115 protein-coding genes, 1 pseudogene and 1 riboswitch (2 of these 117 cut by a window edge) are annotated in these 112,970 nt (G+C 67.1%); of the genes and pseudogenes, 75 read left to right on the plus strand and 41 right to left on the minus strand.

Annotated features, from left to right (window positions below; translation table 11 throughout):
• On the minus strand, window positions 1–1,443 hold the 5' portion of the coding sequence (gene fadD1, locus C1A30_RS02365; protein WP_101946687.1) for a fatty-acid--CoA ligase FadD1. 138 nt of this gene lie to the left of the window's left edge; 1,443 of the gene's 1,581 nt are visible here — the first part of the coding sequence; its start codon is at window positions 1,441–1,443; its stop codon lies beyond the left edge, outside the window.
• A gap of 34 nt (window positions 1,444–1,477) precedes the next feature.
• On the opposite strand from fadD1, the gene C1A30_RS02370 reads away from it, so the two are divergent.
• Window positions 1,478–2,542 (plus strand): amidohydrolase family protein, encoded by a 1,065-nt coding sequence (locus tag C1A30_RS02370; RefSeq protein WP_101946688.1) that lies wholly within the window; start codon window positions 1,478–1,480, stop codon window positions 2,540–2,542.
• Window positions 2,543–2,622: 80 nt separating this feature from the next.
• On the opposite strand, the gene C1A30_RS02375 is transcribed toward C1A30_RS02370, so the two are convergent.
• Both C1A30_RS02375 and C1A30_RS02380 read right to left on the minus strand, forming a co-directional pair.
• The gene (locus C1A30_RS02375; protein WP_101946689.1) at window positions 2,623–3,777 is read right to left on the minus strand and encodes a Zn-dependent alcohol dehydrogenase; all 1,155 of its coding nucleotides are present in this window, start codon (window positions 3,775–3,777) and stop codon (window positions 2,623–2,625) included.
• Window positions 3,778–3,779: 2 nt separating this feature from the next.
• On the minus strand, window positions 3,780–4,982 hold the full coding sequence (locus C1A30_RS02380) for a cytochrome P450 (protein ID WP_101946690.1): 1,203 nt from the start codon (window positions 4,980–4,982) through the stop codon (window positions 3,780–3,782).
• A gap of 86 nt (window positions 4,983–5,068) precedes the next feature.
• Between C1A30_RS02380 and C1A30_RS02385 the strand changes: the two genes are divergently transcribed.
• From C1A30_RS02385 to C1A30_RS02400, 4 genes are read left to right on the plus strand one after another with little or no spacing between them, the layout of a single operon-like run.
• Window positions 5,069–5,428, plus strand: coding sequence for a Rieske (2Fe-2S) protein (locus C1A30_RS02385; protein ID WP_369974089.1), 360 nt, complete (start codon window positions 5,069–5,071; stop codon window positions 5,426–5,428).
• Entirely contained in the window at window positions 5,425–6,486 is a 1,062-nt protein-coding gene (locus C1A30_RS02390; protein WP_101946691.1) for an amidohydrolase family protein, read from the plus strand. The genes C1A30_RS02385 and C1A30_RS02390 overlap by 4 nt, the downstream gene beginning before the upstream one ends.
• Window positions 6,483–7,637 carry an amidohydrolase family protein gene (locus tag C1A30_RS02395; RefSeq protein ID WP_101946692.1) on the plus strand — a complete coding sequence of 385 codons (1,155 nt, stop codon included), beginning with the start codon at window positions 6,483–6,485 and terminating at the stop codon, window positions 7,635–7,637. The genes C1A30_RS02390 and C1A30_RS02395 overlap by 4 nt, the downstream gene beginning before the upstream one ends.
• Window positions 7,615–8,040, plus strand: coding sequence for a hypothetical protein (locus C1A30_RS02400; protein WP_101946693.1), 426 nt, complete (start codon window positions 7,615–7,617; stop codon window positions 8,038–8,040). The genes C1A30_RS02395 and C1A30_RS02400 overlap by 23 nt, the downstream gene beginning before the upstream one ends.
• On the opposite strand, the gene C1A30_RS02405 is transcribed toward C1A30_RS02400, so the two are convergent.
• Complete coding sequence (locus tag C1A30_RS02405) at window positions 8,018–8,746, minus strand: SDR family oxidoreductase (protein ID WP_101946694.1); 729 nt, start codon at window positions 8,744–8,746, stop codon at window positions 8,018–8,020. The two genes, C1A30_RS02400 and C1A30_RS02405, sit on opposite strands and share 23 nt — an antisense overlap.
• Window positions 8,747–8,756: 10 nt before the next feature.
• Window positions 8,757–9,566, minus strand: coding sequence for a FadR/GntR family transcriptional regulator (locus tag C1A30_RS02410; protein ID WP_101946695.1), 810 nt, complete (start codon window positions 9,564–9,566; stop codon window positions 8,757–8,759).
• A gap of 88 nt (window positions 9,567–9,654) precedes the next feature.
• Between C1A30_RS02410 and C1A30_RS02415 the strand changes: the two genes are divergently transcribed.
• On the plus strand, window positions 9,655–11,928 hold the full coding sequence (locus C1A30_RS02415; protein WP_101946696.1) for a CoA transferase: 2,274 nt from the start codon (window positions 9,655–9,657) through the stop codon (window positions 11,926–11,928).
• Window positions 11,929–11,935: 7 nt separating this feature from the next.
• Here C1A30_RS02415 and C1A30_RS02420 read toward each other — a convergent pair whose 3' ends face one another.
• Window positions 11,936–13,177 (minus strand): cytochrome P450, encoded by a 1,242-nt coding sequence (locus C1A30_RS02420; protein ID WP_101946697.1) that lies wholly within the window; start codon window positions 13,175–13,177, stop codon window positions 11,936–11,938.
• A gap of 104 nt (window positions 13,178–13,281) precedes the next feature.
• Between C1A30_RS02420 and C1A30_RS02425 the strand changes: the two genes are divergently transcribed.
• The 5 genes from C1A30_RS02425 to C1A30_RS02445 are packed head-to-tail and all read left to right on the plus strand — an operon-like array spanning window position 13,282 to window position 17,326.
• Window positions 13,282–14,394 (plus strand): aromatic ring-hydroxylating dioxygenase subunit alpha, encoded by a 1,113-nt coding sequence (locus C1A30_RS02425; protein ID WP_101946698.1) that lies wholly within the window; start codon window positions 13,282–13,284, stop codon window positions 14,392–14,394.
• Window positions 14,394–15,950 carry an AMP-binding protein gene (locus tag C1A30_RS02430; RefSeq protein ID WP_101946699.1) on the plus strand — a complete coding sequence of 519 codons (1,557 nt, stop codon included), beginning with the start codon at window positions 14,394–14,396 and terminating at the stop codon, window positions 15,948–15,950. The genes C1A30_RS02425 and C1A30_RS02430 overlap by 1 nt, the downstream gene beginning before the upstream one ends.
• Window positions 15,951–15,966: 16 nt before the next feature.
• Window positions 15,967–16,380: a nuclear transport factor 2 family protein gene (locus C1A30_RS02435; RefSeq protein ID WP_101946700.1), complete on the plus strand. Its 414-nt coding sequence runs from the start codon at window positions 15,967–15,969 to the stop codon at window positions 16,378–16,380.
• A gap of 53 nt (window positions 16,381–16,433) precedes the next feature.
• Complete coding sequence (locus tag C1A30_RS02440) at window positions 16,434–16,907, plus strand: MaoC family dehydratase N-terminal domain-containing protein (RefSeq protein ID WP_101947580.1); 474 nt, start codon at window positions 16,434–16,436, stop codon at window positions 16,905–16,907.
• A complete protein-coding gene (locus tag C1A30_RS02445; RefSeq protein ID WP_101946701.1) occupies window positions 16,904–17,326 on the plus strand; it encodes a MaoC/PaaZ C-terminal domain-containing protein in 423 nt (140 codons plus the stop codon). Before C1A30_RS02440 ends, C1A30_RS02445 begins: the two co-directional genes overlap by 4 nt.
• A 15-nt stretch (window positions 17,327–17,341) precedes the next feature.
• On the opposite strand, the gene C1A30_RS02450 is transcribed toward C1A30_RS02445, so the two are convergent.
• Window positions 17,342–18,799: an aldehyde dehydrogenase gene (locus C1A30_RS02450; protein ID WP_101946702.1), complete on the minus strand. Its 1,458-nt coding sequence runs from the start codon at window positions 18,797–18,799 to the stop codon at window positions 17,342–17,344.
• Window positions 18,800–18,861: 62 nt separating this feature from the next.
• On the opposite strand from C1A30_RS02450, the gene C1A30_RS02455 reads away from it, so the two are divergent.
• Window positions 18,862–20,061 (plus strand): lipocalin-like domain-containing protein, encoded by a 1,200-nt coding sequence (locus C1A30_RS02455; RefSeq protein ID WP_101946703.1) that lies wholly within the window; start codon window positions 18,862–18,864, stop codon window positions 20,059–20,061.
• 2 nt (window positions 20,062–20,063) lie between these two features.
• Here C1A30_RS02455 and C1A30_RS02460 read toward each other — a convergent pair whose 3' ends face one another.
• A complete protein-coding gene (locus tag C1A30_RS02460; RefSeq protein WP_101946704.1) occupies window positions 20,064–21,206 on the minus strand; it encodes an aromatic ring-hydroxylating dioxygenase subunit alpha in 1,143 nt (380 codons plus the stop codon).
• 122 nt (window positions 21,207–21,328) lie between these two features.
• Here C1A30_RS02460 and C1A30_RS02465 point away from each other — a divergent pair, with 122 nt between their 5' ends.
• A complete protein-coding gene (locus C1A30_RS02465) occupies window positions 21,329–22,318 on the plus strand; it encodes an esterase family protein (protein ID WP_101946705.1) in 990 nt (329 codons plus the stop codon).
• Window positions 22,315–22,770 (plus strand): SRPBCC family protein, encoded by a 456-nt coding sequence (locus tag C1A30_RS02470; protein WP_101946706.1) that lies wholly within the window; start codon window positions 22,315–22,317, stop codon window positions 22,768–22,770. Before C1A30_RS02465 ends, C1A30_RS02470 begins: the two co-directional genes overlap by 4 nt.
• Here C1A30_RS02470 and C1A30_RS02475 read toward each other — a convergent pair whose 3' ends face one another.
• Window positions 22,771–23,190 (minus strand): hypothetical protein, encoded by a 420-nt coding sequence (locus C1A30_RS02475; RefSeq protein WP_101946707.1) that lies wholly within the window; start codon window positions 23,188–23,190, stop codon window positions 22,771–22,773.
• Between the two features lie 108 nt (window positions 23,191–23,298).
• Here C1A30_RS02475 and C1A30_RS02480 point away from each other — a divergent pair, with 108 nt between their 5' ends.
• The 3 genes from C1A30_RS02480 to C1A30_RS02490 all read left to right on the plus strand — a co-directional run bounded on the left by C1A30_RS02480 (window position 23,299) and on the right by C1A30_RS02490 (window position 25,190).
• Window positions 23,299–24,099 (plus strand): nuclear transport factor 2 family protein, encoded by an 801-nt coding sequence (locus C1A30_RS02480; protein WP_101946708.1) that lies wholly within the window; start codon window positions 23,299–23,301, stop codon window positions 24,097–24,099.
• Between the two features lie 150 nt (window positions 24,100–24,249).
• Window positions 24,250–24,813, plus strand: coding sequence for a hypothetical protein (locus C1A30_RS02485; protein WP_101946709.1), 564 nt, complete (start codon window positions 24,250–24,252; stop codon window positions 24,811–24,813).
• A 41-nt stretch (window positions 24,814–24,854) separates the two neighbouring features.
• Window positions 24,855–25,190: a DUF732 domain-containing protein gene (locus C1A30_RS02490; RefSeq protein WP_101947581.1), complete on the plus strand. Its 336-nt coding sequence runs from the start codon at window positions 24,855–24,857 to the stop codon at window positions 25,188–25,190.
• On the opposite strand, the gene C1A30_RS02495 is transcribed toward C1A30_RS02490, so the two are convergent.
• The 5 genes from C1A30_RS02495 to C1A30_RS02515 all read right to left on the minus strand — a co-directional run bounded on the left by C1A30_RS02495 (window position 25,187) and on the right by C1A30_RS02515 (window position 28,867).
• Window positions 25,187–25,960: an SGNH/GDSL hydrolase family protein gene (locus tag C1A30_RS02495; RefSeq protein WP_101947582.1), complete on the minus strand. Its 774-nt coding sequence runs from the start codon at window positions 25,958–25,960 to the stop codon at window positions 25,187–25,189. The two genes, C1A30_RS02490 and C1A30_RS02495, sit on opposite strands and share 4 nt — an antisense overlap.
• Before the next feature lie 10 nt (window positions 25,961–25,970).
• A complete protein-coding gene (locus C1A30_RS02500) occupies window positions 25,971–26,921 on the minus strand; it encodes an ankyrin repeat domain-containing protein (RefSeq protein WP_101946710.1) in 951 nt (316 codons plus the stop codon).
• Between the two features lie 64 nt (window positions 26,922–26,985).
• Window positions 26,986–27,291, minus strand: a complete 306-nt coding sequence (locus C1A30_RS02505) for a hypothetical protein (RefSeq protein WP_101946711.1) — start codon at window positions 27,289–27,291, stop codon at window positions 26,986–26,988.
• A 146-nt stretch (window positions 27,292–27,437) separates the two neighbouring features.
• Window positions 27,438–28,244, minus strand: a complete 807-nt coding sequence (locus C1A30_RS02510) for a hypothetical protein (RefSeq protein ID WP_101946712.1) — start codon at window positions 28,242–28,244, stop codon at window positions 27,438–27,440.
• A gap of 14 nt (window positions 28,245–28,258) precedes the next feature.
• Complete coding sequence (locus C1A30_RS02515; RefSeq protein WP_101946713.1) at window positions 28,259–28,867, minus strand: TetR/AcrR family transcriptional regulator; 609 nt, start codon at window positions 28,865–28,867, stop codon at window positions 28,259–28,261.
• Between the two features lie 69 nt (window positions 28,868–28,936).
• Between C1A30_RS02515 and C1A30_RS35955 the strand changes: the two genes are divergently transcribed.
• Genes C1A30_RS35955 through C1A30_RS02530 form a run of 3 tightly spaced genes read left to right on the plus strand, consistent with a single transcriptional unit; the run spans window position 28,937 to window position 31,348 of the window.
• The gene (locus C1A30_RS35955) at window positions 28,937–29,794 is read left to right on the plus strand and encodes a maleylpyruvate isomerase N-terminal domain-containing protein (RefSeq protein ID WP_235009624.1); all 858 of its coding nucleotides are present in this window, start codon (window positions 28,937–28,939) and stop codon (window positions 29,792–29,794) included.
• An 18-nt stretch (window positions 29,795–29,812) separates the two neighbouring features.
• A complete protein-coding gene (locus tag C1A30_RS02525; protein WP_101946714.1) occupies window positions 29,813–31,123 on the plus strand; it encodes an NAD(P)/FAD-dependent oxidoreductase in 1,311 nt (436 codons plus the stop codon).
• A gap of 33 nt (window positions 31,124–31,156) precedes the next feature.
• On the plus strand, window positions 31,157–31,348 hold the full coding sequence (locus tag C1A30_RS02530; RefSeq protein WP_067800970.1) for a hypothetical protein: 192 nt from the start codon (window positions 31,157–31,159) through the stop codon (window positions 31,346–31,348).
• On the opposite strand, the gene C1A30_RS02535 is transcribed toward C1A30_RS02530, so the two are convergent.
• A complete protein-coding gene (locus C1A30_RS02535) occupies window positions 31,345–32,022 on the minus strand; it encodes a TetR/AcrR family transcriptional regulator (RefSeq protein ID WP_101946715.1) in 678 nt (225 codons plus the stop codon). The two genes, C1A30_RS02530 and C1A30_RS02535, sit on opposite strands and share 4 nt — an antisense overlap.
• A gap of 170 nt (window positions 32,023–32,192) precedes the next feature.
• Here C1A30_RS02535 and C1A30_RS02540 point away from each other — a divergent pair, with 170 nt between their 5' ends.
• From C1A30_RS02540 to C1A30_RS02600, 13 genes are read left to right on the plus strand one after another with little or no spacing between them, the layout of a single operon-like run.
• Window positions 32,193–34,175 carry an ABC transporter ATP-binding protein gene (locus C1A30_RS02540; RefSeq protein WP_101946716.1) on the plus strand — a complete coding sequence of 661 codons (1,983 nt, stop codon included), beginning with the start codon at window positions 32,193–32,195 and terminating at the stop codon, window positions 34,173–34,175.
• A 1-nt stretch (window position 34,176) separates the two neighbouring features.
• On the plus strand, window positions 34,177–35,043 hold the full coding sequence (locus C1A30_RS02545; RefSeq protein ID WP_101946717.1) for an ABC transporter permease: 867 nt from the start codon (window positions 34,177–34,179) through the stop codon (window positions 35,041–35,043).
• An 8-nt stretch (window positions 35,044–35,051) separates the two neighbouring features.
• Window positions 35,052–36,056 (plus strand): ABC transporter permease, encoded by a 1,005-nt coding sequence (locus C1A30_RS02550; protein WP_101947584.1) that lies wholly within the window; start codon window positions 35,052–35,054, stop codon window positions 36,054–36,056.
• Window positions 36,057–36,680: a cysteine hydrolase family protein gene (locus C1A30_RS02555; protein ID WP_101946718.1), complete on the plus strand. Its 624-nt coding sequence runs from the start codon at window positions 36,057–36,059 to the stop codon at window positions 36,678–36,680.
• Window positions 36,677–38,257 (plus strand): ABC transporter substrate-binding protein, encoded by a 1,581-nt coding sequence (locus C1A30_RS02560; RefSeq protein WP_101946719.1) that lies wholly within the window; start codon window positions 36,677–36,679, stop codon window positions 38,255–38,257. The genes C1A30_RS02555 and C1A30_RS02560 overlap by 4 nt, the downstream gene beginning before the upstream one ends.
• A 4-nt stretch (window positions 38,258–38,261) precedes the next feature.
• The gene (locus C1A30_RS02565) at window positions 38,262–39,068 is read left to right on the plus strand and encodes an N-acyl homoserine lactonase family protein (RefSeq protein WP_101946720.1); all 807 of its coding nucleotides are present in this window, start codon (window positions 38,262–38,264) and stop codon (window positions 39,066–39,068) included.
• Window positions 39,068–40,366 (plus strand): allantoinase AllB, encoded by a 1,299-nt coding sequence (allB, locus tag C1A30_RS02570; protein WP_101946721.1) that lies wholly within the window; start codon window positions 39,068–39,070, stop codon window positions 40,364–40,366. The genes C1A30_RS02565 and allB overlap by 1 nt, the downstream gene beginning before the upstream one ends.
• Window positions 40,363–41,115, plus strand: a complete 753-nt coding sequence (locus C1A30_RS02575; RefSeq protein ID WP_101946722.1) for an aspartate/glutamate racemase family protein — start codon at window positions 40,363–40,365, stop codon at window positions 41,113–41,115. Before allB ends, C1A30_RS02575 begins: the two co-directional genes overlap by 4 nt.
• Window positions 41,112–42,116, plus strand: a complete 1,005-nt coding sequence (gene alc / locus C1A30_RS02580) for an allantoicase (RefSeq protein ID WP_101946723.1) — start codon at window positions 41,112–41,114, stop codon at window positions 42,114–42,116. Before C1A30_RS02575 ends, alc begins: the two co-directional genes overlap by 4 nt.
• Window positions 42,113–42,628, plus strand: coding sequence for a hypothetical protein (locus C1A30_RS02585; RefSeq protein ID WP_200828139.1), 516 nt, complete (start codon window positions 42,113–42,115; stop codon window positions 42,626–42,628). Before alc ends, C1A30_RS02585 begins: the two co-directional genes overlap by 4 nt.
• The gene (locus C1A30_RS02590; protein ID WP_101946725.1) at window positions 42,625–43,662 is read left to right on the plus strand and encodes an isopenicillin N synthase family oxygenase; all 1,038 of its coding nucleotides are present in this window, start codon (window positions 42,625–42,627) and stop codon (window positions 43,660–43,662) included. The genes C1A30_RS02585 and C1A30_RS02590 overlap by 4 nt, the downstream gene beginning before the upstream one ends.
• A gap of 20 nt (window positions 43,663–43,682) precedes the next feature.
• Entirely contained in the window at window positions 43,683–44,702 is a 1,020-nt protein-coding gene (locus C1A30_RS02595) for an NADP-dependent oxidoreductase (RefSeq protein ID WP_101946726.1), read from the plus strand.
• On the plus strand, window positions 44,702–45,193 hold the full coding sequence (locus tag C1A30_RS02600; RefSeq protein WP_101946727.1) for an NUDIX domain-containing protein: 492 nt from the start codon (window positions 44,702–44,704) through the stop codon (window positions 45,191–45,193). The genes C1A30_RS02595 and C1A30_RS02600 overlap by 1 nt, the downstream gene beginning before the upstream one ends.
• Here the strand turns inward: C1A30_RS02600 and C1A30_RS02605 are convergent.
• The 3 genes from C1A30_RS02605 to C1A30_RS02615 all read right to left on the minus strand — a co-directional run bounded on the left by C1A30_RS02605 (window position 45,144) and on the right by C1A30_RS02615 (window position 47,694).
• Complete coding sequence (locus C1A30_RS02605; RefSeq protein WP_101946728.1) at window positions 45,144–45,608, minus strand: nuclear transport factor 2 family protein; 465 nt, start codon at window positions 45,606–45,608, stop codon at window positions 45,144–45,146. The two genes, C1A30_RS02600 and C1A30_RS02605, sit on opposite strands and share 50 nt — an antisense overlap.
• A gap of 92 nt (window positions 45,609–45,700) precedes the next feature.
• Window positions 45,701–46,795, minus strand: a complete 1,095-nt coding sequence (locus C1A30_RS02610) for a PDR/VanB family oxidoreductase (RefSeq protein WP_101946729.1) — start codon at window positions 46,793–46,795, stop codon at window positions 45,701–45,703.
• Window positions 46,795–47,694 carry a metal-dependent hydrolase gene (locus C1A30_RS02615; protein WP_101946730.1) on the minus strand — a complete coding sequence of 300 codons (900 nt, stop codon included), beginning with the start codon at window positions 47,692–47,694 and terminating at the stop codon, window positions 46,795–46,797. Before C1A30_RS02615 ends, C1A30_RS02610 begins: the two co-directional genes overlap by 1 nt.
• Before the next feature lie 80 nt (window positions 47,695–47,774).
• On the opposite strand from C1A30_RS02615, the gene C1A30_RS02620 reads away from it, so the two are divergent.
• Window positions 47,775–48,608 (plus strand): lysophospholipid acyltransferase family protein, encoded by an 834-nt coding sequence (locus tag C1A30_RS02620; protein ID WP_101946731.1) that lies wholly within the window; start codon window positions 47,775–47,777, stop codon window positions 48,606–48,608.
• Complete coding sequence (locus C1A30_RS02625; RefSeq protein WP_101946732.1) at window positions 48,608–49,042, plus strand: SRPBCC family protein; 435 nt, start codon at window positions 48,608–48,610, stop codon at window positions 49,040–49,042. Before C1A30_RS02620 ends, C1A30_RS02625 begins: the two co-directional genes overlap by 1 nt.
• Here C1A30_RS02625 and C1A30_RS02630 read toward each other — a convergent pair.
• From C1A30_RS02630 to lysA, 3 genes are all read right to left on the minus strand, one after another.
• On the minus strand, window positions 49,039–49,455 hold the full coding sequence (locus tag C1A30_RS02630; RefSeq protein ID WP_067800918.1) for a hypothetical protein: 417 nt from the start codon (window positions 49,453–49,455) through the stop codon (window positions 49,039–49,041). The two genes, C1A30_RS02625 and C1A30_RS02630, sit on opposite strands and share 4 nt — an antisense overlap.
• A gap of 79 nt (window positions 49,456–49,534) precedes the next feature.
• Window positions 49,535–51,670, minus strand: coding sequence for a 4-alpha-glucanotransferase (malQ, locus tag C1A30_RS02635; RefSeq protein ID WP_101946733.1), 2,136 nt, complete (start codon window positions 51,668–51,670; stop codon window positions 49,535–49,537).
• A 19-nt stretch (window positions 51,671–51,689) separates the two neighbouring features.
• A complete protein-coding gene (lysA, locus tag C1A30_RS02640) occupies window positions 51,690–52,952 on the minus strand; it encodes a diaminopimelate decarboxylase (RefSeq protein WP_101946734.1) in 1,263 nt (420 codons plus the stop codon).
• A 54-nt stretch (window positions 52,953–53,006) separates the two neighbouring features.
• Here lysA and C1A30_RS02645 point away from each other — a divergent pair, with 54 nt between their 5' ends.
• The 3 genes from C1A30_RS02645 to C1A30_RS02655 are packed head-to-tail and all read left to right on the plus strand — an operon-like array spanning window position 53,007 to window position 55,697.
• Window positions 53,007–53,624 carry a TetR/AcrR family transcriptional regulator gene (locus C1A30_RS02645; protein ID WP_101946735.1) on the plus strand — a complete coding sequence of 206 codons (618 nt, stop codon included), beginning with the start codon at window positions 53,007–53,009 and terminating at the stop codon, window positions 53,622–53,624.
• Window positions 53,621–54,517 carry an SDR family NAD(P)-dependent oxidoreductase gene (locus tag C1A30_RS02650; protein ID WP_101946736.1) on the plus strand — a complete coding sequence of 299 codons (897 nt, stop codon included), beginning with the start codon at window positions 53,621–53,623 and terminating at the stop codon, window positions 54,515–54,517. Before C1A30_RS02645 ends, C1A30_RS02650 begins: the two co-directional genes overlap by 4 nt.
• Before the next feature lie 10 nt (window positions 54,518–54,527).
• On the plus strand, window positions 54,528–55,697 hold the full coding sequence (locus C1A30_RS02655; protein WP_101946737.1) for an MFS transporter: 1,170 nt from the start codon (window positions 54,528–54,530) through the stop codon (window positions 55,695–55,697).
• Here C1A30_RS02655 and C1A30_RS02660 read toward each other — a convergent pair.
• Complete coding sequence (locus C1A30_RS02660; protein WP_101946738.1) at window positions 55,666–55,989, minus strand: multidrug efflux SMR transporter; 324 nt, start codon at window positions 55,987–55,989, stop codon at window positions 55,666–55,668. The genes C1A30_RS02655 and C1A30_RS02660 overlap by 32 nt on opposite strands.
• Window positions 55,989–56,321, minus strand: a complete 333-nt coding sequence (locus C1A30_RS02665; RefSeq protein WP_101947585.1) for a multidrug efflux SMR transporter — start codon at window positions 56,319–56,321, stop codon at window positions 55,989–55,991. Before C1A30_RS02665 ends, C1A30_RS02660 begins: the two co-directional genes overlap by 1 nt.
• A gap of 87 nt (window positions 56,322–56,408) precedes the next feature.
• Here C1A30_RS02665 and C1A30_RS02670 point away from each other — a divergent pair, with 87 nt between their 5' ends.
• The 7 genes from C1A30_RS02670 to C1A30_RS02700 all read left to right on the plus strand — a co-directional run bounded on the left by C1A30_RS02670 (window position 56,409) and on the right by C1A30_RS02700 (window position 63,470).
• Window positions 56,409–57,947 carry a carboxylesterase/lipase family protein gene (locus C1A30_RS02670; RefSeq protein ID WP_101946739.1) on the plus strand — a complete coding sequence of 513 codons (1,539 nt, stop codon included), beginning with the start codon at window positions 56,409–56,411 and terminating at the stop codon, window positions 57,945–57,947.
• A gap of 78 nt (window positions 57,948–58,025) precedes the next feature.
• Window positions 58,026–58,910, plus strand: coding sequence for a sterol desaturase family protein (locus C1A30_RS02675; RefSeq protein ID WP_101947586.1), 885 nt, complete (start codon window positions 58,026–58,028; stop codon window positions 58,908–58,910).
• A gap of 29 nt (window positions 58,911–58,939) precedes the next feature.
• Entirely contained in the window at window positions 58,940–59,422 is a 483-nt protein-coding gene (locus tag C1A30_RS02680; RefSeq protein WP_101946740.1) for a cation:proton antiporter regulatory subunit, read from the plus strand.
• A 3-nt stretch (window positions 59,423–59,425) separates the two neighbouring features.
• Window positions 59,426–60,580 (plus strand): cation:proton antiporter, encoded by a 1,155-nt coding sequence (locus tag C1A30_RS02685; RefSeq protein ID WP_101946741.1) that lies wholly within the window; start codon window positions 59,426–59,428, stop codon window positions 60,578–60,580.
• 10 nt (window positions 60,581–60,590) lie between these two features.
• Entirely contained in the window at window positions 60,591–61,997 is a 1,407-nt protein-coding gene (locus C1A30_RS02690) for an FAD-binding oxidoreductase (RefSeq protein WP_101946742.1), read from the plus strand.
• Window positions 61,998–62,042: 45 nt separating this feature from the next.
• Entirely contained in the window at window positions 62,043–62,618 is a 576-nt protein-coding gene (locus C1A30_RS02695; protein WP_101947587.1) for a LysM peptidoglycan-binding domain-containing protein, read from the plus strand.
• Between the two features lie 186 nt (window positions 62,619–62,804).
• Entirely contained in the window at window positions 62,805–63,470 is a 666-nt protein-coding gene (locus C1A30_RS02700; RefSeq protein WP_101946743.1) for a hypothetical protein, read from the plus strand.
• Here the strand turns inward: C1A30_RS02700 and C1A30_RS02705 are convergent.
• Window positions 63,467–63,907: a nitroreductase/quinone reductase family protein gene (locus C1A30_RS02705; protein WP_101946744.1), complete on the minus strand. Its 441-nt coding sequence runs from the start codon at window positions 63,905–63,907 to the stop codon at window positions 63,467–63,469. The two genes, C1A30_RS02700 and C1A30_RS02705, sit on opposite strands and share 4 nt — an antisense overlap.
• A 101-nt stretch (window positions 63,908–64,008) precedes the next feature.
• Between C1A30_RS02705 and C1A30_RS02710 the strand changes: the two genes are divergently transcribed.
• Genes C1A30_RS02710 through C1A30_RS02730 form a run of 5 tightly spaced genes read left to right on the plus strand, consistent with a single transcriptional unit; the run spans window position 64,009 to window position 67,709 of the window.
• Window positions 64,009–64,692 (plus strand): TetR/AcrR family transcriptional regulator, encoded by a 684-nt coding sequence (locus tag C1A30_RS02710; RefSeq protein WP_101946745.1) that lies wholly within the window; start codon window positions 64,009–64,011, stop codon window positions 64,690–64,692.
• A 43-nt stretch (window positions 64,693–64,735) separates the two neighbouring features.
• The gene (locus C1A30_RS02715) at window positions 64,736–65,068 is read left to right on the plus strand and encodes a helix-turn-helix transcriptional regulator (RefSeq protein ID WP_101947588.1); all 333 of its coding nucleotides are present in this window, start codon (window positions 64,736–64,738) and stop codon (window positions 65,066–65,068) included.
• The gene (locus tag C1A30_RS02720) at window positions 65,065–65,712 is read left to right on the plus strand and encodes an SRPBCC family protein (RefSeq protein ID WP_101946746.1); all 648 of its coding nucleotides are present in this window, start codon (window positions 65,065–65,067) and stop codon (window positions 65,710–65,712) included. The genes C1A30_RS02715 and C1A30_RS02720 overlap by 4 nt, the downstream gene beginning before the upstream one ends.
• A gap of 45 nt (window positions 65,713–65,757) precedes the next feature.
• Window positions 65,758–66,234 carry a VOC family protein gene (locus C1A30_RS02725; protein ID WP_101946747.1) on the plus strand — a complete coding sequence of 159 codons (477 nt, stop codon included), beginning with the start codon at window positions 65,758–65,760 and terminating at the stop codon, window positions 66,232–66,234.
• Window positions 66,231–67,709 (plus strand): FAD-binding protein, encoded by a 1,479-nt coding sequence (locus tag C1A30_RS02730; protein ID WP_101946748.1) that lies wholly within the window; start codon window positions 66,231–66,233, stop codon window positions 67,707–67,709. The genes C1A30_RS02725 and C1A30_RS02730 overlap by 4 nt, the downstream gene beginning before the upstream one ends.
• On the opposite strand, the gene C1A30_RS02735 is transcribed toward C1A30_RS02730, so the two are convergent.
• From C1A30_RS02735 to C1A30_RS02745, 3 genes are read right to left on the minus strand one after another with little or no spacing between them, the layout of a single operon-like run.
• Window positions 67,706–69,580 (minus strand): ABC transporter ATP-binding protein/permease, encoded by a 1,875-nt coding sequence (locus C1A30_RS02735; RefSeq protein ID WP_101946749.1) that lies wholly within the window; start codon window positions 69,578–69,580, stop codon window positions 67,706–67,708. The genes C1A30_RS02730 and C1A30_RS02735 overlap by 4 nt on opposite strands.
• A 24-nt stretch (window positions 69,581–69,604) precedes the next feature.
• Entirely contained in the window at window positions 69,605–71,533 is a 1,929-nt protein-coding gene (locus tag C1A30_RS02740) for an ABC transporter ATP-binding protein/permease (RefSeq protein ID WP_200828140.1), read from the minus strand.
• A gap of 45 nt (window positions 71,534–71,578) precedes the next feature.
• A complete protein-coding gene (locus C1A30_RS02745; RefSeq protein WP_101946750.1) occupies window positions 71,579–73,468 on the minus strand; it encodes an ABC transporter ATP-binding protein/permease in 1,890 nt (629 codons plus the stop codon).
• A gap of 47 nt (window positions 73,469–73,515) precedes the next feature.
• On the opposite strand from C1A30_RS02745, the gene C1A30_RS02750 reads away from it, so the two are divergent.
• The 13 genes from C1A30_RS02750 to gcvP all read left to right on the plus strand — a co-directional run bounded on the left by C1A30_RS02750 (window position 73,516) and on the right by gcvP (window position 87,305).
• Window positions 73,516–75,153, plus strand: coding sequence for an acetolactate synthase (locus C1A30_RS02750; protein WP_101946751.1), 1,638 nt, complete (start codon window positions 73,516–73,518; stop codon window positions 75,151–75,153).
• A 57-nt stretch (window positions 75,154–75,210) separates the two neighbouring features.
• The gene (locus C1A30_RS02755; RefSeq protein ID WP_101946752.1) at window positions 75,211–76,044 is read left to right on the plus strand and encodes a GNAT family N-acetyltransferase; all 834 of its coding nucleotides are present in this window, start codon (window positions 75,211–75,213) and stop codon (window positions 76,042–76,044) included.
• 22 nt (window positions 76,045–76,066) lie between these two features.
• Window positions 76,067–78,391, plus strand: a complete 2,325-nt coding sequence (gene secA2, locus C1A30_RS02760) for an accessory Sec system translocase SecA2 (RefSeq protein WP_101946753.1) — start codon at window positions 76,067–76,069, stop codon at window positions 78,389–78,391.
• A 9-nt stretch (window positions 78,392–78,400) separates the two neighbouring features.
• Window positions 78,401–79,000 carry a CDP-alcohol phosphatidyltransferase family protein gene (locus C1A30_RS02765; protein ID WP_101946754.1) on the plus strand — a complete coding sequence of 200 codons (600 nt, stop codon included), beginning with the start codon at window positions 78,401–78,403 and terminating at the stop codon, window positions 78,998–79,000.
• A complete protein-coding gene (locus tag C1A30_RS02770; protein ID WP_101946755.1) occupies window positions 78,997–79,899 on the plus strand; it encodes a DUF881 domain-containing protein in 903 nt (300 codons plus the stop codon). The genes C1A30_RS02765 and C1A30_RS02770 overlap by 4 nt, the downstream gene beginning before the upstream one ends.
• Window positions 79,900–79,905: 6 nt before the next feature.
• Window positions 79,906–80,238 (plus strand): small basic family protein, encoded by a 333-nt coding sequence (locus tag C1A30_RS02775; protein ID WP_067800834.1) that lies wholly within the window; start codon window positions 79,906–79,908, stop codon window positions 80,236–80,238.
• Between the two features lie 4 nt (window positions 80,239–80,242).
• On the plus strand, window positions 80,243–81,061 hold the full coding sequence (locus tag C1A30_RS02780; RefSeq protein ID WP_101946756.1) for a DUF881 domain-containing protein: 819 nt from the start codon (window positions 80,243–80,245) through the stop codon (window positions 81,059–81,061).
• 34 nt (window positions 81,062–81,095) lie between these two features.
• Entirely contained in the window at window positions 81,096–81,491 is a 396-nt protein-coding gene (gcvH, locus tag C1A30_RS02785) for a glycine cleavage system protein GcvH (RefSeq protein ID WP_101946757.1), read from the plus strand.
• A gap of 158 nt (window positions 81,492–81,649) precedes the next feature.
• Window positions 81,650–82,129 (plus strand): glycogen accumulation regulator GarA, encoded by a 480-nt coding sequence (gene garA, locus C1A30_RS02790; RefSeq protein WP_067800825.1) that lies wholly within the window; start codon window positions 81,650–81,652, stop codon window positions 82,127–82,129.
• 3 nt (window positions 82,130–82,132) lie between these two features.
• The gene (locus C1A30_RS02795; protein WP_101946758.1) at window positions 82,133–82,864 is read left to right on the plus strand and encodes a MerR family transcriptional regulator; all 732 of its coding nucleotides are present in this window, start codon (window positions 82,133–82,135) and stop codon (window positions 82,862–82,864) included.
• 61 nt (window positions 82,865–82,925) lie between these two features.
• Entirely contained in the window at window positions 82,926–83,420 is a 495-nt protein-coding gene (locus C1A30_RS02800; RefSeq protein WP_067800820.1) for a bifunctional nuclease family protein, read from the plus strand.
• 199 nt (window positions 83,421–83,619) lie between these two features.
• On the plus strand, window positions 83,620–84,243 hold the full coding sequence (locus C1A30_RS02805; RefSeq protein WP_067801230.1) for a MerR family transcriptional regulator: 624 nt from the start codon (window positions 83,620–83,622) through the stop codon (window positions 84,241–84,243).
• A gap of 41 nt (window positions 84,244–84,284) precedes the next feature.
• A riboswitch (glycine riboswitch) is annotated at window positions 84,285–84,383 on the plus strand.
• Between the two features lie 90 nt (window positions 84,384–84,473).
• Window positions 84,474–87,305: an aminomethyl-transferring glycine dehydrogenase gene (gcvP, locus tag C1A30_RS02810; protein WP_101946759.1), complete on the plus strand. Its 2,832-nt coding sequence runs from the start codon at window positions 84,474–84,476 to the stop codon at window positions 87,303–87,305.
• Here the strand turns inward: gcvP and C1A30_RS02815 are convergent.
• Window positions 87,302–87,961, minus strand: a complete 660-nt coding sequence (locus C1A30_RS02815) for a LysM peptidoglycan-binding domain-containing protein (protein WP_101946760.1) — start codon at window positions 87,959–87,961, stop codon at window positions 87,302–87,304. The genes gcvP and C1A30_RS02815 overlap by 4 nt on opposite strands.
• Before the next feature lie 203 nt (window positions 87,962–88,164).
• On the opposite strand from C1A30_RS02815, the gene C1A30_RS02820 reads away from it, so the two are divergent.
• Window positions 88,165–89,040 (plus strand): alpha/beta fold hydrolase, encoded by an 876-nt coding sequence (locus tag C1A30_RS02820; RefSeq protein WP_101946761.1) that lies wholly within the window; start codon window positions 88,165–88,167, stop codon window positions 89,038–89,040.
• On the opposite strand, the gene C1A30_RS02825 is transcribed toward C1A30_RS02820, so the two are convergent.
• The 9 genes from C1A30_RS02825 to C1A30_RS02865 all read right to left on the minus strand — a co-directional run bounded on the left by C1A30_RS02825 (window position 89,037) and on the right by C1A30_RS02865 (window position 101,254).
• Window positions 89,037–91,163 (minus strand): substrate-binding domain-containing protein, encoded by a 2,127-nt coding sequence (locus C1A30_RS02825; RefSeq protein WP_101946762.1) that lies wholly within the window; start codon window positions 91,161–91,163, stop codon window positions 89,037–89,039. The two genes, C1A30_RS02820 and C1A30_RS02825, sit on opposite strands and share 4 nt — an antisense overlap.
• A gap of 14 nt (window positions 91,164–91,177) precedes the next feature.
• The gene (locus C1A30_RS02830) at window positions 91,178–93,376 is read right to left on the minus strand and encodes a malate synthase G (RefSeq protein ID WP_101946763.1); all 2,199 of its coding nucleotides are present in this window, start codon (window positions 93,374–93,376) and stop codon (window positions 91,178–91,180) included.
• Window positions 93,377–93,421: 45 nt separating this feature from the next.
• Window positions 93,422–94,321, minus strand: a complete 900-nt coding sequence (locus C1A30_RS02835) for a 3-methyladenine DNA glycosylase (protein ID WP_369974090.1) — start codon at window positions 94,319–94,321, stop codon at window positions 93,422–93,424.
• Window positions 94,314–95,366, minus strand: a complete 1,053-nt coding sequence (locus C1A30_RS02840) for a hemolysin family protein (protein ID WP_101946764.1) — start codon at window positions 95,364–95,366, stop codon at window positions 94,314–94,316. Before C1A30_RS02840 ends, C1A30_RS02835 begins: the two co-directional genes overlap by 8 nt.
• Window positions 95,359–96,723, minus strand: a complete 1,365-nt coding sequence (locus tag C1A30_RS02845) for a hemolysin family protein (protein ID WP_101946765.1) — start codon at window positions 96,721–96,723, stop codon at window positions 95,359–95,361. Before C1A30_RS02845 ends, C1A30_RS02840 begins: the two co-directional genes overlap by 8 nt.
• A gap of 173 nt (window positions 96,724–96,896) precedes the next feature.
• Window positions 96,897–98,333, minus strand: a complete 1,437-nt coding sequence (locus C1A30_RS02850; RefSeq protein ID WP_101946766.1) for a GuaB1 family IMP dehydrogenase-related protein — start codon at window positions 98,331–98,333, stop codon at window positions 96,897–96,899.
• A 32-nt stretch (window positions 98,334–98,365) separates the two neighbouring features.
• Complete coding sequence (gndA, locus tag C1A30_RS02855) at window positions 98,366–99,820, minus strand: NADP-dependent phosphogluconate dehydrogenase (protein WP_101946767.1); 1,455 nt, start codon at window positions 99,818–99,820, stop codon at window positions 98,366–98,368.
• Between the two features lie 52 nt (window positions 99,821–99,872).
• Complete coding sequence (locus tag C1A30_RS02860; protein WP_101946768.1) at window positions 99,873–100,823, minus strand: M56 family metallopeptidase; 951 nt, start codon at window positions 100,821–100,823, stop codon at window positions 99,873–99,875.
• Window positions 100,824–100,837: 14 nt separating this feature from the next.
• The gene (locus C1A30_RS02865) at window positions 100,838–101,254 is read right to left on the minus strand and encodes a BlaI/MecI/CopY family transcriptional regulator (RefSeq protein WP_101946769.1); all 417 of its coding nucleotides are present in this window, start codon (window positions 101,252–101,254) and stop codon (window positions 100,838–100,840) included.
• Window positions 101,255–101,473: 219 nt separating this feature from the next.
• Here C1A30_RS02865 and C1A30_RS02870 point away from each other — a divergent pair, with 219 nt between their 5' ends.
• Window positions 101,474–102,220, plus strand: coding sequence for an iron reductase (locus tag C1A30_RS02870; protein WP_101946770.1), 747 nt, complete (start codon window positions 101,474–101,476; stop codon window positions 102,218–102,220).
• A 134-nt stretch (window positions 102,221–102,354) separates the two neighbouring features.
• Here the strand turns inward: C1A30_RS02870 and C1A30_RS02875 are convergent, their stop codons facing one another.
• A complete protein-coding gene (locus tag C1A30_RS02875; RefSeq protein WP_101946771.1) occupies window positions 102,355–102,732 on the minus strand; it encodes a rhodanese-like domain-containing protein in 378 nt (125 codons plus the stop codon).
• Between the two features lie 61 nt (window positions 102,733–102,793).
• Here C1A30_RS02875 and C1A30_RS02880 point away from each other — a divergent pair, with 61 nt between their 5' ends.
• Genes C1A30_RS02880 through C1A30_RS02910 form a run of 7 tightly spaced genes read left to right on the plus strand, consistent with a single transcriptional unit; the run spans window position 102,794 to window position 107,515 of the window.
• Window positions 102,794–103,198, plus strand: a complete 405-nt coding sequence (locus C1A30_RS02880; protein WP_101946772.1) for a PaaI family thioesterase — start codon at window positions 102,794–102,796, stop codon at window positions 103,196–103,198.
• Window positions 103,199–103,252: 54 nt separating this feature from the next.
• Window positions 103,253–103,555 carry an urease subunit gamma gene (locus tag C1A30_RS02885; protein ID WP_101946773.1) on the plus strand — a complete coding sequence of 101 codons (303 nt, stop codon included), beginning with the start codon at window positions 103,253–103,255 and terminating at the stop codon, window positions 103,553–103,555.
• Window positions 103,552–103,866, plus strand: a complete 315-nt coding sequence (locus C1A30_RS02890) for an urease subunit beta (RefSeq protein ID WP_101946774.1) — start codon at window positions 103,552–103,554, stop codon at window positions 103,864–103,866. Before C1A30_RS02885 ends, C1A30_RS02890 begins: the two co-directional genes overlap by 4 nt.
• Complete coding sequence (locus tag C1A30_RS02895; RefSeq protein WP_101946775.1) at window positions 103,863–105,584, plus strand: urease subunit alpha; 1,722 nt, start codon at window positions 103,863–103,865, stop codon at window positions 105,582–105,584. The genes C1A30_RS02890 and C1A30_RS02895 overlap by 4 nt, the downstream gene beginning before the upstream one ends.
• Window positions 105,584–106,219 (plus strand): urease accessory protein UreF, encoded by a 636-nt coding sequence (locus C1A30_RS02900; protein WP_101946776.1) that lies wholly within the window; start codon window positions 105,584–105,586, stop codon window positions 106,217–106,219. Before C1A30_RS02895 ends, C1A30_RS02900 begins: the two co-directional genes overlap by 1 nt.
• 10 nt (window positions 106,220–106,229) lie before the next feature.
• A complete protein-coding gene (gene ureG / locus C1A30_RS02905) occupies window positions 106,230–106,907 on the plus strand; it encodes an urease accessory protein UreG (RefSeq protein ID WP_101946777.1) in 678 nt (225 codons plus the stop codon).
• A complete protein-coding gene (locus C1A30_RS02910) occupies window positions 106,889–107,515 on the plus strand; it encodes an urease accessory protein UreD (protein ID WP_101946778.1) in 627 nt (208 codons plus the stop codon). Before ureG ends, C1A30_RS02910 begins: the two co-directional genes overlap by 19 nt.
• Here the strand turns inward: C1A30_RS02910 and C1A30_RS02915 are convergent.
• The 3 genes from C1A30_RS02915 to C1A30_RS02925 form a co-directional block, all read right to left on the minus strand.
• Complete coding sequence (locus C1A30_RS02915; protein WP_101946779.1) at window positions 107,512–108,885, minus strand: NAD(P)/FAD-dependent oxidoreductase; 1,374 nt, start codon at window positions 108,883–108,885, stop codon at window positions 107,512–107,514. The two genes, C1A30_RS02910 and C1A30_RS02915, sit on opposite strands and share 4 nt — an antisense overlap.
• 110 nt (window positions 108,886–108,995) lie before the next feature.
• Window positions 108,996–109,925, minus strand: a complete 930-nt coding sequence (locus C1A30_RS02920) for an LLM class F420-dependent oxidoreductase (RefSeq protein WP_101947591.1) — start codon at window positions 109,923–109,925, stop codon at window positions 108,996–108,998.
• Window positions 109,926–109,993: 68 nt separating this feature from the next.
• Window positions 109,994–110,665 (minus strand): SDR family oxidoreductase, encoded by a 672-nt coding sequence (locus C1A30_RS02925; protein WP_101946780.1) that lies wholly within the window; start codon window positions 110,663–110,665, stop codon window positions 109,994–109,996.
• Between the two features lie 113 nt (window positions 110,666–110,778).
• Here C1A30_RS02925 and C1A30_RS02930 point away from each other — a divergent pair, with 113 nt between their 5' ends.
• From C1A30_RS02930 to C1A30_RS35960, 3 genes and pseudogenes are all read left to right on the plus strand, one after another.
• Complete coding sequence (locus C1A30_RS02930) at window positions 110,779–111,573, plus strand: ABC transporter permease (protein ID WP_200828187.1); 795 nt, start codon at window positions 110,779–110,781, stop codon at window positions 111,571–111,573.
• A gap of 6 nt (window positions 111,574–111,579) precedes the next feature.
• Window positions 111,580–112,638, plus strand: a complete 1,059-nt coding sequence (locus C1A30_RS02935; protein ID WP_101946781.1) for a sulfate/molybdate ABC transporter ATP-binding protein — start codon at window positions 111,580–111,582, stop codon at window positions 112,636–112,638.
• A 222-nt stretch (window positions 112,639–112,860) separates the two neighbouring features.
• Window positions 112,861–112,970, plus strand: a pseudogene (locus C1A30_RS35960) (APA family fibronectin-binding glycoprotein) (its annotated part continues 70 nt past the right edge of the window); the annotation flags it as partial.

Genomic DNA, 112,970 nt, shown 5'->3' on the forward strand with positions numbered 1-112,970 from the left:
GACATACCGCGGCCAGGCCTTCGGCGACAGGTCCGGTTGCTCGGCCAGGAAGTGTTCGAAAGCCTCTGGCGTCAAGGTGGATTCGTCGTGCAGCACCACCGCGGCCATCACCTGATCGCCCACGTTCTCGTCAGGCACCGCGTACACCGCAACGCGGCTGATGTCGGGCAGCCTGATCAGGATGCGCTCGATCGGTGCGGCCGCCAGGTTCTCGCCGTCGACTCGTATCCAGTCGGCGGTGCGGCCGGCGAGATAGATCCAGCCCTCGGCGTCCCGGTAGGCCAGGTCGCCCGACCAGTACATGCCGCCGCGCATGCGTTCCGCTGTGGCCTCTTCGCTGTTGTAGTAGCCGGTGAAGAAACCCGCGCCGGACGTGTTGACCAACTCGCCGACGGCCTCGTCGGCGTTGATCAACGCGCCGTCAGCGTCGAAACGCGCGACCGGACATTCGGTGCCGGTGGCCGGGTTGTAGATCGCCACGCCGGGAAAGCCCTTGCCCAGAGAGCCTTTCGGGGTGCCTTCCTCCCTGGTGATGATCACGGCGTTCTCGCTGGAGCCGAACCCGTCCCACACCAGGGTGTCGAACCGGCGCTGGAATTCCTCGATGTCGCGGTCGCTCGCCTCGTTGCCGAACGCGACGCGAAGCGGGTTGTCCGCATCGTCGGGTCGTTCCGGCGTGGCCAGGATGTACGCCAACGGCTTACCCACGTAGTTCATGTACGTCGCGCCGTAGCGCCGGACGTCGTCCAGAAACCCCGACGCCGAGAACTTCGCCGGTGCCATCGCCGCGCCGGTGGCGATCGCCACGCCCCAGCCCGCGACCAACGCGTTGGAATGGAACAACGGCATCGACAGGTAGCAGGTGTCGTCGGCGGTGACGTCGAACTTCTGCACCAGGTTCGCGCCCGACATCAACACCATGAAGTGCGATACCTTCACCGCCTTCGGGTCACCGCTGGTTCCCGAGGTGAAGATCAGCATGAACGGGTCGAGCGCCCCGACTTCGCGGTGCGGCGTCAGTTCGCCGGCCGACCCTATTAGGCGGGTCCACCAGTCGGTGGAGGAGTCGAGCACCGTCACGCCCCCGAGATCCAACCCGTCGAGCAGGCCGCGATGTTCGGCGTCGGTCACGACGATCTGGCAGTCCGCGCGGCGCACGTCGGCGGCCAGAGCGGCACCGCGTCGGGTGGTGTTCAGCCCGCAGAGCACGTACCCGCCGAGGCCCGCGGCTGCCATCTGGTGCAGGAACTCCGGGGTGTTGCCGAGCAGCACGCCGACATGGACCGGTCGTTGGCGGTCCATCAGGGAAAGCAGCGCGGCGGCGCGTGCCGACGCCTCGGCCAGGTGTTCGCGCCAGGTCCATTGCCGATCGCCGTACTTCACCGCGATCGCGTCAGAGGTGGCATGTTCTCGCAGCAATTGCTGGATGGTGTCGCGCGGCACCCGTTAGTTTTAGCAAAGGGCCGGGAGGTGAGGGATGAGGATCATCGATGCCGACGGGCACGTAGCAGAGGGGCAGGCGCTGGCCGCCGAGGCGATGCGACGCTGGCCTGACCACGTGGTGCCGCGGGAGGACGGCAGGGCACTGGTCATCGAGGGCCGCAACTATCCGGAGGCCGACGGGCCCGGCGCCGGGTGTCCGCGTGAACACGGTTTGAGCAGCGCCGAGGGCATCAACTACGCATCGGCACAGGGCGTGCTCGATGATGCCGACCGCGACCACATCGACACGATGGTGCTGTATCCGAGCCTCGGGCTGTGCGCGGCGAGTCTCGAAGACCCGGAATTCGCAGCAGGTTTCGCGCGGCTCTACAACCAGTGGATCGCTGACTACTGCGCGACGCCCGACGGACGGTTGCGCGGGGTGGCGGTGACTCCCATCGAACACGGCGACGTCGCCGTCGACGTGATGCGGGAGGCCAAGAACCAGGGCCTAGTGGCCACCCATATCCCGCCTGCGCTCAAGACACGCAACCTCGACCATCCCGACCTCGACCCGTTCTACGCCGCCGCCGAGGAACTGGACATGCCGTTGGGCATCCACGGCGCGCCAGGGATGCACCTTCCGAAGATCGGTGTCGACCGCTTCACGAACTACATCCAAGTGCACTGCATCAGCTTTCCGTTCGACCAGATGACCGCGATGACGGCGATGATCTCCGGCGGAGTATTCGACCGGCACCCGCGGTTGCGGGTCGCGTTCCTCGAGGCAGGCGTCGGCTGGGTGCCGTTCTTCATCGACCGCCTGCACGAGCATTTCGAGAAGCGCGGCGACTGGATCGCCGACGGCTGGAAGCGCGATCCCGGGGAATACCTTCAGGCGGGCAACATCTGGACCACCTGTGAGCCGGAGGAGCCCATCCTGCCCGGGGTGGTCGACGTGCTCGGCGACGACTTCATCATGTTCGCCAGCGATTACCCGCACTGGGACGGCGAATGGCCGGAAAGCACAAAGCATCTGCGCACCCGGCCCGACATCAGCGAGGACACCCGGGCGAAGATCGGCGGCGAGAACGCCCAGCGGTTCTATGGCCTCAACTGACGGCGCCCAGTGGCCAGTTGTGGCACGCGCAGCGGCCGAAACCGTTACATAGGTGGCCACTCGGCATCGACGCAGCGGACCTACAGGCTGAAATCGATGACGCCGCGGATGATCTCGCCGTTCAGCAGGTCGCGGTAGCCGTCGTTGATGTCGTCGAGTGCGTAGCGCCTGGTGATCATCTCGTCGAGTTGCAGCTGACCCGTTTCGTAGAGCTTGGCGAACCGGGCGACGTCGACACGCGGGTTGCACGACCCGTACACGGTGCCGACGAGGTTCTTGTTCCACAGGATGAACTCCTGCAGGTTGATCGCGATGGAACTGGTGGTCTGCTTGGTCATTCCGGTCAGCACGCAGGTGCCGCCCTTGCGGGTGAGGTTCAGCGCCGCCTGCACGTCATGCTTGCAGATCAGCGATGGGGACAGGACGACGCTGTCGGCCATCAGCCCGTTGGTCAACTCGCTGACCACCGGAAGCGCTTCATCGGCCGTGGCGACGGTGTGCGTGGCACCGAACTGCAAGGCGGACTTTTGTTTGAACGCAACGGGGTCCACCGCGACGATGTGGGCGGCGCCGTTGATGCGCGCGCCCTGGATCGCGCCGGTCCCGATACCGCCGCAACCGATGACGACGACGGTGTCGCCGGCAGCCACCTTGGCGCGATTCTCCGCCGACCCGAACCCGGTCGGCACGCCGCACGACAGCAGCGCCATCGGCAACAGGGGTAAGCGCTTGTCGATCTTGACGATCGAATCCGTCGAAACGACAGTGTGTTTGGAGAACGCGCCGACCTTGGACAGATGCCCGAGCTGACGCCCGTCGGCGGTGTGATGCCGAAAGGTGCCGTCCGTCGGCATCCCGGGAACCATCACCTGCGCGCCCATGTCGCAGATGTACTCCATACCCGCGTTGCACCACCGGCATTGTCCGCAGACCGCGACGAACGACGTCACGACGTGGTCGCCGGGCGCGAATTGCGTTACGCCGTCACCGACTTGCTGCACCACGGCCGAGCCTTCGTGTCCGCCTATCATCGGGAACATCGACGGTAGGCCGAACGACTGCATCACCTCGTTGCTCGCCGACATGTCGCCGTTGAGGATGTGTTCGTCGGAGTGGCACAGCCCGGCGGCGGCCACTTCGATGAGCACTTCACCTGCGCGCGGCGGATCCAATTCGAAATCCTCGACCGACCACGGCCCGCCGACGTCGTGCAGGATCGCCGCGCGACTCCGCATGCTCAGGCCGACGCCGGTCGGAACGTCACCGGCAGGTGTTTCGGCGACCGGAACGGCATCCCGGTGATGTTGGTGTCGTCGTCTTCGATCAGCTCCAAGTCGGTGACCCGGTCGAACAAGCTGGTGAGCATCGCCTTCGTCTCGACCCGGGCCAGGTGCATGCCGAGGCAGCTGTGGATACCGCCCGCGAACGAGATGTGTGCGCGCCGCGGCCGGTGGATGTCGAACACATCGGGGTCGTCCCACCGCTTCTCGTCGCGGTTCGCCGCGCCGATGCACAGGTTGACCTGCGCACCCTCGGGGATGGTGGCGCCGTGCATCTGGACCTCGCGGGTGGTGTTGCGTGTCACCAGAACCAGCGGAGTCTCGTACCGGATGCCCTCCTCGATCGCGGCTCCGATGAGCTCGCGATCCCGTTGCACCGCCTCGAGCTGATCAGGGTGAGTCAGCAGCAGCTGCAACAGGTTTCCCGATGACCGGTAGGTTGTCTCCAACCCCGCAGGCAGCAGCAACCGCAGGAACGAGATGATCGCCTCATCGGTGAGCTTCTCGCCGTCGATCTCCGCGGCGACGAGGACGCCGATGATGTCGTCGGTCATCTTGCTGCGCCGCTGATCCACCTGCTCCTGGAAATAGGTTCCGAGTTCGACGGATGCGGTCAGACCCATTTCGAGGTTCTCGCTGATCGAGATCAGGTCCAGCGACAACCGCCGGAACATCTCCAGATCTTCCTGCGGCAGGCCAAGAAGCGCGGCCGTGACCCTGGTCGGGAACTCGAACGTCAGCGCCTTGACGAGATCGACTTCGCCGTCGTGTTTGAACTCGTCGACGAGTTGATCGCAGATCGGGTCGATCACCTCGGGTTCCCACATGGCGAGCGCGCTCTGCTTGAACGCCTTGCTCACCAGGCTGCGATGGTCGTGGTGCTGCTTGCCCGCCATGCCGAGGATCGTCGGGCCGAAGACGAGGCCGATGGTTTTGTTGTACATCTCCGAGGCGAACACCGTGTCCTCGCGGAACGCAGTGAACACGGATTCGAAGTCGAACAACGTCCAATTCTCGGGGTTCTTGAGTTCGTCGGGCAGCAGGTGGCTCTCCATGAGCGTGCCGCGCCACACGGGCGTCGTCGTGCGCATGTGGTTGAAGAACGGATACGGATCGCTCGCGAGATCTGGGGCGCTCTGCGAATCGGTACTGGTGGTCACCTGTGCCTCCCGGCAGCAGCATCTAGCGGCTGTGTCGCCCTATCTTTACTATTTTAGGTATTCTAGGTCAAGGAAACCGAAGGGACATGATGCAGCGCCGACCGGTGTGCGCGATCGAAGACCTGCCTCCCGGGAGCATGAAGCTGGTCCAGGCCGGCAAGTTCGGCGTAGGCGTCTACAACATCGACGGCTCGCTGTATGCGATCGCGAACTACTGCTCGCACGAAGGCGCTCCGCTCTGCGCGGGCTACGTCGTCGGCACCAATGAATACGCACCGGATCTGCCGGGACAGCTGCGCCGTGTCCGCGAAGGTTCGATTGCGCGCTGCCCGTGGCACAACTGGGAGTTCGACATCACCACGGGAGTGAACCTCGCCGACCCGAAGAAGCGGGTGCGCACCTATGAGGTGGACGTGAGCGACGGGCAGGTGTATCTGATCGCATGAGCGAAGCTTGCGAGCGAATCATCGACGCGAACGTGCAACCGCATTTCCGCTACAACGCGGAGATCCGGAAGTACCTTGCGCCCGCACACAAATTGCGTGCCATCCCCGACGTCGAACAGCAGTGGTACCAGGCGCCGGGCGGTGATTACCGGCAGGATCTTTACGGCGACGGATACCCGGGTTCCGATCCCGATACCGTGGCCAGGCACCTGTTCGACGAGGGCGGTGTCGACTCGGCGATCCTCAATCCGCTGACGCGCGGCAACATCGCCGACTATCTGCTCAACAGCCGGATCTGCGCGGCCGTGAACGACTGGCTGCTGGACCGCTGGCTGGAACCCGACACCACCGACCGCTTCCGCGGCACCATCAGGGTCAACCCGGAAGACGTCAGGGGAGCGGTCGCCGAGATCGAGCGGTTGGCCGGGCATCCGAAGATGGTGCAGGTCGGCGTCCCGCTGCAGTCGCGAGAGCCCTACGGCAAGCCGATGTTCGAGCCGATCTGGGAAGCCGCCGCCGCGCACGGCCTGCCAGTGGCCGTACACATCAACGGCGGCAACGGAGTTGACTACGCGCCGACGTTCGCCGGTCACGCGCATACCTACCCCGGCTACGCGGCGTTCATGCCGCTGAATTCGTTCGTGCATCTTGCCACCCTGATCATCGAGGGCATGTTCGGGCGAATCCCCGGTCTGCGGTTCGTCTTCGCCGACGGCGGCTACGACATCCTCACCCCACTGATGTGGCGGCTGGACACGTTCTGGATGTCGATGCGCGACCAAACCCCTTGGGTGGACCGGTATCCCAGCGAGTATCTGCGCGACCATGTCCGGTTCTGCTCGTCGGCGCTGGACGGGCCGACCGACGCGGGACAGGCCGAACGATGGTTGGACTTCACCGACAAGGCCGACCTACTCATGTACGGCTCAGGTTATCCGCACTGGTCGAGTTCCGCGCCCGGCGAGGTGGTCGCGGGCCTCAACGAAGCACAACGCGAGAAGGTGTTGTGGCGCAACGCCAGTGAATGCTACGGCGTCACGGAAGGGAGCCCCGCGTGACGACCATCGAACGCGCGCAGCAGCACGCCGCCCAGGACGTCGCGGTGACCCTTGTCGACACCGACGTTCACCCGCTGCCGGTGTCGGCGGAAGTATTGAAGTCCTATGCCGCCGCAGAGTGGAAGGACAAGCTGTGGCCGACCGGCAACGCGGTCTCCACACTGTCGTACTTCTACGACACCCCCGATGCGTACAAGACGAATTCGCTTCGCGTCGACGCCGCACCTCCCGGTGGCGGTGTCGCGGGCAGCGATCCCGACTTCGCGGCGAAGCAACTCCTGGTGGACGCAGGCGTGAGCATCGCGATGCTGGAACCGATGTGCGACGCGCAGTTGCCGCACGCCGAACACGTGCTGAAGGCCACCTACAACGACTGGTTGGCCGACATTTGGCTCGGCGACGGCAACTGGCACGGCCGGTGGCGCGGCGCGATCAGCGTCACCGCGCAGGACCCCGCCGCGGCCGCGCGGGAGATCGAGCGCTGGGCCGGCCATCCCTACATGGCCGAGGTGTTGATGACGCCCCAGACCCGCGGCATCCCGTTCGGCAGCCCGCATTTCGATCCACTCTATGAAGCGGCGGCGCGGCATCGGCTGCCGGTCGCCACGCACCTGATGGGGCAGACGCCGTTCGAATTGATCCCAATCTATCCGGTGGGCAACCCTGCACACTGGCACGACTTCTTCGCCTCATGGCCGCTGCTGTACGTATCCCATCTGATGAGCCTGGTGTTCGACGGCGCGTTCGACCGGCACCCCGACCTGCGGGTCGTGTTCGTCGAAGGCGGCTTCACATGGGCGATGCCGGTGATGTGGCGGATGGACCGCATCTGGGAAAAGCGCAGAGGCGATCTGCCTCATGTCCGCCGCAGGCCGTCGGAGTACGTCCGCGAGCACGTGCGATTCACCACACAACCGCTCGAGGACGTCACCGTCGCGACGTATCGCGAATATTTGGAGATGATGGATCTCGGTGACTGTCTGATGTTCTCGACCGACTATCCGCACTGGAGTTACGACTCGCCGGAGTGGGCCATCAGGCGGTTCCCCGCCGATCAGCGTGAGCGGATCATGCGCGGCAACGCCACTGCACTGTACGGCCTGCCGTCGACGGTCAAGGCGTTGCCGGGTGAACAACCACCGCCTGCCTGAGGTCGCGGACCTGGTCCGGCAGTACGACGCGTTCTGGTCCAGCTTGGATTTCGCTGGCGTGGCCGAACTCTGGCTTCGCGGTGAACCGCAGCCGATCTATGTCGGTGACGAATACGCCGAGCCCCTGATCGGCGTCGACGAGTTGGAGCGGCATTGGGCTCGGATCGCGGCCAGGCTCAAGACCGCGTCGGTGTCGTCGGCGTTGCGTGGGTGCGACGTCGTCGACGACTCCGTGGTGAGGGCGCTGCTACTGAGCCGCTGGAGCCTGACCGGTACGGAGTCCGACGTCGAGCGCACCGGCGCCAGTTGGATCACGTGGTTGCTGGTCCGCCGCAGCGATCGGCTGCGGATCTTCCATCAGATGGAGTCCGAGGTCCACCTCAGTGACGGCGAAGGGGTGTAGCGCCGCGGCGCTCGACTTCCAACGGCACCACCGGTTCTCGCGCTGACGGTCCGCGGGTGATCGCGTGCAGCCGGATCTCGGGCACGTCCACCGACGGGTCGACGGTGTCCAGCCACGCGACGGCCTCGGCGACGTCGGCGGCGCGGATCGCGTACATCTCGAACGGCACGTCCTGCAGCATGTCGGTTTCCACCGGGCCGGGGGTCACCAGGTGCACGTTGATCCCGTCGCGGTCGACCTCTTGGGCCAACGCCAGCGCGAACGCATTCATGCCTGCCTTCGACGCCGAGTAGGCGGTGCGCGCGGGCATCGGCTCGTGCGCCGCCGACGAGGAGATGAACACTAATCGGGAGCCGGCCGTCATCCGAGGCAGCGCGGCCGAGGTGACGACGAAACAGGAATCGAGGTTGGCCGAGATGGTCGCCCGCCATTGGTCGAAAGTCTGTTTGCGCGCGTATGTTCCGCCGAGGGTGCCCGCGGCGTGGACCACGAGGTCGATCTGGCCTGCCGCTTGCACGGCGGGTTCGAACTTCTCCGGGTCGGTGGCGTCGGCGACGACGTAGCGCGCACCCATCTCGGCCGCGGCGGCCCGCAGGGGTTCTTCGCGGCGTGCGGTCAGGATCACGTCGTAGCCGAGTTCGGCCAGTTTGCGGCCACAGGCCTTGCCGATGCCGCCGCTGCCACCGGTGATCAAGGCCCTACGCACACAACACCTTTCAGCGTTGACGTCGAGCCAGCGCTTGCGGCGAAAGTGCCACGATGCGCCGCTCGGGATCCTCGGCCATGAAGTACGCCTGGGTGTCGGCCAGGTGGCGCGCCGACAGCTTGCGCGCGCGCTCGGCGTCGCCTGCCTCGATCGCGTCGGCGATCTTGGTGTGCACGCTCAACGCGATGCGGCGCTTGCTCAGCGCCGGGTACTCGCCCTTGGCCGCGGTCTCGTCGGCCCACCACTGCAGATGGCTGCTCCACAGCGTTTCGAGGCTGCCGACCACGGCGATCATCGTGTGGTTGCCGCAGCCACGCACGATCTCGTCGTGGAACTGGCCGCCGATCTCGGTGAAGCGCGCCCCGTCCTCGATGTGCTCGGCCATCGCGTCGTTGAGTTCCTTGAGCTTGGGCACCAACGTCTCACCGCGGTCAGGACGCTTGGCGGCCAGCGCCGCACACATCGGATCGAGTTCACCCAACGCGGTCCCGAGATCCGCCAGCGGCACATAGTCGCTCTGCAGCAGCAGGCCGAGCATATAGGCGGCGCTCGCCTTGGCCGGAGCGTGCACGACCGCGCCACCGCGGTTGCCGCGCCGCACGGACACCAGGCCTTCGGTCTCCAGGATCCGCAACGCCTCGCGCAACGACACCAGGCTGACGTTGAACTGCTCGACGAGCACCTCTTGACGCGGCAGCAGGTCGCCGTCGGAGAGTTCGCCGTCGATGATCTGCCGCCGAAGCTCGTCGGCGACGATCTCAGCCGTCCTGCGCGCCGACAGCCTGCGCCGGGCCTCGGGGCCGATTCCCAGTGTTGTCATATCGTGCTAATGCTAACAGCGATATGCCTGCTAGGAGCGACCGCTATCCGACAAAAGTTACTAAGATGACAAAGAAACCAGGGAGGATGTGCGGTTGAGCGGCGCCTCGGCTACCCCGCTGGACGATCTGCGCGTCGTCGAGATCAGTGACCGGATCGCAGGCGCATATTGCGGCAAGCTACTCGTCGACGCGGGCGCCGACGTGGTGAAGGTCGAGCCGGTGTCGGGAGATCCGTTGCGCCGCTTCACCGCAACCGGGGCGGTACCGCCGGCGGGCGCCGACGCGCCACTGTTCAGTTATCTCAACGCCGGGAAGCGCAGCGTGACAGCGGCATCCGATGATCTGCTCGCGTGTGCGGACGTCGTGATCATCACCCAACGGATCGACCCGCGCCGACTGCTCGACCAGTCGCCTCGCTGCGTCGTCGTGACCATCTCGGATTTCGGCCTGACCGGACGGTGGTCGCAGCGGGCGGCCACCGAGTTCACGCTGCAGGCCGCGTCGGGGTTGACGGGCTTCCGCGGCGATCCGGCGGGGCCGCCGATCTCGATCGGCGGTGAGTTGGGCGAGTACATGGGCGGGGTGTGGGCGGCCTACGGTGCGCTGGCGATGTGGCGGCGGGTGCGCGGCGGCGGCCCTGGCGGTCATCTGGACATGTCCATGCTCGAAGCGATCACGCTGATGCAGTCCAGCGAGTGGTTGCACTCACAGTTGTTGCAGGTGCCCCCAATTCGCCGCTCGATCGAGGTGCCGTCGATCGTAGAGGCGTCCGACGGTTACGTCGGCATCAGCATGGTGACCGGCCAGCAATGGCTGGATTTCGCCGCGATGGTGGACTGCCCCGAACTGACGGAGATCCCCGATCTGCGTTTCCAGATCGGCCGCTGGGACTACCGCGACTGGATCCGCGAACGCATCGGGCCCTGGATGCGCGAACGCACCGTCGACGAGATCGTGGAACTCGGTCAGTTGTTCCGGTTGCCGATCGCACCACTGGGCAACGGGTCGACCATTCCGCAGATGGACCATCTGCGTGAGCGCGGTGTGTACGTCGACAACCCGGCGCGCTTCCGTCAACCGCGTCCGCCGTGGCTGATGTCGGAAGCAGCACCGGCTGCGGTGCGTCGGACACCAGCGGTTGGCGGGTCCGACGGTGAAACTCTCTGGCAGCCAAGGGGACTGAGCGCCGCGGCGGCGGCCGGGCTGCCGTTGGCGGGGGTGCGGATCGTCGATCTGACCGCGTTCTGGGCCGGGCCGGCGGCGACGCATTCGTTGGCCGCGTTCGGCGCCGACGTCATCAAGATCGAGTCGATCCAGCGGCCGGACGGTATCCGCTACTCCGGTGGCATGCGCACCGACGTCGACGACTGGTGGGAGTACGGCTGGGTCTTTCACGCGATGAACACCAACAAGCGGTCGGTGACGCTGGATCTCGAGTCCGACGACGGCGTCCGACTGTTCAAGCAGTTGGTCGGTCAGGCCGACGCGGTGGTCGAGAACTTCTCACCGCGGGTGATGGACCAGTTCGGGCTGGGGGCAGACGAGTTGCTCGGCCTCAAACCTGATCTGGTGGTGGTCCGGATGCCCGCGTTCGGGCTGACCGGGCCCTGGCGTGATCGCGTCGGCTTCGCCCCGACGATGGAACAGATCGCCGGTCTGGCGTGGGTGACCGGACTGCCCGACGGTCCGCCGGTGCCGCCGCGCGGTGCCTGCGATCCGCTCGCCGGTGCCCATGCCGCCTTCGCCCTGCTGGCGGCGCTGGAGTTCGCCGACCGCACGGGCCGTGGTCAACTCGTCGAAGTGCCGATGATCGAAACGGTGCTCAACGTGACCGCGGTGCAGGCGATTGAATTCGAGGTGTTCGGCGAGGTTCTGGCGCGCCGCGGCAACCGTGGCCACCCGAGTGCCCTGCAGGATCTGTACCCGTGCGCGGGTGACGACAACTGGATCGCGATCTGCGCGCGCACCGATGAGCAGCGGGCGGCGCTGTCGCGGCTGACGGACGGCGTCGACGTCGGATTGTGGGTGTCCACCCGGGAACGGGACGACGTCGTCGAAGCGCTTGCCGGGGTGGGCATTCCGGCGGAAGCGGTCGTGTCGCCGTCGCTGGTCGTGGAGAATCCGCAACTGAAGGACCGCGACTTCTTCGAACGCCTGGATCATCCGAGCACGGGGGAGACGCTGTACCCGACCCCGCCGTTCGCTGTCCTCGACGGCGCAGGCAAGTGGCTGCACCGTCCGCCACCCACGCTGGGGCAACACAACGGCGAGGTGCTGACCGAACTCTGCGGGCTGACCGCGACCGACCTGGAACGGTTGGCGGGTCAGGGCGTGATCGGCACCCGCCCGAAAGGACTGTGACCCTCGGTTAGCGCGGCCGCACCGAGATCGGCAACGCGTCGAAGATCGACATGTTGTTGGTCAGGTTCGGGTGACTGACGGTCGGCGTACCAAGTGTGATGTCGGCTGTGCGACAGAGCAATTCGTCGAGTACCGCGCGGATCTCCGCGCGCGCCAGCATCGCACCGAGGCAATGGTGCGGCCCGCCGCCGCCAAACGTGACGTGCTGGTTGTCGGTGCGGCCGATGTCGAAGGCGAACGGATCGCCGAACACGTCCTCGTCGCGATTGGCTGATCGCAGCATCGACACCACTCGGTCGCCTTTCGGAATGGTGACCCCGTCGATCTCCACGTCGACCTTGGTGCTGCGCGTCCAGAACGCCACCGGAGTCGCCCACCGCAACACTTCCTCCACCGCGCTCGACCGGATCGCTGCGTCGGCGCGGTACCTGCTGATCTCGGCGGGGTTGGCGACGAACGCCTGCAGTCCGGACGCCAACGCGTTCTTCGTGGTGTCGCTGCCCGCGAAAGTCAATACGTAGAAGAAGATTTCGAGTTCGTTGGCGGGGATGGACAGCTGCTCTCCGTTGTCGTCGGTGACGACGGCGGTGGCCAACGTGCTCCAGATGTCGTCGACCGGATGGCGCCGCTTCTCCGCGGTGAGTTCCAGCGCGTAGGTGAAGATCTTCCCGAACAGTTCGAGCTGTTCGGCTTCGCTCGCTTGGGCACCCGGCGAATTGGCCGTCTGCAGAATGCGGTCCAGGGTGTCGAAGATGTCCGGACGGTCGGCGTCGGGAATGCCGATGATGTCGCCGATGACCGTCATGGGCAGCACGTCGGCGACGTCGGCGATCCAATCCCCACCGCCCGCCGCCAGCAGACGGTCGATCAACGACGCCGCGCGTGTGCGGATGCCGTCTTCGAGCCTGCCGATCGCCTTTGGGGTGAACGCATGCGACATCACCCTGCGCCGCTTGGTCAGTTCGGGCGGATCCATGTGGATGATGGTCGGAAAATCCGTCATCACGCCGATGGGCTGAATCAACGGACCATCCGCCGCGGTGAACGAGTCGGTGTCGCGGTGGATCCGCTGCGCATGCCGGTGCTTCGTCGTCATCCAGAAGTCGCGTTTCACGGTTTTGGCGACGCCGTCGGTCAGTTCGTGATGGAAGATCGGTCGTTCGCGCCTCAACTCGGCGAATAGATCGTCGGGAAAGCCGTTCTGCCACAACGAAGAATCTGACAAGTCGACCGGAGTCGTGGTGGGCATGCCGCTCCTCGTTTCGCTGACCTTGACCTAGAATGCCTAAAATAGTAAAAATAGGCAACGGACAGGTTCTGACCTGCCTAGATGGCGCGCGGACGGAGAGACCAGTGGCGGACACGGTTGCGGACACCACCGACCCGTCGGAGCGCGAGTTCGGGCCAAGCGGCATCAGCCTCTCGAAATACCGGTTCCCGACGGGATGGTTCATCGTCGGGTTCGCCTCGGACCTGGCGCCGGGTCAGGTCAAACGCGCGCACTACTTCGGCGAAGAACTCGTCATCTTCCGGACCCAGTCCGGCCAAATCAGCGTGTTGGATGCGTATTGCCAGCACCTCGGCGCGAACATGGGCGTCGGAGGCACCGTGGACGGTGAGCGGATCATCTGCCCATGGCACGGCTGGCACTGGAACGGCGACGGCACCAATGCGCTGATCCCGTACAGCAAGATCGGGTGCAAGCAGAACGTGCGCATCAAGGCGTATCCGGCCGCGGAGTGGTACGGGTTCATCGTGGTGTGGCATGAACGCCACGGCCGCGCGCCGTACTGGCAGCCGCCGGTGCTGCCCGAGTTGGAGACCGACGAGTACTACCCGCTGCACCCGCACACCCGGATGGTCAACCGGGTCAAGGTGCACGCGCAGATGATCATCGAGAACGCGGCCGACCCGTACCACGTGCAGTATGTGCACAAGGCGGCCAATCCCGCGAACACCGCCTCGTTCGAGGTGAGCGGATACCACCTGCACGCGACGGTGAACGCCGACTTCGGTGGAGGCCGGGCTAAGACGTGGCTGACGCCCAACGGCCCCGTCGAGGCCAAGATCATCTACGACAACTATTCGCTCGGGCTGGGCGTCGTCCGATTCCCTTCAGATCTGGTTGCCACCGTTCAGGTGACCGGGCAGACGCCGGTCGACGAGGACTACACCGACTACTTCTACACCCAGGCCTCCGTCCGCGAACCCGACGACGCCGGCGACAAGCCGACCGGTCGCGCCGCGAAATTCCTTGCGCTGCAACAGGAAGTCATCAAGCAGGACTTCTTCACCTGGGAGAACATGAAGTACCTGGAGAAGCCCAACCTCGCCCCGGAGGAGGCGCGGGACTACGCCGCGTTGCGGCGGTGGGCGCATCGGTTCTACCCGGGTGAACAACCGTCGGCCGACGATTTCGGGTACACCGCGGAGGGCGAACCCGACCCGGCGGCAGCGAGGGTGTGATGCCCGACGCGGGCTACACCGTCCCGGCGGTGCTGGACCGGCGCGCCCAGCAGTTCGGCGATCGCGTGATGATGTCGATCGCGGGGACGCCCGTCACGTTCGCCCAGATGCGGGATCGCTCCTGCGCGGCGGCGAATGTGCTTGCGGGCCTTGGCATCAAGCGGGACGAGACGGTCGCGCTGTTCACCGGCACCTGCCCGGAATGGGTGTACTTCTGGCTCGGTGCGGCGCGCCTCGGCGCGGTGCCCGCGGCGGTCAACGCCGCCAGCAAGGGCGATTTCCTGTTGCATGCGTTGCGGTTGTCGCGGGCCGCGGTGGTAGTGACCGACGCCGACCGTCACCCTCGCCTCGTGGAGGTGGCCGGGCACGTCGGGACGCTGAGATCTGTTCTGGTGCAGGGTGATGCGCTGGATGACGCGCTCGATTCCGCGCCTGTAGAGCCGCCGGTCGCGACCGCGGACCCGCTCGATATCGCGCTGTTCTTCACGTCAGGCACGACGGGGCCATCGAAGGCCGTCGTGACCACCTGGCAGTACCTTTTCACTGCGGCCCGCACCGTCGCGGCGACGTGGGAGTTCAGCGCGGGAGACGTGCTGTGGACCGCGATGCCGCTGTTCCATCTGAGCGCCGCGCCCACTGTGCTGGCGCCGATGCTGGTCGGTGGGACGAGCGTGCTGGCCGCGGCGTTTCATCCCGGCACCGTCTGGGACGAGATCCGGGCGTGCGGCGCGGTCGGGTTCGCAGGCGCGGGGGCGATGGTGTCGATGCTGTGGAATCTGCCGCCCCATCCGAGCGACGCCGAGACCGGCCTGCGGTTCATCTCGGCGGCCCCGATCGCGGCCGACATGTACCACGCCATCGAAGAGCGCTACCAGTGCCGCGTCGTGACGATGTACGGGCTGACGGAGGCCTTCCCGATCGCGTACAAAGCGGTTTCGGAGTACGGCAGACCGGGTACGAGTGGGCACGTCAACCCCGATTTCGAGGTTCGCATTGTCGATTTGCTCGGCGAACCCGTACCTGAGGGTATGGTGGGAGAAATTGCCTGCCGGGCGCGGTCACCGCATGCGATGAGCGAGGGGTATGTGGCGTCGGCGTCCGGCGGGCACTCTTTGCAGGTCAACCCCCATTCTGAGTGGTTCCGGACCGGCGATCTCGGCGTCCTGGACAGCGACGGCAACCTGACCTTCGTGGACCGGGTGAAGGATTCGCTTCGGCGCCGCGGCGAAAACGTCTCCTCGGTCGAGGTGGAACAGACAGTGATGCGTCACCCTGCCGTGTCGGAGGCGGCCGCCGTCGGTGTGCCCAGCGATCTCGGCGAGGACGACATCCTCGTCGTGCTGACCCTGCGGTCGGGCGCAGTGGTCGACCATGCCGAGTTGCTCGACTTCTGCTCGGCTCGCATGCCCTACTTCTGCGTGCCGCGGTACCTCGAAGTGGTCGACGAGATTCCGAAGAACGTCATCGGGCGCGTTCGCAAGGACGTGCTCCGCAGCAGAGGACTAAGTGAGGCCGCATGGGACCGCGAAGCGCACGGCTACGTGCTGACCCGATAGGACGGGGGACAACCGGATGACGTTGACGTATCAACAGCAGTTTGTGTTGGACGGTCTGGCAGGGCGGGCCGCGATACTCAACTTGGACGCGCGGTACAACAGGGCGTACTCGGCGGGGGATCTGGAGGTCTGGATCAAGACGTTCCGGCACTCGGGTGCGACCGTGGTGCGGGGCGGCGAGAGCTTCACCGATCTGCGTGCGGCGTTCGACGGCGGCGACGGCAAGCGACTGGTGACCGTCGACCACGAGATAACGGTCGACGGTGTGGACGCCACACAGCAGTGCGTCGCATTGGTGTTCGTCGGGGCCGAACTTCAGGCGACCGGAACATTCACCGACGCCCTCATCTACGAGCGCGGCGGCTGGTACTTCACCTCGCGCGAACTCGTCTGGGATCTCGCCACGCGGGCGAGCGCGTTGCCGGTGTGACAACGGATCTGAGTTACGAACTCGCGTTCGGCAGCTACGAGGACGCGCTGCTGATGGTGGGCACGAAGACGGCGCCGCGGTTCGCCGGCACGGCCGTCAGCGGTGGCCGCATCCAGCACTTCGCGTCGATGGTGCGTGACCCCAACCCGTCGTACTGGGATGCCGAATTCGCGAAGGCGGTGTGGGGCGGTCTGGTCGCGCCGCCGGCGCTGTTGGTGGGATTGTTGATGCCGCCGCCGTGGCTGCCCGACGGCGAACCGCTGACGGCGTCGATCGCTGTGCGAGTTCCCTTGCCGGGCACCGCGATCATCAACGCGTCCAACGACGCCGAATACCTGATGCCGGTGTTGGAGGGCGACATGCTCAGCGTGGTGGAGGAGGTCACCAAAGTGTCGCCGGAGAAGGTCACCCGCCTTGGCGCAGGGCATTTCGTCGAGACCAGTGAGACGTATTCCCGCGCGGACGGCGCGGTCGTAGCGATCTGCACCAACACGTTGTTCCGCTATATCCCGGCGGGCGACCGATGAAGTGGGAGGACGTGGCGCCGCAGCAATTGCCCGACGTCGTCGACCCGATCAGCTACGAACGGGTGGTGATGAACGCCGGCACCACATGGGACTACGTGCCGTGGCATTACAACCCGCAGTACGCCAAAGACCACGGGCATCCAACGATTTTCGTCAACACCATGCATCTGGCCGGGTTCATCGACCGGATCGCCACCGATTTCGGTGGGCCGACGAGCAGGGTGGTCCGGCGCAAGGTGTCGCTGCTCGGGTCGGTGTACGCGGGCGATTCGATGGTGGGACGTGGCAGGGTGGTCGGCAAGCGCGTCGACAGCGCGGGTGGCGCGCCCCGGCATCTGGTCGACCTGGAGATCGCCATCTTCAATCAGCGCGACGAATTGTGTTGTCCCGCAGAGGTCACCCTGGAACTACCGGGCTAGTCCCGGGCTCCAGCGCTAGCTGAGCTCCGGTAGCTTGCCTGCGCTGACCGTCGACTGCAACTCGACGTACTCCGACAACCCTTCGGGGCCGAACTCACGGCCGATGCCGGACTGCTTGAATCCGCCGAACGGGCAGGTGGTGTCGAGCGTGTACATGTTGATGCCGTAGGTGCCCGCCCGGATCTGGGCTGCGATCTCCAGACCGTGCGCGACGTCGTCCGTCCACACCGACCCGGCCAGCCCGTAGTCGCTGTCGTTGGCGATGCGGATGGCGTCGGCCTCGTCGGCATACTCGAGCACAGTCAGCACCGGCCCGAAGATCTCCTCACGCGCGATCCGCATTTCGTTGTGCACGTCCGCGAACAGTGTCGGCTGGACATACCAACCGCGATCGCGGGGTTTCTCCGGACCGCCCAACACCATTCGCGCGCCCTCGTCGACACCGTGCCGGATGTAGCCTCGCACGCGGCCCTGCTGACGCGCGGCGACCAGCGGCCCGATATCGGTGGCGTCGTCAGCCGGATCACCCACCTGCAGGTCGGCCATCATGTCGGCCAGCGCGTCGACCACCTCGTCGTGGCGCCGCTCGCTGACCAGGATCCGGGTTTGCGCCACGCAGGCCTGCCCGTTGTTCATCAGGCTCGCCATCTTCAAATGCTTGACGGTGCGGTCGATGTCGGCGTCGTCGAGAATGATCGCCGCCGACTTGCCGCCGAGTTCGAGGCTGACCCGCTTGAGCTGTTCGCCGCACAACGCGGCGATCCGCCTGCCCGTCGCCGACGACCCGGTGAACGAGATCTTGTCCACCCCGGGATGGCGGACCAACGCTTCACCGGTTTCGCGTCCGCCAGGGATGATCGACACCACGCCTTCCGGCAAGTCGATCTCGTCCAGCATCTCCGCCAACCACAATGCGTCCAAAGGGGTTTCGGGTGCGGGCTTGACCACGACGGTGCACCCAGCGATCAGCGCCGGGATGAGCTTCGGCATGATCAGGAACTGCGGGACGTTCCACGGCACGATCGCACCCACCACCCCGACGGGGGCGCGGCGCACGTGCACCTCGCCGAACAGGCCCTGCCGCCGCTCGACCCACGGAAAGTCGCGCCCCGTCGCGAGGTTGAGATGCATCTGCGCCACCGCGCCGGTGGCCTGGCCCAGCTTGCTGAAACTGCGCGGCGAGCCCATCTCGGCGGTGATCAGATCGGCCATCTCGTCGGTATGGCCGCTGTACACCGCGGCGAGTTTCTCGATCTTCTCCATCCGCTCGAACGGCGTCAGCCGCGGCCACGGTCCCTCGTCGAACGCGGTCCTTGCCGCCTGCACCGCCCTGTCGACGTCGGTGGCCGACGCCTCGGGCGTCTCGCCGATCGCCTCCTCGCTGTGCGGTGAGATCACCGAGATGCGTCGATCGGTGGCAGGTTGCTGCCAGCGGCCGCCGATATAGAGCTTGTCGTAGACAAGGGATTTCACGGTCGCGCCTCCGAACCGCTAAAGTTGCTATTGCTGTAAACATAGCAAAAAAGGCAGGTGCCGTGGACAACACCGATTGGCGTGTGTACCCGTTCGACCTGGTGCCGGGCGACCCGCAGTTGTCGTTTCCGGGCGCCGAAGGCAACCACCCCGACTTCGAATCCGACACCTGGTTCATCGCCGGTGACCTGACCGCCGCCTCCGGGCGGAACTTCGCGTTTCTGACGATCTTCAACAAGAACCGGCCCGGCGCGGGGATCGTCGCCGACTTCTACACGTTCGCCTTGTTCGACCTCGACACCGGCGACTACGCGACGTTCACCGACTACGACATGCCGCCGGCCAACTTGGCACCGGGGGCGCAACCCAAACTCTCCACCGAGACCGGCCATCTCGACATGACCTACGACAGCAGCGCCGGTCGAGCGACCTGGCGGGCCTGTCGCGACCGACACGACCGGTTGATCCCGTATACCTACGACGTCAGCCTGGTCGGGACCGACGCCATGCATCTGGATCTGCACGTCACTCCCTCGCGCGCGCCCGTTCCGCTCGGCGCCGCCGCGTACAACGGCAAGATCGAGTGTTTCGGGCAGCCTGCGACCTACTCCTATTTCCAGCCCCGGATGGCGATGACCGGCACACTGCGCTGGGGTGCGGTCGACGAGAAGGTGTCCGGACGCACGGGCCACGTCGACCGGCAGTGGTTTCCGTTGGTCGCCAACGACGGCGGACCTACGGGCGACATCAGGTCGCGGGCGCACGAGTGGCGCACGATCAACCTCGACAACGGCGTCGACTTGTCCGTCTGGCACCAGTTCGATCGCACGAATCGCAATGCGTTACAACCATTCTCGGGCGCCACGACCAGCTCCCCGGACAACGCTTCCGAATACGCCGACGACGTCGAGGTGACCGTCGACAGTTACGTACGCTGGCCCGACGACGTCAAGACCCTGGTGCCGCCGCCTTCGACGGTCCGGTACATGCCCGATCGGCACCGCCTGACGTCGCAGCAACTCGATCTGGACCTCGTCGGCGAACCGCTGGTGCCCGCCCCGGCGCACGGCCTGCCCCTGGAGTACATGGAAGGTCCCTTTCGCTACCGCGGCACACACCGCGGCCGCCCGGTCAGCGGGTTCGCCTTCTACGAGCGATCGCTCGCGCTGTACCGGGACTGGGAACTGGCAGACGTGATCGCGGCGGCAAACCCCGCCGAACGTGAACTCGTGCTCGAAGAAATCGCGAAATCTCGCACGTAAGCTCACGTTCGGCGGAGCAGCGCCTCCTCCCACATCTGATGGCGGTGTTGTAGGCCGGGTTCGTTGCGGCCGAACACCAGATGGTCACGCGCACCGGATTCGAGGTTGGCCTGCAGACCCGCCACGAGCGCGTAGTCCTCGTCGCGCACCGTCGCGTGGGCATAGTCGAAGACCGCGGCCGCGCCGGCGGCCGTCGCCTCGTCGGACAGGTCCAGCGGCGTGGAGTTCTGGTGCACGGTGATCGACCGCCCCGGCACGTCGCCGGGGTAGACGCGGAACAATTCGCCGTTGGCGATCGTGCACGACAGCACGATGTTCGGGAACAAGGCGTAGATCACCACCATGGCCTGCAGCGGATCCCACTGCTCCTCAGGCATGTCCACCAGGTCTTCAATTCCGTTGAGGGGGAAGACGAGTCGATGGTGCGGGCCGAACGAATCGAACACCGTGCAGTTGCTGCGCGCGATGGTCGCGAAGGTGGTCTTGTGCACGGTCGCGAAGTGGTAGTTCTCCGCGAAGGTGTCGATCGCGAGTTTCCAGTTGATCGGGCAGTCCAGCACCTTCTCACCCAGCGGTGACCAGCGTCCGACGCCCCACGCCTCGAGTTCGTCGGCGAGCGGTCCGAGGAAAGCCGGGATGTCGAGCGATGCCTCGCGGTCCAGTGAGATCCACAGGAAACCCGCGCATTCCGTGGCGGGTAGTTCGGTCAATCTTCTAGGCCCCGAAGATGTTTCGGGGAATCCTTCCTTGCCTGGCACGCCGACCAGGTTGCCCTCGAGATCGTATGTCCAGGAGTGGTAGGGGCACGCGAGCCTACGCGCGGCACCGCAGCGTTCGGCGATGCGGGACTGGCGGTGCAGGCAGACGTTGTCGAACGCGCGCACCGTGTTGTCGGCGCTTCGTGTCAGCAGAATCGACCGGCCCAGCACGGTTTTGGTGCAGTAGGTGCCGGGATGAGGCAGTTCGGAGGCATAGCCGACCAGCTGCGGGCTGGCCGTCAACAGCGCGGTGTCCTGCGCGTGACGCTCCGCCGATGTGTACGTGTCCGCGGCCACCTTGTGCTCGGCAGGCACCAGGTCCGTCGTCTTGTCCCGTGCGAGCTTGACCGCGCGGCGGGTGAGATCGATGAGCTGGTCGCGATCCATGGCCCACCATTCTTGTTGTTTTTATAACAAAAGCCAACAGTCGCCGAAAATCGGCTGGTGAACGCCGTCTGGCGCGTATTGTCCGCTGAATCCGGGTCGGGGCCTGAGATGGAGGGGCGGCCATGGCGATTCTCGGCGGAAAGGCCGGTAGCTGGGTCAGACGGTTCGCGGTCACGGCGTTCGCGGCCGCGCTGATCCCCGGGTTGGTGGGCCACACACCGGCGGCCAACGCGTATTCCAGCCCCGGGCTGCCCATCGAATACCTCGAGGTGCCGTCGCAGGCGATGGGCCGCAACGTCAAGGTCGAGTTCTTGAGCGGCGGTCCGTCCGCGCACGCGGTGTACGTCCTCGACAGCATGGAGGCAGGCGACGACCTCAACGGCTGGGACATCAACACCCAACTGTTCGACTGGTACAACGGCTCGGGGCTGTCGCTGGTCCTGCCCGTCGGCGGCAAGTCGAGCTTCTACAGCGACTGGTACGCACCCGCCGCCGGAAACGGCGGAACACAGACGTACAAGTGGGAAACCTTCCTCACTCGGGAACTGCCTGCGTGGTTGGCCGCCAACAAGGGGACACCGCAGACCGGTAACGCCGTCGTCGGGTTCTCCATGGGCGGGTCGTCGGCGTTGATCCTGGCCGCCTTCCACCCGCAGCAGTTCGCCTACGCCGGATCCATATCGGGGTTTTTGAACTTGTCGGCCGACCCCGGCCAGGTGGGCATCGCGATGATGTGGAACGGCGGCTTCAGCCGTGAGGCGATGTGGGGTCCGCCCGGCGACCCGGCATGGGCTCGCAACGATCCCACGGTGCAGGCAGGCAGGCTCGCCGCCAACGGCACCCGGCTGTGGATCTACTGCGGCAGTGGCACGCCCACGGATCCGGCGCTGGCCAGCCCGGACGCGCCGATCGGCGGGCTGGGCTTCCTGGAGGGGATGGCGGTCGACTCCAACCATGCGTTCGCCGACGCCTACATCGCCGCGGGCGGCAACAACGCGGTGTTCAACTTCGCCGACGGCATCCACGCGTGGGGGTATGCGGGCCAGCAACTGCAACAGATGAAGCCCGATATCCAGCGGGTGCTCGGCGCATCGCCTGCCGCACAGTCGTGAGCCGCTGGGTGGCACGCACCGAGCGCACCGTCTCCGAGAAAATTCCCGCCGCACCGGAGGAGGTCCGGGAGTTCTACGTCGACCTGCACAACATCAAGAAAGTGCATCCGCTGGTGGTCGAGGTACATACAACGGGTCGTGAACAGACCGCCGACGGCTACCAGCTCAGCTATCAGGTGAAGGACCGTGTTCCGTTGGGCCCGTTGCAATTACGGATCAAGTACGGGGCACGCCTGCATGTGCCCGACAGCGGCCCGGTCACCGCGGAGGCCCGCCAGTTCCCCCGGGTGCGACTGCGGACGACGGTGACCTTCGAGCCGATCGACGACGGCACGTTGATCACCGAACACATGCGCATCGAGGCGCCGCGCCTGTTGGCGGCGATGACGGTCAACGAGGCGGTCAAGGCGCACACCGCCATGTTGGCAGGCATGCGAGAGTGCTTCGGTTAGCTACTCGCCGGAGTCGGTGGCTTCCGGGGTCTCAGGGGTCTCGGGGGTGGCGTCCAACACGCTGACCGCGATGCCGTACGGCAAGAAGCGCACCCTGCGTGTCGGGTCGGTGTTGTTCTTGTTCGCCCTAAGTGCGTCGAGTTCGGTCGGATAGACCTGTTCGATGTGCGCGCCACCGTCGTCGTCGACCGTGTAGATCGCCCAGACGCCGTCACCGGTTTCGCCGGTGGTCTCCGGTTCGGTTCTGCCCCGCGATTGCCGGGTGAATTCGTCGAAGAGGTTGGCCCAGCCGGCACGCTCCCCGGACGTGGTGAAAAACCTGCTGACTCCGTCGAGCGCGTCGCGTAGGCCTTCGCCCGCCTCACGGACCACCCGGTCGAACTCCTCGGGATCGATCCCGAAAGGCCCGTTGCTGCTCATTGCGGTTCCTCCTGCCAGCCATGCACCGCAGCGTTGCGGCAATCCCCAGTGTGCCCGCGCTCGGCGAACTAGTCGACTGACCGTGGCGGCGGGTGGTAGGCAACCCATATGGCATTCACGCGCGCCGACGTGTTGGCTACCGCGGAGCGTTCCCCGGCCGCCGCGGGCGCGCATGACCGCACGGCCTGGGTCGGTCTGTTCGCGCCGGACGGCCGCGTCGAGGACCCGGTCGGCTCCGCGCCGCATCGTGGGGTCGCCGCGATCGGGCGCTTCTATGACACGTTCATCGGCCCGCGCGTGATTCGGTTCCACCCAGATGTCGACATCGTGGTCGGCCGCACCGTCGTGCGCGACGGCGAACTCGAGGTGACGATGGCGTCGACGCTCACCATGAGGGTGCCGGTGTACATCCGCTACGACATGGCCGAGGATGGGGGAGAGCTGAAACTCGCTGCGCTGTCAGCCTTTTGGGAACTGCCCGCGATGGCGTTGCAGTTTCTGCGCGGCGGCGTCAGGGCAGTGCCTGCGGGCCTTCAGCTGTCGAGACTGCTGCTGCGCAATCAAGGGCTCGTCGGCACGCTGGGTTTCCTCGGCGGTCTGCGCGGTGTCGGCAGCGGGGCGAAGGGAGTGGTTGCGCGGTTCCTGGATGCGGCCTGCGCAGGCGACGAAGTGGGGATGCGCAGACGCCTTGCCGGCCAGGTCCGGATCTCCACCGGCGACGACGCGCCGCTCAGCGCGGGGGACCTGGTCAGGCATCTGTCGGGGGCGCACTGGCGCAAACTCATCGGGTCCGGGCCAGTGGTCGTCGCGGCCACCGAGCGGGCCGGTCAGCGCAGCGTCGTCTTCGCCGAGGTGGCGGCCGAACCCCTTGCCATCACGCGGATCCGCGTGTTCAGCGAGGCGGGTTGAACCGTTTCACCGGTTGTCTGCCCGGGTAGACCGGTCGGCATGACCGGCACAGCGACGATGACGCCAGCGAAGCCCGCGGCGAGCGGCCGGTGTCTCGATTCGGTCGCGTTGTCGCGGTTGTGACGGCGGACGTGAGACGGTTACAGCACCATGGACGCCGCTGACTACATCACCTACGAACAGTTCGGCCGCAAGTTCTTCGAGACCGCGGTGAGCGAAGAACGCGTGGGCGGGGCGATCGCCGAGATCGCCGGAGACTCGTTCGAGATCGGCCCGATTGCCCAGGGGCCGGGCAAGTTCGCCAAGGTCACCGCCAAGGTCAGGATCATGGATCCCCGCGTGACGCGCACAGTGGGTGAGCTGATCACCTTCGACATCCGGATCCCGCTCGAGATCGACATGGTCGTCGACCTGCGCATCGACCGGCCGAAGTTCATGGTGTTCGGCGAGATAGCGCTGCGCGCCACGGCACGGGCCGCCGAGCCGCTGCTGTTGATTCTCGACTTCGACAAACCCCGTTCGTCCAACATCTCCATCCACGTGACGTCGAAGTCGCTGCGCGCCGAGTTGGTGCGCATTCTCGGCAATATCGACGCTGAGATCAGGCGGTTCATCGCCGCGCACGTAGCCAGTGAGATCGACAGCCCGGCGTCGCAGAAGGCGAAGGTCATCGACGTCGCCACCAGCATCGATGCGGCCTGGACGGGTGTTTGACGTACGCTGCCCTGGTGTTGCGCAGACGAACCGCCCTCGCCATGTCCGCCGGTGTGTTGGTGTCCGGACTGGTGTGGGCCGCGCCCGCGCAGGCCGACACGACTGACGACGCATTCCTGTCCGCGTTGACGGACGCCGGCATCGGGTCGGTCGATCCTTCGGACGCGGCGGCGCTCGGGCAGCAGGTGTGTCCGATGCTCGCCCAGCCGGGTCAGACGGCCGCCGACGTGGCCGCCAAGGTCGCCGACGCCGGCGGGATGTCGCTCGGCCCGGCCACCATGTTCACCGGTATCGCCATCTCGTTGTTCTGCCCGGCCGCGGTGTCGTCGATCGCCAACGGGCAGCCGCCGATCCCGCTCAACCTGTTGGGCTTCTAAACCCCGACGGCTTGAAGTCGCGGCCGTCTTGGTCCGCGGCCGTCTCCCGACGATCTGCCGCGGAAGTGCCGCCACAGCCACGGCACCAGCATGTTCTGCGTCCACAGCGCCTGCGAGACCACCTGGTAACGCAGTGTCTGCCGACTCGGCCCGCCACCATTGCGCTCTGCCCAATCATGGTTACTCCCAGGCAGATTCAGAGCTTCGGCGGCTGCGGCGGCGAACAGTTCGTGGCCCTTGGGGGAGCCGTGTACCCGGTCGGCGCTCCAGGTGTCGGGGTGGGTCATCGACGGGGCGTGGTAAAGGTCGACGAGGCGGAAGCCGTACCGGTCGGCGGCGGTCCGGATCTCGGCGTTGATCCGCACCACCCGCGCTGCCAGCAGCCTGCCGATCGGCAGGATCTTCGACAGCTCCGGGAAGGTGGTCGTGACGACGGTCGCGTCGGACACCGCCAGTCGTGCGTAGAGGTCCCTGAGTTCGGCCATCGCATCGTCGAAATGCGGACCGGGCCGGGTGACGTCGTTCATCCCGATGCAGACCGTGATGAGGTCGGGGCTCATGGCGAGCGCCTGCGGAAGCTGCTCGTCCAGCAGGTCGCGGATCCGCCTACCCCGCACGGCGAGATTGGCGTACGCCAGACCGGGGTGATGGGCGTCGACGAGTTCTGCCAGCCGGTCGGCGAACCCTCGCAACCCCGTCGAGTCGTCGCCGTCCCATAGCCCTTCGGTCTGACTGTCGCCTATGGCGACATAGCGCGAATACCCCGGCACACCGGGCACTCTAGCCGCGGAGCGCCGCCTCTACCTGCGACGCTCCGGCTTCGGCAGCCAATTCGCGGTGCCGGTCGGTCACCTCGGCGCCGCCGGAGCGCAGGATCTCGACGACGGCGGCGACGTCGCCCGCCCGGTAGCCCGAGTAGCGCGCGCCGACGCCGGCCCACCACGGCAGCAGCGCGTCGAGGCCGGCGCCGGGATCCGCGCCCAGCTCGACCAGCGCGGCCACGGTGGCGGGCAGGATCCGGCGCGCCGCCTGCTCGATCGGGCGTCTGCCACTCGGCGTGGCCGCGTCGACGGCGGCCCCGGCCCGCACCAGTGCGCGGACGAGTTCGGGGTTGACGTGGTCGTTGTTGCCGTCGACGACGTGCAGCGGCGTGGCACCGTCGGAGTCGGTCAGATCGGGACCGATGCCGTGGGCGAGCGCATGCGAAAGCGCGACCGTTCGGCCGAGCCTGACGATCTCGTGCAGGATCGTGGTGAACCTCTCGCCGCGCGCCGACAGCGCGATACGACGGCCCGCGTCGGCGCCCGCATCGATCAGCGCGACCACGATGCCGGCGCTGGGGGAGCGCACCCCGTACCAGAGCGGCGTCGCACCACAGGGATCGAGCGGATCCGGCTCGGCGCCCCAGGCGAGCAATTCGATCACTTCCGTACTTCCGCTGCGCGCCCGCCGGAACAGGTCGAGAACCTCGGTCGGCAACGGCGTCGTCCACGCAGGCGGATCGACGCCGAGAGCGTCGAGCACCATCAGGGTGCCTGCCCGCCTTGCACCAAGGTCGTACCAGGGCCACGGCCCTTGGCCCTTGGCCACGAAGTCGGCGACCGGCATGCGCGACTCTTCGGTGATCGTCCTGCCGTCATCGGTGTCGGAGGACCAGAACACCAAGTCGTCGCCGTCCCGCGAGACCGTCACGCTGGCCGGGCCCTCCTGGTAGCGCGCGAGTTCGAGCACGGCTACAGCATTACCGAACGGCGAAGAAGGGGCATACAGTCGGGTGCCCCTTGGGCTGACGCGTCTACTTGACGTCGACGTAGACCGTCTTGTCTGTGACGGTTGTGAAGATGTCGTTGCCTGCGCCGGCTACCCCGGTATCGGTGCGCGAAAAGGTCTGGCCCGGCCGAACGGCCACGACGCTGGCCCGGTCGAGCGGGGTGGTCCCGATCCGGTTCACCACCACGGTGTAGCCGTCGGCCCGCAGTTCGTTGATGGTCTGTTGCGCGTTGCCCGGTCCGGACGGCGCCGCCCCCGCCGGAGCCGCCAGGCCGATGGTCGTGGCCGCGGCCGACCCGGCGACCGCGACGGCAATTCCGAACTTCCTCATCCCTGGCCCTTTCGTCATATGTCGCGGCCGTTGGACTCGGCAAGTCGGTCACCGCCGCTCTCATAGTGAGATAGGCACAGGGGTTTCACATCTGGTCGTTGCGACCGGCGAACGGTCTCCCGAGCCGCGGTCGGACGCTAGTGGCGCTAGAAGAACCGCCCGATTCTGGTCAAGTTGAGCGGTACGCCGACCACACTGAGTTGATTGAGGATGTCCTCCAAGCGTTTTCGCGGAACGTCCATCCGCCATTCCGTCAGCGTGCCCGTCAGGCACACCACGCCGGGCGCGAAGCTGATGCCCGTCAGCATCAGCCCGTGAGGCAGCTGCGGTAGCCGCACCGGATACGCCGGAGTCCGCTCGGGCAACCGCCATCGCGAACGACGGATGACCAGACCGCGCGGCTTGAGCCACAGTGTCGAGCCGTCGAGGTGCGCGTCGACCTCGACGTTGCCCAGCAGCGGCCGGTTGGCCAGCCGCAGCCGCGCGATGCCGTCGGTGTCGACCTCGCCTGCCAGTCGCGGCGCCGCCCACCGGAACAGCTCATCGAGCACCGGCGCGGGAATCTCCAGCGTCAGCTCCACCGGCGCGGCGACCAGGACGGGCGGGGCGGTCGGCTTCATGTGCACGTTGTGCAGCACCGCCGTGGCCCGTTCGAATCGGCTGTCGTTCCAATGGATGTCGCGCGCCGCGAGGCGGACGTCATTGAGCTGGCCGACGGAGAGCCCGCGTACGTCCAGGCGTGAATCGAATTCGGTGATCGTCAGCGTGAGGTCACCGTCATCCAGCCGGGCGGTCAACCGCCGGCCCACTACCAGCCGTCGCACAGTCATGAACAGCGTCCGGTAGGCCGCCGCCGCGCCCGTGCTGACCGGAGTGACCGCCGCCGTCGACCACAGCGACGTCAGCATGTCGAGCGGCCGGAACGGGTCGAACCGGCGCAGCGGACGCGCCATGCGCCCAGCTTCCCTCATCTGCGCGGCGGAGTGAAGCTCGACAACAACGCGCGCATGCTGTTGGCCACCGCGTGCCGTGTCTGCAGCGGATCGGAAGAATTCGCGATCAACATCGCGCCCCGGGTGAGCGCTCCGAGCAGCAGCCGGGTGGCGGTCTCGGGGTCGTCGACGGTGATGGTGCCCGCCTCGGCGGCCGCTGTCAGCGAGTGCACGATCACTTTGTGGGCGTATCGCTCGTCCAGTTCGGTGTAGCGGGCCAGGCCCAGCACCGCGGGCCCGTCGACGATCAGGATGCGCTGGATATCCGGCTGCAGCACACCGTCGAGAAACGCCTCGAAGCCCCGGGCCAGCTCGTCGATGCCGTCTGATGCACCTTGCGCCGCTTTGGTGGAGGCAGTCATCAGATCGGTGTGCGCGTGGACGAAAACCGCCTCGAAAAGCGCTGTCTTGGTAGGGAAGTGGTGATACAGCGCCCCGGTGGTGACGCGGGCCTCGCGGGCCAGATCCTCGACAGAAGTGGCACGAAACCCGTTCTCACCGAAGAGCCTGCGACCGGCCGCGATCAGCGCGGCCCGCGTCTGCGCGACCTGTTCGGCGCGCAGCGAGGCGGGCTGGTCCGACATGTCTGACTCCTCTTGCTCGTACCGACAACACCCTATTGACATAGTGCTATTATGTGAAATAGTTGCCCTATGACATCAGCCCCCGTACCCCTGACCGGGCCGGCCGAAGACACCCGCCGCGCCTACGGCCCCACCCTCAGCGCCCTGCGCGCCGCCGTTTCACGAAGCGCCCAGCTTTGGCGTCGCATCGACAAACCTAACGCCGCCGTGCCGGGCCTGGCGTGGACCGCCGCCGAGACCGCGGCCCACGTGGTCGGCGACCTCCACGACTACACCCAGGCACTGGCCCGGCATGCCGGTGGCTACATGACGCACGCCGTTCCGTCGACCGAATCGCCGTCGGCGCTCAGCGCCAAGGTCAACGCGCGCCACCTCGAGGAGGTCAACGAGCGCAACCTCGGCCGGCTGGCCGACATGCTGGAGGTGACCGCCGAGGCGTACCTGAACGCCGCGGCGACGGCCGATCCGCACGCCCAGATCGTGACCCCCAACGGATTGGTGATCAGCCCGCCGACCATGGCCGCGCTGCTACTGGGCGAGCAACTGATACACGGCCTCGACATCGCGCGCACCGCCAAGATCGACTGGCCGATCGACAAAGCCGACGCGTTGCTGGTGTTCCCCGGCGCGCTGACCGTGATGCCGCAGTATCTGCGGCCGCGGCGCGCGGCAGGTGTGCACGTCAGCTTCGAGTTGCGGATGCGTGGCGGCCCCCGCTACCGGATGGCGGTCGACGACGGCACGGCGGTGGTGACTTCAGCCGGGGCGCGAGCCGACTGCGTGATCACCGCCGATCCGGTCGCGTTCCTGCTGCTCGGCTTCGGCCGCGTCCCGCAGTTGTCACCGGTGCTACGCGGCCGGCTTCGGCCGGGTGGACGCAAGCCGTGGCTGGCGATGAAGTTCGGCTCGCTGCTGCAACGCCCGTAGCACGTACTGTGGGGGGCGATGACGTCTGTGGTGATCGTCGGCAGCGGGTTCACTGGTTTCGAGTGCGCCCGTCATCTGGCCAAGAAGCTTCGCAAGAACGACACGTCGGTGGAGATCTCGATCATCTCGCCGGTCGACTACATGCTCTACACCCCGCTGCTTCCGGATGTCGCGGGCGGCCTGGTGGATGCGCGCTTCGTCGCGATCCCGCTGGCCAACACTCTTCGGGGGGTGCAGCAGATCCGCGGCCGGGTCGACGGCGTGGACTTCGAGCAGCGCACCGTGACGTTCACCGACCCTGAAGAGCGTGCCCGCACGCTGCCGTGGGATCGCCTCGTCCTCACACCCGGATCGGTGACCAGACTGTTCGACGTGCCGGGCCTCGCTGAGCACGCGCGCGGCCTGAAATCGACCGCCGAGGCGTTGTTTCTGCGCGACCACGTGCTCGAGCAACTGGAACTGGCCGACGTCGACGACGATCCGGGACGGGCGGCGGCGCGGCGCACGATCGTGGTGGTCGGCGCGTCCTACTCGGGTACCGAACTGGCGGTTCAGTTGCGGGCGTTGGCCGACTCGGCCGCCAAACAAATCAACTTCGACCCCGCCGCAGTCAAATTCATCCTGCTGGATCTGGCCGAGCAGGTGATGCCGGAGGTGGGGGAGAAGCTCGGCGCCGCCGCGCAGCGAGTGCTGCAATCGCGCGGCGTCGACGTCCGCCTCGGTGTGACGTTGAAAGAGGTGCACCCCGAACACGTTGTGCTCAGCGATGATTCGTTGGTCCGCACGCACACGGTGGCATGGGTCACCGGCGTGACCGGCGCGCCGTTGATCGACGAGCTGGGCCTGCCGACCGAGAAGGGCCGGCTCAAGGTGGACACCGAACTGCAGGTGCCAGGTCATCCCGGGGTGTTCTCCGCCGGTGACGCGGCCGCGGTGCCCGACGTCACCCAGCCGGGCAAGATCACCCCGCCGACCGCACAACACGCGACCCGGCAGGGAAAGGTGTTGGCGCACAACGTCGCAGCCAGCCTCGGCCACGGCACGATGAAGACCTACAAGCACCGCAACATGGGTTTGGTGGTCGATCTCGGACCGCGAAGGGCGGTTGCGAACCCACTCAACATCCAGCTGTCCGGGTTCCCGGCGAAGGCCGTCACCCGGCTCTACCACCTGTACGCGATCCCGCGGTTCGTCAACCGCTGGGCGGTGTCGCTGGCATATCTGACCGACGTGTTCTTCGACCGGTCGGTCGTGTCGATGGGCCTGTCGTCGAAGGAGGATGCGCAGTTCTCCGCCAGCGAAGGCATTCCGATGCCGAAAGCCGACTGATTCAAATCGCCTGCGGCCGGGAAAGCTACCGGCATGGCTACCTATCGCGTGTTGAACCCCAAGGGTGAGGTCGTCGACACCAAGGACATCGAAAGCGCCGACGACGCGCACGCGTGGTTCGTCGACCAGAAGGCCGAGCCGGAACTCGGCTGGCGCATGGAGGTCAAAGCCGACGACGGCCACTGGGCCTTCTTCGACGACAGCGAAGGCGACCGCAAGTACTAGCCTGCGGACGCGTGCCGCGCCAATTCCAACTGGCTGCGCGCGCGCAGGGCCTGCGCGGCACTATCCGGCATGCCCAGCACCCTGATGCACGCGTCCGCCACGTGCTCCGGCAGGGTGGCCCGCTCCCGGCCAGGCGGCGTGGTCCACATGTTGACCAATGATTCGACCAACCGGAACGGCAGGTCGGCGGCCGCCTCGTCCACTCCGGTGACCGCGACGATGGATCTGCTGACCGCCAGATAGTGCAGTCGCAGCCGTTCCCGATCCGACCAGAAGGGTTGCAACCGGGCACCGCGCAGTTCCGGTTGCAGGTACAGCGCGCCCAGGTTCCAGCGCCCGTCCAACAATTGGCGACCGTCGAAAACGGCGAGCGCGTGCAGATGCTCTTCCGGGCGCAGGCTGGGCTGGGCGGCTGACAACCGGTCGGCGAGCAGCAGGGTGGGCGTCACGGTCTGACTGAGCAGAGCGCACAGGATGTCGTCTTTGGTCTTGAAGTAGTGGTACAGCGACGCCTGCCGGATCCCCACCGCCTCGGCGATGCTGCGCGTCGACGTGCCCAGATAGCCCAGCGTCGTGAACAGTTCGCCTGCGGCGTCGAGGATCTCATCGCGCGCGGTCGACCCGGGCCGCCGCTGGGTGGTCAGCCGCGGCCTGCCGGCGCGAGTCATCGACATGGTCCCATCGTGACCTACTGAACAGCGGATATGTGTTTCTGTCACACGACAGAAACGCGCGACACGAATCGGTTACGCAGCGCCCGTGTTTGGTTACGCCAGCGACACCCACCGCCTCGGGCCGCCCTGAAAACTGTCAAGTGACAGGCCGGGGGTGCTAGGAGCGGTGGATGAGTAGCGCAGTGTCCGAGGTGGGCAGTGGGTCGTCGACGCCCGACGAGCGCTCGCGCGAGGAGGCAACAGATGAGGCTGCGCAGGTGGCGACGGTCACCGATTTGCACGTCACGTTTCGCCGAAACGGCCGTGACGTACATGCGCTGCGCGGGGTATCGCTGGAGATCGCCCCGGGCGAGATCCTCGGTTTGGTAGGCGAATCGGGGTCGGGTAAGAGCGTGCTCGGCTTCACCATGCTGGGCTTGTTGCCCCAGGCGCGGGTGCAGGGCTCGGTGGTCGTGACGGGCACCGACATGGTGACCGGTGATGCGAAGACCCTGCGTAAGGTTCGCCGCCTCGATCTAGGCGCGGTGTTCCAGGACCCGATGACGTCGTTGAACCCAACGAAGCGGATCGGCAAGCAGGTGGCCGAGGCCGCCGGCAGCGACGAGCAGGCGCTCAAGCTGCTGACGGCCGTCGGTGTCCCCGACCCCAAGCGGCGCTTGAAGGCGTATCCGCACGAATTGTCCGGCGGATTGCGGCAGCGCGTGATGATCGCGATCGCGATCGCCGGTGACCCCGAGTTGATCATCGCCGACGAGCCCACCACCGCGCTCGACGTCACGGTGCAGGCGCAGGTGTTGCGGTTGCTGCTGCGACTGCGCGACGAGATCGGCTGCAGCATCGTGTTCATCACACACGACCTGGGTGTCGCGGCGCAGATCTCGGACCGCATCGCGGTGCTCTATGCCGGTCGCATCGCCGAGATCGGGCCTGCCGCCGACGTTCTCGGCAACCCCGCGCACCCCTACACACACGGGTTGCTGCGGTCACGACTGACGCTGGACACCGCCAGGCACCGCAAACTCGCCGCACTGGCCGGATCGGTGCCGAGCCCGGTCGCTCCGCTGCCCGGATGCGCGTTCGCGCCACGCTGTGTGCTGTCCACCCCAGCCTGCGAGACCACCCCGCCGGATCCTGTCACCGTCGCACCGGACCACGTCAGCGCGTGCATCCTGCCGTTCGAAACCGTGTCCGCCGAACTCGGTTCGCGGCTCGCGACGAGTACCGCCGACGTGGCCGAGGACACGGCCGCCACCGAATCCGAAGAGCCACCCGTGGTGGTGCTGCACGACGTGGTCAAGGCGTTCGGGAAACTGCAAGCCCTGCGCGGGATTTCGTTGACCGTCGGACACGGCGAATCCGTCGCGTTGGTGGGGGAGAGCGGATCGGGCAAGTCCACCCTCCTGCGCATCATCGCCGGGCTGGAGAATGCGACCTCGGGTTCCGTGGCGCTCGCAGGTGATCAGCGACCGCAGATGGTGTTCCAGGACGCGGGCGCATCGCTGACGCCGTGGCTGTCGGTCGGCGAACTGATCTCCGAACGGCTGCGCGGAAAAGGGTTGTCGCGCAGCCAAAGACAGGACGCGGTCGCCGAGGTGCTGCAGCGTGTCGGCCTGCCGCTGGACGTCGCGAAGTCGCGGGCGGGCCAGCTGTCCGGTGGACAACGGCAGCGGGTCTCGCTGGCAAGGGCGACGGTGGTGCCGCCGTCCGTGCTGCTGTGCGACGAACCGACCAGCGCGCTCGATGTCTCGCTGGCCGCTTCGGTGCTCAACCTCATCGGCGACCTTCGCAGCACTTTGGACATGTCCGTGGTGTTCGTGACGCACGACCTTTCGGTGGCCCGCGTGGTCGCCGACCGGATCGCGGTGATGTATCTGGGCCGCATCGTCGAGATCGGCCCGGCCGACGACGTCATCAACAACCCGGTGCACCCCTACACCAGGGCGCTGGTCGACTCCATCCCCGACCTCGGGCGTGAATCACGCGTGCTGCCAGGCGAACCCGCCAGCCCGCTGTCACCGCCGACCGGTTGCGCATTCCATCCGCGCTGCCCGATCGCCATCGACACCTGCGCCGACACCCAACTCGACGTCAGGCTCGAGGGTGAGCCGGGCCATCCGCATCAAGTGGCATGTATCGAACGGAAGGCGAGCTGAGATGGCGATCGCATTACCGGCAGGCGCGCTGACCCGGGGCCGCCTGCGCCTCCCGTCGCTGCCGAAATCCTCTCCGATGGTGATGAACTGGGCCGCCGTCAGCCTGGTCTTCATCGTGACGATCGTCGCGGTCGCGGTGCCGCTGATCTCACCGCATGATCCGCTGGTGCCGGCGGGCATGCCGCTGCAGGCCCCCGGCAAGGGCGGTTTCCTGCTCGGCACGGACGCGATCGGCCGCGACATCTTCAGCCGCGTGCTGTACGGCGTGCGGGCCAGCTGGTTCGCGGCCCTGGTCGTGGTCGCGGTCGGGTTGCTGATCGGCGGGCTGGTCGGGCTCATCGCGGGGGCCACGGGTGGATGGCTCGACAGCCTGTTGATGCGGATCACCGACGCGTTCCTGTCGCTGCCCGCCCCTGTGCTGGCGATCGCGGTGGTGGCCGCGCTCGGCCCCGGTTTCGTCCACACCCTGATCGCGGTGTCGATCGTGTGGTGGCCGTTCTACACCCGGCTGGTGCGGGGCGAGGTCGCTCGGCTGGCCGCCCGCCCGCACATCGAGGCCGCCCGGCTGGCCGGAGTCGGACCGATCCGACTGGCCACCCGACATCTGCTGCCCGGTGCGGTGCCCAACGCGTTGGTGGCGGCGAGCCTCGACATCGGCAACCTGATCCTCACGCTCGCGGCGCTGTCGTTCCTCGGGCTGGGTCAGGCGGCACCTGCCCCCGAGCTGGGTGCCGACACGGCGCGCAACCTGACGTACTTCCTGCAGCAGTGGTGGATTCCGGTGATGCCCGGGGTGGCGGTGCTGGTCCTCGCGCTCGCGGCCAATCTCGCAGGCGACGGCCTGCGCAACCTGATGAAGACGAGTTAGGCGTGGGCATGCAGAAATTCATCCTGTACCGGGTGCTCGCGATGGCGGCGATCCTGGTCGCGTTGATCGCGGTCATGTTCATCCTGCAACACATCTCACCGCTGGATCCGGTGAAGGCGCAGCTCGGGGCGAACGCATCAGCCGATGCCGTTGCCGCCCGCAGACATGCGCTCGGCCTCGACCAGCCGATGATCAACCAGTTCTGGCATTACCTGACCGGTGCGGTGCAGGGCAACCTGGGCCAGTCGTACCGCACCCGGCACGCGGTGAGCAGCGATCTGGGCGACTTCTTCCCCGCCACACTGGAATTGGCGATGTACGGACTCGGCCTCGCGTTGATCCTGGCGGGGCTGCTGGCCTTCGGGACGACGTTGAAGTGGCCCGGCGCCTCCGTGTTGCGGGCGGTGCTGTTCACCGGAGCATCCGCACCGATGTTCCTGCTCGGCATCCTCGGGTTGATCGTCTTCTACCAGAAACTGGGCTGGGTGCCCGCCAACGGACGCATCAGCGTGCCGAATCCGCCGACCGGACCGACCGGGTTGCTGACGGTCGACGGGCTACTCGCGGGGCGGTTCGATGTGGTCACCGATGCGCTGCACCACCTCATCCTGCCCGCGGTGGTGATCGCGCTCGGCCCTGCGGTGGCGATCGGCCGTGTGCTGCGGTCCAGTCTGCTCACCGATATCGACAGCGACTATGCGAGAACCGCTCGCGCCAAGGGCCTTTCGGAGGGCCGCATCATGTTCGGCCATGTGCTGCGCAACTGCGTTGGCGGCGCGCTGGCGATGACCGGGCTCCAGGTGGGCCTGATGTTCTCGGGCGTGCTGGTAGTCGAGCAGGTCTTCGGCTGGCCGGGCATCGGGCAATACATCGCGCAGAGCATCCCGGTGGCCGACTTCCCCGCGATCGCGGGCGTCACCTTGACGTTGGGCGTGCTCTACGTCGCCATCAACACGGCGGTCGACCTCTTGCAGGCGGCAGCCGATCCACGAATCGCGGTAGGAGGAGGTTAGGTGCCAACACAGCCACTGATCGTCGGCAACCCCGTGCTGGTGGTCGTCGACATCCAGCGAAGCGGCGCCATGCCCGTGTCGGAAGTGGGCATACCGCATATGCCCGGACATGCCGAGCGGGTAGCGCGCGCCGAGCAACTGGTTGCCGCGGCCCGCAGTGCCGGCATTCCGGTGGTGTTCTTCCAGGAGGTGCACCGCAACAGCGGGGTCGACTTCGGTCGCGAACTCGACGGCACCGAGGGTGTGCACTGCGTCGAAGGCCAACCAGGCACCGACCTCGAACTGCAACCGCAACCCGACGAGTTTCATATCGTCAAGCGGCGCTATTCCGGTTTCATCGGAACGGATTTCGAGATCGTGCTGCGCGGGCTGCAGGCATCTACGCTGATCCTGATCGGCGGCTTGACCGACGTCTGCGTGCACTACACGTTCGCCGACGCGCACCAGCGCGACTACTACGTGCGGGTGGTGACCGACTGTGTCGGCGGGTCGTCGCAATACCTGCACGACGCGGCGCTGGCCGCCATGGAGTACCTGCAGACCGGTGCCTGCCGCACCACCGAAGAAATACTGGCGGCCTTTGCCGAACTCGCACAACCCGTCCTCGAAGGAGCAACCCAATGAAAAAGCGACTACTGGCTCTTGCCGCGGCCGGTGCCGCCGTGGCGTTGACCCTGTCTGCCTGTGGCGGTTCGGATTCCGGCTCGACCACACCCAACGCCGCGCCCACCGACAAGGTGCTGCACCTGTCCTTCCTTCAGGACCCCGGCCAGCCGCCGGACCCCGACGTCTACTACGCGGGTCAGGGCCTGCTGCTGACCACCAACTTGTACGAGGGTCTGCTGCAGTACAAGGGCGGCACCGACAAGCGGGTGTTGGAACCGCTGCTGGCCACCGAGTGGAAAGCGTCGCCCGACAACAAGGTGTTCACCCTCAAGCTGCGCGAGGGCGTGAAATTCCACGACGGGACACCGTTCAAGTCGGACGCGGTGAAGGCGTCGTTCGACCGTCGGCTGGCCGTCAACGGCGGACCCGCGTACATGGTCAAGAACATCGAATCCGTGACCACACAAGGTGATTACGGCGTCACGATCACGTTGAAGTCACCCAACTTCGAGTTCCTGGACTACCTCGCCTCGGCGTACGGGCCGCGGATGATGAGCCCGACCGGTCTGCAAAAATTCGGCGGCAGCGACTTCGCGCAGAACTACCTGACCACCCATGACCTCGGCACCGGGCCGTACACGCTCACCGACGCACAGGTGGGTTCGCACTATTCGATGGCGTCGTTCCCCGACTACTGGGGACCCAAGCCGTATTTCGAGAAAGTGGAGATGCCGGTGATCACCGACACCTCCGCGCAGCAATTGCAGTTCAACAACGGGCAATTGGCCGCGATCCTGCATGACCTGCCGTCCTCGGCGGTCGAGCAGTACATCAACAATCCGAAGTTCTCGCACTACTCGCTGCCGACGATGATGGCCAGCTTCCTCTACGTCAACCCGAACAAGGGCATCATGAAGGACCAGGCCACCAGGACCGCAACACTGGACACCATCGACGTCGACCAGTTGGTCAAGCAGACATACTTCGGTCGCGGCAAGATCGGCGCCCAGATGTACCCGCCGTACGTGCTCGCCGCCGACTTCGCCAAGCAGAACCTGCACCACGACGCCTCGGCACTGACCAAGATCGCAGGCGGACTGCCGCCGGACCAGAAGGCGATCACCGTCGGCTACGACACCAGCAACCCCGACATGCAGCTGATCAGCAACCTGATCCAGACGCAGCTCGCGGCGGCGGGTCTGACCGTCAAGGTGCAGGGCTACCCGACCTCGGAGATCTACGGCTGGATCGGCACCGACATGCAGGCAGCGCCGGAGATCATGGTCAACCCGGTGTGGCCGGACTCACCGACGCCCTACACGTGGGGCCACATCTCCTGGGACAAGGACGGCGGGATCAACTACCTGGGTTGCTCGTCCCCGCGGGTGAGTTCGGCTCTGGCAGAAGGGTTGCCGACCGGTGCGCCGCAACCCTTCTCCGACGCCGGCGCGGCCGCCGAGGAAACCGGGTGCTGGCTGAACATCGCGGACACCGACGACTTCGTGGTCGCCCAGCCGTGGTTGAAGGGCGTCGAGCAGGCGCATGCGCTGTCGAACCCGAACTCGCTGCGGATCGCTGCGCTGTCCGTAGGGTGATCCGATGGGAAAAGTACATCGGATCGTCCTGCTGACACTCGGCTGGGAGGAGTTGCCCAAAGCTGTCTCGGTTTACGGCACTCCTCCCGAGGAGAGGTTGCGCGAACCGGTGCCGGGTGTGCTGCTGCAGACCGACGGCGGCTGGGTACTGCTCGACACCGGTTTCAACACCGCGCTGATCCGGGATCCGGCCCTGTACCGGCGGTTCTATCCCTCGGGCGAGGACATCCCGGTGCTGCCGGGGCCCGGGGAGCCGATCGAACAGTCGCTGCACGACATCGGTATCGACATCGACGACATCCACACCGTCGCGGTGAGCCACCTTCACCACGACCATGCGGGCGGACTGAAACTGTTCGCGGGCAAGGTTCCCGTGCACGCCCAGCGGCGCGAACTGGAATACGGGCTGTCCAACCATCCGGAGCCCGAGCACAACGCCATCGCCAGGATCGATTTCGACGACCCACGCATCGAATGGCAACTGGCTGACGGCGAAGCCGAGATCGCACCGGGTATCACCGCGGTGCCCACGTACGGGCACACGCCGGGGCATCAGAGCTTCGTGGTCGAACTCGACGAATCGGTGGGCGGCGATGGCTTCGTGTTCGCCTTCGACGCCGCCGATCTGACCGAGAACATCGAACACGAACTCGCGATCGGCGGTTACATCGGCGTGGAACCGGAGGAGACCATCGAACCGATCCGCAAGCTCAAGAAGCTGGCCAAAGAAAAGGGTTATCAACTGATTCCCGGTCACGACCCGCACGTGTGGCCCGAGCTGACCCGCCACTTCCACGACAGATTCGCCTAGTGGACCTGGTCTTCCGCGCGCAGAGGGCGGTGGTCGACGGGGAAATACGCACGGCGGCGGTCGCGGTGTCCGACGGCGTGATCGCGGCCGTCGACGCGATCGACGTCGCATTCCCGGCGACCAGGCAGATCCGGTTGGCCGACTCGACGGTGCTGATGCCGGGCTTCGTCGACACCCATGTGCACATCAACGACCCCGGCACCGACTGGGAGGGTTTCGACACGGCGACGTCGGCCGCCGCGGCCGCAGGCATCACCACACTCGTCGATATGCCCCTCGACAGTGATCCGGTGACCACCACTGTCGCGGCGCTGGACCGGAAACGTCTAGCTGCACAGGGCAACTGCGAGGTCGACGTCGCGTACTGGGGCGGTGTGGTGCCGGGCAACGCGGACGAACTCGGCGATCTGCTCGACGCCGGTGTGTGCGGCTTCAAGTGCTTCCTCGCCGATTCGGGTAACCCGAACTTTCCGCCGCTGGACGCCGACGAGTTTCGCAGCGCCGCAGCCCGCGTCGCGGCGTTGGACTCGGTGCTGCTGGTGCATGCCGAAAGCGAACACCTCGTCGCGCACAGCCCGGCGCCGGGTGGCCGCAGCTATGCGTCGTTCCTGTCGTCGCGGCCGGACGACTGCGAACTCGACGCGGTCGAACTGGTCATCGACACCGCCAGGCGCACCGGCGCCAGGATGCATGTGGTGCACGTGTCGAGCGCGCGTTCGCTGCCGATGTTGGCCGACGCCAAGCGGTCCGGGTTGCCCGTCACCGCCGAAACCTGCCCGCACTACCTGACGTTCGCCGCCGAGGACATCCCCGACGGCGCAACGCAGTTCGCGGCCTGTCCGCCGATCCGCGATTCGGACAACCGCGAACTGCTGTGGCAGGGCGTTGCGGATGGGGTGCTGGACATGGTCGTGTCCGACCACTCGCCGTGCGCGCCGTCGATGAAGACCGACGGTGACTTCGGCACCGCATTCGGGGGCATCAGCTCGCTGCAGATCGGCCCGCGCGCGGTATGGACGCAGGCCGCGAGACGCGGATTCGGCATCGCGCACCTGAGCCGGTGGATGTCCGAAACACCGGCAGCCCTGGCCGGTTTCGACGACAGGGGCCGGATCGCCGTCGGACAGCGGGCCGATCTCTGCGTATTCGACCCCGACGCCGAACAGACCGTAGACGCCGGCGCACTGCGGCACAGGCACGCCGTGACGCCCTACGACGGTGCCGTACTCCGCGGCGCCGCGGTGCAGACCTGGCTCGCGGGCCGGCTGATTTACGAGCGGGTGGGCCAGCCGGCGTGAAGATCCTGCTGCTCAACCCCAACACGTCGGAGACGATGACAGCCGAGATCGCAGGGGCCGCTGCCGCGGCCGCCGCCGTCGGCACCGAGATCGTCACCCGTCATCCGCGTTTCGGCGCCGCGGCGATCGACTCGGCCGCCGAGAGTTATCTGTCCGCCGTCGCGGTGATGGACCTGGTGGCCACCATGCTGGCCGCGGGCGAATTCGACTACCAGGCGGTGATTCTCGCCGGGTTCGGCGAGCACGGCAAGGACGCGCTGCAGGAGATGCTGGCCGTGCCCGTGCTCGACATCGCCGAGGCCGCCGCGCACGTCGCCCATCTGATCGGCAGGCGGTTCTCGGTGGTGACGACGCTGGCCCGGTCGATCCCGCCGATCGAGGACAGATTGAAGCTCGCCGGACTCGATGCGCACTGCGCGTCGGTGCGGGCGTGCGGGCTTGGCACCGCGGAGGTGGATGCCGACCCCGCCGCCGCGGTTGCGGCGATCGTCGACGAGGCGGCCAAGGCGATCACCGAGGACGGCGCGGACGTGGTGTGTCTCGGGTGCGCCGGGATGTCCGGTGTCACGGCCGCGATCACCGCCAAGCTGGGCGTGCCCGCGGTCGACGGGGTGGCTGCAGCGGTGGCATTGGCGCAGGCGCTGGTCGGACTCGGGCTGAACACCAGCAAGGTGGGCGCATACGCGGCCGGACCGGACAACCCGCGTAGCCACTGGCCGTTGTCGACGGCGCTGGGGTTGCAGACATGAACGTGGATCTGGCCTCGCGTGCCCTCGGCGGCAGCGTCGTCGCCGCCAGCGACGAATCGTTCGGATTCAAGGAGCGGCTGATCGAGCCGACCGAACCCGCCTTCGTACCAGGAACTTTCGATCTGCGCGGCGAAGTGGTCGACGGGTGGGAGACGCGCAGGCACAGTGCCGGCGACTGGGTGATCGTGCGTCTGGGCGTCGGGGGCCGACTGCGCGCGATCGACGTCGACACCCGGTTCTTCTCAGGCAATCACCCGACCGGATGCCGCATCGAGGCGTGCGTCCTGGACACGGTCAGCGATCCCACCGCCGCCGACGTGCGGTGGACCACCGTCGTCGAGGGCGCTGCGCTCAAAGCGGATTCGCAGAACCTGTTCGCCGTCGACGACCGACGACGCTACACACACCTGCGGCTGCACTTGGATTCCGACGGCGGAGTCGCGCGGTTGCGCGCCTACGGCACGGTGATCCCCGACCCGGCGCTGTGGTCGGGCGTCACCGTCGAAGTGTCCGGCGTCGAACAGGGCGGCCGCGTCGAATGGTCCTCTGACAGCTTCTATTCCGACGCGGCGTCGCTGATCGCACCCGACCGCCCGCGGACGATGGGCGATGGCTGGGAGACCAGGCGGCGCCGCGACGTCGGCCCCGACACCCACGACGCCGTGATGATCTCGTTCGCCGTGCCCGCCGATCTGCAGCGCATCGAGATCGACACCAGTCGGTTCGTGTTCAACGCCTCACGACAGGTGTCGGTGCTGGGCAGCACCGCCCAGCCGTGCGGCGAAACCGGTTGGGCGCTGGTGCCTTTCGACGTCGAGGTGCTGGCCCGCACCCGCATCGCGGCCGATGCACGCCAGGTCTTCGTCGTCGATGCCGCCGACATCACGGCGCTGCGAGTGCAGGCGTATCCGGACGGCGGCCTCGCGCGGGTCCGCGCGTTCGGCAGACCCACGGACCGCGGTGTCGAACTGTTGAAAACGATATGGGAGGACTGTGCGTGACCGTCCTGATGGCCGACTGCAGCGGACTGTGGCGGCGCACCCTGCTGATCGACCGCGACGGGGCGCGTGACACCAGCGTGGGTGTCGCGTGGCTACAGGGCATCACCGCGTATGTCGATACCAGGGGTTTCGCCGGCAGACTCAGTCAACGCGACGACGTCTTCGAATGGCAGCGCCTGATCGACATCGAACCACCTGGCCCGTTTCCCGACGCGGGCCGGATGCGTTGGGACAACAGCATATTGATCGAAGAGGGAGTGCACGAGCCTTACGTCGAACACTGGGTCCGGCAAGACGGCGAAACCGCACCGAGCTGGGCGGTGTTCGCGACCGACGCCATCTTGGTGTGCGCCGGTGACACGTTCGGATGGGCCGACCATCGCGGTGTGGTGCTCGGCGTGGTCGGCGACTCCGGTTGGGCGGCTATGGATCCGCGCATTTCAGATGGTGAGCTGGTGGCCAACGGTGTCCGGCGGCACATCGAGAACAGCGAAGGAGATGTGAAGCTATGAGTGGCGCAACGTCATTCACATCAGTGCCAGTGATCGACATCAGCGGCCTGCGCTCGCAGGACCGAGCCGAGCAACAACGGGTGGCCGCCGAATTGGGTAAGGCGGCGGCCGAAGTGGGGTTCCTCTACATCAGCGGCGCCGGCGTCGACGACGCGGTGTTCCAGCGCATGCTGACCGCCACCAAGCAGTTCTTCGCGCTTCCGCTCGAGGAGAAGATGCGCTACTACATTGGCCTGTCCAGATGCCACCGCGGCTACGTGCCCCGTGGGGAAGAGGGACTTGGCACCGGCGTTCCCGAGATGAAAGAGGCCTACGACACGGCACTGGACCTGCCCGAGGACGACCCCGACTACCTTGCCGGCAATCCGATGCTCGGCCCGAACACCTGGCCGCATCTGCCTGGTTTCGCCGACGCGGTGACCGCGTATTACCAGGCGGTGCTCGACGTCGGCCACCGGCTGCTGTCGGCGTTCGCGGTGGCGCTGGGTGAAGACCCCGATACGTTCTCGAAGCACGCCACCAAGACGCCAAGCCAGTTGCGGCTCATCCATTACCCGTACAACCCCGACGCCGTCGACGCCGAGGGTATCGGCGCACACACCGACTACGAATGCTTCACGCTTCTCAAACCGACCGCTCCCGGCCTCGAGGTGCTCAACGGGGCGGGCGACTGGATCGACGTGCCGCCGCTGCCGGACACATTCGTCGTCAACATCGGCGACATGCTGGAACTGTGGACCAACGGCGCCTACGTGGCCACCACCCACCGGGTCCGCAAGGTGAAGGAGGAACGCTACTCGTTCCCGCTGTTCTTCAACGTCGACTACCACACCGAGGTGAAGCCCCTGCCGCAGTTCGCCCCGCGTGACGGCAAGCATCGACCCGCGCTGCGCGCCGGCGAGCACCTGTTCGCGCAGACTGCGCAGACGTTCGCCTATCTGCGCAGCCGGGTCGAGTCGGGTGAGTTGGTGCTGCCGGACGGTTCACTGGCCGTCGGACAGTTTGGCCAAGAAGCGCTGCAGAAGCGGGCCTGACCTTCGGTAGGTTCGCCCATGTGGTTGAGCTGACGAACCGCCAGATCCTGTTGCGCCGCCGCCCGAACGGGCTGGTGGCACCCGACGACACCGAACTGGTCACCCGGCCCGCGCCCCAACCCGGCGACGGCGAAGCGTTGGTCCGCACCACCTATGTCGGGATCGACGCCGCGGCACGCACCTGGCTCGACGGTCAACCGGGCTACCTGCCCGCGTTGCAACTGGGCGACGTCATCAGGGCCGCGGGCATCGGTGAGGTGGTGGCGACCCGGTGTGACGCCTACTCCGTCGGCGACGTCGTCACCACCTTGACGGGATTCCAGGAGTACGTGCTCGTCCGCAACGACATCTTCACCACGCCGATTCCCGGTGAGACGGACCAACTCGCGATCATGTCGGTCTACGGACCGACGGGCGCGACCGCGTACTTCGGCATGACCGACATCGGCAAGCCGCAGGCAGGCGACACCGTCGTGGTCTCCGCCGCGGCCGGCGCCACCGGGTCGGTGGCCGGGCAGATCGCCAAGATCGCGGACGCGCGGGTAGTCGGCATCGCGGGCGGGCCGCACAAGTGCAAGGCGGTGGTCGAGGATTTCGGCTTCGACGCCTGCATCGACTACAAAGCCGACGACCTTCGCGCCGCCCTCAAAGAGCACTGCCCCAGGGGCGTGAACGTGTACTTCGACAACGTCGGCGGCCCGATTCTGGACGCGGTACTCGGCAGGCTGGCGCCGAAGGCACGTGTGGTGCTCTGTGGCGTCATCTCCAGCTACCTCAGCGGCGAACACCCCGGTCCTGCCAACTACGTCAACCTGTTGTCGAAGACGGCGACGATGCAGGGCTTCAACGCGCTCGACCAGTGGGGCCGCTTCGACGAGGCGTTCGCGGCGCTGCGCCAATGGGAGGCCGAGGGCCGACTGGTGCACCGGCAGACCATCTTCGACGGCATCGAGTCGTGCGTCGACGCGCTGAACGGGTTGTTCACCGGCGCCAACATCGGCAAGACGTTGGTCAAGCTCAGCGAACCCACCGCGCTCTGATGCCGAAACTGAGTGCGGGAATCCTGCTGTACCGCATCACCGACGCCGGCGTCGAGGTGCTGATCGGCCATCCCGGCGGTCCGTTCTGGGCGCGCAGAGACGAAGGCGCATGGTCGATTCCGAAGGGGGAGTACGTCGAGGGGGAGGACCCGTGGGCGGTCGCCAAACGCGAGTTCGAAGAGGAACTCGGCAAGAAGCCGCCCGACGGTCCCCGCATCGAGTTCGCACCGATCAAGCAGCCCAGCGGGAAAATGGTCACCGCGTTCGCTGTGCGCGGCGACCTCGACCTGGAGGGCACGTTCAGCAACACCTTCGACCTCGAGTGGCCGAAGGGTTCCGGCAAGATTCGGCAATACCCCGAAATCGACCGGGTGGGCTGGTTTTCCGTCGCGGAAGCGGCCACCAAACTGGTGAAGGGTCAGCGGCCGCTGCTCGAGCTGCTCACGGCCGCCCTCGCAGACGGCGAACAGGACGAGTCTCGATCGCGTTGATGCTCAGCGCGCGGCCGTGGATGCGCCATCCGGCGCGGGTGCGCATGTATTCGTCGTCGTAGCGCAGATGCCACACCACGTCGGTGATCTGGTCGGCGTCGGCGGTCCAGTGGTGTGCGATGCAGGTGATCCGGCCCAGCGCGTAATTCGGGTCGTCACCGGGTGCGTAGACCTCGCCGACGATCGCGTGTTCGGTGCGGGTGACCGAGGCCAGCGCCCGCATCGCGGCGCGTACGCCGTCGTGACCATGCTGGCGTCGCACCGGGTCCAACGAGCGCGGCGGATCGGGCAGCCGCAATTCCGCTGTGGCGGTGAACAACTCGACCACGTCGTCGAACCGCCGGTCGTCCACGGCGGACGCGTACAGGTGCACCAGGTCGGTCAGCGCCAGCCGGTCCGATGTGTCGAGGCTCACGGGACTCTACGCCCGTTGCTGCGCCGCACGATGGTGTAGCCGGCGAACGTCGCACCCTCGGCCAGCGGCATGGGCGAATACTACAGAGGCGACTACAAATCCAGGGTCAGATGCGACCCCTCGGCGGCCCGCGAGATGCAGATCAGCATCATGCCTGCGGCCCGCTCGGGATCGGTGAGCAGCGTGTCGCGGTGATCGACGACGCCGTCCAGCGCAGTTGTCCGGCAGGTGCCGCAGAAGCCCTGCCTGCAGGAGTACGGCGCGTGCACCTCCGCCCGGTTCAGCGCCGACAGCAGCGTCTCGTCGGCGCCGACGTGCACCGTCTCACCGGTCGACGTCAGCGAGACGGTGAACTCCCTGCCGTCGACCACGGGCGGCGCGGCGAACCGTTCGAAGTGCAACTCGACGTCGTCACGGCCGACCAGGGCGGCGCGGATCGCGGTGAGCATCGGCGCGGGCCCGCATGCATAGACGGCGGTGCCCTGCGGACAGTCGCCGAGAAGGTCGTCAGCGGTGGGCAGTCCGTGGACGTCGTCGGTGCGGATCGCCACCCGGCTGCCGAACAGTTCGATCTCGTCGACGAAGGGCAGACTGTCGCGGCTGCGACCGGTGTAGACCATGGACCAGTCGACGCCGAGGCGCTGCGCCAGGCCGAGCATCGACAGGATCGGTGTGATGCCGATACCGCCTGCGATGAAACGGAATCTGCGCGCAGGCGACCCGAAGCCGGGCACGGTGAGCGGAAACGCGTTGCGCGGGCCGTGCGTCGTGACCGTCGCGCCGACGGCCAGTTCATGCATTTCGAGCGAGCCGCCACCGCCGTCCGGTATCCGGCGCACGGCGATGCGGTAGGCGTCGCGGCGCTCGGGGTCACCGCACAGCGAATACTGTCGCACCAGCCCGCTCGGCAGGTGAATGTCGATGTGCGAGCCGGGATGCCAGCGGGGCAGGTCCGCACCGACGAGGCTCAACGCGACGACGTCCTGATCGTGGGCGACGACCTGGCGGTCGGCGACCGTCAGCCCGATGGTGCGGTCGGTCGCACCGGGAAGCGTCACCCGCCGGGTGGCGCGGGTGAGCGCCTCCATCCCGGTGATCACCACGTCGGCGGCGCCGATCATCAGGGAACGGCGCTTGCGGTTCAGCGGGTTCGGCGGCAGTTGCCGGTAGCGCTCGCGCAGGCCCATCAAAGGTGCGCGGCGCGGGCCGCGGGGGAGGTGGCCAGATACGCGACGGCCTGGGCGGTGGAGCCCATCTGCTCTGGCGAGTATCCGGGCCGGAAATAGGTCAGGGTGTTGGCGCCGAACAGCGTCCGGAAGTGGGGCAGCAGCCCGAGTTTCGAGTCGCGCATGCGCAGTCGCTGCATCTGCCACCATCCGATGTCGAGATCCGGATCGGACTTCAGCAGATACCACGTGCCGCGTTGGAAGAACGCGAACATCGCCGTCGCCGCGACGCCCATGGCCCTGATCCGGTCGGGATAGCTGTTGTGGAAGTACACCGCGACGTCGTGCGCCACGTTCCGGTGCTCGACCTCTTCGCTGCCGTGCCAACGGAACAGATCGACCATCGTGGGATGCGCGCTGTGCTCGTCCCATGTGGAGTTGAGCGCGAAGTCGCCGAGCACCGCGGTGTAGTGTTCGATCGCCGCGATCAGCCACAGCCGTTCACACAGGTTGTTGAGCCGCTGCGTGGGGTCGGTGGAAGTCGTTGGTGCCAAGGTCTTTTCGAACATGTAGTCGACGAGCGCGAGGATCGGCGCCGGGTCGACGCCGTTGCCGACGAGGAACTGTTCGATGACGTCGTCGTGAGCGGCCGCGTGCATGGCCTCCTGACCGATGAACCCACGCATGTCGTCGGCGAGGCGGGGGTCCTGCACCAACGGCAGCGCCTCGTTGAACGTCTTGACAAACCAGTGTTCGGCAGGCGGAAGCACGACGTTGAACAGGTTGATCATGGTGGACGCGACGGGGTGGCCGGGGATCCATTCGAGCGGGATCCCACTGAGGTCGAAAACCACCTTGCGCGCCTGGATCTGAACCGGGCCCGGATCGATTTCCTCGGCGAAACGATGCGGTCGCAGCATGCCGGGGAGTCTAGCGAAGTATGTGGGAACGCGGGTAGCAGGTAGCGTGGCGATCCGCCCGAATGGGTATAGGTCTGCACATGGCGGGGTTGACCGACGTTCTCGAATGGGCCAAGGGACAGGTCTCGTCCCGCGTGCCGAAGGCGGACCTGGACCAGCGCGACGCGGACTACATCAGGGAGCAGTTGCCAGGCCTCTGGCTGCTGGCGTCGCTGTATTTCCGCGCCGACGTCCGCGGCTTGGACCGCATTCCGCGCGAGGGACCGGTGTTGCTGGTCGGCAATCACAGCGGGGGCAACCTGCCGCCCGACACCTTCGTGTTCACGCTGGCGTTCTGCTCGTACTTCGGGGTCGAGCGACCGTTCTATCAACTCGCACACAATCTGGTGGTGTCGATGCCGGGACTCGGCTCACTGCGCAAGTTCGGCACGGTGGCCGCCAACCACGAAAACGCCCGAATGGCACTGGAGTCCGGCGCCGCGCTGTTGGTGTATCCGGGCGGTGACTACGAGGTGTTCCGGCCGTCGTGGGAACGCCACCAGGTGGACTTCGGCGGTCGTAAAGGCTACGTGAAACTCGCGAGGGAGGCCGGGGTGCCGATCGTGCCGGTCGCCTCGGTCGGCGGCCAGGAAGCGGCGTTGTTCCTCGACCGCGGGCAGTGGCTCGCCAAGCTGCTGATGGTCGACAAACTGGCGCGACTCAAGAGCGTGCCGATCCTGCTGGCGCCGCCGTGGGGGCTGACCGTCAGCGATATGGTGCCGCGGCTTCCGCTGCCGACGAAGATCGCGATCGAGGTGCAGGAGCCCATCGAGGTCGATGGTGACGACGAGATGGTGGACAAGCAGGTGTTGGAGAGTCTGCAGGCCGGTGTGGACAGGTTGGCAGCGCAGCGGCGATTCCCGGTGATCGGCTGATGCGAGTCCAGAGGCGCTGCGTCATCGACGCCGACCCCGACACCGTGTGGAAGGTGGTCAGCGATCCCGACTGCTATCCGCGGTTCATGGCCAGCCTCGAGCGCTGGGAACAGGTGACCGAGGAGCCTGCAAGGAAGGGCGCCCGCTACACCGTGCACTGGAAGATCGGCTCGGTGCCGATCGGTGGGGTGGTCGAGGTGTCCGAGTTCGACCCGTCCCACGATCTGGCGTGGATCGGCGTGTCAGGTGTGTCGCTGCGCGGCCGGTTCCGCATCCGCGACAACGGCGACGGCCGCACCAAGGTGATCTTCCGGTTGGCCTACGAGTCGGCAGGCAACCTGCTCGGCCTGATCGCCGACCGGGTCGCCGCGCGGCAGGTCGGCCGCAACATGTCGGCGACGTTGAAGAACCTGAAGCAGATGGTGGAGACCTAGCCTGGCGGCGGTGTCCCGGCGCCGGGCGCGCCCTGAATCGGCACCACGGGGGTCGGGGTGACGGTGGTGACACCGTTGGCGCCGACGGTCGGGCCACCCGATGGCCCCATCGACGCGAGTTCGTCGGCGGCCTTCTGGCTGCAGTCCAGCATCAGCAGCATCCGGCCGCCGCCCGTGATCTTCTGCTGGTCGACCAGGCATTGCGCCTGCGGCAGCACACTGCCGAACGACCCGCCGAAGTACGCCTTCACACCCTGACTCTTCAGGATCTGCAATGCCTTGTTGTACGGCTCGCCCACCACGTTGAACGAACTCATGTCCGGTCCCGGTTGCGAGAGCGCGACACCGGCGCCGATCAGTGCCACCGAGCCGGCGGCGACGAGGCCACCGCTGAGCGCAACGATCTTCTTCACGTGATCTCTCCCTATGTCGGTGCCGTGCGAACATATCGCAGCGGTGACAATTGTGAAACCGCTGGCAAGCGGCCGAGCGTTACACCGGCGGGTGCACGATCTGCTTCATCGCATCCCCGAGCGTGGCCGCCCTGGCGTCGGCGAACACGTCTTCGAGGAGGAGTTTGCGGCCGTCGGGCCCGGCCAGCGGGACCCGCCAGTTCGGATATTCGTCCGTGGTGCCCGGCTGATTCTGGGTGCGCAGGTCCCCGACGGCGTCTGCGAGCGACAACGCCAGCAGCTTGGACGGCGTCCGACCCAGATACCGGTACAGCGCCAAGACCACCTCGTCGGTGTCGCTGGTCTCGCCGAGCAACCCGACGCGGCGCAGCTCAGCCAGCCACGCGGCCTGGTGAGCGCGGTCTGCGGCCAGCTCCTCGCTGGCCGGACGGGTCAGCAGGCCGAGCTCTTCGCGTAGCCGCACGTGCTCACCGGCCAGGTAGCCGGCGGTCGGCGGCAGATCGTGCGTCGTCACCGCCGACAGGCAGTACTCGCGCCACCTCTCCGCGGGCAGTGGTCCGCCGTCCCCGTCGCGGTCGGCTTCGAACCACAGGATCGAGGTGCCGAACAGGCCGCGTTCACGCAGGTAGTCGCGCACCCACGGCTCCACCGTGCCGAGATCCTCGCCGACCACCACCGCACCGGCGCGGTGCGCCTCGAGCGCGACGATGCCGATCATCGCCTCGTGGTCGTAGCGCACATAGGTGCCCTCGGTCGGCGGGGCGCCTTTCGGGATCCACCACAACCGGAACAGCCCGATGATGTGGTCGATGCGCACGCCACCCGCGTGCCTCAGCACGGCATTGACCAGGGCACGGAACGGTTCGTAGGACTGTTTCACCAGCTGGTCGGGCCGCCACGGCGGCTGCGACCAGTCCTGGCCGAGTTGGTTGAACTCATCCGGCGGCGCACCGGCCGTGACCCCGAGCGCGAGCACATCCTGCAGGGCCCACGCATCGGCGCCGTTGGGGTCCACCCCGACGGCGAGATCGTGCATGATGCCCAGTTCCATCCCGGCCTGGACGGCGGTGGCCTGCGCGGCGGTCAGTTGGTCGTCGAGTTGCCACTGCAGCCATCGATGGAAGTCGACAGCCTCGGCGTGGTTGGCGACGAAGTCGGCCACGGCCGGTGCGGCCGGATGCTGGAGTTGTTCCGGCCACTGATGCCAGTCGTTGCCGTACTTCTCGGCCAGCGCACACCACGTCGCGAAGTCGTCGAGGCTGCCGCCTTCACGTTCGCGGTACGCGGCGTACGCCAGTTCGCGTCCCGCCGACCGTTCGACTCGGTACACGCTTTCCAGCGCGGAGCGCTTGGCCTTCCACGCGGCGTCGCGGTCGATGCGGTTGGATTTCTTGGCCAGGGCCTGCGCCTCGGCGCGCGCCCTGCGGGCGCTGCCGCGCTGTCGCACATAGGCGAATTCGTCGATGGCCTCCACCCGCAGATACAGCGGGTTGACGAACCGGCGCGACGTCGGCAGGTACGGCGACGGCTCCATCGGCGGGGTGGGTGCCGCGGCATGCAGCGGATTGACCAGAACGAAGCCTGCACCGTGCCGCGACGCCGACCACACCGCGAGGTCGGTCAAGTCGGTCAAATCGCCTATGCCCCAAGACCTTTGCGAGCGCACGCTGTAGAGCTGGGTGGCCAGCCCCCACGCCCGGCTCGGACCGAGTCTGGCGGGTAGTTCCAGTGCGGCGGGGGAGACGATGACCAGGGTGCTGACGTCGGACGCGCCGATCTGCAGGTGCAGTTGGTGATAGCCGAGCGGCAGGTCGGCGGGCAGCTCGAAGGTGGCCTCACCGACCAGCCTGCCATCGAGATCATAAGGAGCCCTGTTGTTTTCGAGTTGACGCAACCCCGTTCGCACACTGCCGTCCTCGAGTCGCAGCCACGGCAGGGCCGGGTCACCGTGGGTGACGTGCACCCAGAACGGCGACGCCACCCCTGAGCGGCCGATGATCGTCGGCGGTAACGGCTGCGCCCAGTAGTCGCGGTCGTGGGCAGTCAGTGCGGCAGCGCGCTCGTCTTCGGTCGCGGCGGGCACGCCGAGGGCGTCGAGCACCGCGATCAATGTCGAGTCGGCAACGACCGACCGCGTGCCGGTCCAGTCCTGGTACTCGGTGGACACGCCGTAGCGGTGCGCCAGTTCGACCAGCGATGCGGGCGGCTCCGACATGCCTACATCCTGCCCGGTGTCAGTCGACATCGCGCATCAACAGATCGTCCCAGGTATCCCGTCGCACCACGAGCCGGGCATACCCGTTGTGCGCGAAGATAACCGGGACGCGGCGCGCGCCGTTGTACTGATTCGACATCGTGTAGCAGTACGCGCCGGTGACCGGTACGGCAAGCAGGTCACCGACGGCAGGCTCGCGCAGCGCAACGCCGTCGACGAGCTGATCGCCGGATTCGCAGTGCCGCCCGACCACGCTGACCACCTCGCCGCCGCCGACCCTGTTGACGATCGTCGCCTCGAAGCGCTGACCGGTCAGCGACACTTCGAGGTTGTCGCCCATTCCGCCGTCCACCGCCACGTGGGTGACGACGCCACGCTTGATCGTGGTGATCCGGTAGACCGTGCACGCGGTGGTGGCGACCATGCTGCGACCGGGCTCGACGATGATGCGCGCGCCTGCCGGAAGCAGGGCCCTGGCCTGGCCGACCATCGCGTCGGCGTAGTCGTCGAGGGTTGGTGGGTGCTCGTCGTAGGTGTACCGGACCCCGAGTCCGCCGCCGAGGTCGTAGACGTCAAAGGTGCCCAGCGCCGCGATCGGCTCGACCGCCTGGGCGAGTTGGTCGACGTCGAGCAGTTGCGAGCCGACATGGGTGTGCACGCCGTCGAGGCGCAACTTGGCGCTTCGTTCGATCCGCATGATCGCCTCGCGCGCGTCGGCGGGCAGCAAGCCGAACTTCGAGCCGGCGTGTCCTGTCGCCTGCGAGGCGTGGGTGGCGGCCTCGACACCGGGGATGACCCGCACCAGGCACGGTTGACGACGGCCGACTGCCACGATGCGCTCGAGCCTGTCGATGTCGTCGAAGTTGTCGACCACGACCAGGCCGACGCCGTGTTCGACCGCCAATGTCAATTCCTCGTCGGTCTTGGCGTTGCCGTGCAGCACCAGCCTGCCCGGATCGGCGCCCGCCTTGAGGGCGGTCAGGATCTCGCCGCCGCCCGCCACGTCGAGATGTAGCCCCTCTTCGACCATCACTCGCTGAACAGCGGTGCAGGGGAACGACTTTGACGCAAAAGCCACATCCGAGCGCGACCACCGGTCACGGAACGCTGCCAGGTAGTTGCGGGCCCGCTGCCGTAGTGCGTCCTCCGAAACGACGATGGCCGGCGTGCCGAACTGCTCGGCGACTTCGTCGAGTCGACAGCCTCCGACGGTGAGGGTGCCGTCGTCAGCCACGACGGTTCCTGGCGGGAACAGGCCGACGAGTTCGGCGCTGGTCGTCATCGGTAAAGCCTCCCACCAGACAGGCGCGAAATTCTCTGCTACTGTCTGTCTGTAATGATCCCTACAGATGTTCGACAGACGAAAAAGCAGCTCCAGGGCCAGCAGTCCCGCGAGCTGATCCTCGATGCCACCGAGCGGTTGATGGCCACCCGCGGGTATGCCGCAACGTCTATCAACGACATCCGCAAGGCGTGTGGCCTGCCGCCGAGCTCGATCTACTGGCATTTCGGCTCGAAACAGGGCGTGCTCGCCGCGGTGATGCAACGCGGCGCCGACCGGTTCTTCGCGGCCATCCCGACGACCGAGGACGTCGAGGCCCAGCTGGCCGTGGTGTCCACGCTGCAGACCGAGCACCCCGATTTCCTGCGGCTCTTCTACATGCTGTCCCTCGAGCGCGACAATGATCCGGCCGTCGCGGCGGTGATCCGTCAGGTCCGCGACACCGCGATCGGCCAGTTCCGCGACGCGATCACCCAACTGCTCCCTGCGGACGTACCGCGGTCGAAAGCCGACCGGGTGGTCGCCGAACTGACGACCGTCGCGGTCGCGCTCTCAGACGGCATCTACTTCGCCGAGCACCTCGAACCCGACGGCACCGACGTCGCCAAGATGTACCGCCGGCTGGTCCAGGCCGTGACGGCACTCGTTCCGATTCTGTTGGAGGAGAAATGAATACGAAGGCAGTGATCATCACCGGCGCCAGCTCGGGGCTCGGCCTGCAATGCGCGCGCGCACTGCTGCGCAGTGACCCGTCGTGGCACGTCGTGCTAGCGGTCCGCGACATCGGCAGGGGCAACGCCGCCGTCGACGAATTGGGGGACCCGGCTCGCTGCACGGTGATGCCCATGGACCTCGCGTCGTTGGCATCGGTGCGTGCGTTCACCGAGGCGTTTCGCGCGGCGGGTCTGCCGCCGCTGCACGCCATCGTGTGCAACGCCGGTGTCCAGGTGGTGTCGGGCACGGAGTACACGCAAGACGGCGTCGAGATGACGTTCGGCGTAAACCATCTCGGGCATTTCGCCCTCGTGCAGGGCCTGCTCGGCGAACTGGTGACGCCCGCGCGAATCCTGGTGGTCAGCAGCGGAACTCACGATCCGGCCAAATTCACCGGCATGCCCGATCCCCGGTACACCTCCGCGGCCGAGCTCGCACACCCCGACGGATCGGAGCCCGCCGACGGCCGTCGCCGCTACACCACGTCGAAGCTGTGCAACGTGCTGTTCACCTACGAACTCGACCGCAGGCTCGGCGATGGCGTGACGGTGAACGCGTTCGACCCCGGCCTGATGCCGGGCTCCGGTCTGGCGCGCGACTACTCGCCGCTGGGGCGGTTCGCGTGGCGCTATCTGTTCCCCGCCCTGCGGGTGTTGCCGAACGTGAACAGCACGCGAGCCTCGGGGCGCCGCCTGGCGGCCCTCGTCAACGACGCCCGCTTCGACGGCGTCAGCGGCCAGTACTTCGAGGGACGACGGCCGATCAAGTCGTCGGAGGAGTCGTATGACCGCGACAAAGCGCTCGATCTGTTCCAGACCAGCGACGCGCTACTGACCCACGCGGCCAAGTAATGTCGACTTAGTGACGCTGGACCACAGAGCCCGGGTCGCGGTTGCGGCCCTGTTCCTGACCAACGGAGCAATCTTCGCCAATCTGCTGCCGCGCTATCCCGAGATCAAATCCGACCTGCACCTGTCCAACGCCGTCTACGGCGCCGCGATCGCCGCGTTCTCCGGCGGCGCGCTGGTGGCGGGGTTGGCGGCAGGTGCGCTGATTCGCCGGTTCCACTCTTCACGGGTCGCGGTGATCTCCACGGTGATTCTCGCGACGTTCGTCGTCGTTGCCGGCCTGGCCAACTCACCGCTGGTGTTCGCCGCCGCGTTGTTCGTCGCGGGGGCGTCGGACTCGATCACCGACGTCGCGCAGAACGCGCACGGACTTCGGGTGCAGCGCAATTACGGCCGCTCGATCATCAACTCTTTTCACGCCGTGTGGGCGGTCGGCGCCATTCTCGGTGGCCTGATGGGCGCGGGCGCAATCGCTATCCACATGCCGAGGTCGACGCATCTGTTGATCGCGGCAGTGGTGTTCAGCGTGGTGGTCCTGATCGCGTATCCGTACCTGTTGCGGGGCGCGGACCACGACGACCATCCGGCCGCACACTCGGCAGGCGGGAACGCCGGCTTGGCGGTGTACGCGACGCTGCTCGCCCTGGTGCTGATCGCCATCGCGGGCGCGACGGTCGAGGACGCCGGAAGCAGTTGGGCCACACTGTATTTGCGCGATAGTCTGGGCGCACCGGGAGCCGTTGCGGTATTCGGTTACATCGCGCTGGTCGGGTTCATGTTCCTCGGCAGGCTGATCGGCGACCGACTGGTGGACCGCTACGGCGAGCGTCTCGTGGTGCGGGCGGGCGGGTTGATCGCCGCCGTCGGGATGGGCGCCGCGCTCGCGTTTCCCACCGTGCCAGGGACCATCGCGGGCTTCGCCGCCGCGGGCTTCGGTGTCGCGACACTGATACCGGCCGCCATGCACGGCGCCGACCAACTGCCGGGCATGCGTCCCGGTAGCGGGTTGACCGTGGTGACGTGGCTGATGCGGATCGGCTTCTTCGGTGCGCCGTTGCTCGTCGGCGTGGTCGCCGACGCCACCAGCCTGCGCGTCGGCCTGCTTTCCGTACCGATCGCGGGCATCACCGTGGTGGCGCTGGCAGGCGCGCTCAATGCACGGCGCCTGCCATCTCGATCGTGAGCACCCCCGCCACGATCAGCGCAATGCCCGCCACCATCACCCAGGTGAGCGGTTCGCCGAACAGGTAGCGGGCGATCACCGCGACCAGAGCCACCCCGCATGCGGTCCACACGCCGTACGCGATCCCGACGGGCATGCCCAGCGACAGCGTCAACCACAGCAGATAGAACGAAGCGAGGTACCCGACCGTGACGGGCACGATCCACGCCTTCTTGCGGAAGCCGTCGGAGGCGCGCAGCGACAGCGTGGCGAACACCTCGACCAGGATCGCGGCGCCGAGCGTCCACCACATCACGACTGGTCCGCAGGACGCGAACCGAACTCGACCAACAGCACGCCGCCGATGATCAGCACGATGCCCGCCGCGATCGGCCAGGTGAACGGGTCCCCGAAGATCGCCGCCGCGAGCACCGCCGTGGCGGCGGTGCCGCACGCGCCCCAGATGCCGTACGCGACTCCGACCGGCATGCCCGCGCGCAGCACCGCCGTCAGCAGGATGAAGGAGCCGATGTATCCGGCACCGACCAGAACCAACCACGCCGAATGATCTTGAGACGCCCGCAAAGCCAGGGTGGCCGCGACCTCGACCGCAATCGCCGCGATCAGCAGCACCCACTTTTGCACCACGCCAACCTAGCTCAGCGTCTGCACGCCCTGACACGTGACGGGAATTACCCGGTTAGCTGTGCTACCGATGGGTAGCCTCGGGGTATGAACAGCGTTGTCGAAACCGCATACGGCCCTGTCCGTGGCGTGCACGACGGCGTCGTCACGTCGTGGAAAGGGGTTCGCTACGGCGCCCCGCCGGTCGGTGATCTGCGGTGGCGGGCGCCGCAACCGCCGAAGCCGTGGACAGAGGTGGCCGACGGCGGCGTCCTCGGTCCCGTCTGCCCGCAGCCGGTCGATCCGAGGATCCCGATCGATCTCGGCGCCCCCCGGGGTGACGACTGTCTGACGCTGAACATCTGGGCGCCGTCGACGACCGCAGGCAGCGACCGCAAGCAGGTGCTGGTGTGGATCCACGGCGGCGCCTATGTCCTCGGTTCTGCCAACCAGCCGCTGTACAACGGCGGCGTTCTTGCCGCGGGCGGCGACGTCGTCGTCGTCACGGTGAACTACCGCCTCGGCGCATTCGGGTTTCTGGACCTGTCCTCGTTCAGCACGCCGCGCCGCCAATTCGAGAGCAACATCGGCCTGCGCGACGTGCTGGCGGCGCTGCACTGGGTGCGCGACAACATCGCCGGGTTCGGCGGCGACCCCGACCGCGTCACGGTGTTCGGTGAATCGGCGGGCGCGGGAATCATCACCACGCTGCTGACCAGCCCGGCCGCAGAGGGTCTTTTCGCCGGTGCGATCGCACAGAGTTCACCGGCGACATCGCTGTACGACCCGAGTCGGGCCCGCCGGGTCGCCGAGCAGTTCGTCGCGGCACTTGGCTTGCAGCCCAACGAGATCGACCGGCTCACCGACGCGCCGAACGAAGCACTGGTGGCCGCGTCTCGCACGCTGTTCAACGACGTGCCGGTGCAGAGTCCCGGCACGCTGGCCTTCGCGCCGATCGTCGACGGCGACCTGGTGCCCGACCATCCCGTGAAGCTGGCCCGCCAGGGCCGGTCACATCCGGTCCCGCTGATCATCGGCACCAACAAACACGAGGCGGCGCTGTTCCGATGGATGAAGTCCCCGCTGATGCCGATCACCCCGGAGGCCATCAACGCGATGTTCGCGCAGATCGCCTCGGAACAGCCGAATCTGGTGCTGCCCACCGCCGAGCAGATCGAGGCGGCGTATCCGGGCTTGAAAGGTAAAGCCCGCGGCATGGGCGTGGCGCGCGACATCGGGTTCCGGATGCCGACGGTCTGGCTGGCCGAAGGGCACAGCGCCGTGGCGCCGGTCTATCTGTACCGATTCGATTGGGCCACACCGATGTTGCGGTTGCTGCGGCTGTCAGGGGCGCACGCCACCGAATTGCCGTTCGTGTGGGGCAACCTGGTCGCGGGCCCGAAGGATCCGACCTTCCGACTCGGCGGCATGAAGACGGGCAAGTCGGTGTCGGCCCGCATCCGGGCGCGCTGGTGCAACTTCGCGACGCACGGCAAGCCCATCGGGGGTGACGGCGAACCGGAATGGCTGCCGTACGCCGAGGCCGACCGCGCCTGCCTGCTGATCGACCGGCAGGACTCCGTCGTCAACGACATCGACCTGCACATCCGGTCGGCGTGGGGCAGCGAGGTGCTCAGCTTCCGCTAGCGGCGCGCCAGTTAAACTCGTCGCGGAGGTGTCGCCGTGGACTTGGCAAACGCATTCTCGGATGTGCTGCCGCCGCTGATGCACGACCCCGTGATGTACGCGGTGCCGTTCTTCCTGCTGATGCTGATCATCGAGTGGACCGCGGCGGGCAAGCTCGCGCACAGCGAGGGGGAGCGTGCACCGTCGGGTGCGTATTACCGACCGGACGCGTTCGCCAGCATCTGGATGGGGCTGGTTTCGGTCGCGACCAGCGGAGTGCTCAACGCGATCGCGCTGCTGGGCTACGCGGCGCTCTACGCCTACGTTGCGCCCTGGCACCTCCCGGCGACCCAGTGGTACACCTGGGTGATCGCCATCGTCGGGGTCGACTTCCTCTACTACTGGTATCACCGGATGGCGCACCGGGTCCGCATCTTCTGGGCCACCCACCAGGCGCACCATTCCAGCCAGTACTTCAACTTCGCCACCGCGTTGCGGCAGAAGTGGAACATCAGCGGCGACGTGTTCCTGCGAGCGTTGTTGCCGCTCTTCGGCGTTCCGCCGTGGCTGGTGTTCCTGTCCTTCTCGATCAACTTGATCTACCAGTTCTGGATCCACACCGAACGCATCGGCAAGCTCTGGCGGCCAATCGAATTCGTTTTCAACACGCCGTCGCACCACAGGGTGCACCACGGCATGGATCAGCAGTACCTCGACCGCAACTACGGCGGCATCCTGATCCTGTTCGACCGGCTGTTCGGCAGCTTCCAAGCCGAGACCAGCAGACCGCACTACGGCCTGACCAAACAGGTGAACACCTTCAACATCTGGAAACTGCAGACGTTCGAGTACGTGGCCATCGCCCGTGACGTGCACGGCGCCGCACGGTGGCGCGACCGACTCGGCTACATCTTCGGGCCGCCGGGATGGCAGCCTGCCCGCGCCGACGCCGCTGCCGACGAATCGGCCAAAGTCCGCACCTAAAGGCGCACGCAACGGGGAATCATGAACTCATGGATGTCAGAGAGGTTCTGCTGCCCGGCGTCGGCCTGCGATACGAGTTCGAGAATCGCGATGGCGACCGCCTCGGCGTGGTAGCCCGCCGCACCGGCGACTTCGAGGTCGTCGTCTACCCGAAAGACGATCCGGACCAGGCGCACGAAGTTTTTCGGCTCACCGACGAAGAGGCCGAGGCGCTGGCGCAGATCCTCGGTGCCCCGCGCATCGCCGAACGCTTCGCCGACCTGACCCGGGAGGTGCCCGGCCTCAACGCCGGACAGGTGACGATCCGGCCGGGCAGCCCATTCGTGGACCGGCCCCTCGGCGACACCAGGGCGCGCACCCGCACCGGCGCATCGATCGTCGCGATCGTGCGCGACGAGGAGATCCTCGCTTCGCCAGGCCCCGCCGAAATCCTGCGGGCCAACGACGTTTTGGTGGTGATCGGCACCGAAGACGGCATCCGCGGAGTCGCAGAGATCGTCGTTTCGGGCTAAGCGATGGAGGTATCGGCGACGCTGCTGCTCGAGCTCGGCGTCATCCTCACCGCGCTCACCATCCTGGGCTCCGTCGCTCGCCGATACGCCTTATCGCCCATTCCGCTGTATCTGGCGGCCGGCCTCGCGCTCGGGGAGGGCGGCATCGCGCCCATCCCGGCGGCCACCGGATTCGTCAACACCGGGGCAACCATCGGGGTCGTCCTGCTGCTGCTCACCCTCGGTCTGGAGTTCACGATCGGGGAGTTCGCCAGCAGTCTGCGCCGTCACATGTCGTCGGCGTGGGTGGACGTCGTGCTCAACGCGGCGCCGGGCGCGATCGCGGGCTGGTTGCTGGGCCTGGGCGGGGTAGGCATCCTGGCGCTGGCGGGTGTCACCTACATCTCGTCGTCAGGAGTGATCGCGCGGCTGCTGTCCGACCTGCGCCGGCTGGGCAACAGGGAGACCCCGGCAGTGTTGTCGGTGCTGGTGCTCGAGGACTTCGCGATGGCCGCCTATCTGCCGCTGCTGGCGGTGTTGGCCGCGGGCGGCACGTGGCTGGAGGCCCTGTTCGGGATGGCGATCGCCGTCGCGGTGCTGGCCGTGGCCTTCGTGGCGTCGTATCGCTGGGGCCATCACGTGGGCCGGATCGTGGCGCATCCGGACAACGAGCAGTTGCTGCTGCGCATCCTCGGTCTGACGTTGATCGTCGCGGCGCTGGCCGAATTCGTGCACGCCTCCGCGGCGGTCGGGGCGTTTCTCGTCGGCCTGACGCTGACCGGCGAATCGGCGCATCGGGCGCGTAGGGTGCTCAGCCCGCTGCGCGACCTGTTCGCGGCGGTCTTCTTCCTGTCGATCGGCATTTCGGTCGATCCGGCACGACTGCTGCCGATGCTGCCCGCCGCCATCGTGCTGGCGATCGTCACGGCGGGCACCAAGGTGTTGACGGGTCAGTTCGCCGCCCGTCGCGACGGTGTGGGCAGGCCGGGCCAGTTGCGCGCGGGCACAGCGCTGATCGCCCGCGGCGAATTCTCGTTGGTCATCATCGGCCTGGTGGGCACCACGTACGAGGCGGTCGAAGCGGTGGCGACGCCGTACGTGTTCATTCTGGCCATGGTCGGGCCGGTGGCGGCCCGGTTCACCGGCGGATCTCCACCACGATCCGCACGGAGCCCGTAGTCTCCGCGATGTGGAGACGGTCTTTGATGCCCCGGTCGATGCGGGACTGGTCGAACATGCCCTTGCGGCAACCTCGTTCGGTTCGATGTGGCTTGACATTCCGCGACCTCAGTACCCGCGGGCCACCGGGTCGGTGATCTGCGACCTGCTCGTGGTCGGCGGCGGTTACGCCGGACTGTGGACCGCATTGCATGCCGCGCAGCGGTATCCGGACCGTCGAATCGTGCTGATCGAGGCAAATCGGATCGGGTGGGCGGCGTCCGGTCGCAACGGCGGCTTCGTCGACGCCAGCCTGACTCACGGCCTGGAGAACGGAAAGACACGCTGGCCCAACGAGATTGACACGCTGGAGGCGATGGGCCGGGAGAACCTCGACGGCATGCAGGCCGATATCGAGTCGCTCGGACTGGACGCCGAGTGGCAACGCACCGGCATGCTGACGGTGGCAACGGAACCGCACCAGGTGGACTGGCTCACCGACGCGGCCGCCGCGGGTGGGGGGCAGTTCCTCGATTTGCGTGAGGTCCGCGACGAGGTGCATTCCCCGACGTACCTGGCCGGGCTGTACGACCCGGACAGCTGTGCGATCGTGCACCCGGCCAAACTCGCGTTCGAACTCGCCCGCGCATGCGCGGACGCGGGGGTGGTCGTCTACGAGCACACCAACGCGACGCATCTGGATTCGGCGGGCGTCGCGCTGCACATTCAGGCCGGCGACGCCACCATCACCTGCCGCAACGCGGTACTGGCCACCAATGTCTTTCCCAGCCTGCTGCGCCGCAACCGGCTGCGCACGGTGCCCGTCTACGACTACGTGCTGGCCACCGAACCACTCAGCGACGCGCAGCTGGACCGCATCGGCTGGCGGCGCAGGCAGGGAATCGGCGACTCCGCCAACCAATTTCACTACTACCGGCTGACCATGGACAACCGGATCGTGTGGGGCGGCTACGACGCCGTCTACCATTTCGGCCGCAAGGCCGACGATCGCTACGAGGATCGGACCGACACGTATCGACGCCTCGCCGCGCACTTCTTCATCACCTTTCCCGCGCTAGCGGATGTCCGGTTCACCCACCGGTGGGCGGGCGCGATCGACACCAACACCCGGTTCTGCGCGCACTGGGGGCTGGCGCGCGACGGCCGGGTGGCCTACGTCAACGGGTTCACCGGCCTCGGCGTCGGCGCGGCACGGTTCGCCGCCGATGTGTGTCTTGATCTCCTCGACGGCGCCCCGACGAAGCGCACCGAATTGGAGATGGTGCGCAAGCGGCCTTTGCCGTTTCCGCCGGAACCCCTGGCCAGCATCGGAATCCAGGCGACACGCTGGTCGCTGGATCGGGCCGACCACTCGGCGGGCCGACGGAACCTCCTGCTGCGCACCCTGGATGCGTTGGGTCTCGGGTTCGATTCCTGACTCGAATTCCCCACGGCGACAGCCGTGATCCGTAAGCTCAGCCGCATGACTGACAGGCTGATGAACGGCGAGAAACTCGAACGCGGGCAATCGTTGACGTCGAGCAACGGGGCGTACACCTTGACGCTGCAGGACGACGGAAACCTGGTGCTGGCCGCGCGCGGCCAGGCGGTGTGGGCGACGGGCACCAATGGGCAGGACGCCCAGCGCCTGGAAGTGCAAAAGGACGGCAACTGCGTCCTGTACACCTCGGACAAACCGATCTGGCACACGGATACCAAGGGCGCCAAGGACGTTCGTCTGCTGTTGCAGGACGACCGCAACCTGGTGCTGTACGGATTCGACGGCCCGGCCTGGGCGTCGAATACCCAGACCGACGAAGAACCGGCGGCTGCGCCGCCTCCGCCGCCCCCGCCTGCCGCTGAGGCCCCGGAGCCGGAGGTCGCTCCTGCCGCTGTCGAGGAACCCGCCCCGGCACACACCGTGGTCTCCGGCGACACGCTGTGGGCCATCTCCGAGCGCTTCTACGGCGACGGCAGCAAGTATCAGGTGATCGCCGACGCAAGTGGCGTATCGAACCCGGACCTGATCCATCCGGGTCAGGTGCTGACCATCCCTTAGCCAGGTCGCGGTGATGGCCCGGACCGAAAGGTCCGGGCCATCACCGTTTTACGGATATCAATTGTGTAACGTCGCAGCGTCGTACTCCGATGACCAATTGCGATGCCGTTATCGCAGCTCACCGGTACGCTTGACACCCTTGACACATGAAGATCGGAGGCGACAGTGCGCCTACCAGGTTCGCGATTGCTGACCGCGGCGGCCGCGATCTTCACGGTCAGTCTCGGTGTCGCACCGGCGCACGCGACGCCCGGTGTGCTGGTGTTCCCCGGTATGGAGGTGCGCCAAGGCACCAACGTCTGCACGCTGGGATTCGTCGATCCGCAGATGCGGGTGGCGTTCACCGCGGGCCACTGCAGGGGCAGCGGGCAAGTGACCGACCGCGACGGCAACGTGATCGGCAGCCAAGCGGGGTTCCGCGACAACACGCCGAACGGCGCCACTGTCGACACCAACCATCAAATCGCCGACTGGGAAGCGATCAGCCTCACCTCCGACGTCGCAGTCAACAACATCCTTCCTGGCGGACGTGCCTTGGTCTCCGACCCGGGCGTCGCGCCCGTGCCGGGGCTGCCGGTCTGCCATTTCGGTGTGGTCACGGGGGAGAGCTGCGGAACCATCGAGGCGGTGAACAACGGCTGGTTCACGATGGCCAACGGTGTGGTGAGCCAGAAGGGCGACTCCGGCGGGCCGGTGTACCACCTCACCCCTGACGGCCGGGCGGTGATCGTCGGCATGTTCAACAGCACCTGGGGTCAGTACCCGGCCGCGGTGTCGTGGCAGGACGCCAGCCAGCAGGCGCGCGAAGACGTCATCTCCGCCGCCGCGGGTAGTGCACCGCCGGTGCCCTAACGCAGCAGCTCGAACACCGGGATATCCGGTGCGGCAGCGCGGATTTCGTCGTCGGACGACTGCGGGGTCAGCCCGCCGATGTGACCTTTCACCTCCCAGTACCACCGGTCGAGGTAGCGCTTCAGCAGCGGCGGCTTGGCGTCGTCGGCGACCTCCGCGATGGCCACCTCGCGACTACGCCACCGCGGACCCATCTCCACCTCGCCTGCGGCCCGCGCATTGCGTGCCCATTGGGTGTTGCCGCGCGGGGACACCACGAAGTCGCGACCGTCGACGGTCAACAGGTTGATCACCACGCTGCGGCGCTTACCCGTCTTGCGGCCCCGGACCCGCAGCGCGCGGGTGCCCGCGATGCTGATGCCGGCCTCGGCCAACCAGCGGATCACCGCGTTTCCGGTGCGGGCGGCGAGGTTCGGTTCGTCATAACGAACAGTCATCTGAAATCCCTTCGAAGTGAGAGCGGTGCTCTCTATTCAGGTTGGCACGTGGTGGGCCGAAATTCAAGAGCAGTGATCTCGTTTTGTGTCACACTGACCACGTGGGTAAGCGGCAGGAGTCACGCGAGAGGATCGAAGCGCAGATCATCGACCTGGGCAGGCGCCGTCTGGTGACCGAGGGCGCGGCCGGGTTGTCGTTGCGGGCCATCGCCCGCGACCTGGGCATGGTGTCGTCGGCGGTGTATCGCTATGTGGCGAACCGGGACGAACTGCTCACGCTGTTGCTCGTCGACGCCTACTCGGAGTTGGCCGACGCGGTCGACGAGGCCGCAGCGTCCTCCCGTGACTCATGGCGTAACCGGCTGATGGCCATGATGCGCGCGGCCAGGGCGTGGGCGGTGGATCAGCCGGCCCGCTGGGCGCTGCTGTACGGCAGCCCGGTGCCCGGCTACCACGCACCACGCGAGCGCACCGTCGGACCGGGCACCCGGGTGGTCGGCGCGCTGTTCGAAGCGGTGGCCGAAGGGGTCGCTGCCGGCGACATTCCGCAGACCAATACCGTTGTCGCACAACCGTTGTCATCGGATTTCGACCGGCTCCGAGAGGAGTTCGACTTCGTCGGCGACGACTTGGCGGTGGGGAAATGCTTCCTGCTCTGGGCCGGCCTGGTCGGCGCGATCAGCCTCGAGGTGTTCGGTCAGTACGGCGCTGACACGCTGACCGATCCCGAAGCGGTGTTCGACACTCAGGTACGGCTGCTGGTCGGCGCCCTGACCGATCTATGATTCAGCCTTGACTTATATAAGTGGCGGCTTTTAGATTGGGGTGGTGCACGCGTTCGACGTCCTCGGGGACCCGGTTCGCAGGCGGATACTGGAACTGCTCGCCGAGGGTGAGATGTCCGCGGGCGAGATCGGCGCCACCATCCAGAACGAGTTCGCGATCAGCCAACCTGCGGTGTCGCAGCATCTGAAAGTGCTCCGCGACAACGGTTTTGCGTCGGTGCGGCCAGATGGGCAGCGGCGGCTGTACGCGGTGGACGGCAGGGGGTTGCGCGATGTCGACGACTGGCTCGACGGCTTCCGCCGGTTCTGGACGCCGCATCTGAACGCGCTGAGCACGGAGATCGCCAGAGGCAAACGACGAAGGAAGGCCACATGATCGAGATCGACGTCGACCATCAGATCACCGCGGTGAGGAGAAACCTCGGCAGTCGCGCGATCGACGCCGGGCAGGCACACGTCGTCACCGTCAGCCAGGCCTACGACACCGACCCCGAGGACCTGTGGGATGCGGTCACCAACATCGAGCGCATTCCGAGGTGGTTTCTGCCGATCAGCGGCGACCTCACGGTCGGCGGCAGCTATCAACTCGAGGGCCACGCGGGAGGGACGATCCTGACGTGCGACCCGCCGAAGAACTTCACGGCCACCTGGGAGTTCGGCGGCAACATCAGTTGGATCGACGTCAGCGTCGCTGCCGACGGCCCCGACCGCGCCCGGTTGAACCTCGAACACATCATGCCGGTCGCCGACGACGAGATCTGGCGTCAGTTCGGGCCCGGCGCGGTCGGTATGGGATGGGATTCCATGCTGCTCGGATTGGCCCTGCACGCGGCGACGGGCGCGGACGTCGACCCTTCGGTCGGCCAGCAGTGGCTGGCGACCGACGAAGGACGCCGCTTCCTGACGTTGTCGTCGGAAGAGTGGTACGCCGCAAGCGTCGCGTTCGGCGTGGAGGCATCGACGGCGCGCGCGATGGCCGACCGGTGTCTGGCGGCCTACCTCGGTGAGGAACAAAACTAGAACACGTTCTAGCCAGCGCGTCACCGCGGCGATATTCTCTAGGCGATGCCCGCCCAGACACCTGTCCAGATCGCGTGGGTCAGCCGTGACCTCGACGCCACCGAAGCGGCGCTGACCACCCTGCTTGGCGTCAGGAAATGGATCCGGATGCCCGGCGTCCACTTCGCCCCCGACTCTTGTACGTACCGCGGGCAGCCCGCAGACTTCGTCGCCGACATCTCGCTGTCCTACGCCGGTGACACCCAACTGGAACTGATCGCGCCGGTACAGGGCGACAGCATCTACACCGAGTTTCTGGCGGCGGCAGGGCCGGGACTTCATCACGTCTGCATCGAAGTCGACGACGTCGAGCAGGCGCTCGCCGACCGTGACGCCGAGGTGGTGCAGCGCGGCGTGATGCCGGGCGGCATGGAATTCGCGTACGTATCGGCCGCCGACGCCGGCGTGCCCTACCTCGAGATCGCCCGCATCTCGCCCGAGATCCGGGCGTTCTTCGACTACATCAAGCAGGAGCAGAAGTGAGTACGGACATTCCGGGAACCGTTGCGGCCGCCGAGGTGTCGTCGTGGTCCGACGAGGTCGACGTGGTGGTGATCGGATTCGGCATCTCCGGTGGGTGCGCGGCCGTCAGCGCCGCGGCGGAGGGCGCGCGAGTGCTGGTGCTCGAGAAGGCAGCCGCCGCGGGGGGCACCAGCGCCATGGCCGGCGGCCACTTCTATCTGGGCGGCGGGACGGCGGTGCAGGAGGCGACAGGGCATCCGGACAGCGCCGACGAGATGTACAAGTATCTGGTCGCGGTGTCGCGCGAACCCGAGCACGACAAGATCCGCGAGTACTGCGACGGCAGCGTCGAACACTTCAACTGGTTGGAGGACTTGGGTTTTCAGTTCAAACGCAGCTTCTATCCCGGCAAGATCGTGGTGCCGCCTGGCACCGAGGGCCTGTCCTACACCGGCAACGAGAAGGTGTGGCCGTTCATCGAGCAGGCCAAGCCGGCCCCGCGCGGCCACTCGGTGCCGGTTCCGGGTGAACTCGGTGGCGCGGCCATGGTCATCGACCTCTTGGTCAAGCGCGCCGCCGAGCTCGGCGTCGAAATCCGTTACGAGACAGGGGCAACTAACCTGATCGTCGACGGCGACACGGTGGTCGGTGTCAACTGGAAACATTTCACCGAGACCGGCGCGATCAAGGCCAAGGCGGTCATCATCGCCGCAGGCGGTTTCGCGATGAACCCCGAGATGGTCGCCGAGCACACGCCCGAACTGGGCCGCAAGCGGCGCACCAAACACCACGGTGAAGTCGAGCCGTACATCCTCGGCAACCCCAACGACGACGGCCTCGGCATCCGGTTGGGTGTCTCGGCGGGCGGCGTCGCCAAGAATCTCGACCAGATGTTCATCACCGCCGCCGCGTATCCGCCGGAGATCCTGTTGACCGGCGTCATCGTCAACAACCAGGGCCGGCGTTTCGTCGCCGAGGACTCCTACCACTCCCGCACGTCGGCCTTCGTGCTCGAGCAACCCGATCAGGTGGCGTACCTGATCGTCGACGAGGCGCATACGGAAATGCCTGCGATGCCGCTGATCCGGTTCATCGACGGCTGGGAGACCGTCGAGGAGATGGAGACAGCACTCGGAATACCCGCAGGCAATCTGGTGGCGACGCTGAACCGGTACAACGAGAACGCGGCGCGCGGCGAGGACCCGGATTTTCACAAGCAGCCGAATTACCTTGCGGCGCAGGACAACGGGCCGTGGGCGGCGTTCGACCTGTCGTTGGGCCGGGCGATGTACTCGGGTTTCACGATGGGCGGGCTGGCCGTCTCGATCGACGGCGAGGTGCTGCGTGACGACGGCTCCGCCGTCGCCGGGTTGTACGCCGTTGGCGCATGCGCGTCCAATATCGCGCAGGACGGCAAGGGCTACTCCAGCGGAACGCAGTTGGGCGAGGGGTCGTTCTTCGGCCGCCGGGCCGGCGCCCGTGCGTCGCGCCGCTAGACGGGGCCCAACCGCCACTGCCCGCCGCCGAGCAACTCCAGGCGCCGGTCGTGGTGCTGTTCGACGGCGGGCCGGTGGCTGACGCTGACCACGATGCAGTCGGGCAACGTGGTGCGCAGGGCGCGATACAACGCGAACTCCTGGCCCTCGTCCAGCGCTGAGGTCGCCTCGTCGAGGAACACCACCTTCGGCTTGGTGAGCAGCACCCGCGCGAACGCGATGCGCTGCTGCTCACCGGGCGAGAGCACCTTGGCCCAGTCGGCCACCTCGTCGAGCCGGCCGGACAGATGCCCGAGCGTCACGGTGTCGAGCGCGGATTGGATTGCGGCGTCGTCGAATTCGTTCACGTCGGCCGGATAGCAGATCACCGAACGCAGATCCCCGAGCGGCATGTACGGCAGCTGCGACAGGAACATGGTGGCCTGCTCGGGGCGCCGCACCGTCCCCGAGGTGAACGGCCACAGTTGGGCGAGGCTGCGCAGCAGTGTGGTTTTGCCGGTGCCCGAGCCTCCGGTGATCACCAACGACTCGCCGGAGTCGAGCCTGACGGCCAGCGGGTCGACCAGTCGCACGCCGTCGGGTCTGCGGACCTCGACGCCGTCGAGTTCGAGCGAGCCGTCGCCACTGGGCAGCGCCGTCAACGTCGGTAGCTCCCTTGCCTTTTCGTTGGCCGTCACCAGGCCGTCGAGGCGGATGATCACCGCGCGGTAGTTCGCGAACGAGTCGTAGACGGCGCGGAAGAACGCCAGTGAATCGTGTACCGAGACGAATGCGCTCGACGATTGGGTGACGTCACCGAGTTGGATTTCGCCTGCGAACAGTCGCGGCGCCTGCACCACTGTCGGCAGCGGGCTGACGATCTGGTTCATCGACCGGTTCCAGCCGAGGAAGACCAGGGTGCGGCGGACGAAGGCACGGTAGTTGGCGATGACGGCGGCGAATCTGGTCATCAGTTGGCCGCGTTCGGCGTTCTCGCCGCCGTACAGCCCGATGGCCTCCGCCGCGTCGCGCAGCCGCACGAGCGCGTACCGGAATGCGGCGTTGGTCATTTCGTTGCGGAACGACAACCGGATCAGCGGCCTGCCGATCCAGAACGCGACGATCGTCGTGAAGAACACGTACACCAGCGCCATCCAGAACAGCGCCTTGGGCACCGTCACGCCGAAGACCGTCAGCGGGCCCGCCAAACCCCACAGGATCGGCGTGAACGACACCACGTTCACGATCGCGAAAACCGTGCCGAACACCAGCGTCTGCGACGATCCGACGGTCGGCGAGTTGGTGCCCTCACCGGTGCCGGTGGTGAACGCGTCGATGTCCTGCTGGATACGTTGGTCGGGGTTGTCGATCGGAGCGTCGACGAATCGGCCGCGGTAATACGCGTCGCCGCTCAGCCAGTCGCCGGTGAGCCGGTGTGTGAGCCAGACGCGCCACCGGATGATGAAGCGCTGCATCAGGTACACGTCGAGCAGATTGCGGACGATGTCACCGACGGCCAAGCCGACGTAGAGCACCATGGCGGCCCAAAACCCTTTGATAGCAGCGTCTTTCGCTGACCCTTCACCGTCGAAGGCGGCCTGCAGCGCCGAGAACTGGTCGTTGGACTGATAACTGAACAGCACGCCGAGGCGTACGTCGATCAACACCGACGCCAGCAGTGCGCCGAGGTACAGCCACACCGGCAGGCTCTGCCTGCCCGTGAAGTAGCCGCCGGTGACCCGCCAGAACTGTCGACCCCAAGAGGTGAACCGCGCCAGCAGCGCCAGCACCGCGACCGTGCACACCGCGGCGATCGCCCAGGCTCTCGCGACCCACAGCAGGGAGGTGACCAGCTCGTCGCCCCAATTCAGGGACGGCGTGAACGTATCCATGCCGGGAAATTACCCGGGCACGGGCTACACGGGGACGGGCTCGTCGCCTTCCACCCGCCCGAGTCGCCATTCACCGTCGCCGAGCAGTTCGAGTTCGTGGGTGTGGTGCTGCCCGACGGTGGAGCGGTGGCTGACGCTGACCAGGATCGTGTCCGGCAGCTCACTGCGCACCAACTGGTAGCAGGTGTACTCGAGGCCTTCGTCCAACGCCGACGTGGCTTCGTCGAGGAAGACGGCCTTCGGTTTGGTCAGCAGGACCCTGGCGAACGCGATGCGTTGCTGCTCACCGGGGGAGAGCACCTTGGCCCAGTCGAGCACCTCGTCGAGGCGGTTGACGAGGTGCGGGAGCGCGACCTTCTGCAACGTGTGCTGCAGCGTGCGGTCGTCGATCTCGCCCTCTTCGCTCGGATACGAGATCACGGCGCGCAGATTGCCGAGCGGCACATACGGCATCTGGGACAGGAACATCGTCTCGTTGGGCCCGCACGGCCGGGTCAGCGTGCCCGAGCAGAACGGCCACAACTCGGCGAGACTGCGCAGCAGCGTGGTCTTTCCGCTGCCGGACGGGCCGGTGATCATCAGTGTGTCGCCGATCTCCAGGCGCATGTCGATCGGCTTGACCAGTTGCTTGCCGTCGGGGGTGCGCACCTCGACGTCCTTGAGTTCGACGGTGCCGTCCCTGCACGGCGTGGTGACGACCTCGGGCAGGGCCCTGCCTTCTTCGTTGGCGACGACGAGTCCGTGCAGACGGATGATCGCGGCCCGGTACCCGGCGAACTGGTCGTAGGCGTTACGGAAGAACGACAACCCGTCCTGGATGCTGCCGAACGCCGACGCCGACTGCGACATCGCACCGAGTTTGATCTCGCCCGCCAGGAATCGGGGGAACTGCAGCAGATACGGCGCGACCACGATGATCTGGCTCATCGACAGGTTCCAGCCGTAGAACCCCATCATCCGGTTCACGTAGCGCTTGTAGTTGCTGACCACCGGCGCGAACAGTCGCCGCAGCCCGGTGCGCTCGGCGATCTCGCCGCGGTAGAACGCCACCGCCTCGGAGGCGTCACGAAGCCGCACCAGCGCGTAGCGGAACGCGGCGTTGAACTTCTCGTTGTTGAAGGACAGCCAGATGATCGGCCGACCAATCCAGAACGCGATGACGCTGGCGAACAGCACATAGACGAGCCCGATCCAGAACAAGGCCCTCGGGATCTCGGTGCCGATGATCGGCAGGGTCAGCGAACCGGACAGGTTCCACAGGATGGCGGTGAACGAGATCATCGACGTGATCGACGAGATCGCGCCGAACAACAGCGTGGCCGCCGAGGTGTTGTTGGGCGTGTTGGGCAGCGGGCCGACGCCTGCGGTGAAGATGTCGATGTCGGTCTGGATGCGCTGATCCGGGTTGTCGATGGTGTCGTCGATGAACCGGGCGCGGTAGTAGGCCTTGCCGTCCAGCCAGTCGTCGGTCAGCCGGTCGGTCAGCCAGGCGCGCCAGCGCAGCATGAACCGCTGCATAAGGAACAGGTCCAACATCACGCGGGCGACGTGGATGGTGGCCAGGACCGCGAACACGAGCATGGACAACCAGAAGCCGTCTTTGCCGGACGCTTTCACGGCCTCGTCGCCGTTGCCGAGGCCCGCGGCTATTGCCTGGAAGCTGCTCATCATGTCGTTGCCCTGGAAAGACAGCAGCACGTCGATGCGCACACCTGCGACCACCGACAACAGCAGGCCGCCCAGCCACACCCAGACGAGGACGCTGTCCGGGCCTTTGAAGTAGGCCCCGGTGATGCGCCAGAACTGCGTGCCCCACGAGGTGAACCGATGGATCAGCACGAGGATGACCATCGTGGCCACCGCGGCGATCGCCCACGCCTTGGCGATCCACCACAGCGATGTCAACAGTTCGTTTCCCCAATCGAGCGTGGGGATGAACATGTCTGGGTTCATTCCGGCAAGGTACCTCGCAGATCTGCCGCTGGCGTGCTTGAGGGTCTAACGCCTGCTCGGAAGCGCGTCAAGGCGCCACTCGCCGTCGCCGACCAATTCCAGGTGACGGCCGTGGAACCGCCCGACGGTATTGCGATGGCTCACGCTGACCAAAATTGCGTCGGGAAACTCCGTTCGGATCAGGTCGTAGAGCATCAGTTCGAGGCCCTCGTCCATCGCCGAGGTGGACTCGTCGAGGAACACCGCTGTTGGTTTGGCCAGCAGCAGGCGGGCGAACGCGATCCGCTGCTGCTCGCCGACCGACAGCACCTTGGCCCAATCCCTGACCTCGTTCAGCCGGATGGCCAGATGCGACAACGCGACCTTGACCAGAGCCTGCTGGGCCTCGCGGTCGCGCACCGCGCCAGCCTCCGACGGGTAGGACACGACCGCGCGCAGGTCGCCGAGCGGAATGTAGGGCAGCTGCGGCACGAACAGCACCTTGTCGCGGTCGGCGGGCAGGCGCACGCTGCCCGAGACGAACGGCCACAGCCCGGCGAGGCTCTGCAGCAACACCGTCTTGCCGATGCCGGAGGGGCCGCTGATCAACAGCGCGTCCCCTGGCTGCAGCGTCAGATCGAGAGGGCGGATCAGCGGATCGCCGCCAGGGGTGCGGACCGCGAAACCGGTCACCTCGAGGGATCCCTCGGCGGACGTGGCCGACGAAACCTGGGCGAAGCGGCGGGCGACGGCGTTCTCGTCGGCCAGGCCGTCCAGCCGGATGATCGCCGCCCGGTAGCTCGCGAACGAGTCGTAGGCGTCGCGGAAGAACGACAGCGAGTTGTGGATGGTGTGAAAGGCGGTGGCGGACTGGAAGATGTCGCCGAGTGAGATCTGGCCCGCGAAGAGCCGCGGCGCCTGGACGATGAACGGCAGCGGGTCGATGGCCTGGCTCATGGACAGGTTCCAGCCGGTGAAGACGACCATCCGGTTGCGCCAGTGGCCGTAGTTGGTCATCACCGCCGACAGTCGGCCGGTGAGCACGGAGCGCTCGGCGTTCTCCCCGCGGTAAAGGCCGACGGCGGCGCTGGCATCGCGCAACCGGACCAGCGCGTAGCGAAAGCCGGCGTTGAGCAGTTCGTTCATGAAGCTCAAGCGGATCAGCGGCCTGCCGATCACGAACGCCACCACGGTGCCCGCGAGCACGTAGACGAGGACAACCCAGAACAGCGCCCGCGGCAGCGTCACCGTGCCGAGCGTCAGCGGCCCTGACAGCCGCCAGAGGATGGCGCCGAAGGAGAACACGGACACCACCGCCTCGACCGCGCCGAACAGCAGCAGGTGGTCCGAGGTGTTGGCCGGGTTGTTCGGCTCACCACCGACGCCTGCGGTGAAGATGTCGATGTCCTGCTGGATGCGTTGGTCGGGGTTGTCGATCGGCGCACCGGTGAACTGGCCTCGGAAGTAGGCGTAGTCGCCGAGCCAGTCGTCAATGTAGCGGCGGCTCAACCAGATTCGCCATCGCATGATGAACGTCTGGGTCAGGTAGAGGTCGCCGAGCGTACGCGCGACGTAGCAGACGGCGAGCACCGCGAAAACCAGGATGGTCATCCAAAAACCGTGGATGCCAGTGCTTCTGGCGGTACCAGGCTGAAAGGTGAGTTGCAGCGCGGAGAACAGGTCGTTGGCGTAGTAGCTCAGCAGCACGTTGATCCGCACGACCAGGATGGCCGAGGCCAACAGCAACCCGAGCATCGCCCACACCGGTGCGCTCTGCCTGCCTTTGAAGTAGTCGCCGCTGATGCGCCAGAACTGCCTGCCCCACTCGGTGCTCCGCCCGATCGCGACCAACACGACGAGCAACGCGCACGCGGTGATCGCCCACACCTGCAGCACCCACAGCGTCGAGTTGACGAATTCACGGCTCCAGTCGATCGACGGCTGGAAGGTGTTCATCGTCCCGACACCCCAATGGTTTTCATGGGCGAGATTATGCTGCCGCCATGACCATCGACGCTCCCGTTACGGTCAATGCCGGCCATCTGATCGCCCGCCGGCTGCGCGCCAGCGGCATCGACACCGTCTTCACGCTTTCCGGCGGACACCTGTTCTCGATTTACGACGGCTGCCGCGCGGAGCACATCCGGCTGATCGACACCCGCCACGAGCAGACCGCCGCGTTCGCTGCGGAAGGCTGGTCGAAGGTCACCAGGGTGCCCGGCGTGGCCGCGCTGACCGCCGGTCCCGGCGTCACCAATGGGATGAGCGCGATGGCCGCCGCCGCGCAGAATCAGTCACCGCTGGTGGTGCTCGGCGGCCGGGCACCCGCGGGGCGGTGGGGTCAGGGTTCACTGCAGGAGATCGACCACGTGCCGTTCGTGGCGCCGTTGACCCGGTTCGCCGCCACCGCGCAGTCGCCCGACGAGGTCGCTCCGCTGATCGACGATGCGCTGCGCGCTGCGGTCGGTGCGCCGTCCGGGGTGGCGTTCGTCGACTTCCCGATGGACCACGTGTTCAGCGAGGCTACGGACCCGGGTGGTCCCGGCGCGTTGAGCGAGCGCAGCGGGGGTGTGGAGGCCGACGGGAACGCGGTGGACACCGCGGTGCGACTGCTGGCTGGCGCGCAGCGCCCGGTGATCATGGCGGGCACGAACGTGTGGTGGGGGCACGGCGAGAAGGCCTTGCTGGCGCTGGCGGAAGCGTTGCGGATACCGGTGCTGATGAACGGCATGGCCCGCGGCACGGTGCCTGCCGATCACGAGTTGGCGTTCTCGCGGGCACGGTCAAAAGCGTTGGGGGAGGCCGATGTTGCGTTAGTCGTCGGGGTGCCGATGGACTTCCGGCTCGGCTTCGGCAAGGTGTTCGGCCCGCATACCGCACTGATCGTCGCGGACCGCGCCGAACCCGGGCGGCCGCATCCCCGTGCGGTCGCCGCCGAACTCTACGGGGATCTGACCACGACGTTGTCGGCGCTGGCGAGCGCGCCTGCCGGCGAACGCGGCGGCTGGATCGGTGATCTACGCGCGGCCGAGGACGCTGCGCGGGCTGCCGAACAGGCGGAGTTGTCCGACGATCGCACCCCGCTGCACCCGATGCGGGTGTACGCGGAACTCAAGCCGCTACTCGACCGCGATGCGATCGTCGTGATCGACGGGGGTGACTTCGGGTCGTATGCCGGGCGGGTGATCGACAGCTATGTGCCCGGCGCATGGCTGGACAGCGGGCCGTTCGGCTGTCTGGGGTCCGGGCCCGGCTATGCGCTGGCGGCCAAGCTGGCCAGACCCGACCGACAGGTAGTGCTGCTGCAGGGCGACGGTGCCTTCGGTTTCTCGGGGATGGAGTGGGATACGTTGGTGCGCCACGGCGTTCACGTGGTGTCGGTGATCGGCAACAACGGCATCTGGGCGCTGGAACATCACCCGATGACCATGCTGTACGGCTATTCGGTGGTGGCCGAACTGCGACCGGGCACCCGCTACGACCAAGTGGTGAGCGCGCTCGGCGGATACGGCGAGATGGTGTCGACGGCGGCGGAGCTGCGTCCTGCGCTCGAGCGGGCGTTCTCCGCGGGTCTGCCCGCGGTGGTCAACACGCTGACCGACCCCGCCGTCGCGTATCCTCGCCGCTCAAACCTAGCCTGACGTCACCGCACGCAGAAATCGTTGGACGCCTTGGTTGTTGGCGGCCATGCTGGAGGCGTGGAGGTCAAGCTGCATGACTCGGTGGCGGAGTTCCGCGCGATCGCGGAACCGCTGTATCGGCGCGACCCGATCGGGCACACCATCGAACTGACCTTGCTGGCCTCCGGTGACTTCCCCGACGACTCCCTTCTGCTCACCGTATGGGACGACGACACAGCTGTCGGTGCAGCGTTGCAGACGCCACCATATCCGTTGGCGTGCAATGGGATTCCTGCTGACGCGGTGAACGCCGTCGCCACCACGCTGGTGGCAGCGCGGCCCGACCTGGCCAGCGCGCGAGGTGATCGAGGCCCAGCGGTCGCGTTCGCCGATGCGTGGCAGGCGATCACCGGACGACAACCGATGCTCAGCGCCGAGGAGCGGCTGTACCGGTTGGGAATGCTGAAACCGCCGGTAAGCGTTGCCGGTTCGTCGCGGGCGGCGGCCGACGGCGACCGCGGCCTGCTCATCGACTGGGTGAACCGGTTCTTCGAGGACGCCTTCGGCCAGGCCAACGACCGGGCGGCGCAGTTCGTCGACGGCGCGGACCGCGCGGGCCACCGCTTCCTGATGTGGGAGGTCGACGGCACGCCGGTCAGCATGGCGATGCTGCGCGTGCCCGCGTCCGGGGTGTCGCGGATCGGCCCGGTGTTCACCCAGCGCGACGCGCGCGGCCACGGCTACGGATCGGCCGTCACCGCCGCCGCCGTCGAGTTGGCGCACCGCAGCGGCACGCCGGACGTCGTGCTCTACGCCGACCTGGCCAACCCGACGTCCAACGCCATCTACCAGCGGATCGGTTTCGAACCGGTCGCCGACAGCGTCCGCATCGACTTCGTGACGGCCGACTGACGCGCGCAGGTACCGTAATTGTGTGGCGAAGACCAAAAACCGCACCTCAGGTCGTGTCAGCAACCGATTCTGGAAGCTGCTCGGCGCCAGCACCGACCGCGACCAGGCGCAGTCGATGTCTCTGGTGGGCAAGTCGGCCGAGTTCGACGAGAAGGCCGCCGAACTCGACGACGAGCAGCTGAGCAAGGCCGCCGGCCTGCTCAACCTCGAAGACCTGGCGGAGTCCTCGGATATCCCGCAGTTCCTGGCCATCGCCCGCGAAGCCTCGAACCGGACCACCACGCTGAAGCCGTTCGACGTCCAGTTGCAGGGCGCGCTGCGGATGCTGGCGGGCGACGTGGTCGAAATGGCCACCGGCGAGGGCAAGACGCTGTCGGGTGCCATCGCCGCGGCGGGTTACGCGCTCGGCGGCCGCAGCGTCCACGTCATCACCCTCAACGACTACCTGGCCCGCCGCGACGCCGAATGGATGGGCCCGCTGCTCGAGGCGCTGGGACTGACGGTCGGCTGGATCACCGCCGACTCGACAGCCGCGGAGCGGCGCGAGGCCTACAAGTGCAACGTCACGTATGCCTCGGTCAACGAGATCGGCTTCGACGTGCTGCGCGACCAACTGGTCACCGACGTCGAGGACCTGGTGTCTCCGAATCCCGACGTCGCGCTGATCGACGAGGCCGACTCGGTGCTCGTCGACGAGGCGCTCGTGCCGCTGGTGCTCGCGGGCACCACGCACCGCGAGACGCCGAAGGTGGAGATCATCCGGATGGTCGGCGAGCTGATCGCGGGTCAGGACTACGACACCGACGCCGACAACCGCAACGTCCATCTCACCGAGTCCGGCGCGCAGAAGCTCGAGGCCAAACTCGGCGGCATCGACCTGTACTCGGAGGAACACGTCGGCACCACGCTGACCGAGGTGAACGTCGCGCTGCACGCGCACGTGCTGCTGCAGCGCGACGTGCACTACATCGTCCGTGACGACGCCGTACACCTGATCAACTCGTCCCGCGGCCGCATCGCGCAGTTGCAGCGTTGGCCCGACGGCTTGCAGGCGGCCGTCGAGGCCAAGGAGGGCATCGAAACCACGGAGACCGGTGAGGTGCTCGACACCATCACCGTGCAGGCGTTGATCAACCGGTATCCGACGGTGTGCGGCATGACGGGCACCGCGCTGGCCGCCGGTGAACAGCTGCGGCAGTTCTACAAGCTCGGGGTGTCGCCAATTGCGCCGAATACTCCCAACATTCGCGAGGACGAAACCGATCGGGTGTACATCACCGCGGCCGCCAAGTTCGACGCCGTCGTCGAGCACATCAAAGAGGTGCACGAAACCGGGCAGCCCGTGCTCGTCGGCACCCACGACGTCGCCGAATCCGAGGAGCTGCACGAGCGGCTCGTCAAGGCCGGCGTGCCCGCGGTGGTGCTGAACGCCAAGAACGACGCCGAGGAAGCCGCGGTGATCGCCGAGGCAGGCAAGCTCGGCAGCGTCACGGTGTCCACCCAGATGGCGGGCCGCGGCACCGACATCAGGCTGGGCGGGTCTGACGAAGCCGACCATGACGAGGTCGCCGAACTCGGCGGGCTGCACGTCATCGGCACCGGCCGACACCACACCGAGCGGCTGGACAACCAGCTGCGCGGGCGCGCAGGACGCCAGGGTGACCCCGGCTCGACGGTGTTCTTCGCCAGCTGGGAGGACGACGTGGTGGTGGCGCACCTCGATCCGAACAAGCTGCCGATGCAGTACGACGAGAACGGCCGCATCGTCAGCAACAAGGCCGCGTCACTGCTGGACCATGCGCAACGCGTCGCCGAGGGCCGGATGCTCGACATCCACGCCAACAACTGGCGCTACAACCAGCTGATCGCCCAGCAGCGGGCCATCATCGTCGAACGCCGCGACACCCTGCTGCGCACGGCGACCGCGCGTGAGGAACTCGCCGAGCGCGCGCCCAAACGCTACGAGGAGATCGTCGAGAAGCTCGGCGAGGAGAAACTGGAGAAGATCTGCCGGCTGATCATGCTGTACCACCTGGACCGCGGGTGGGCCGACCATCTGGCGTATCTCGCCGATATCCGGGAGAGCATTCACCTTCGCGCGCTGGGCAATCAGACCCCGATCGACGAGTTCCACCGGATGGCGGTCGACGCGTTCGCTTCGCTGGCCGCCGACGCGATCGAGGCCGCCCAGCAGACGTTCGAGACTGCGCCGTCGATTGAGGACGAGCCCGGCGTCGACCTGTCCAAGCTGGCCAGGCCCACGTCGACGTGGACGTACATGGTGCACGACAACCCGCTGGCAGATGAGGCCATGTCGGCGCTGAGCCTGCCGGGAGTGTTCCGCTAGGTTTAGCCCATGAGCCAGCCGGCTGGCGGTGTGCGCGATCGGGTGCTGACCGTGCCCAACGCGCTGTCGGTGCTGCGCCTGTTGCTGGTGCCGGTCTTCCTCTATCTACTGTTCGTGTCCCACCACCGGGGCTGGGCGGTTGGCGTGCTGATGTTCAGCGGGTTCTCCGACTGGGCGGACGGCAAGATCGCCAGGCTGGTCGACAACCAGTCGTCGCGGCTAGGGGAGTTGCTCGATCCGGCCGTCGACCGCATCTACATGGTGACAGTGCCTGTGGCACTTGCCTTTTACGGTGCGGTGCCGTGGTGGATCGTGCTGACGCTGCTCGGCCGTGACGTCGTACTCGCCGCGACGTTGCCGCTGCTGCGCACCCGCGGCCTGACCGCGCTGCCGGTCACGTACATCGGTAAGGCCGCCACCTTCGCGCTGATGTCGGGCTTCCCACTGATCCTGCTCGGCCAGTGGGATGCGCTGTGGAGCCGCGTCGTGCTCGCCTGCGGATGGGCGTTTTTGAGCTGGGGCATGGCCATGTATCTGTGGTCGGGCGTGCTGTATCTGGCCCAGGTGGGGATGGTGATGCGCCGACTACCGCGGGTCTCGGACCCGTGAGCACGCTTGGCGGCTACGACCCGCAGGCAGGCCGCAACGCCCACGAGGCCAACAAGCCGACGTTGATCCCGGTGCCGTCGCTGCTGCGCTCGCTGCTGACCGATCATCTCGATCCGGGCTATGCCGCGGCGGCGCAGGCAAAAGCCGCCTCCGGCGCCCGCCGAACGTGGTGGCAGGCGTGGGTCTGGCAACTCAGCGGCGCGCTGCTGATCGCCGCGGTGTTCGCGGGTGCGCTCGCGCAGGCCCGTTCGACGGCGCCCGGTGTTCGCGAGACACAGCGCGTTCTGGTCGGCAGCGTCAAGGCCGCCGAGGCCGCCACCGGCGACGCCGCCGCCCGCCGCAACGCACTGGCCGCGCAGGTAAACGCCGAGCGGCGAACCCGACTGGAAGGCGACGCACGCGGCCAGCAACTGCTGAGCAACCTCGACAAGGCCGACTTCGCCGCCGCCGCCACTCCGGTGATCGGCCCCGGTCTGACCGTGACCGTCACCGACCCAGGAATGTCCAAAGACCTCACCGACGTGTCGAAGGAGCGACTGCCCGGCAGCCAGCAGGTGATCCTCGACCGCGACCTGCAGTTGGTCGTCAACTCGCTGTGGGTCAGCGGCGCGGAGGCCGTGTCGGTGGGTGGAGTGCGCATCGGCCCGAACGTGACCATCCGGCAGGCGGGCGGCGGCATCTTGGTCGACAATCAGCCGATCAGCAGTCCATACGTGATTCTCGCGATCGGCCCGCCGCACGCCATGCAGGACGTGTTCGACCGCAGCACCGGCCTGCAACGGCTGCGGTTGCTGGAGGGCAGCTACGGTGTCGGCGTCAGCGTCAGCGCAGGCGATGGCCTGACGCTGCCGGCAGGTTCGGTTCGAGATGTCAACTTCGCCAAGCAGATTGGGCCCTAACGGATAATGATCGGAATCGCCGCACTGGTTGTCGGGATCGTGCTGGGCCTGGTGTTTCATCCCAGCGTCCCCGAAGTGATCCAGCCGTATCTGCCGATCGCGGTGGTGGCCGCACTCGACGCGGTATTCGGCGGACTGCGGGCCTATCTGGAGCGCATCTTCGACTCGAAGGTGTTCGTGATCTCGTTCGTCTTCAACGTGTTGGTGGCCGCGCTCATCGTCTATGTCGGCGACCAACTCGGCGTCGGCACCCAGCTGTCCACCGCGATCATCGTGGTGCTCGGCATCCGCATTTTCGGCAACGCCGCCGCGCTGCGGCGCAGATTGTTCGGCGCATGAGTTCATGAGCGAGCACTCCGCACCCGACCAGCACGGCCGCCACGAGCTGCCCGCCGACGAACCCGCGCCCGAGATCGGCAAGCTACACGGCGGCGGGGTCACGGGCGTGGTGCGCAGGGGCCGCTCGCAGCTGATGTTCGGAGCGCTCGCGATGGTGCTGTGCCTGCTGCTCGGCGTGGCGATCGTCACGCAGGCCCGCCAGACGGAAAGCGGCGATTCGCTGGAGACCGCGAGACCGGCGGACTTGCTGGTACTGCTGGATTCGCTGCAGCAGCGGGAGGCGGCGCTGAACACCGAAGTGGCTGACCTCCAGCGCAACCTGGCGCAACTGCAGGCGTCGGGCAGCAACGACCAGGCGGCAATCGAGAATGCGCAGGCCCGGCTCGGCGCGCTGTCGATCCTGATCGGGACGGTCGCGGCCACCGGCCCCGGCGTCACGCTGACCATCGAGGACACCGCGCCCGGCGTGCCCGCCGAGACCATGCTCGACGTCATCAACGAACTACGGGCAGCGGGCGCCGAGGCCATGGAGATCCGCGGCGGCACCCAGAACGGACCTGGGGCCGTCCGGGTCGGGGTGGACACCTGGGTGGTCGGCAACCCCGGCGCGCTTGTCGTCGACAGCACCACCCTGAACCCGCCGTATTCGGTTCTGGCCATTGGTGATCCACCGACGCTGGCCGCCGCGATGAACATTCCCGGCGGCGCGACGGACAGCGTGGAGCGCGTCGGCGGCAAGATGGTGGTACAACAGTCCGACCGCGTCGACGTGACCGCCTTGCGGCAACCGAAACCACGCCAATACGCTCAGCCAGTCAAATGAGGGCACTTGTCTGCCGCCGATTACGAGGAGCGCCGTGAGCGAAATCCCAGCCGATCTGTCCTACACCGAGGAGCACGAGTGGGTGCAGCGCACCGGTGACGACACTGTGCGGGTCGGAATCACCGACTACGCCCAGTCGGCGCTCGGCGACGTGGTCTTCGTCCAGCTTCCGGACATCGGCACCGACGTGACGGCCGGGGAGTCGTTCGGCGAGGTCGAGTCGACGAAGTCGGTGTCGGACCTGTACGCACCCGTCACCGCGAAAGTCGTTGCCGTCAACGGTGATCTCGAAGCAAACCCGCAACTGGTCAATTCCGACCCGTACGGCGAAGGCTGGCTGGTCGACCTCCAGATCGAGGGTTCGTCGCTGGACGACGCGCTGTCGGGATTGCTGGACGCGGACGGCTACCGCGCCACCGTGACGGAATGACGAGTTGTTAGGGTTTTCGCGACCAAAGTCCAACACAGCCGGATCCGGCAGTGGTGGACCCAATGATGTCTACTGCGCGGTACGGTCAACACCAGACGTGTAATGACGGCTGGGGGGCCCGGCCTGATATCGCCACAGCAGCCAGTGAGGAGCAGCGGGTGACGGAAAAGGACCACAACTCTGGGGCTGACCAGTCTGAGGATGTCACCGTGGAGACGACATCGGTCTTCCGCGCCGACTTCCTCAACGAGCTGGACGCTCCGGCCGCGGCCGGCGCCGAAGGCGCGGTCTCGGGTGTCGAAGGGCTGCCCGCGGGCTCGGCCCTGCTGGTCGTCAAGCGCGGCCCCAACGCGGGCTCGCGGTTCCTGCTCGACCAGCCGACCACGTCGGCGGGCCGGCACCCGGACAGCGACATCTTCCTCGACGACGTCACGGTCAGCCGCAGGCACGCCGAGTTCCGACTGGAGGGCGGTGAGTTCCAGGTCGTCGACGTCGGCAGCCTCAACGGCACCTACGTCAACAGGGAGCCCGTCGATTCGGCGGTGCTGGCCAACGGCGACGAGGTGCAGATCGGCAAGTTCCGCCTGGTCTTTTTGACCGGGCCGAAGGGCGACGACGACAGCGGGCCGGGAAGCTAACCGATGACCGCCCCCGACACACCTGCTCTGGCTGGGATGTCGATCGGAGCGGTCCTCGATCTGCTGCGACCGGACTTCCCGGACGTGACCATCTCCAAGATTCGGTTCCTGGAGGCCGAGGGACTGGTCACGCCTGAGCGCACCCCGTCGGGATATCGGCGCTTCACCGCCTACGACTGTGCGCGGCTGCGGTTCATCCTGACCGCGCAGCGCGACCAGTATCTGCCGCTGAAGGTCATCAAGGCGCAACTGGACGCGCAGGCCGACGGCGAGCTGCCGAACAGCGGATCCGCTTACGCGGTACCGCGTTTGGTATCCGTCGATGCACACGGTCACGACGGTGTGTCCGGCGTCGCCCCCACCCAGGTGCGGCTGCGGCGCGAAGACCTGCTCAACCGGTCGGGCATCAGCGAATCCCTGTTGGGCGAGTTGGTCAAGGCGGGCGTGATCAAGCCGGGGCAGGCCGGATTCTTCGACGAGCACTCGGTGGTGATCGCGCAGTGCGCGAAGGCGCTCGCGGAGTACGGCGTCGAACCGCGGCATCTGCGCGCGTTCCGCTCGGCCGCCGACCGGCAGTCGGATCTGATCGCGCAGATCGCGGGTCCCGTGGTCAAGGCGGGCAAGGCGGGCGCCCGCGACCGCGCCGACGACCTGGCCCGTGAGGTGGCAGCACTGGCGATCACATTGCACACGTCGCTGATCAAGTCCGCCGTACGCGACGTTCTGGATCGCTGAGGATTAGACTCGGTTTCAAGGCTTCTTGGCGAGCTTCTTTTGGTGCGGAGGGCAGACACAGATGGGTGAGGTTCGTGTGGTCGGCATTCGCGTGGAGCAGCCCCAAAACCAGCCGGTGCTGCTGCTTCGTGAGGCCAACGGTGACCGCTACTTGCCGATCTGGATCGGCCAACCTGAGGCGGCCGCGATCGCGCTGGAACAGCAGGGCCATGAACCTGCCCGGCCGCTGACCCACGATCTGATCAAAGATGTCATTGCGGCGCTTGGTCATTCGCTCAAAGAGGTCCGCATCGTCGACCTGCAGGAGGGCACGTTCTACGCGGACCTGATCTTCGACCGCGACATCAAGGTGTCCGCGCGGCCGTCGGACAGCGTGGCGATCGCACTGCGTGTGGGTGTGCCGATCTATGTGGAGGAAGCGGTGCTGGCCGAGGCCGGCCTGCTGATCCCAGACGAGAACGACGAGGAAGCGGCAGGGGCGGTCCGCGAGGACGAGGTCGAGAAGTTCAAGGAGTTCCTCGACAGCGTTTCGCCCGACGACTTCAAGGCGACGTAACAACGATTTGTCACGGATGCGTCTCGCGCGCTCGACACGCGGCGCGAGTTTCTCTCAACCGTGAATCGGGCAGCCATACTTGGTTGCGACGAGCAGTAATGGCTCGACGGAAAGCGTATGCTCGACACATTCGAGCTTCGGCAAACGTGCGCCCATGCAGGTCACAGACGCGGGTTCGATCGGCGAGAGGATTGGCAGAGTGGGAGACACGCCACGTCAAGAGCAGCTTGACCTGTCCACCAGCAGCGGGCCCGCCGAATCTCCGGCCGAAGCGCCCAGCGAACCCGTACAGGCCGGTCTGTTCCCTGACAACTCCGTGCCAGACGAACTCGTCGGCTACCGCGGGCCCAGCGCCTGCCAGATCGCCGGGATCACCTACCGCCAGTTGGATTACTGGGCGCGCACCTCGCTTGTCGTCCCGTCCATCCGGGGTGCGGCCGGGTCAGGCAGCCAGCGGCTGTACTCGTTCAAGGACATCCTGGTTCTCAAGATCGTCAAGCGGCTGCTGGACACCGGCATTTCGCTGCACAACATCCGGGTCGCGGTCGATCACCTGCGGCAGCGCGGTGTTCGCGATCTGGCCAACATCACGCTGTTCTCCGACGGCACCACGGTTTACGAGTGCACCTCGGCCGAAGAAGTGGTCGACCTGCTGCAGGGCGGGCAGGGTGTGTTCGGCATCGCGGTGTCCGGCGCCATGCGGGAGTTGACCGGCGCGATCGCCGACTTCCCCGGTGAGCGCGCCGACGGCGGCGAGTCGATCGCCGCACCCGAGGACGAGTTGGCCTCGCGGCGCAAGCACCGCGACCGCAAGATCGGCTGACGCGCCGCCGCCATTCGGTCACGGTAAACTAGTTAGCGCATCGCCCTTGTGTGGGAGAGTTCCGTGGCAGCCAGCCACGGGCGCCGAAGGAGCAGCACCTCTCCGTCAAACTCTCAGGCACCCAGGACCGCGCAAGGCCCCGATGCCTCTGGAGACACCCTTGCGGGTTGACGACTGAGGGGGAGGACCGAACCGGTTCTTCAGCCCTGATGCGTCGGGAGTGCACGTAAGTGTTCGATCACAATCAGCCCAACTTCGCCGATCGCCACATCGGACCGGATGCCGACGCGGTCGCGACCATGCTCAAGACCATCGGGGTCGGCTCGCTCGACGAACTGGCCGACAAGGCGTTGCCGTCGGGCATCCTCGACGCGCTGTCCGCCGACGGCGTCGCACCCGGCCTCGATCAGCTGCTGCCCGCCGCCAGTGAGCAGGAGGCGCTGGCCGAACTACGCGCCATGGCCGAGTCCAACACCGTCGCGGTGTCGATGATCGGGCAGGGCTACTTCGACACGCTGACGCCACCGGTGTTGCGCCGCAACATACTTGAGAACCCGGCGTGGTACACCGCCTACACCCCGTACCAGCCCGAGATCAGCCAGGGCCGCCTCGAGGCGCTGCTGAACTTCCAGACCATGGTCGCCGACCTGACCGGGCTCGAAGTCGCCAACGCATCGATGCTCGACGAAGGCACCGCCGCGGCGGAGGCGATGACGCTGATGCACCGCGCCGTCAAGGGCCCGTCGAACCGACTGCTCGTCGATGCCGACGTGTACCGCCAGACCGCTGCGATCCTGGCCACCCGCGCCGAACCGCTGGGCATCGACATCGTCACCGCCGACCTGCGCGCGGGCCTGCCCGACGGCGACTTCTTCGGCGTGATCACCCAACTGCCCGGCGCCAGCGGCCAGGTGGTCGACTGGACCGACCTGATCGCGGCCGCACACGAGCGCGGCGCGCTCGTCGCCGTCGGCGCGGACCTGCTGGCGCTCACATTGATCGCGCCGCCCGGTGACATCGGCGCCGACGTCGCGTTCGGCAGCACCCAACGTTTCGGTGTGCCAATGGGATTCGGCGGGCCGCACGCCGGCTACCTGGCCGTGCACGCCAAGCACGCCCGGCAGTTGCCCGGCCGTCTGGTCGGCGTTTCACAGGATGCCGACGGTGCGCCCGCGTATCGGCTGGCCCTGCAGACCCGCGAACAGCACATCCGCCGCGACAAGGCCACCAGCAACATCTGCACCGCGCAGGTGCTGCTCGCCGTGATCGCCGCGATGTACGCCAGCTATCACGGCGCCGACGGGCTGACCGGGATCGCGCGCCGGGTGCACGCCCGTGCCCGGGCCCTCGCGGGCGCCCTCGGCGAGGCGCTCGTGCACGACCGGTTCTTCGACACCGTGCTGGCCCGTGTCCCCGGTCGCGCCGACGAGGTGGTCGCGGCCGCGAAAGCCAACGGCATCAACCTGTGGCGCGTCGACGCCGACCACGTGTCGATCTCCTGCGACGAGGCCACCACCGACGCGCACGTCGCGACGGTGATCGAGGCGCTCGGGTTGGCCCCTGGGCAACCGGTACGTGCCGACATCGAGACGCGCACGTCGGATTTCCTCACCCACCCGGCGTTCACGCGCTACCGCACCGAAACCGAGATGATGCGCTACCTGCGGTCGCTGGCCGACAAGGATATTGCGTTGGACCGCAGCATGATTCCCCTCGGCTCGTGCACCATGAAGCTCAACGCGGCCGCGGAGATGGAGCCGATCACCTGGCCGGAGTTCTCCCGCCAGCATCCGTTCGCACCGGTCTCCGACAACCCGGGGTTGCGGAAGCTGATCGCCGACCTGGAGGCCTGGCTGACCGCGATCACCGGCTACGACGCGGTGTCGTTGCAGCCCAACGCGGGTTCGCAGGGGGAGTACGCCGGACTGCTGGCGATCCAGGCGTATCACGCCGAACGCGGCCAGGCCGACCGCAACGTGTGCCTGATCCCGTCGAGCGCGCACGGCACCAACGCCGCGTCGGCGGCGCTGGCCGGTATGCGCGTGGTGGTGGTGGCCTGCCGCGCCAACGGGGACGTCGACCTCGACGACTTGCGCGCGAAGGTCGCCGAACACGCGGATCGGTTGTCCGCGTTGATGATCACCTACCCGTCGACGCACGGCGTGTACGAGCACGACATCGCCGAGATCTGCGCCGCGGTGCACGACGTCGGCGGCCAAGTCTACGTCGACGGCGCCAACCTCAACGCGCTCGTCGGCCTGGCGCGGCCGGGCCGGTTCGGCGGTGACGTCAGCCATCTCAACCTGCACAAGACGTTCTGCATCCCGCACGGCGGCGGCGGTCCCGGTGTCGGGCCGGTCGCGGTGCGCGAGCACCTGGCCAAATACCTGCCTGGCCACCCGTTGGCCGAGGAACTTTCCGACACGTACACGGTGTCCTCGGCACCCTACGGTTCGGCGTCGATCCTGCCGATCACCTGGGCCTACATCCGGATGATGGGTGCCGCAGGCCTGCGCGCGGCGTCGCTGACCGCGATCGCGTCGGCCAACTACATCGCCCGCCGCCTCGACGAGTACTACCCGGTGCTCTACACCGGCGAGAACGGCATGGTGGCCCACGAGTGCATCCTCGATCTGCGCGGCATCACCAAGGACACCGGTGTCACCGTCGACGATGTGGCAAAGCGGTTGGCGGACTACGGTTTCCACGCGCCGACGATGAGCTTCCCGGTCGCAGGCACGCTGATGGTCGAACCGACCGAGAGTGAAAGCCTGGCCGAGGTCGACGCGTTCTGCGACGCGATGATCGCGATCCGCGCCGAGATCGACAAGGTCGGCGCCGGCGAGTGGCCGGTGGACGACAACCCGCTGCGTGGCGCGCCGCACACCGCGGAGTGCCTGCTGGTGGCCGAGTGGGATCACCCGTACACCCGCGAGCAGGCTGCCTACCCGCTGGGCAAGGGCTTCCGGCCGAAGGTGTGGCCGCCGGTGCGCCGCATCGACGGTGCCTACGGCGACCGCAATCTGGTCTGCTCGTGCCCGCCCGTCGAGGCGTTCGCCTAACCGCCGAGTTCGAACGACGGGAAGTAGACAACCTGTCCGACCCCGATGAGATCGGGATCGTCGATGAAGTTGGCCGCTGCGACCATCTTCACCAGAGTCGACGTGCGATCGGCGCCGCCGTCGCCGTAGTTGTCCTCGACCAGCTTCCACAACGTATCGCCCGCCACCACGGTGTGCTTGCGGTTCAGCCGCGGCTGGATAAGCACGGTGCCCGGCGCCGGATCCCCGTCGGACAGGTGGTTGGCGATCGAGATGATCGGCCACAGGTGGGCTTCGCCGTACCACCGCAGCGACAGCTCCTCGAGCGTCTCGCCTGCCACTACGGTGTGATGTCCGACGTTCGCCAGATCGGGAATCAAGAGCCATTCTCCGACCACAAGGTCGCGCTGAGCTACGCCGTTGGGAATCTCGTAGACCTCGCTCATTGCGACGTCGTTGTAGAACTCCAGCGCCAGCTTCTTTTTCGTGTCACCCGCCTGGACTTGGTAGTGGAACGTGACGTAGGGGATTTCGAGTTCCTGGCCGACGACGATGTGGTCCTGGTCGGAGATGTCGTTGATCACTGAGATGACCGTGAACAGTCGACCGTCGCCGTAGTACCGCTCGGCCAACCCCCACAGCGTGTCACCGCTTTGGACTTGGTATTTCGCTCCCATTGTTGTGTTGCCCCCTGTTTCTCCTCGCCCCGGTCGGGACGCTGGGCACAGTGTTGGTGGCGGAGCGGTCGCCGGTCACGAGTAGTGCACTACCCAACTTGGTGAGGCGTTCGCGTGATCCTCTCGCCGAGTGTGGGCTTGACGCACGCGCGGGGCGCAAGATGCGTGCGGGTAACCCACGTTCGGCGACTAGGGTCGCTGGGGTGATACCCCCAAGCGTGGTCGAGTGGCGCGACGGCGGCACGATGGTGTCGACCCCGGCGGGTGAGGTGTTCGTGCGCTCGGGAGAAGGCGAAGGCCCGCCGATCCTGCTGCTGCACGGCTACCCGTCCAGTTCCTACGACTTCCGCAACGTGGTCCCGCATCTGGCCGGGCGGGCGTGGTTGACGCTGGACTTCCTTGGCTTCGGCCTTTCCGACAAGCCGAGGCCACACCGGTACAGCCTGTTCGAGCAGGCCGACATCGTGGCGGCCGTCGTCGCGTCGGCGACCTCGGGAACCGTCGACCTGATCGCCCACGACATGGGAACCTCGGTGACCACCGAACTGCTGGCCCGAGACATCAACGGCCAGTTGCCTTTTGAGTTGCGCCGCGCGGTCATCAGCAACGGCAGCGTGATCCTGCGCCGCGCCAGTCTGCGGCCCGTTCAGAAGCTGCTGCGCGGACCGCTCGGCCCGATCGCCGCGCGACTGTCGAGCGGCGGCATGTTCACCAAGGAGTTCGGGCGATTGTTCAGTGCGCAGCACCCGCTGAGCCCCGACGAAGCCGAGGCGCAGTGGGCGCTGATCGCCAACAACGACGGACACCGCATCGCCCACCTGCTGATCGCGTATCTCGACGAGCGTGAGCGCTACGCCGACCGCTGGCATGGCGCGGTCAGGGACTGGCCGAAGCCGCTGAGCTTCCTGTGGGCGCTCGACGACCCGGTGGCCACCACGAATGTGCTCGACGGCCTTCGCGAATTGCGGCCCGCCGCAGACGTTGTCGAACTTCCCGGCGTCGGGCACTACCCACAGGTCGAGGTGCCGGAGGTCTTCACCCGCGCCGCGTTGAGCCTGCTGGCGACGGCGTCACACTAGCCAAGGAACTGTGTGATCGCGGTGGTCAGGTCGGGCGACGACGAGTTGGCGACGTTCTGGTAGGTGCCCCCGGACGCCTGCGCGACGGCCTCCCAGGTGGCGCGGTCGGAGTCGTTGCCGAAGTCGATGACGTTGACCGCGACGGGGCGACTCTGATCGAAGGCCCCGCGGATGTACTGCTGCAGCCCCGACCCGTCCAACGACTGGTCGGTGTGCGGGCCCTCGGTGATCACCAGGACCGAGTTGTTCTGGTCCTGACGGAAATTCGACTTGGCCTGGTCGTAGACCATGCGCAGCGTGGTGAACGACACCGCACCGCCGCCGGAGGCACTCTGCGAGTTGAGCGCGCTGGTCAGCGCCGCCGTGCGCGGCTGCCCGCCGACCTGATCGGACAACGGTCCGGTGCTGACCTCCGATCGGCCCTCGACGCCGTCGAACGTCCACAGCCCCACTGCGGCGTTGCCAGGCAGTGCCTGCAGCCGGGCGTTGAGCGCGGCGACCACGTTGGCCACCCGCGACTTCCCGCCTTCCTCGGTCGGCATGGACTGGTCGAGCATGATCGTCACGGCCGGGCTCTCGGCAGGCGTGGTCAACGCGTTGGCCAACGTCGCCCGTGTCGACGTGTCGCCGACCGACACCGGCGCGGCCAGCGGCGCGAAGTTCGTCACATCGCTCTTGGGTGGCGTGTGGCCTTCACTGCGGAAACCGGCCTTGGCCAGCTCGGCCAGCTGCTCGGATTTGCGCATGTACCTGGCGAATTCGCTGGCGGCGCTGGCCTGGTCCTGAGACAGCCAGCTGCCGCTCAGCAGCACCGTCGGGTAGTCCGCGACGGCCGTCGGCCCCGCGGGCAGCCACGAGGTCACCTTGCCTTTGACATCAGGTGTCGAGGCGGCGAGCTGGAACAGCTGCTGTTCGGTGGTCACCACCGCGTGCACCTGGGCGCTGGCCGGATCGGGGGCGTTCAACAGCGCGTCCATCGCGGTGGACAGTTTGTTGTCCGCGAGCTTGGGCTGCCCACCCACCAAAGTGTTGACCGCGCCGGTGCCCGCGGTGGCCGGCTGGCCTGAGGGGGCCGCCGCCGTGGCCACGGCCTCGGCCGCCAGATAGGACGCATCGCTGTTCCCGCTACTCGGCAACGCCAGGCGCAACGGACCCCAGCCGGACAGATTCAGCGCGTCCAACGCCGTCGGGTTGGTTTGCAGCCCCGGCAGCGCGCCCCAGTTCTGTTGACCCAACGCGTCTTTGAGTTGTGGACGGACCGCGAGCACGACGGGCGTCGTGACCAGCGACCGGCTGTCGCTGACGGTCTGCTGACCGGCCGCGGCCTCCAGCCTGGCCTCCGACACCGAACTCGCGGGAATCCACAGCGCGGGCTGCGCGCCGAGTTCGGCGGGCCACTTGCCGATGAAACCGTCGACGACCTGGTCGGGATCGGCGGGCCGGACGCCGACCTTCACGCATTTGTCGGCGACCGGCGCGGCGGTCTGGTTGAAGGTGTCGGCGAGTTTGTGCACCTGATCCGCGATCGACGGATCGGCGACGACGGCAACGGCGAGTTCGCCGTTGACGCACCGTGCCGCGAGTGCATCCGTGCGATGGGACAGCGCATCGCCGAAGAATCGCCACAGGATGAACGCGCCGACCAGCACCACCACCGCGACCAGTGCGACGATCACGCCGACGCTGACGCCGCGTCGCTTGGTGGTCACCGCACGGTGGCTACCGGTCCACTCGCCGCCTTCCCATTCACCGCTGTGCGCCGGGCCGGTCCGCGGACCGGAGGCGGTCAGCCGCGACGTCTCCGTTTCCGAGTAGTCCTCGTCGGCTTCGCCGTAGTCGGCGTCGTCGTAATCGCGGTCGTCGTAATCGGGTTCGTAATCCGATTCGTACTCCGCTTGCTCGTAATCCGAGTCGTAACCGGCGTCGTAATCCGCGTCGTATCGGGTGTTGTAATCGTCGTCGGGATACGGGGTCGACGGATAAGACGGTTCGCTGTAATGCGGCCGGTCGAACCCGTAGTCGGGTTCGACGGGTTCCTGACGACTGAACCGCTGCGTCGGCGGTTCGTCGGGCACGCCGTTGCCGGCCGAGTCCTCGGGATCGGGAGCGCTGTGCCTGCCCACTTAATCCCTTGCGCTCACTTCGTGGCTGCCTTGTATTCGCGTCGGCGTCGGTGCAGGATCGGCTCGGTGTAGCCGTTGGGTTGCGCGCCGCCGGACAGGATCAGCTCCTGCGCCGCCTGGAACGCGATGCTGCCGTCGGGATCCGGTGCCATCGGCCGGAATTCGGGGTCCTTCGCGTTCTGCTCGTCGACCACCGCGGCCATCCTGCGCAGGCTGGCCTTGACGTCGTCCTCGGTGATCACCCCGTGGCGCAACCAGTTCGCCAGCAGCTGGCTCGAAATACGCAGCGTCGCACGGTCTTCCATCAGTGCCACGTTGTGGATGTCGGGCACCTTGGAGCAGCCGACGCCTGCGTCGATCCAGCGCACCACGTAGCCCAGGATCGACTGGCAGTTGTTGTCGACCTCTTCGCGGATCTCCTCGGGCGCCCACGCCAGCTCCTTGGCCAGCGGAACGGTGAGCAGCTGGTCGATGTTGGTGCGCCGCTTGCCTGCCAGCTCCTCGTGCACCGCGTACACGTCGACCTCGTGGTAGTGCATGGCGTGCAGGGTGGCCGCCGTCGGCGACGGCACCCATGCGGTGGTCGCGCCCGCCTTCGGCTGACCGATCTTCTGCTCGACCATGTCGGCCATCAGGTCGGTCATCGCCCACATGCCCTTGCCGATCTGCGCCTTACCGGAGAACCCGGTCGCCAGGCCGATGTCGACGTTCTGGTCCTCGTAGGCCGCGATCCACTGGGTGCTCTTCATCGCACCCTTGCGGATCATCGGACCGGCCTCCATCGAGGTGTGGATCTCGTCGCCGGTGCGGTCCAGGAAGCCGGTGTTGATGAACACCACGCGGTCGGCGGCGGCCTTGATGCAGGCCTTCAGGTTGACGGTGGTGCGGCGCTCCTCGTCCATGATGCCGACCTTGAGCGTGTTCTGCGGCAGCCCGAGCACGTCCTCGACCCGGCTGAACAACTCGCAGGTGTAGGCCACCTCGGCGGGTCCGTGCATCTTCGGCTTCACGATGTACACCGAGCCGGTGCGGCTGTTGACCAGCGGTCCGTTGGCCTCGGACGCCTTCAGCCCGTGCATCGCGATCAAGCTGGTGAACAGGGCGTCCTGGATGCCCTCGAACACCTCTGTTTCTTCGCCATTGGCTTCGGTTCTGGTGATCGCGTCGTTGGTCATCAGGTGACCGACGTTGCGGACGAACATCAGGCTGCGGCCCGGCAGCGTCAGCTGGCCCTCGCCGTCCGGGGTGGTGTACACCCGATCCTGGTTGAGGACCCGCGTGAAGGTCTTGCCGTCCTTGGTGACCTCTTCGGCCAGGTCGCCCTTGTTCAGGCCCAGCCAGTTGCGGTACCCGAGCACCTTGTCGTCGGCGTCGACGGCGGCCACCGAGTCCTCGAAGTCCATGATCGTGGTGACCGCCGACTCCAGCACGACGTCCTTGATGCCAGCCGCGTCGGTCGAGCCGATGGGGGATTCGGGGTCGACCAGGATCTCGACGTGCAGGCCGTTGTTGCGCAGCAGCACCGACCACTGCGGCGAGCCGAGTTCACCGGTGTAGCCGACGAACTGCTCGGGCGTCGCCAGGCCGGTGGAACCGTCGCCCGTGTCGACGACCAATTGACCTTCGTCGATCTTCAGCCCTGTCGCATCGCTCCACGATCCCGACGCCAGCGGCGCCGCAGTGTCGAGGAACTTGCGGGCATAGGCGATGACCTTGTCGCCGCGGATCTTGTTGTAGCTCGTGCCCTTCTCCGCGCCGTCGTCCTCAGGAATAACGTCGGTGCCGTAGAGCGCGTCGTACAGGGAACCCCACCGGGCGTTGGCGGCGTTCAGCGCGAACCGCGCGTTGAGGACCGGCACGACCAGCTGCGGGCCTGCCGTGGTGGTGATCTCGTCGTCGACCCCGGCGGTGGTGATCGGGAAGTCGTCCGGCTCGGGTTCCAGGTAGCCGATGTCGGTCAGGAACTGCTTGTAGCCCTCGGGATCGAGCGGCTCGATCACATGCTGGCGGTGATACTTGTCGATCTGCGCCTGCAGGTCGTCGCGGCGGGCGAGCAGGTCCTGGTTCTGCGGGCTGAGGTCGGTGACCACCTTGTCGACACCCGCCCAGAAGCTGTCGGGGTCGATGTCGGTGCCCGGCAGCGCCTCATTGTTGATGAAGTCGTACAGCACCTGGGCGACGCGCAGGTTTCCCACCGTCACGCGGTCCGTCATTTTTCCTCCTAAGCCGTCGATCCAGCTTACCCAGCGGTAACTGAGCTATTCGCCAGCAGCGGCGGTCAGCAGGTCACATTGGCGGGCCAGGGCGGCCCGCAGCGGTGCAGCCTGCTCAGCAATGCGCTGCTGGGCTCGGACATACTCGGCGCGACCGGCTGGCGTCTCAACGGTGATCGCGTCAAATCCGTAGTCGCGGAGATCATAGGGGCTGGCCCGCATATCGAGCGAACGGGCTCGCGCGGCGAGTTCCAAACAATCCATCACCAGCTCCGAGCACACCAGCGGGCCGAGCTTGAACGCCCACTTGTATAAATCCATGTTCGCGTGGATGCACGCGGGCTGTTCCGAACCCACCTGGCCGTCGCGGGTGAGACGTTCGACGTTGCGCTTCGCGGCCGGCTCGGTGAAGAAGCGGTAGGCGTCGAAGTGGCTGCACCGCAACGGCATTGAGTCGACCACGGCGTCGGTGCCGGCCTGGCCGAGCCGCAGCGGCACCTGCTCGTGGCGCACCGTCGGTGCCCGGTACACCATCGCCCACTCGTGCATCCCGAAGCAGTTCAGTCGCGGCTGCCGCGACGCCGTCGCGTGCAGCAGTCCGGCGATGAACCGCACCGTGTCGGCACGCGTCCGCAGATGTTCGACCGTGACGGTCACTCCGTCGCGCCCGCGCCCGTAGCCGGCGCGCCCGAGGTAGCGCTGCGCCTCCGCACCGCCGAGCGCCACCCCGAAACCGGGATGCCAGACCCGCAGTTGCCGGGGCCGAAGGCTGTAGTAAGTCCACAGGAAGTCCCAAACCGGGTGCGCCTCGCCGACCCGGGCCCGCCTGCGACGGGGTTCACAGAACTCGTCCACCCGTTTCTGGTGCAGCCGTTCGCGGTGGGTCCAGTCGGGCTCGTCGAGCCCGACATCAGACATCGTCGGGCGGTGCCCGACATCAGACATGGTGCGTCCGGTCGCGGACGGCGCCGACCACGTCCTCGACCAGGTCTTCCAGGGTGACCATCGCCGACACTTGGCCGTCAGCGCCGGTGACCGACGCGAGGTGGCTGTTGTTGCGCCGCATCAGCGACAGCGCGTCGGGCAGCGAGGTGGTCTCGGCGACCTCCGGCAACGGGCGTACCGCGTCGAGGCCGACCACCGCCTCCGGGTTGTCGACCAGGCCCAGCACGTCCTTGATGTGGACGTAGCCGATGAACCGTTCCCGCGAATCGACCACCGGGAAGCGGGAGTAGCCGGTCTCCGCCAGCGCATCCTGGATCGCGGCGACCGTCGGACCTGACCCGTCGGCGGCCGCGGGAACGGCGTGCACGTCTCGCAGCGGCATCGCGACGTCGCGAACGACGCGGTTGCGGATCCGCAGCGCGCGCGACAACCGGTTGTGCTCCTCGGGATCGAGCAGCCCCTCCGACAACGATTCGGCGATCATCTCCGAGAGCTCGACACTCGAAACCGTGTTCTCCAGTTCGGTTTTCGCTTCCACGCCGAACGCGCGCAGGATCACGTGCGCACACCAGTCGTAGACCGCGATGACCGGTCGCGCCGCCCGCACCCACAACAGGTAGGGCGGCACAAGCAGCATGGCCGCCGACTCGGGCCCCGCGATCGCGATGTTCTTCGGCACCATTTCGCCGAGCAATACGTGCAGCACCACGACGATCGTGATCGCGATGACGAACGACACCGTGTGCAGCACGGTGTCGGGGATGCCGAGCAGGTGGAACGGCCGCTCGAGCAGGTGTGCCACCGCCGGTTCGCCGACCCGGCCGAGCAGGATCGAGCAGACCGTGATGCCGAGTTGGGCGCCCGCCAGCATCAGCGGCAGGTTCTCGCCGGCCCGGATCACCGTGACCGCACTGCGTTTGCCCTGCTCGGCCAGCGTTTCGAGGCGGTCGCGGCGCGCCGAGATGAGCGCGAACTCCGCGCCGACGAAGAACGCGTTGGCGGCCAACAGCACGAGCGTCAGGAGGACGCCGAGAAAGTCACCCATCGGCTACGTCCCTGTCGTTGCGGCGGCCCAGTTGCGTGAGCTCCAGTTGGTCGATGCGCCTGCCGTCCATCCGGACCACCGTCGCCAGCCAGTGCATCGGATCGTCGATCGGCCCGTCCGGGTCAAACGCGGTCAGTTCGACCGACTCGCCCTCTTCGGGGATGTGCCCGAGCAGTTGCAGCACCAGCCCGCCGATCGTCTCGTATTCGCCCTCGGACGCCCGGAAGCCGGTGGCGTCGGCGACCTCGTCGATGCGCAGCAGACCCGATACGCGCCAGCCCTGACCGGCCTGCACCACGTCCGCGGTCGGTTCGTCGTGTTCGTCGCGGATATCGCCGACGATCTCCTCGATGACGTCCTCGACCGTCACCATGCCCGCGGTGCCGCCGTATTCGTCGACCACCAATGCGGTCTGCAGGCCGTTGGCGCGCAACTGCGCCATCACGTCGTCGCCGTCCAGGGTCGAGGGCACTCGTGCGACCGGTTGCACCAGTGCGGTCAGCCGCGTCGTCTTGTGCAGCTCCGGCGGCACTTCGAAGACCTGCTTGACGTGCACGATTCCGGTGGTCTCGTCGAGGTCGCCGTCGACGATCGGGAATCGCGAGTAGCCGCTGCGGATGGCCGCGTCGACCAGATCGGCGACCGTGTCGTCGACTTCGAGTGTGACGATCTCCGTTCGCGGCGTCATCAGTTCCTCGGCTGTCCGCGACCCGAACTGCAGCGAGCGGTCCACCAGCGTCGCGGTGATCGGGTCCAGCGACCCGTGCCGCGCCGAATTGCGCACGAGCGATCCGAGCTCCTGCGGCGACCGCGCGGAGCGCAGTTCCTCGGCGGGCTCGATGCCCAGCCGACGCAGTATCCAATTGGCGGTGCCGTTGGTCAGGTGGATCAGTGGGGCGACGACCGTCGAGAACAACACCTGCGGGCCTGCCACCACCCGCGCCACCGCCAGCGGCTTGGCGACCGCGAGATACTGCGCGACGAGCTCGCCGAACACCATCGACACCGACGTGGCGATCAACAACGCCAACACCAGCGCGAGGCTGCTGGCCACCTCATCGGACAGCGTCGTCGCCGCGAACACCGGTTCGAGCAGGTGTGCCACCAACGGCTCGGCGAGGTAGCCCGTGATCAGCGTGGTGATCGAGATGCCCACCTGGGCGCCCGAGAGTTGGAACGACAGGGTGCGATGCGCCCGCTGCACGAGTTGATCGCGGCGGCCGCCACTGCGGGCGTTCGCCTCGACGGTGCTGCGCTCCAACGCCGTCAGCGAGAACTCCGCCGAGACGAACAGGGCGGTGCCCGCGGTCAGCACGAGGAAGGCCAGCACCGCGAGCACGGTGTACACGACGCTCATCGCGTCCTCGCCAAAAGCTCGCCGGGCCGCATGCCCGGCCGACTAGGGGACGGCTCGGCGTCGGATGAGTCTGCGCCGGGCCGCTCGGCAGGCCCGACGGCCTCGACGGGTGCCTGCGGCACAGGGTCCCTTTCGGATAGGCGTGAAGAAAAACCTATGTTAGCCGCGCGACGTCACCATCCGGTCGGCAGTGGGTGACCTTCGGCGAACCCGGCGGCGGATTGCACCCCGAGGACGACCTTCTCGTGCAACTCGGCGATGGTGGCCGCGCCGACGTAGGTGCAGGTGCTGCGGACCCCGGAGGTGATGTGGTCGAGCAGGTCCTCGACGCCGCCGCGCGACGGGTCAAGGCCCATCCGCGACGTCGAGATGCCTTCCTCGAACAGCGCCTTGCGAGCCTGATCGAACGGGCTGTCGCCCGCGGTGCGGGCGGCCACGGCGCGCTTGGACGCCATCCCGTAGCTCTCCTTGTACGGCTGGTCCTCCCGGTCGCGCATCAGATCGCCCGGTGATTCGTAGGTGCCCGCGAACCACGATCCGATCATCACGTTCGCCGCACCCGCGGCCAACGCCAGCGCCACGTCGCGGGGATGCCGCACGCCACCGTCGGCCCATACGTGGCCACCGAGTTGCTTTGCCGCCGCGGCACATTCGACCACCGCGGAGAATTGCGGCCTGCCGACGCCGGTCATCATCCTGGTCGTGCACATCGCGCCGGGGCCGACGCCGACCTTGACGATCGACGCGCCCGCGGTGATCAGGTCGTGCGTGCCTTCGGCGGACACCACGTTGCCCCCGGCGATCGGCACGCCGAGGTCGAGCGAGGCCACCGATTTGATCGCCTCGAGCATCTTGAGTTGATGGCCGTGCGCGGTGTCGATCACCAGCAGGTCCACCCCGGCCTCGACCAGCGAGCGCGCCTTACCGCCGACGTCGCCGTTGATGCCGACGGCGGCGGCGATGCGCAACCGGCCCTTGTCGTCGACGGCGGGGGTGTAGATGCCTGCGCGGATCGCCCCGGTGCGGGTCAGCACCCCGGCCAGGGTGCCGTCCGGTTCGGTCAGCACGGCCACGTCGACCGGCGCGTGCTCGAGCAGATCGAACACCTTGCGCGGATCGGTGCCCGCTGGTGCGGTGACGAAGTCGGAGATCGCTATGTCGCGGACCCGGGTGAACCGGTCGACGCCGACGCAGCCCGCCTCGGTGACCAGCCCGATCGGCCTGCCTTCGAACACCACCACCGCGGCGCCGTGGGCTCGCTTGTGGATCAACGCCATCGCATCGGAGACGGAGTCGTCGGGGGACAGCACGACCGGCGTGTCGACGACCAGATCGCGGCTCTTGACGAAGTCGACCGTCGCCTTGACCGCCGAGATCGGCAGATCCTGCGGTAGCACCACGATGCCGCCGCGGCGGGCCACCGTCTCGGCCATCCGACGGCCCGCGACCGCCGTCATGTTCGCCACCACCACCGGGATGGTGGTGCCCGACCCGTCGTGGGTCGACAGATCGACGTCGAACCGGGACTGCACGTCCGATCGTCCGGGGACGATGAAGACGTCTTCGTAGGTCAGGTCGTAGGCGGGCCGGTGGCCGTCGAGAAATCGCATGTCACGTCAAGTCTAGTTATCGCGCGACAAAGCTAGGCCTCGACTTCGCTGCGGTCACCGCTCCACAGCGTGTGGAACTTCTTGTCGCGATCGTCGATGCGCGCGTAGGTGTGCGCGCCGAAGTAGTCTCGCAGCCCCTGCGTCAGCGCCGCGGGCAGCCGCTCGGTGCGCAGCGCGTCGTAGTAGGACAGCGCCGAGGAGAAACCCGGAATCGGGATGCCGAGTTGGGTGGCGGTGACTACCACGCGCCGCCAACCGTCGATCGCCGACTCGAGCGCACTGCGGAAGAAGGGCGCGCCGATCAGCGTCGGCAGGTTCGGGTCCTCATCGAAGGCCTCTTTGATCGGGTTGAGCAGCTTCGCGCGGATGATGCAGCCGCCGCGCCAGATGGTGGCGATACCGCCGAGGTCGATGCCCCAGTCGTATTCGGCGCTGCCGGCCTGGAGCTGGTTGAAGCCCTGCGCATAAGCGATGATCTTCGAGGCGTACAGCGCCTGGCGCACATCCTCGACGAATTTGTCTGCATCACTTGGCTTCTCGCCGAGATCGCCAGCCGCCAAACCAGTGGTCGCCCTGCGCTGCGGCACCGAACCCGACAGCGCGCGGGCGAACACCGCTTCGGCGATGCCAGTGACCGGTATGCCGAGATCGAGCGCGGATTTCACCGTCCAGCGGCCGGTGCCCTTCTGCTCGGCCTCGTCGACGATGACGTCGACAAGCGGCTTGCCGGTCTTGGCGTCGACCTGCCGCAACACTTCCGCGGTGATCTCGATCAGGAAGCTGTCGAGGTCGCCCTTGTTCCACTCGGCGAAGACGTCCGCCATCTCGGACGCGCTCTTGCCAAGGCCGTCGCGCATCAACTGATAGGCCTCGCCGATGAGTTGCATATCGGAGTACTCGATGCCGTTGTGCACCATCTTCACGAAGTGGCCTGCGCCATCGGGCCCGATGTGCGTGCAGCACGGCACCCCGTCGACGTGTGCGGAGATCTCCTCCAGCAGCGGGCCCAGCGACTTGTAGGACTCGGCGGGGCCGCCGGGCATGATCGACGGCCCGTTCAGCGCGCCCTCCTCGCCGCCGGAGATGCCCGCGCCGACGAAGTGCAGGCCGCGGTCGCGCATCGCTTTCTCGCGGCGGATGGTGTCGGTGTAGAGGGCGTTGCCGCCGTCGATGATGATGTCGCCTTCCTCCATCGCATCGGCAAGCTCGTTGATTACGGCATCGGTCGGATCGCCGGCCTTGACCATGATCAGCACCCGGCGCGGTTTCTCAAGGGCGGCAAGGAACTCCGGAATGGTCTCGCTGCGGACGAAGTTGCCTTCCGAGCCGTGTTCGGCCAGCAGTGCATCGGTCTTGGCGATCGATCGGTTGTGCAGCGCGACGGTGTAGCCGTGTCTGGCGAAGTTGCGCGCGATGTTGGAGCCCATCACGGCAAGGCCGGTAACTCCGATCTGAGCGGTGCCGGTGGTGTTTTCAGACGAGCTCATGCGGGCGGCCTTTCGTTGTTTTGTTGTGGAGGGGGTTATTCGCTATCTATCTCTACGCGGCGAACAGCCGATGTAATTCCGTCAACCACGGCACGGCAAGCGCCATGGTGGGCACCACCAGCACGGCCGCGGCGGCGACATAAGCGGTGGCGGCGAGGATGCGACTGTTCGGCTTCCCGCCGAGGCGGCGGACCCGCAGCAGCGTGGTCGGACCGCCCGCGGCGAGCGCACCGGACGGGGTGCGCCCTGACGCGCACGCGACAAGGGCACGGGCCAGGGGAGTGGGCCCGGCGACGCGCACAGCGGCGTCGTCGGCGAGCATCTCGATCAGCATGCGAACGGCGTCCAGGGCGTTGCCGCTGCGGACGAACCGCGGGAATGCGGCATGCACCGCGGTGAACATCTCGAGAACCAGGTCGTGGCGCGCCCGCAGGTGCGCCTTCTCGTGGGTGAGGATCGCGTCGATCTCGCTGTCCGACAACGATTTCAGCGTGCCCTCACTGACCACCACACGGCTGCGCACCCCGGGCAGGCAGTAGGCCAGCGGCTGCTTGACATCGAGGATGCGTAGGCCGCTGGCCTTCATACAGACGTGCGGCGGGTTCGACTCGCGCGACATGTCGAGCAGGTCGACCATCATCCGGTGGTGCGCCCGTCTGCGCCTGGTGGCGATCGCCACCTGCACCACGGCGAACGTCAGTCGCGCGCCGATCACCAGGGTGAGCGCGAAGACGATGACGAGGGCGCCCCACAGCGGCCAGCCCAGCGCGTCGATCTCGCTGGTGACGGTGGCGGTGGGGCGGCCGTCCGGTCCGGGGACGAACAGCCTGCTGGCGATCGCGATCCCCGCGGAGAACGCCGACAACACGGCGGCCAGTGCGATCGACTGCCACAACACGATCGCGGCGCGCGGTGCGCGCATCGGCCACGACGCCCGCGCCAACACTGCCGGGGCCGGTCCCGACAGGACCAGCGCGACGATGGTGAAGGCCAGCGCGGACACGCTGTCAGTATTTCTCAGCCGGTGCCCGAATTGCCAGCGGGTGGGAGCTGGCTGTGCTTACTTTCCAACTCGGCGAGCGCGCGCCGCAGTGCGGCGGCCTCGTCGGCGCCGACGCGCTCGACGAAATGCACCAGCGCGGCTTCCCGGCTGCCGGAGTCGGCGGCCTGGTCGAGCGCGTCGACCATCAAGCCGGCGACCAGTTCGTCTCGGCCGTGCGTGGGTGCGTAGCGGTGCGCACGGTCGTCGCGGTGCTGGACGACGAGGTTCTTCTTCGCCAGCCGCTGCAGCACGGTCATGATCGTCGTGTAGGCCAGATCGCGGTGGGCCGACAATGCCTCGTGGACCTGGCGCACGGTTTGGGGCTCACCGGAAGACCACAGGTGGTCCATCACAGCGCGTTCGAGTTCCCCAAGACGCGTCAACTTTGCCATGTTCCGTTCATCTCCTACGGGCAGTAGAACCAGGGTACTACGGCGTTACTACGGCGCGTCGTATCGAACGCGTCAGAACAACGGTCTCGCCGCTGCGCGCTGTTCGGAGTCGTGGTCATCAGCCCTCCCACCTCCGCTTGTGAGTCGAGTCACAGGGGGTACCCGCCTCCCGCCGCATGACTATAGTAAGCCTAACCTAACTCAAGATCGGGAGGTGTCATGACGGTTCTGGTCGAGGATCCGCTCATCGCGAGCATGGCGATCCGGCGGCCGTTGCCCCTGCATCAGTCCAGTCGCAGGTTGCGCGAGCTCTATCCCGAATGTCCGCGGGTCTACGGCGTCGCGGTGATGGGCGATTTGTCGCGTCGCCGGTGGTGGCCGTTGGCCGATGCGGTGACAGGCGACCGCCTTCAGACGATGTTCGACATCACGGCCGCGGAGACCGACAGCCGTGCCGCCATCGCCCAGCAACTGGCCGCCACGCTCGCTCACGTCGTCGTCGGACGTGTGGTGCCGCTGCTCGTGCTCGAAGGCCGCGCCTGGGACACCGGCTTGGAGAACCTGTGGGTGCACGTGGATTCGGAGGGCGCCATCGACTGGGTCGGCGTCGTCGATCCGCAACTGCGGGCGCTGCCCGATGATCCGGCCCGCGACGATGACGGCATCATCGCGCTGCCGAGCGAAGCGGCACTGACGACCTGGGTCGCGCATCGCAGTCACCGAGCACTGGCGCCCCTGTTCGCGCGGCTGTCCGACATCTGTGGCGACGCCATGTCCGAGGCGTCGATGTGGCACATCGTCGGCGGCGCGGTGGTCAGTGCGGCCACCCAGGTGCCCATGCTGGCCGGCTCGAGTGAGGTGACCAGCATGCGGCGCGCGCAGGCGGTACTCGACGCGTTGGTCGGGTTCGGGCTGCCCGTTCGGGGCACCGGCAGGATCGCCGCTAGGAAGGCCTTGCTGAATTAGGCAAGCCTTGCCTATTCTCTAGTCAGTTGAACGAACCACCGGACCGCGCCGGAGTCCTGAGGGCTGCAGAGACTCCCGGTCCACTCGAAGGACAGGCCCCGCGTCAATCGGCGCGGGGTCTGTCCGCATCTGCGCTACCTGTCGACCGGCCCGCCGCTGTCAGCCCAGTCCTTGAACGAGCCCATGTTGTAGACCTCGGTGTAGCCGAGTTCCTTGAGCGCCTGGCCCGACAGCGCCGAGCGGCCACCCGACGCGCAGTACACGATGACGGTCTTGTCCTTCGCGAAAGTCGAGTCGTGGTAGGGCGATTCGGGGTCGGCGCGGAACTCCAGCATGCCGCGCGGCACGTGCACCGCGCCCGACACCTTGCCGCTCTGCTCCACCTCAGGGCCGTCGCGGACGTCGACGACCAACGTGTTGCCCTTGGCGATCATCTCCCGGGCCTGTGCCGGTGTGATCTTCGGGACGACGGCATTCGCGGCTTCGACGAGTTCTTTCGCAGTTCTGGCCATGCTCGACGATAACGCCGGGCCACTCGTCGGAACGCCGTGATCCCCGTGTAAACACGACGTCGTGACCACGGACGTAACCGGCCAACTCGGTAAGGGATTCGACAACGAACTCGGAGTCGAGTACCTGGAGCTCACCCCCGACGGCGGTCGGGCGCGGCTGCAGATCAAGGACAAACTGCTGCAGCCGTGGGGCATCGTGCACGGCGGCGTGTACTGCTCGATCGTCGAAGGACTAGCGAGCGTCTCCGGACAGGTGTGGCTGTCGGAAAACGGAGGCGGGCACGTCGTCGGTGTCAACAACAACACCGATTTCCTGCGTGCCATCTCCGCGGGCACGGTCACCGCGGTTTCGACGCCCATCCACCGCGGTCGCCGCCAGCAGCTGTGGCTGATCACGATCACCGACGACAACGACCGCGTCGTGGCGCGCGGACAGGTTCGTTTGCAGAACATTTCGCCCGAGTAACAGCCATATTTCCGACGCTGCTGTCCTTGCCGAGGCGTGGCAATATCCCTCGCTATGCGTTTGACCCCGCATGAACAGGACCGCCTGCTGATCTCCTACGCCGCAGAACTCGCGCGCCGCCGCCAGGCCCGCGGCCTGCGACTGAACCACCCCGAGGCCGTCGCGTTGATCACCGACCACCTCCTCGAGGGCGCACGCGACGGTCGCACCGTCGCCGAGTTGATGGTCAGTGGCCGCGACGTGCTGACCCGCGACGACGTGATGGAGGGCGTGCCGGAGATGCTCGACGACGTCCAGGTGGAGGCCACGTTTCCCGACGGCACGAAGCTCGTCACTGTGCACCAGCCGATCGCATGAAGCCGGGTGAAATCGTCTACGGCGACGGTGACATCGAGATCAACGCCGGCGCAATACGGCTGACCCTCGACGTCGTCAACACCGGGGATCGCCCCGTCCAGGTCGGCAGCCATGTCCACCTGCCGCAGGCCAACAGCGCGCTGCGCTTCGACCGCGACGCCGCGCACGGCCACCGACTCGACATCCCGGCAGGCACCGCGGTGCGCTTCGAGCCGGGCATCGCACAGCGCGTCGTACTGGTACCGCTCGGGGGCTACCGCGCGGTGCATGGGCTGACGCTCGACCCGCCGGGAAGGCTGGACTCGCGGTGACTGCACTGTCCCGACAGCGGTACGCGCAGCTGTATGGCCCGACGACGGGCGACCGCATCCGGTTGGCCGACACCGATCTGTTCATCGAGATCACCGACGACCTCAGCGGCGGGCCGGGCCGCGCGGGCGACGAGGCGGTGTTCGGCGGCGGCAAGGTGCTCCGCGAGTCGATGGGGCAAGGCAAGACCATTCGAGCCGAAGGCTCGCCCGATACCGTGATCACCGGTGCGACCATCGTCGACCATTGGGGAATCATCAAGGCCGACATCGCGATTCGCGGCGGTCGGATCACGGGGATCGGCAAGGCCGGTAACCCCGACATCATGCCGGGGGTGAGCACCGACCTCGTCGTCGGCCCAGGCACCGAAGTGATTGCGGGCAACGGTCTGATCCTCACTGCGGGCGCCATCGACTGTCACGTGCATCTGATCTGCCCGCAGATCATGGAAGAGGCGCTCGGCGGGGGCATCACCACGATCGTCGCCGGTGGCACCGGACCGGCCGAGGGCAGCAAGGCCACCACGGTCACGCCCGGCGCATGGCATCTGGCCCGGATGCTCGAGGCGCTCGACCACTGGCCGTTGAACATCGCCCTGCTCGCCAAAGGCAACACGATCAGGCTCGACTCAATGAGAGAGCAGTTGCGTTCCGGCGCTGCGGGTTTCAAGCTACACGAGGACTGGGGCTCGACGCCGGCCGCCATCGACGCCTGCCTGCGAGTGGCCGACGAGTACGGCGTCCAAGTCAACCTGCACACCGACACGCTCAACGAACTCGGCTTCGTCGAGGACACCTTGGCGGCCATCGCAGGCCGCGGCATCCACGCCTATCACACCGAGGGCGCGGGCGGCGGTCACGCACCGGACATCGTCACCGTCGCCTCGGAGCCCAATGTCCTTCCGAGTTCGACCAATCCGACCCGGCCGCACACGGTGAACACCCTCGACGAACACCTCGACATGCTGATGGTCTGCCACCATCTCAACCCCAGCATTCCCGAGGACCTGGCGTTCGCCGAGAGCCGGATCCGGCCGTCGACCATCGCGGCCGAAGACCTCCTGCACGACATCGGCGCCATCTCGATGATCGGCAGCGACGCGCAGGCCATGGGGCGCATCGGCGAGGTGGTGATGCGGACCTGGCAGACCGCGCACATGATGAAGAAGCGCCGCGGCGCGCTCCCTGGTGACGGTGCGGCAGACAACAACCGGGTGCAGAGGTACATCGCGAAATACACCATCTGCCCGGCGATCGCGCACGGGATCGACCGCGAAGTCGGGTCGGTCGAGACCGGGAAACTCGCGGACCTGGTGCTGTGGCAGCCCGCGTTCTTCGGCGTCCGCCCGCACATGGTGATCAAAGGCGGCATGATCGCCTGGGCCGCGATGGGCGACGCCAACGCGTCGATCCCGACGCCGCAGCCCGTACTGCCACGGCCGATGTTCGGCGCGGCGCCCGCGGCCGCGGCAGCCAACTCGGTGCACTTCGTGGCACCCCAGGCGCTCGAAGATCGCCTCGCCGACCGGATCAACGTGAAACGCAGGCTGGTCGGGGTGCGAGACGTCCGCAAGGTCGGCAAAGCGGATATGCCTCTCAACGACGCGATGCCGAACATCGAAGTCGATCCCGACACCTTCACGGTGCGCATCGACGGTGAAGTGTGGCAGGAACAACCAGCCAACGAATTGCCAATGGCGCAACGATATTTCCTGTTCTGATGACAAACCTATCGACACTGCTGACGCTGGCCGATTCACGGCTGCCCACCGGCGGTCATGTGCACTCCGGAGGCGTCGAAGAAGCGGTCACTTCCGGTCTGGTGACCGACCTGACGACGCTGCGGGCCTACTTGAGCCGCAGAATCCGCACCCACGGCCTGGTGACGGCGTCGCTGGCCGTCGCCGTGCACGACGGCACCCTGACCGTCGACCGGGCGGACCGCGAAACCGACGCTCGCACACCGGCTCTCGCCGCGCGGCAGGCGTCGCGGGCCCAGGGCCGCGGGCTCGCCAGGCTCGCTCGGCGGGTGTGGCCCGACCACGATTGGCGGCCCCTCGGGTCGACCCCGCACCTCGCGGGCGCCGCGGGGGAGGTCGGCAGGGCCAGCGGGCTGCACCCCGACGAGACCGCGGTGTCGGTGGTGTACACCACGATGACCGGTTCCGCGACGGCCGCACAGCGCCTGCTGGCGCTCGATCCCGGCGACGTCGCAGCCGTGACCTTCGACCTGGCACCGCTGTGCGAGGCCACCTCCGCCGAGGCCGCCAAGGGACTGGCCGACCTGTCCGATCCGCTGCTCGACGTGCTGGCCCAGCGGCACAGCCAACGCGAACGTCCGCTCTTCGTCTCCTGAAAGGCCGCACATGCCACCGCATTACCTCGACGGCGACGTCCACACCCACACCGAGCGTCCGCGCCGCCAACGGGAGCCGGGCGAACCGCTGCGCATCGGCGTCGGCGGCCCGGTCGGCTCCGGTAAGACCGCGCTGGTGGCCGCGCTGTGCAGGCAACTGCGCGACGAGTTGTCGCTGGCCGTGCTGACCAACGACATCTACACCACCGAGGATGCCGACTTCCTGCGCCGCCAGGCCGTCTTGCCGGACGACCGGATCGCCGCGGTGCAGACCGGCGGGTGCCCGCACACCGCGATCCGCGACGACATCACCGCGAACCTGGATGCGATCGAGGACCTGATCGCGCGCAACGACCGCCTCGACCTGATCCTCGTCGAGTCTGGCGGCGACAACCTCACTGCGACGTTCTCCTCGGGGTTGGTCGATGTGCAGATCTTCGTCATCGACGTCGCAGGCGGCGACAAGGTGCCCCGTAAAGGCGGGCCTGGCGTCACGTATTCAGATCTGTTGGTGGTCAACAAGACTGACCTCGCCCCACTGGTGGGCGCCGATCTCGACGTCATGCGTCGCGACGCGGCCAAGGTGCGCGGGGACAAGCCGACGGCGTTGATCTCGTTGACCGAAGATCCCGCCGCATCGGCGGTGTTGGCCTGGGTGCGAGAGCAGTTGTGCGTTCCGACGTCCTGATCGTCGCGCGCAGCGGCAGGCTTCCGCACATCGAGTGCGGGGGAGCGGTCGCCGCGCGCCGCACCGAACCGGACACCGTGCACCTGGTGTCGGCGGCCGCCACTCCGCTCGGCGGCGACGCGATCCACATCCGAGTCGTGGTGGAGGCAGGCGCCCTGCTGCGGGTGCGCTCCGTGGCGGCGACGGTGACGCTCCCCGGTGCGGTGACGCGGGAGTCGCATGCGGTCTGGACGCTGGAGGTGGCAGGCGATCTCGACCTCGATCCGCAACCGACCGTCGTCGCCGCCACCTCGCGCCACTTCACGTCAACGCGCCTCGAACTGGCCGAAGCAAGCCGGGTCCGGTTGCGCGAACGCATCCAGATCGGCAGATCCAATGAGCGCGAAGGGTTTTGGACAGGCTCACTGCACGCCGACGTCGACGGGTCACCGCTGCTGCGGCATCGAATCGAACTGGGCAGCGGATCGGTCGCCGACGACGCACTCGGCACCCCAACGGCATGCGTCAGCGAATTGCACTATCCCGACAATGATGTCGAGACCGAAGGGGTCACGCTGGCGCTGGCCGGCGGCGGCTGTCTGTCGACCTGGCAGGGTGAGCGACTCTAGCTGGCCGCGCGTTCGGCGTCCTGTACCCCGGCCGCGATCTCCTGGAGTTCCTCGATCCTGGTGCGCGCGTAGGCCTGCTGCTCGGTGATGGTCAGGTTGCCGCGTGCCCTGGACAGGAACGTGACCGTCCACGACAGCAGCGTGGTGACCTTCGTCTTGAAGCCGACGAGATAGATCAAGTGCAGCACCAACCAGGCCAGCCAGGCGATGAAGCCGCCGAACTCGATGGGGCCGACCTTGGCGACCGCGGAGAACCGCGACACGGTGGCCATCGAGCCCTTGTCGAAGTACTGGAACGGCTCACGCTGCGTCCGATCGGCGCCCCGCAGTTCAGCCTTGATGGCCTTGGCCGCGTACTTGGCGCCCTGGATGGCGCCCTGCGCCATGCCGGGCACCCCTTCGACGGCCGCCATGTCCCCGACCACGAAGACGTTCGGATGGCCGGGGATGGTCAGGTCCGGCAACACCTTGACCCGACCGGCCCGGTCCAGCTCCACATCGGACTGTTCGGCGAGGTCGCGGCCCAGCGGGCTGGCCGAGACACCAGCCGACCACACCTTGGTCGCCGACTCGATACGCCGGATGGTGCCGTCGGAGTCCTTGACCGTGATGCCGTTGCGGTCCACGTCGGTGACCATCGCGCCGAGCTGGATGTCGACGCCCATCTTCTCCAACCGGGCCTGCGCCTTCTTGCCGAGCTTCTCGCCCATCGGCGGTAGCACCGCAGGCGCCGCGTCCAGCAGGATCACCTTGGCCTGCGTCGAATCGATATGGCGGAACGCGCCTTTGAGCGTGTGGTCGGCGAGTTCGGCGATCTGCCCGGCCATCTCGACTCCGGTGGGGCCGGCGCCGACGACCGTGAACGTCAACAGCTTCTCGCGGCGCGCGGGGTCACTCGAGCGCTCAGCCTGTTCGAACGCCCCGAGGATTCGGCCGCGCAACTCGAGTGCATCGTCGACCGTCTTCATGCCCGGCGCCCACTCCGCGAAGTGATCGTTGCCGAAGTAGGACTGGCCGGCGCCCGCCGCGATGATCAGGCTGTCGTACGGCGTGACGTAGGTGTGGCCGAGCAACTCCGACTTGACCGTCTTGTTGGCGAGGTCGATGCGGGTCACGTTGCCCAACAGCACCTGCACGTTCTTCTGCCTGCGCAGGATGATGCGTGTCGGCGGGGCAATCTCGCCCGACGAGATGATTCCGGTGGCCACTTGGTACAGCAGCGGCTGGAACAGATGATGCGTGGTTCGCGCAATCATCTTGATGTCCACGTCGGCATGCTTGAGTGCCTTCGCGGCGTTCAAACCGCCGAAACCAGAACCGATGATCACCACCTTGTGGCGTTCAGTTGCAGTGGCTCCGGGATGGCTCATTTTGGGCTCCTCGACGGACTACACGTGCAGTTATACAGACACTACGGTAGTCGCCCGGCATCCCCGCAGCGCGGTGAGATTTGCCACGCCGACACGCGTTTAAACGCCGGCTATCCCGCCAGCATCGGCTTCAACTTCTCGGCCACCGCGGTGATGTTGCCGGGCTGATACCCATTGATGTTGGTGACCGGGCTGAGGATGACACCGTCGACGCCGGCGTCGAGCACCTTTTCCTTGATCTGGTCGGCCACCTGCTCAGGGCCACCGACCACCGCCTGCTGCCGGAAGTCCTCCGGAACCTGGTCGGCCGGGAACTTCTCGTCGATGATCGCGATGACCAGAACACTGGTCTCCAGCGTCGCGGGATCGCGGTCGATCTCCTCGCAGCGCTGCTTCACCACGGCCACCTTGCGGGCCAGTTCGTCGAAGCCGGCGATGATGTTCAGGTGGTCAAAGTATTTGGCGGCCAACGGAATTGTCTTCTTCTCGCCGCTGCCGCCGATCATCAGCGGGATGTGATCACGGAACCGAGGATTGGCCATGGCCTCCTTGGCGCGGTAGTACTTGCCCTCGAAGGTCGGCCGCTCGCCCCGCAGCATCGGCAGGATGATCTGCAGCGCCTCGTCGAGCTTGTTGAAGCGGTCGGTGAAGGTGCCGAACTCGTAGCCGAGTTGCTCGTGTTCGAGCTCGAACCAACCGGTGCCGATGCCGAGCACGGCGCGGCCCTGGCTCATCACGTCGAGCGTGGTGATCTCCTTGGCCAACAGCGTCGGATTGCGGTACGTGTTGCCGGTCACGAGGGTGCCGAGCTGCACGTTCTCGGTCACCGCTGCGAGCCCGCCGAGCGCGGTGTACGCCTCGAGCATCGGGTCGTCCGGGGTGCCGAGGCCGGGCAGCTGATAGAAGTGGTCCATGAGGAAGACCGAGTCGAAGCCCGCCGCATCGGCTTCCTGGGCCTGCGCGATCACGGTCGGAAAGATCGCCTCGACGCCGGTGCCGTAACTGAAGTTGGGGATTTGGAGTCCGAGTTTGATTGTCACCGGGCTCACGTAACCACAACTAAGCGGGGCGGTCACCCCGTTTAGCTTCCGGCGAACGCGGGAATAATTCAGCCGAAGTTCGTCAGCGCACCATGGCTGACGTGCAGCAACTGCCCGGTGATGTGCCGGGCGGCGGGCGTGGTCAAAAACAACGCCAACCGGGCGATCTCGGTGGCCACCGGCGCGGGAGTGCGCGACAGACCGTCGTAGCCGGGTTCCGCGTTGCGGCCCGACGCCACCGCGTTCACCGTGATGCCGCGAGTGCCGAAGTGCACGGCCTGCCCGGCGGTCCAGTCGGCGACCGCGGCCTTCACCGCGGACTCGGCGCTGCCTTCGCGAGGCTGGTCGGGGATGACGTTGACGATCGAGCCGCCGGACCGCAGATGATCGCCGAGGATCTGCACGGTCAACACCGCCGAAAGAGCGGTCGAGTCGAGCGCGTTGCGCCACGCCGCGGCCAGGTCGCTCAGCGTGTAGGTGCGCGGATCGCCCGCGTCCCAGCGCGGCGCGGGCACGTTGACGATGGTGTCCAGGTGGTGCGGGAACTGGCTGCGCGCCTCTTCGAGGCTGGCCGGATCGGTGTTGTCGAACACGATCGCGTCGACGTCGAGTTCCTTGGCGGCGACCTCGAGATCGTCGCGGCGCGCCCCTGCGATCACGACCCGGTGGCCCGCGTCGCGGAAGCTCTCCGCGACCGTGCGTCCCAGATCGGTATCGCCGCCGGTGACGAGCACCTCCATGACAAGGCCCTCCTGCCTTCGTTCAACGCTGAACCCCAGCGAGTTAGGCGTCATGTTACTGGACAGTAGCTAGGGCGTGAAATTCGACACGGCAACACTTCCAGGGATCTGCCATAGGGTCGTCATTTGTGCTGCCCCGCTGGATTTATCTGCCCGCGGCGATCGGGGCGTGCTTCGTCGTGCTGCCGCTGATCGCGGTGGCGGTCAAGGTCGATTGGCCGCACTTCTGGACCCTGATCAGCAGCGAGTCGTCGACCACCGCGCTGGTACTGAGCCTCAAGACCGCGGCGGCGAGCACCGCCCTGTGCCTGCTGTTCGGCGTGCCGATGGCGCTGGTCCTGGCCCGCAGCGACGCCCGCCTGGTCCGCATCGCCAGGCCGCTGATCCTGTTGCCGCTGGTGCTGCCGCCTGTGGTCGGCGGAATCGCGCTGCTGTACGCGTTCGGCCGGCTCGGCCTGATCGGCGAATACCTCGACGCCGCGGGCATCCAGATCGCGTTCACCACGACGGCCGTCGTGCTGGCGCAGACGTTCGTGTCGCTGCCGTTTCTCGTCATCGCCCTCGAGGGCGCCGCCCGCACCGCGGGGGCCGACTACGAGGTGGTGGCCGCCACGCTCGGCGCGAGGCCGACGACGGTGTGGTGGCGGGTGTCGTTGCCGCTGTTGGCGCCGGGCCTGATCTCCGGTGCGGTGCTGGCGTTCGCCCGCTCGCTGGGCGAGTTCGGCGCGACGCTCACGTTCGCCGGATCCCGCGAAGGCGTCACCAGGACGCTGCCGCTCGAGATCTATCTGCAACGCGAGAGCGACGCCGACGCCGCGGTCGCGCTGTCCCTGCTGCTGGTCGCCGTGGCGGCCGTCGTCGTCCTCGGATTGGGCAGCCGCAGGCTGCGCAGCGCCAATGGCTGGTGACATGCGATGACCGGGGTGCAACTGCGGGCGGTCGTCGACAGTCGCGACATCGACCTCGAATTCGACGTCGCCGCGGGCGAAGTGCTCGCAGTGCTCGGCCCCAACGGAGCAGGCAAGTCGACGGCCCTGCACGTGATCGCGGGCCTGGTGCGGCCGGATCGTGGTGAAGTGCGCGTCGGGCAGCGGGTGCTCACCGACACCGCCGCGGGCATTCACGTCGCGACCCACGACCGGCGTGTCGGCCTGCTGCTGCAGGACCCGTTGCTGTTCCCGCATCTGAGCGTGATCCGCAACGTGGCGTTCGCACCCCGTAGTTCCCGTGCGGCGGCGGCACATTGGCTCGCCGAGGTCGACGCCGCCGAACTCGGCGACCGGCTGCCGCGGCAGCTGTCGGGCGGCCAGGCGCAGCGGGTGGCGCTGGCCAGGGCGCTTGCCGCGGAGCCCGATGTGCTGCTGCTCGACGAGCCGTTGACCGGCCTGGACGTCGGCGCCGCCACCGCGATGCGCAAGGTGCTGCGACGCGTGCTCGCCCGCGATGGCCGCTGCGCGCTGATGGTCACCCACGACCTGCTCGACGTGCTGACGCTGGCCGACCGGGTGCTTGTCATCGACGACGGCCGGGTCGTCGAATCCGGCTCGGCAGCAACGGTTTTGGCCACACCCCGAAGTCGCTTCGGCGCGCGGTTCGCCGGAGTGAACCTGGTGGGCGGCACCGCGGACGCGGACGGGGTGCTGACCACGCAGTGGGGCAGCATCTGGCACGGCAACCCCGCGCCGGACGTGGTGGCAGGCGAGTCGGCTGTGGCGCTGTTCAACCCGGCCGCCGTCGCGATCTACCGGGACAAGCCGCACGGCAGCCCACGCAACACCGTCGAGGTAACCGTCGCCGAACTCGACAGCCGCGGCGCGGTGATCCGGGTGCGCGCCGACGAACAGCCCGACGGCGCACCGGGGCTGGCCGCTGACATCACCGCCGAGTCGGCTGCCGAACTGCGGCTGGTGCCCGGCGATCGCATTTACATGTCGGTGAAGGCCCAGGAGGTCGCGGTCCATCCGAGCGCGTAACGACGCCGTCCTGTAGCCCGATTCAAAGGTTGCGAATCGGCCACAAATCCGGGGATGCACATAGTTTCGATCGCCCGCGCGACGCGCGGGGGCGTCGTCGTGCCAGCAATCTCGCTAAAAAGGCTCTGTCAGTAACTATTTGATATACAGCAATCTTTCAGCTGAACACTTTTTGAGCAACACGCACTTGCGTCACGGCCGTAACACGGTAGTTTCTTCCACATGCTTCAGCCGGAACACCGCAAGGGCCTCCCCAAGACACTGGCGATCGCGGCGCTCACCGGCGCCTCGGTGGTGGTGCTGACACTGCCTTCGGTGGCGAGTGCCGACCC

Source organism: Mycobacterium sp. 3519A (genome assembly GCF_900240945.1).
In the GTDB taxonomy this organism is placed as follows: Bacteria; Actinomycetota; Actinomycetes; order Mycobacteriales; family Mycobacteriaceae; genus Mycobacterium.

Excerpts from the sequence above, each read along its gene's own strand:
- C1A30_RS02370 (WP_101946688.1), top strand. The coding sequence starts at position 1,478 with ATGAGGATCATCGATGCCGACGGGCACGTAGCAGAGGGGCAGGCGCTG.
- C1A30_RS02375 (WP_101946689.1), bottom strand. The coding sequence starts at position 3,777 with ATGCGGAGTCGCGCGGCGATCCTGCACGACGTCGGCGGGCCGTGGTCG.
- C1A30_RS02385 (WP_369974089.1), top strand. The coding sequence starts at position 5,069 with ATGATGCAGCGCCGACCGGTGTGCGCGATCGAAGACCTGCCTCCCGGG.
- C1A30_RS02390 (WP_101946691.1), top strand. The coding sequence starts at position 5,425 with ATGAGCGAAGCTTGCGAGCGAATCATCGACGCGAACGTGCAACCGCAT.
- C1A30_RS02410 (WP_101946695.1), bottom strand. The coding sequence starts at position 9,566 with ATGACAACACTGGGAATCGGCCCCGAGGCCCGGCGCAGGCTGTCGGCG.
- C1A30_RS02420 (WP_101946697.1), bottom strand. The coding sequence starts at position 13,177 with ATGCCCACCACGACTCCGGTCGACTTGTCAGATTCTTCGTTGTGGCAG.
- C1A30_RS02430 (WP_101946699.1), top strand. The coding sequence starts at position 14,394 with ATGCCCGACGCGGGCTACACCGTCCCGGCGGTGCTGGACCGGCGCGCC.
- C1A30_RS02435 (WP_101946700.1), top strand. The coding sequence starts at position 15,967 with ATGACGTTGACGTATCAACAGCAGTTTGTGTTGGACGGTCTGGCAGGG.
- C1A30_RS02440 (WP_101947580.1), top strand. The coding sequence starts at position 16,434 with ATGGTGGGCACGAAGACGGCGCCGCGGTTCGCCGGCACGGCCGTCAGC.
- C1A30_RS02445 (WP_101946701.1), top strand. The coding sequence starts at position 16,904 with ATGAAGTGGGAGGACGTGGCGCCGCAGCAATTGCCCGACGTCGTCGAC.
- C1A30_RS02460 (WP_101946704.1), bottom strand. The coding sequence starts at position 21,206 with ATGGATCGCGACCAGCTCATCGATCTCACCCGCCGCGCGGTCAAGCTC.
- C1A30_RS02465 (WP_101946705.1), top strand. The coding sequence starts at position 21,329 with ATGGCGATTCTCGGCGGAAAGGCCGGTAGCTGGGTCAGACGGTTCGCG.
- C1A30_RS02475 (WP_101946707.1), bottom strand. The coding sequence starts at position 23,190 with ATGAGCAGCAACGGGCCTTTCGGGATCGATCCCGAGGAGTTCGACCGG.
- C1A30_RS02480 (WP_101946708.1), top strand. The coding sequence starts at position 23,299 with ATGGCATTCACGCGCGCCGACGTGTTGGCTACCGCGGAGCGTTCCCCG.
- C1A30_RS02485 (WP_101946709.1), top strand. The coding sequence starts at position 24,250 with ATGGACGCCGCTGACTACATCACCTACGAACAGTTCGGCCGCAAGTTC.
- C1A30_RS02490 (WP_101947581.1), top strand. The coding sequence starts at position 24,855 with ATGTCCGCCGGTGTGTTGGTGTCCGGACTGGTGTGGGCCGCGCCCGCG.
- C1A30_RS02505 (WP_101946711.1), bottom strand. The coding sequence starts at position 27,291 with ATGAGGAAGTTCGGAATTGCCGTCGCGGTCGCCGGGTCGGCCGCGGCC.
- C1A30_RS02510 (WP_101946712.1), bottom strand. The coding sequence starts at position 28,244 with ATGGCGCGTCCGCTGCGCCGGTTCGACCCGTTCCGGCCGCTCGACATG.
- C1A30_RS02515 (WP_101946713.1), bottom strand. The coding sequence starts at position 28,867 with ATGTCGGACCAGCCCGCCTCGCTGCGCGCCGAACAGGTCGCGCAGACG.
- C1A30_RS35955 (WP_235009624.1), top strand. The coding sequence starts at position 28,937 with ATGACATCAGCCCCCGTACCCCTGACCGGGCCGGCCGAAGACACCCGC.
- C1A30_RS02525 (WP_101946714.1), top strand. The coding sequence starts at position 29,813 with ATGACGTCTGTGGTGATCGTCGGCAGCGGGTTCACTGGTTTCGAGTGC.
- C1A30_RS02530 (WP_067800970.1), top strand. The coding sequence starts at position 31,157 with ATGGCTACCTATCGCGTGTTGAACCCCAAGGGTGAGGTCGTCGACACC.
- C1A30_RS02535 (WP_101946715.1), bottom strand. The coding sequence starts at position 32,022 with ATGTCGATGACTCGCGCCGGCAGGCCGCGGCTGACCACCCAGCGGCGG.
- C1A30_RS02540 (WP_101946716.1), top strand. The coding sequence starts at position 32,193 with ATGAGTAGCGCAGTGTCCGAGGTGGGCAGTGGGTCGTCGACGCCCGAC.
- C1A30_RS02545 (WP_101946717.1), top strand. The coding sequence starts at position 34,177 with ATGGCGATCGCATTACCGGCAGGCGCGCTGACCCGGGGCCGCCTGCGC.
- C1A30_RS02550 (WP_101947584.1), top strand. The coding sequence starts at position 35,052 with ATGCAGAAATTCATCCTGTACCGGGTGCTCGCGATGGCGGCGATCCTG.
- C1A30_RS02560 (WP_101946719.1), top strand. The coding sequence starts at position 36,677 with ATGAAAAAGCGACTACTGGCTCTTGCCGCGGCCGGTGCCGCCGTGGCG.
- C1A30_RS02565 (WP_101946720.1), top strand. The coding sequence starts at position 38,262 with ATGGGAAAAGTACATCGGATCGTCCTGCTGACACTCGGCTGGGAGGAG.
- alc (WP_101946723.1), top strand. The coding sequence starts at position 41,112 with ATGAACGTGGATCTGGCCTCGCGTGCCCTCGGCGGCAGCGTCGTCGCC.
- C1A30_RS02590 (WP_101946725.1), top strand. The coding sequence starts at position 42,625 with ATGAGTGGCGCAACGTCATTCACATCAGTGCCAGTGATCGACATCAGC.
- C1A30_RS02600 (WP_101946727.1), top strand. The coding sequence starts at position 44,702 with ATGCCGAAACTGAGTGCGGGAATCCTGCTGTACCGCATCACCGACGCC.
- C1A30_RS02610 (WP_101946729.1), bottom strand. The coding sequence starts at position 46,795 with ATGGGCCTGCGCGAGCGCTACCGGCAACTGCCGCCGAACCCGCTGAAC.
- C1A30_RS02615 (WP_101946730.1), bottom strand. The coding sequence starts at position 47,694 with ATGCTGCGACCGCATCGTTTCGCCGAGGAAATCGATCCGGGCCCGGTT.
- C1A30_RS02620 (WP_101946731.1), top strand. The coding sequence starts at position 47,775 with ATGGCGGGGTTGACCGACGTTCTCGAATGGGCCAAGGGACAGGTCTCG.
- C1A30_RS02625 (WP_101946732.1), top strand. The coding sequence starts at position 48,608 with ATGCGAGTCCAGAGGCGCTGCGTCATCGACGCCGACCCCGACACCGTG.
- malQ (WP_101946733.1), bottom strand. The coding sequence starts at position 51,670 with ATGTCGGAGCCGCCCGCATCGCTGGTCGAACTGGCGCACCGCTACGGC.
- lysA (WP_101946734.1), bottom strand. The coding sequence starts at position 52,952 with ATGACGACCAGCGCCGAACTCGTCGGCCTGTTCCCGCCAGGAACCGTC.
- C1A30_RS02645 (WP_101946735.1), top strand. The coding sequence starts at position 53,007 with ATGATCCCTACAGATGTTCGACAGACGAAAAAGCAGCTCCAGGGCCAG.
- C1A30_RS02650 (WP_101946736.1), top strand. The coding sequence starts at position 53,621 with ATGAATACGAAGGCAGTGATCATCACCGGCGCCAGCTCGGGGCTCGGC.
- C1A30_RS02660 (WP_101946738.1), bottom strand. The coding sequence starts at position 55,989 with ATGTGGTGGACGCTCGGCGCCGCGATCCTGGTCGAGGTGTTCGCCACG.
- C1A30_RS02670 (WP_101946739.1), top strand. The coding sequence starts at position 56,409 with ATGAACAGCGTTGTCGAAACCGCATACGGCCCTGTCCGTGGCGTGCAC.
- C1A30_RS02675 (WP_101947586.1), top strand. The coding sequence starts at position 58,026 with ATGCACGACCCCGTGATGTACGCGGTGCCGTTCTTCCTGCTGATGCTG.
- C1A30_RS02680 (WP_101946740.1), top strand. The coding sequence starts at position 58,940 with ATGGATGTCAGAGAGGTTCTGCTGCCCGGCGTCGGCCTGCGATACGAG.
- C1A30_RS02685 (WP_101946741.1), top strand. The coding sequence starts at position 59,426 with ATGGAGGTATCGGCGACGCTGCTGCTCGAGCTCGGCGTCATCCTCACC.
- C1A30_RS02695 (WP_101947587.1), top strand. The coding sequence starts at position 62,043 with ATGACTGACAGGCTGATGAACGGCGAGAAACTCGAACGCGGGCAATCG.
- C1A30_RS02705 (WP_101946744.1), bottom strand. The coding sequence starts at position 63,907 with ATGACTGTTCGTTATGACGAACCGAACCTCGCCGCCCGCACCGGAAAC.
- C1A30_RS02720 (WP_101946746.1), top strand. The coding sequence starts at position 65,065 with ATGATCGAGATCGACGTCGACCATCAGATCACCGCGGTGAGGAGAAAC.
- C1A30_RS02725 (WP_101946747.1), top strand. The coding sequence starts at position 65,758 with ATGCCCGCCCAGACACCTGTCCAGATCGCGTGGGTCAGCCGTGACCTC.
- C1A30_RS02735 (WP_101946749.1), bottom strand. The coding sequence starts at position 69,580 with ATGGATACGTTCACGCCGTCCCTGAATTGGGGCGACGAGCTGGTCACC.
- C1A30_RS02740 (WP_200828140.1), bottom strand. The coding sequence starts at position 71,533 with ATGAACCCAGACATGTTCATCCCCACGCTCGATTGGGGAAACGAACTG.
- C1A30_RS02745 (WP_101946750.1), bottom strand. The coding sequence starts at position 73,468 with ATGAACACCTTCCAGCCGTCGATCGACTGGAGCCGTGAATTCGTCAAC.
- C1A30_RS02750 (WP_101946751.1), top strand. The coding sequence starts at position 73,516 with ATGACCATCGACGCTCCCGTTACGGTCAATGCCGGCCATCTGATCGCC.
- C1A30_RS02765 (WP_101946754.1), top strand. The coding sequence starts at position 78,401 with ATGAGCCAGCCGGCTGGCGGTGTGCGCGATCGGGTGCTGACCGTGCCC.
- C1A30_RS02775 (WP_067800834.1), top strand. The coding sequence starts at position 79,906 with ATGATCGGAATCGCCGCACTGGTTGTCGGGATCGTGCTGGGCCTGGTG.
- C1A30_RS02780 (WP_101946756.1), top strand. The coding sequence starts at position 80,243 with ATGAGCGAGCACTCCGCACCCGACCAGCACGGCCGCCACGAGCTGCCC.
- C1A30_RS02795 (WP_101946758.1), top strand. The coding sequence starts at position 82,133 with ATGACCGCCCCCGACACACCTGCTCTGGCTGGGATGTCGATCGGAGCG.
- C1A30_RS02800 (WP_067800820.1), top strand. The coding sequence starts at position 82,926 with ATGGGTGAGGTTCGTGTGGTCGGCATTCGCGTGGAGCAGCCCCAAAAC.
- C1A30_RS02815 (WP_101946760.1), bottom strand. The coding sequence starts at position 87,961 with ATGGGAGCGAAATACCAAGTCCAAAGCGGTGACACGCTGTGGGGGTTG.
- C1A30_RS02830 (WP_101946763.1), bottom strand. The coding sequence starts at position 93,376 with ATGACGGACCGCGTGACGGTGGGAAACCTGCGCGTCGCCCAGGTGCTG.
- C1A30_RS02835 (WP_369974090.1), bottom strand. The coding sequence starts at position 94,321 with ATGTCTGATGTCGGGCACCGCCCGACGATGTCTGATGTCGGGCTCGAC.
- C1A30_RS02840 (WP_101946764.1), bottom strand. The coding sequence starts at position 95,366 with ATGGGTGACTTTCTCGGCGTCCTCCTGACGCTCGTGCTGTTGGCCGCC.
- C1A30_RS02845 (WP_101946765.1), bottom strand. The coding sequence starts at position 96,723 with ATGAGCGTCGTGTACACCGTGCTCGCGGTGCTGGCCTTCCTCGTGCTG.
- C1A30_RS02850 (WP_101946766.1), bottom strand. The coding sequence starts at position 98,333 with ATGCGATTTCTCGACGGCCACCGGCCCGCCTACGACCTGACCTACGAA.
- gndA (WP_101946767.1), bottom strand. The coding sequence starts at position 99,820 with ATGAGCTCGTCTGAAAACACCACCGGCACCGCTCAGATCGGAGTTACC.
- C1A30_RS02865 (WP_101946769.1), bottom strand. The coding sequence starts at position 101,254 with ATGGCAAAGTTGACGCGTCTTGGGGAACTCGAACGCGCTGTGATGGAC.
- C1A30_RS02870 (WP_101946770.1), top strand. The coding sequence starts at position 101,474 with ATGACGGTTCTGGTCGAGGATCCGCTCATCGCGAGCATGGCGATCCGG.
- C1A30_RS02875 (WP_101946771.1), bottom strand. The coding sequence starts at position 102,732 with ATGGCCAGAACTGCGAAAGAACTCGTCGAAGCCGCGAATGCCGTCGTC.
- C1A30_RS02885 (WP_101946773.1), top strand. The coding sequence starts at position 103,253 with ATGCGTTTGACCCCGCATGAACAGGACCGCCTGCTGATCTCCTACGCC.
- C1A30_RS02890 (WP_101946774.1), top strand. The coding sequence starts at position 103,552 with ATGAAGCCGGGTGAAATCGTCTACGGCGACGGTGACATCGAGATCAAC.
- C1A30_RS02900 (WP_101946776.1), top strand. The coding sequence starts at position 105,584 with ATGACAAACCTATCGACACTGCTGACGCTGGCCGATTCACGGCTGCCC.
- ureG (WP_101946777.1), top strand. The coding sequence starts at position 106,230 with ATGCCACCGCATTACCTCGACGGCGACGTCCACACCCACACCGAGCGT.
- C1A30_RS02915 (WP_101946779.1), bottom strand. The coding sequence starts at position 108,885 with ATGAGCCATCCCGGAGCCACTGCAACTGAACGCCACAAGGTGGTGATC.
- C1A30_RS02925 (WP_101946780.1), bottom strand. The coding sequence starts at position 110,665 with ATGGAGGTGCTCGTCACCGGCGGCGATACCGATCTGGGACGCACGGTC.
- C1A30_RS02935 (WP_101946781.1), top strand. The coding sequence starts at position 111,580 with ATGACCGGGGTGCAACTGCGGGCGGTCGTCGACAGTCGCGACATCGAC.